97 protein-coding genes and 11 pseudogenes (1 of these 108 only partly in view) are annotated in these 115,343 nt (G+C 41.1%); 15 read left to right on the top strand and 93 right to left on the bottom strand.

The genetic code is table 11. The annotated features are described in order from the left end of the window. Positions 1-130 precede the first annotated feature (130 nt). The 5 genes and pseudogenes from lnu(B) to AB1F57_RS06930 form a co-directional block, all read right to left on the bottom strand. Positions 131-934, bottom strand: a complete 804-nt coding sequence (gene lnu(B), locus AB1F57_RS06950) for a lincosamide nucleotidyltransferase Lnu(B) (RefSeq protein ID WP_002294514.1) — start codon at positions 932-934, stop codon at positions 131-133. Between the two features lie 53 nt (positions 935-987). Further along, on the bottom strand, positions 988-2,472 hold the full coding sequence (gene lsa(E), locus AB1F57_RS06945; RefSeq protein ID WP_002294513.1) for an ABC-F type ribosomal protection protein Lsa(E): 1,485 nt from the start codon (positions 2,470-2,472) through the stop codon (positions 988-990). Positions 2,473-2,715: 243 nt separating this feature from the next. Then, positions 2,716-3,957 (bottom strand): annotated as a pseudogene (locus tag AB1F57_RS06940) (Tn3 family transposase); the annotation flags it as partial. Positions 3,958-4,162: 205 nt separating this feature from the next. Then, the gene (optrA, locus tag AB1F57_RS06935) at positions 4,163-6,130 is read right to left on the bottom strand and encodes an ABC-F type ribosomal protection protein OptrA (RefSeq protein ID WP_205029696.1); all 1,968 of its coding nucleotides are present in this window, start codon (positions 6,128-6,130) and stop codon (positions 4,163-4,165) included. A 431-nt stretch (positions 6,131-6,561) separates the two neighbouring features. Continuing rightward, positions 6,562-7,140, bottom strand: coding sequence for a recombinase zinc beta ribbon domain-containing protein (locus AB1F57_RS06930; RefSeq protein ID WP_088186203.1), 579 nt, complete (start codon positions 7,138-7,140; stop codon positions 6,562-6,564). 184 nt (positions 7,141-7,324) lie between these two features. On the opposite strand from AB1F57_RS06930, the gene AB1F57_RS06925 reads away from it, so the two are divergent. After that, positions 7,325-7,666: a hypothetical protein gene (locus AB1F57_RS06925; RefSeq protein WP_228380658.1), complete on the top strand. Its 342-nt coding sequence runs from the start codon at positions 7,325-7,327 to the stop codon at positions 7,664-7,666. A 50-nt stretch (positions 7,667-7,716) separates the two neighbouring features. Here the strand turns inward: AB1F57_RS06925 and AB1F57_RS06920 are convergent, their stop codons facing one another. From AB1F57_RS06920 to AB1F57_RS06890, 7 genes and pseudogenes are all read right to left on the bottom strand, one after another. Next, the gene (locus AB1F57_RS06920; RefSeq protein ID WP_002294510.1) at positions 7,717-7,968 is read right to left on the bottom strand and encodes a hypothetical protein; all 252 of its coding nucleotides are present in this window, start codon (positions 7,966-7,968) and stop codon (positions 7,717-7,719) included. A 217-nt stretch (positions 7,969-8,185) separates the two neighbouring features. Further along, entirely contained in the window at positions 8,186-8,995 is an 810-nt protein-coding gene (locus AB1F57_RS06915; RefSeq protein WP_002294509.1) for an ANT(9) family aminoglycoside nucleotidyltransferase Spw, read from the bottom strand. A 131-nt stretch (positions 8,996-9,126) separates the two neighbouring features. After that, positions 9,127-9,654, bottom strand: coding sequence for a phosphoribosyltransferase family protein (locus AB1F57_RS06910; protein WP_002294507.1), 528 nt, complete (start codon positions 9,652-9,654; stop codon positions 9,127-9,129). A gap of 43 nt (positions 9,655-9,697) precedes the next feature. Continuing rightward, positions 9,698-10,561, bottom strand: a complete 864-nt coding sequence (locus tag AB1F57_RS06905; RefSeq protein ID WP_002294505.1) for an aminoglycoside nucleotidyltransferase ANT(6)-Ia — start codon at positions 10,559-10,561, stop codon at positions 9,698-9,700. 24 nt (positions 10,562-10,585) lie between these two features. Next, positions 10,586-11,329 carry a class I SAM-dependent methyltransferase gene (locus AB1F57_RS06900; protein ID WP_367985532.1) on the bottom strand — a complete coding sequence of 248 codons (744 nt, stop codon included), beginning with the start codon at positions 11,327-11,329 and terminating at the stop codon, positions 10,586-10,588. Continuing rightward, positions 11,310-11,795: pseudogene (locus AB1F57_RS06895) on the bottom strand (nucleotidyltransferase domain-containing protein); the annotation flags it as partial. The pseudogene AB1F57_RS06895 and the gene AB1F57_RS06900, both read right to left, overlap by 20 nt. Before the next feature lie 15 nt (positions 11,796-11,810). Then, positions 11,811-13,910, bottom strand: a pseudogene (locus AB1F57_RS06890) (DNA methyltransferase); the annotation flags it as partial. Positions 13,911-14,303: 393 nt separating this feature from the next. On the opposite strand from AB1F57_RS06890, the pseudogene AB1F57_RS06885 reads away from it, so the two are divergent. Beyond that, positions 14,304-14,840, top strand: a pseudogene (locus AB1F57_RS06885) (PBECR4 domain-containing protein); the annotation flags it as partial. A 23-nt stretch (positions 14,841-14,863) separates the two neighbouring features. Here the strand turns inward: AB1F57_RS06885 and AB1F57_RS06880 are convergent. The 21 genes and pseudogenes from AB1F57_RS06880 to AB1F57_RS06780 all read right to left on the bottom strand — a co-directional run bounded on the left by AB1F57_RS06880 (position 14,864) and on the right by AB1F57_RS06780 (position 42,513). Continuing rightward, positions 14,864-15,514, bottom strand: coding sequence for a single-stranded DNA-binding protein (locus AB1F57_RS06880; RefSeq protein WP_367985531.1), 651 nt, complete (start codon positions 15,512-15,514; stop codon positions 14,864-14,866). Next, positions 15,511-20,886, bottom strand: a pseudogene (locus tag AB1F57_RS06875) (DEAD/DEAH box helicase family protein); the annotation flags it as partial. The gene AB1F57_RS06880 and the pseudogene AB1F57_RS06875, both read right to left, overlap by 4 nt. 686 nt (positions 20,887-21,572) lie before the next feature. Beyond that, a complete protein-coding gene (locus tag AB1F57_RS06870) occupies positions 21,573-21,980 on the bottom strand; it encodes a TnpV protein (RefSeq protein WP_367986338.1) in 408 nt (135 codons plus the stop codon). An 817-nt stretch (positions 21,981-22,797) separates the two neighbouring features. Next, positions 22,798-23,250, bottom strand: a complete 453-nt coding sequence (locus tag AB1F57_RS06865; protein WP_105209170.1) for a hypothetical protein — start codon at positions 23,248-23,250, stop codon at positions 22,798-22,800. After that, positions 23,247-24,206 (bottom strand): DNA (cytosine-5-)-methyltransferase, encoded by a 960-nt coding sequence (dcm, locus tag AB1F57_RS06860; RefSeq protein ID WP_105209171.1) that lies wholly within the window; start codon positions 24,204-24,206, stop codon positions 23,247-23,249. Before dcm (AB1F57_RS06860) ends, AB1F57_RS06865 begins: the two co-directional genes overlap by 4 nt. After that, positions 24,184-25,386, bottom strand: coding sequence for a DNA (cytosine-5-)-methyltransferase (gene dcm / locus AB1F57_RS06855; protein WP_105209172.1), 1,203 nt, complete (start codon positions 25,384-25,386; stop codon positions 24,184-24,186). Before dcm (AB1F57_RS06855) ends, dcm (AB1F57_RS06860) begins: the two co-directional genes overlap by 23 nt. A gap of 78 nt (positions 25,387-25,464) precedes the next feature. After that, a complete protein-coding gene (locus tag AB1F57_RS06850; protein WP_367985530.1) occupies positions 25,465-25,689 on the bottom strand; it encodes a hypothetical protein in 225 nt (74 codons plus the stop codon). Positions 25,690-25,802: 113 nt separating this feature from the next. Beyond that, positions 25,803-26,312 (bottom strand): DUF3990 domain-containing protein, encoded by a 510-nt coding sequence (locus AB1F57_RS06845; RefSeq protein ID WP_245169942.1) that lies wholly within the window; start codon positions 26,310-26,312, stop codon positions 25,803-25,805. Positions 26,313-26,354: 42 nt separating this feature from the next. Beyond that, positions 26,355-26,951, bottom strand: coding sequence for a CD1107 family mobile element protein (locus AB1F57_RS06840; protein WP_161951252.1), 597 nt, complete (start codon positions 26,949-26,951; stop codon positions 26,355-26,357). After that, positions 26,935-27,150: a hypothetical protein gene (locus tag AB1F57_RS06835; RefSeq protein WP_027973788.1), complete on the bottom strand. Its 216-nt coding sequence runs from the start codon at positions 27,148-27,150 to the stop codon at positions 26,935-26,937. The genes AB1F57_RS06840 and AB1F57_RS06835 overlap by 17 nt, the downstream gene beginning before the upstream one ends. Before the next feature lie 10 nt (positions 27,151-27,160). Then, on the bottom strand, positions 27,161-30,382 hold the full coding sequence (locus AB1F57_RS06830; RefSeq protein WP_245169941.1) for a CD1108 family mobile element protein: 3,222 nt from the start codon (positions 30,380-30,382) through the stop codon (positions 27,161-27,163). A gap of 7 nt (positions 30,383-30,389) precedes the next feature. After that, a complete protein-coding gene (locus AB1F57_RS06825; RefSeq protein WP_367985529.1) occupies positions 30,390-32,819 on the bottom strand; it encodes a VirB4-like conjugal transfer ATPase, CD1110 family in 2,430 nt (809 codons plus the stop codon). Further along, on the bottom strand, positions 32,776-33,144 hold the full coding sequence (locus AB1F57_RS06820) for a PrgI family protein (protein ID WP_167785351.1): 369 nt from the start codon (positions 33,142-33,144) through the stop codon (positions 32,776-32,778). Before AB1F57_RS06820 ends, AB1F57_RS06825 begins: the two co-directional genes overlap by 44 nt. 12 nt (positions 33,145-33,156) lie before the next feature. Then, positions 33,157-34,020: a VirB6/TrbL-like conjugal transfer protein, CD1112 family gene (locus AB1F57_RS06815; protein ID WP_024380858.1), complete on the bottom strand. Its 864-nt coding sequence runs from the start codon at positions 34,018-34,020 to the stop codon at positions 33,157-33,159. 8 nt (positions 34,021-34,028) lie between these two features. After that, positions 34,029-34,244, bottom strand: coding sequence for a Maff2 family mobile element protein (locus tag AB1F57_RS06810; protein ID WP_014637003.1), 216 nt, complete (start codon positions 34,242-34,244; stop codon positions 34,029-34,031). Beyond that, positions 34,244-34,552, bottom strand: a complete 309-nt coding sequence (locus tag AB1F57_RS06805; RefSeq protein WP_160863632.1) for a single-stranded DNA-binding protein — start codon at positions 34,550-34,552, stop codon at positions 34,244-34,246. The genes AB1F57_RS06810 and AB1F57_RS06805 overlap by 1 nt, the downstream gene beginning before the upstream one ends. Before the next feature lie 73 nt (positions 34,553-34,625). Next, positions 34,626-36,413, bottom strand: a complete 1,788-nt coding sequence (locus tag AB1F57_RS06800) for a VirD4-like conjugal transfer protein, CD1115 family (protein WP_170243554.1) — start codon at positions 36,411-36,413, stop codon at positions 34,626-34,628. Between the two features lie 11 nt (positions 36,414-36,424). Continuing rightward, positions 36,425-36,919 (bottom strand): PcfB family protein, encoded by a 495-nt coding sequence (locus tag AB1F57_RS06795; RefSeq protein ID WP_167785350.1) that lies wholly within the window; start codon positions 36,917-36,919, stop codon positions 36,425-36,427. Next, positions 36,909-39,461, bottom strand: coding sequence for a G5 domain-containing protein (locus AB1F57_RS06790; RefSeq protein ID WP_367985528.1), 2,553 nt, complete (start codon positions 39,459-39,461; stop codon positions 36,909-36,911). Before AB1F57_RS06790 ends, AB1F57_RS06795 begins: the two co-directional genes overlap by 11 nt. Then, positions 39,458-40,417 carry a DUF6017 domain-containing protein gene (locus tag AB1F57_RS06785; protein ID WP_167785348.1) on the bottom strand — a complete coding sequence of 320 codons (960 nt, stop codon included), beginning with the start codon at positions 40,415-40,417 and terminating at the stop codon, positions 39,458-39,460. Before AB1F57_RS06785 ends, AB1F57_RS06790 begins: the two co-directional genes overlap by 4 nt. Before the next feature lie 944 nt (positions 40,418-41,361). Beyond that, complete coding sequence (locus tag AB1F57_RS06780) at positions 41,362-42,513, bottom strand: iron-containing alcohol dehydrogenase (RefSeq protein WP_167785347.1); 1,152 nt, start codon at positions 42,511-42,513, stop codon at positions 41,362-41,364. A gap of 698 nt (positions 42,514-43,211) precedes the next feature. Here AB1F57_RS06780 and AB1F57_RS06775 point away from each other — a divergent pair. Then, a complete protein-coding gene (locus AB1F57_RS06775; protein ID WP_367985527.1) occupies positions 43,212-44,414 on the top strand; it encodes an IS110 family transposase in 1,203 nt (400 codons plus the stop codon). A 220-nt stretch (positions 44,415-44,634) separates the two neighbouring features. On the opposite strand, the pseudogene AB1F57_RS06770 reads toward AB1F57_RS06775, so the two are convergent. From AB1F57_RS06770 to parE, 7 genes and pseudogenes are all read right to left on the bottom strand, one after another. Continuing rightward, positions 44,635-44,862: pseudogene (locus tag AB1F57_RS06770) on the bottom strand (DNA polymerase); the annotation flags it as partial. A gap of 8 nt (positions 44,863-44,870) precedes the next feature. Beyond that, entirely contained in the window at positions 44,871-45,548 is a 678-nt protein-coding gene (locus AB1F57_RS06765; RefSeq protein WP_167785346.1) for an XRE family transcriptional regulator, read from the bottom strand. A gap of 391 nt (positions 45,549-45,939) precedes the next feature. Next, positions 45,940-48,393 carry a DNA topoisomerase IV subunit A gene (gene parC / locus AB1F57_RS06760; RefSeq protein WP_367985526.1) on the bottom strand — a complete coding sequence of 818 codons (2,454 nt, stop codon included), beginning with the start codon at positions 48,391-48,393 and terminating at the stop codon, positions 45,940-45,942. Between the two features lie 541 nt (positions 48,394-48,934). After that, positions 48,935-49,348: a YkvA family protein gene (locus AB1F57_RS06755; protein WP_167785344.1), complete on the bottom strand. Its 414-nt coding sequence runs from the start codon at positions 49,346-49,348 to the stop codon at positions 48,935-48,937. A gap of 90 nt (positions 49,349-49,438) precedes the next feature. Continuing rightward, positions 49,439-50,059 (bottom strand): annotated as a pseudogene (gene fic / locus AB1F57_RS06750) (protein adenylyltransferase Fic). A gap of 23 nt (positions 50,060-50,082) precedes the next feature. Further along, positions 50,083-50,643 (bottom strand): GTP pyrophosphokinase, encoded by a 561-nt coding sequence (locus AB1F57_RS06745; protein ID WP_105137208.1) that lies wholly within the window; start codon positions 50,641-50,643, stop codon positions 50,083-50,085. Between the two features lie 8 nt (positions 50,644-50,651). Next, positions 50,652-52,601 (bottom strand): DNA topoisomerase IV subunit B, encoded by a 1,950-nt coding sequence (gene parE, locus AB1F57_RS06740; protein WP_167785343.1) that lies wholly within the window; start codon positions 52,599-52,601, stop codon positions 50,652-50,654. A 139-nt stretch (positions 52,602-52,740) separates the two neighbouring features. Between parE and plsY the strand changes: the two genes are divergently transcribed. Next, the gene (gene plsY / locus AB1F57_RS06735; protein ID WP_105137210.1) at positions 52,741-53,382 is read left to right on the top strand and encodes a glycerol-3-phosphate 1-O-acyltransferase PlsY; all 642 of its coding nucleotides are present in this window, start codon (positions 52,741-52,743) and stop codon (positions 53,380-53,382) included. Positions 53,383-53,519: 137 nt separating this feature from the next. Here plsY and AB1F57_RS06730 read toward each other — a convergent pair whose 3' ends face one another. The 21 genes and pseudogenes from AB1F57_RS06730 to AB1F57_RS06630 form a co-directional block, all read right to left on the bottom strand. Continuing rightward, on the bottom strand, positions 53,520-54,788 hold the full coding sequence (locus AB1F57_RS06730) for a dihydroorotase (RefSeq protein ID WP_105137211.1): 1,269 nt from the start codon (positions 54,786-54,788) through the stop codon (positions 53,520-53,522). Positions 54,789-54,807: 19 nt separating this feature from the next. After that, a complete protein-coding gene (locus tag AB1F57_RS06725) occupies positions 54,808-55,191 on the bottom strand; it encodes a hypothetical protein (RefSeq protein WP_367985525.1) in 384 nt (127 codons plus the stop codon). A 5-nt stretch (positions 55,192-55,196) separates the two neighbouring features. Then, on the bottom strand, positions 55,197-55,469 hold the full coding sequence (locus tag AB1F57_RS06720; protein WP_170238793.1) for a hypothetical protein: 273 nt from the start codon (positions 55,467-55,469) through the stop codon (positions 55,197-55,199). Beyond that, positions 55,466-56,119, bottom strand: coding sequence for a uracil-DNA glycosylase (locus AB1F57_RS06715; RefSeq protein WP_167785340.1), 654 nt, complete (start codon positions 56,117-56,119; stop codon positions 55,466-55,468). The genes AB1F57_RS06720 and AB1F57_RS06715 overlap by 4 nt, the downstream gene beginning before the upstream one ends. A gap of 12 nt (positions 56,120-56,131) precedes the next feature. Further along, positions 56,132-57,052, bottom strand: a complete 921-nt coding sequence (locus AB1F57_RS06710; protein ID WP_170238791.1) for a glycosyltransferase family 2 protein — start codon at positions 57,050-57,052, stop codon at positions 56,132-56,134. A gap of 90 nt (positions 57,053-57,142) precedes the next feature. Then, a complete protein-coding gene (pyrE, locus tag AB1F57_RS06705; RefSeq protein WP_367985524.1) occupies positions 57,143-57,775 on the bottom strand; it encodes an orotate phosphoribosyltransferase in 633 nt (210 codons plus the stop codon). 34 nt (positions 57,776-57,809) lie between these two features. After that, entirely contained in the window at positions 57,810-58,502 is a 693-nt protein-coding gene (pyrF, locus tag AB1F57_RS06700; RefSeq protein ID WP_167785337.1) for an orotidine-5'-phosphate decarboxylase, read from the bottom strand. Between the two features lie 486 nt (positions 58,503-58,988). Then, positions 58,989-59,699: pseudogene (locus AB1F57_RS06695) on the bottom strand (ABC transporter ATP-binding protein). Continuing rightward, positions 59,699-60,463, bottom strand: coding sequence for an ABC transporter ATP-binding protein (locus AB1F57_RS06690; protein WP_105111400.1), 765 nt, complete (start codon positions 60,461-60,463; stop codon positions 59,699-59,701). The pseudogene AB1F57_RS06695 and the gene AB1F57_RS06690 overlap by 1 nt, the downstream one beginning before the upstream one ends. Further along, positions 60,444-61,415 (bottom strand): branched-chain amino acid ABC transporter permease, encoded by a 972-nt coding sequence (locus tag AB1F57_RS06685; RefSeq protein WP_105111399.1) that lies wholly within the window; start codon positions 61,413-61,415, stop codon positions 60,444-60,446. Before AB1F57_RS06685 ends, AB1F57_RS06690 begins: the two co-directional genes overlap by 20 nt. Positions 61,416-61,419: 4 nt before the next feature. Beyond that, entirely contained in the window at positions 61,420-62,289 is an 870-nt protein-coding gene (locus AB1F57_RS06680; protein ID WP_105137216.1) for a branched-chain amino acid ABC transporter permease, read from the bottom strand. A gap of 73 nt (positions 62,290-62,362) precedes the next feature. Continuing rightward, the gene (locus AB1F57_RS06675; RefSeq protein ID WP_367985523.1) at positions 62,363-63,538 is read right to left on the bottom strand and encodes an ABC transporter substrate-binding protein; all 1,176 of its coding nucleotides are present in this window, start codon (positions 63,536-63,538) and stop codon (positions 62,363-62,365) included. A 152-nt stretch (positions 63,539-63,690) separates the two neighbouring features. Continuing rightward, positions 63,691-63,963: a DUF2129 domain-containing protein gene (locus AB1F57_RS06670; RefSeq protein ID WP_105110523.1), complete on the bottom strand. Its 273-nt coding sequence runs from the start codon at positions 63,961-63,963 to the stop codon at positions 63,691-63,693. An 84-nt stretch (positions 63,964-64,047) separates the two neighbouring features. Further along, positions 64,048-64,638, bottom strand: coding sequence for an ATP-dependent Clp protease proteolytic subunit (locus AB1F57_RS06665; protein ID WP_105110524.1), 591 nt, complete (start codon positions 64,636-64,638; stop codon positions 64,048-64,050). Between the two features lie 110 nt (positions 64,639-64,748). Then, complete coding sequence (gene upp, locus AB1F57_RS06660) at positions 64,749-65,378, bottom strand: uracil phosphoribosyltransferase (protein ID WP_105110525.1); 630 nt, start codon at positions 65,376-65,378, stop codon at positions 64,749-64,751. Positions 65,379-65,457: 79 nt separating this feature from the next. Beyond that, positions 65,458-67,074 (bottom strand): alpha-glucosidase, encoded by a 1,617-nt coding sequence (locus tag AB1F57_RS06655; protein ID WP_367985522.1) that lies wholly within the window; start codon positions 67,072-67,074, stop codon positions 65,458-65,460. A gap of 73 nt (positions 67,075-67,147) precedes the next feature. Continuing rightward, a complete protein-coding gene (gene gtfA, locus AB1F57_RS06650) occupies positions 67,148-68,596 on the bottom strand; it encodes a sucrose phosphorylase (RefSeq protein ID WP_367985521.1) in 1,449 nt (482 codons plus the stop codon). Positions 68,597-68,668: 72 nt separating this feature from the next. Continuing rightward, a complete protein-coding gene (locus AB1F57_RS06645; RefSeq protein ID WP_170238784.1) occupies positions 68,669-69,499 on the bottom strand; it encodes a carbohydrate ABC transporter permease in 831 nt (276 codons plus the stop codon). Between the two features lie 12 nt (positions 69,500-69,511). Further along, positions 69,512-70,384, bottom strand: coding sequence for a carbohydrate ABC transporter permease (locus tag AB1F57_RS06640; RefSeq protein ID WP_105110529.1), 873 nt, complete (start codon positions 70,382-70,384; stop codon positions 69,512-69,514). A gap of 154 nt (positions 70,385-70,538) precedes the next feature. Continuing rightward, positions 70,539-71,771, bottom strand: a complete 1,233-nt coding sequence (locus AB1F57_RS06635) for an extracellular solute-binding protein (protein WP_105110530.1) — start codon at positions 71,769-71,771, stop codon at positions 70,539-70,541. A gap of 12 nt (positions 71,772-71,783) precedes the next feature. Continuing rightward, positions 71,784-73,952 carry an alpha-galactosidase gene (locus tag AB1F57_RS06630; RefSeq protein WP_167785330.1) on the bottom strand — a complete coding sequence of 723 codons (2,169 nt, stop codon included), beginning with the start codon at positions 73,950-73,952 and terminating at the stop codon, positions 71,784-71,786. A 111-nt stretch (positions 73,953-74,063) separates the two neighbouring features. Here AB1F57_RS06630 and AB1F57_RS06625 point away from each other — a divergent pair, with 111 nt between their 5' ends. Further along, positions 74,064-74,900, top strand: coding sequence for an AraC family transcriptional regulator (locus AB1F57_RS06625; protein WP_167785329.1), 837 nt, complete (start codon positions 74,064-74,066; stop codon positions 74,898-74,900). Positions 74,901-75,058: 158 nt separating this feature from the next. Here the strand turns inward: AB1F57_RS06625 and AB1F57_RS06620 are convergent, their stop codons facing one another. The 3 genes and pseudogenes from AB1F57_RS06620 to AB1F57_RS06610 all read right to left on the bottom strand — a co-directional run. Next, positions 75,059-75,985, bottom strand: coding sequence for an aminotransferase class I/II-fold pyridoxal phosphate-dependent enzyme (locus tag AB1F57_RS06620; RefSeq protein WP_167785328.1), 927 nt, complete (start codon positions 75,983-75,985; stop codon positions 75,059-75,061). Positions 75,986-76,034: 49 nt separating this feature from the next. Next, a complete protein-coding gene (locus AB1F57_RS06615; protein ID WP_105137223.1) occupies positions 76,035-76,568 on the bottom strand; it encodes a sugar O-acetyltransferase in 534 nt (177 codons plus the stop codon). A gap of 51 nt (positions 76,569-76,619) precedes the next feature. Beyond that, positions 76,620-76,853 (bottom strand): annotated as a pseudogene (locus tag AB1F57_RS06610) (cysteine desulfurase); the annotation flags it as partial. A 112-nt stretch (positions 76,854-76,965) separates the two neighbouring features. On the opposite strand from AB1F57_RS06610, the gene AB1F57_RS06605 reads away from it, so the two are divergent. Continuing rightward, positions 76,966-78,222, top strand: a complete 1,257-nt coding sequence (locus tag AB1F57_RS06605) for an ISL3 family transposase (RefSeq protein ID WP_174853283.1) — start codon at positions 76,966-76,968, stop codon at positions 78,220-78,222. A 34-nt stretch (positions 78,223-78,256) separates the two neighbouring features. Here AB1F57_RS06605 and AB1F57_RS06600 read toward each other — a convergent pair. Next, positions 78,257-79,207: pseudogene (locus AB1F57_RS06600) on the bottom strand (MalY/PatB family protein); the annotation flags it as partial. Further along, complete coding sequence (locus AB1F57_RS06595) at positions 79,200-80,300, bottom strand: cystathionine gamma-synthase (RefSeq protein WP_105137225.1); 1,101 nt, start codon at positions 80,298-80,300, stop codon at positions 79,200-79,202. The gene AB1F57_RS06595 and the pseudogene AB1F57_RS06600, both read right to left, overlap by 8 nt. A gap of 201 nt (positions 80,301-80,501) precedes the next feature. Here AB1F57_RS06595 and AB1F57_RS06590 point away from each other — a divergent pair, with 201 nt between their 5' ends. The 4 genes from AB1F57_RS06590 to AB1F57_RS06575 all read left to right on the top strand — a co-directional run bounded on the left by AB1F57_RS06590 (position 80,502) and on the right by AB1F57_RS06575 (position 82,824). Continuing rightward, positions 80,502-80,768, top strand: a complete 267-nt coding sequence (locus tag AB1F57_RS06590) for a hypothetical protein (protein ID WP_167785326.1) — start codon at positions 80,502-80,504, stop codon at positions 80,766-80,768. Positions 80,769-80,781: 13 nt separating this feature from the next. Continuing rightward, positions 80,782-81,036: a hypothetical protein gene (locus AB1F57_RS06585; protein WP_105137227.1), complete on the top strand. Its 255-nt coding sequence runs from the start codon at positions 80,782-80,784 to the stop codon at positions 81,034-81,036. Between the two features lie 9 nt (positions 81,037-81,045). Beyond that, a complete protein-coding gene (locus AB1F57_RS06580) occupies positions 81,046-81,297 on the top strand; it encodes a hypothetical protein (protein ID WP_167785325.1) in 252 nt (83 codons plus the stop codon). An 81-nt stretch (positions 81,298-81,378) separates the two neighbouring features. Beyond that, entirely contained in the window at positions 81,379-82,824 is a 1,446-nt protein-coding gene (locus AB1F57_RS06575) for a UDP-N-acetylmuramoyl-L-alanyl-D-glutamate--L-lysine ligase (protein ID WP_105137229.1), read from the top strand. Between the two features lie 22 nt (positions 82,825-82,846). Here the strand turns inward: AB1F57_RS06575 and AB1F57_RS06570 are convergent, their stop codons facing one another. Next, the gene (locus tag AB1F57_RS06570; RefSeq protein ID WP_105137230.1) at positions 82,847-83,332 is read right to left on the bottom strand and encodes a glutathione peroxidase; all 486 of its coding nucleotides are present in this window, start codon (positions 83,330-83,332) and stop codon (positions 82,847-82,849) included. 10 nt (positions 83,333-83,342) lie between these two features. Then, positions 83,343-84,059: a 16S rRNA pseudouridine(516) synthase gene (locus AB1F57_RS06565; RefSeq protein WP_367985520.1), complete on the bottom strand. Its 717-nt coding sequence runs from the start codon at positions 84,057-84,059 to the stop codon at positions 83,343-83,345. 538 nt (positions 84,060-84,597) lie between these two features. Between AB1F57_RS06565 and AB1F57_RS06560 the strand changes: the two genes are divergently transcribed. Continuing rightward, on the top strand, positions 84,598-85,554 hold the full coding sequence (locus AB1F57_RS06560; protein WP_167785323.1) for a glutathione S-transferase family protein: 957 nt from the start codon (positions 84,598-84,600) through the stop codon (positions 85,552-85,554). A 43-nt stretch (positions 85,555-85,597) separates the two neighbouring features. Here the strand turns inward: AB1F57_RS06560 and argF (AB1F57_RS06555) are convergent, their stop codons facing one another. The 6 genes from argF (AB1F57_RS06555) to AB1F57_RS06530 all read right to left on the bottom strand — a co-directional run bounded on the left by argF (AB1F57_RS06555) (position 85,598) and on the right by AB1F57_RS06530 (position 91,653). After that, the gene (argF, locus tag AB1F57_RS06555) at positions 85,598-86,611 is read right to left on the bottom strand and encodes an ornithine carbamoyltransferase (protein WP_167785322.1); all 1,014 of its coding nucleotides are present in this window, start codon (positions 86,609-86,611) and stop codon (positions 85,598-85,600) included. An 18-nt stretch (positions 86,612-86,629) separates the two neighbouring features. Further along, positions 86,630-87,766, bottom strand: a complete 1,137-nt coding sequence (locus AB1F57_RS06550) for an acetylornithine transaminase (protein WP_367986319.1) — start codon at positions 87,764-87,766, stop codon at positions 86,630-86,632. A gap of 11 nt (positions 87,767-87,777) precedes the next feature. Beyond that, on the bottom strand, positions 87,778-88,512 hold the full coding sequence (argB, locus tag AB1F57_RS06545) for an acetylglutamate kinase (RefSeq protein WP_167785320.1): 735 nt from the start codon (positions 88,510-88,512) through the stop codon (positions 87,778-87,780). 9 nt (positions 88,513-88,521) lie between these two features. Continuing rightward, a complete protein-coding gene (gene argJ / locus AB1F57_RS06540; protein WP_367986318.1) occupies positions 88,522-89,715 on the bottom strand; it encodes a bifunctional glutamate N-acetyltransferase/amino-acid acetyltransferase ArgJ in 1,194 nt (397 codons plus the stop codon). 12 nt (positions 89,716-89,727) lie between these two features. Then, positions 89,728-90,750 (bottom strand): N-acetyl-gamma-glutamyl-phosphate reductase, encoded by a 1,023-nt coding sequence (gene argC, locus AB1F57_RS06535; RefSeq protein WP_367986317.1) that lies wholly within the window; start codon positions 90,748-90,750, stop codon positions 89,728-89,730. 198 nt (positions 90,751-90,948) lie between these two features. Further along, on the bottom strand, positions 90,949-91,653 hold the full coding sequence (locus AB1F57_RS06530; protein ID WP_367986316.1) for a glucosamine-6-phosphate deaminase: 705 nt from the start codon (positions 91,651-91,653) through the stop codon (positions 90,949-90,951). 131 nt (positions 91,654-91,784) lie between these two features. Here AB1F57_RS06530 and AB1F57_RS06525 point away from each other — a divergent pair, with 131 nt between their 5' ends. From AB1F57_RS06525 to AB1F57_RS06515, 3 genes are read left to right on the top strand one after another with little or no spacing between them, the layout of a single operon-like run. Beyond that, entirely contained in the window at positions 91,785-91,955 is a 171-nt protein-coding gene (locus AB1F57_RS06525) for a hypothetical protein (protein WP_162840655.1), read from the top strand. Between the two features lie 9 nt (positions 91,956-91,964). Then, positions 91,965-92,993: a tRNA preQ1(34) S-adenosylmethionine ribosyltransferase-isomerase QueA gene (gene queA, locus AB1F57_RS06520; protein WP_367986315.1), complete on the top strand. Its 1,029-nt coding sequence runs from the start codon at positions 91,965-91,967 to the stop codon at positions 92,991-92,993. A 27-nt stretch (positions 92,994-93,020) separates the two neighbouring features. Then, positions 93,021-93,494: an arginine repressor gene (locus AB1F57_RS06515; RefSeq protein WP_367986314.1), complete on the top strand. Its 474-nt coding sequence runs from the start codon at positions 93,021-93,023 to the stop codon at positions 93,492-93,494. A gap of 74 nt (positions 93,495-93,568) precedes the next feature. On the opposite strand, the gene AB1F57_RS06510 is transcribed toward AB1F57_RS06515, so the two are convergent. The 14 genes from AB1F57_RS06510 to sodA form a co-directional block, all read right to left on the bottom strand. Next, the gene (locus AB1F57_RS06510; RefSeq protein WP_367986313.1) at positions 93,569-95,185 is read right to left on the bottom strand and encodes a C69 family dipeptidase; all 1,617 of its coding nucleotides are present in this window, start codon (positions 95,183-95,185) and stop codon (positions 93,569-93,571) included. 134 nt (positions 95,186-95,319) lie between these two features. Next, a complete protein-coding gene (locus tag AB1F57_RS06505; protein ID WP_367986312.1) occupies positions 95,320-96,666 on the bottom strand; it encodes a dipeptidase in 1,347 nt (448 codons plus the stop codon). Positions 96,667-96,731: 65 nt separating this feature from the next. Beyond that, positions 96,732-98,234, bottom strand: coding sequence for a YfcC family protein (locus AB1F57_RS06500; protein ID WP_367986311.1), 1,503 nt, complete (start codon positions 98,232-98,234; stop codon positions 96,732-96,734). A 313-nt stretch (positions 98,235-98,547) separates the two neighbouring features. Continuing rightward, positions 98,548-99,669 (bottom strand): aminotransferase, encoded by a 1,122-nt coding sequence (locus tag AB1F57_RS06495; RefSeq protein WP_367986310.1) that lies wholly within the window; start codon positions 99,667-99,669, stop codon positions 98,548-98,550. Between the two features lie 139 nt (positions 99,670-99,808). Beyond that, on the bottom strand, positions 99,809-100,756 hold the full coding sequence (arcC, locus tag AB1F57_RS06490) for a carbamate kinase (protein WP_367986309.1): 948 nt from the start codon (positions 100,754-100,756) through the stop codon (positions 99,809-99,811). A gap of 171 nt (positions 100,757-100,927) precedes the next feature. Continuing rightward, entirely contained in the window at positions 100,928-101,941 is a 1,014-nt protein-coding gene (gene argF / locus AB1F57_RS06485) for an ornithine carbamoyltransferase (RefSeq protein WP_367986308.1), read from the bottom strand. Between the two features lie 124 nt (positions 101,942-102,065). Next, entirely contained in the window at positions 102,066-102,512 is a 447-nt protein-coding gene (locus AB1F57_RS06480) for a GNAT family N-acetyltransferase (RefSeq protein WP_167785312.1), read from the bottom strand. 1 nt (position 102,513) lies between these two features. Then, positions 102,514-103,743, bottom strand: a complete 1,230-nt coding sequence (gene arcA / locus AB1F57_RS06475) for an arginine deiminase (protein ID WP_367986307.1) — start codon at positions 103,741-103,743, stop codon at positions 102,514-102,516. 425 nt (positions 103,744-104,168) lie between these two features. Beyond that, the gene (locus AB1F57_RS06470) at positions 104,169-104,273 is read right to left on the bottom strand and encodes an LPXTG cell wall anchor domain-containing protein (protein ID WP_167785311.1); all 105 of its coding nucleotides are present in this window, start codon (positions 104,271-104,273) and stop codon (positions 104,169-104,171) included. A gap of 86 nt (positions 104,274-104,359) precedes the next feature. Continuing rightward, complete coding sequence (locus AB1F57_RS06465; protein ID WP_167785310.1) at positions 104,360-104,587, bottom strand: hypothetical protein; 228 nt, start codon at positions 104,585-104,587, stop codon at positions 104,360-104,362. Between the two features lie 29 nt (positions 104,588-104,616). Then, a complete protein-coding gene (locus tag AB1F57_RS06460) occupies positions 104,617-104,835 on the bottom strand; it encodes a hypothetical protein (RefSeq protein WP_367986306.1) in 219 nt (72 codons plus the stop codon). A 186-nt stretch (positions 104,836-105,021) separates the two neighbouring features. Beyond that, entirely contained in the window at positions 105,022-105,708 is a 687-nt protein-coding gene (locus AB1F57_RS06455) for a Crp/Fnr family transcriptional regulator (protein WP_167785308.1), read from the bottom strand. 177 nt (positions 105,709-105,885) lie between these two features. Beyond that, on the bottom strand, positions 105,886-107,907 hold the full coding sequence (locus tag AB1F57_RS06450; protein ID WP_367986337.1) for a 5'-nucleotidase C-terminal domain-containing protein: 2,022 nt from the start codon (positions 107,905-107,907) through the stop codon (positions 105,886-105,888). 248 nt (positions 107,908-108,155) lie between these two features. Beyond that, on the bottom strand, positions 108,156-108,761 hold the full coding sequence (gene sodA / locus AB1F57_RS06445) for a superoxide dismutase SodA (RefSeq protein WP_105137024.1): 606 nt from the start codon (positions 108,759-108,761) through the stop codon (positions 108,156-108,158). Positions 108,762-109,034: 273 nt separating this feature from the next. On the opposite strand from sodA, the gene AB1F57_RS06440 reads away from it, so the two are divergent. Next, positions 109,035-109,142 (top strand): putative holin-like toxin, encoded by a 108-nt coding sequence (locus tag AB1F57_RS06440; RefSeq protein ID WP_209306925.1) that lies wholly within the window; start codon positions 109,035-109,037, stop codon positions 109,140-109,142. 107 nt (positions 109,143-109,249) lie between these two features. Here AB1F57_RS06440 and holA read toward each other — a convergent pair whose 3' ends face one another. The 5 genes and pseudogenes from holA to AB1F57_RS06415 all read right to left on the bottom strand — a co-directional run. Further along, entirely contained in the window at positions 109,250-110,281 is a 1,032-nt protein-coding gene (holA, locus tag AB1F57_RS06435) for a DNA polymerase III subunit delta (RefSeq protein WP_167785307.1), read from the bottom strand. 62 nt (positions 110,282-110,343) lie between these two features. Then, positions 110,344-111,657 (bottom strand): D-alanyl-D-alanine carboxypeptidase family protein, encoded by a 1,314-nt coding sequence (locus tag AB1F57_RS06430; protein WP_105137022.1) that lies wholly within the window; start codon positions 111,655-111,657, stop codon positions 110,344-110,346. A 125-nt stretch (positions 111,658-111,782) separates the two neighbouring features. Further along, positions 111,783-112,805: pseudogene (gene ldcB / locus AB1F57_RS06425) on the bottom strand (LD-carboxypeptidase LdcB/DacB); the annotation flags it as partial. Then, positions 112,769-114,892: an SH3 domain-containing protein gene (locus AB1F57_RS06420; protein ID WP_367986305.1), complete on the bottom strand. Its 2,124-nt coding sequence runs from the start codon at positions 114,890-114,892 to the stop codon at positions 112,769-112,771. The gene AB1F57_RS06420 and the pseudogene ldcB, both read right to left, overlap by 37 nt. 240 nt (positions 114,893-115,132) lie before the next feature. Then, on the bottom strand, positions 115,133-115,343 hold the 3' portion of the coding sequence (locus AB1F57_RS06415) for a PH domain-containing protein (RefSeq protein WP_105137020.1). The gene runs 173 nt beyond the window's last position; the window shows 211 of its 384 coding nt (coding positions 174-384); the start codon falls outside the window, past its right edge — the gene reads right to left on this strand; the stop codon is at positions 115,133-115,135.

The raw sequence follows: 115,343 nt of genomic DNA, 5'->3' as shown, positions 1-115,343 counted from the left end.
CGGAAACATATCCACGACACTTTTTGCACTATCGGTAGACGGGAACATATCCATAGGCTTCGCTGTTTTTTGAAAAACTGAGGTATGCTGTTAATTTTCAGTACCCAATACTGTGAATAACGTTACTCTCCTATTCACTAATGTAATTCAACAATCTTTCTAAAATGTCATGTGTAACTTTTAAGTTGTATTGTTCAATAAGGTGACTTTGCAAATCCATAACTAATAGCAAAGAATTTTTATAGGCTTCAAATAATTCTACCTTATCTAATCGAGCAGTGGTCTTTGCAAATTTTTTATAATTTTCAAGGCTAATTTCTTTTTCAAGGTTTTTACTCATGTTTAGCCAATTATCAGCATTTTTTTCTGCCATACGTATAAGTTGTAGTGTATTTTTTTGAAGTTGTGATAAGAGTTCTAATGAACGAGCATATTCTCCTCTTTTTAGAACGTTGATTCCCATCAACCATAGATTAGAGAAATTACACAACAAAAAATTAGCATTTTCTTCAGTAAGTCTATTTGGTCTTGCACCACTTATCTCTGATAAATAATTTTCTAATTGCCCTGTTTCATCGTAAATAAGCATAGCCTTCGTATCAGGAATATAACCTGAATCTTTAAACGAGGGGATTATGTTCATATCTTTTTCAGAAAGGAAATGAAATTCCCCACGTATAAGATTATCAAAAATAACTACCTCTGTTCCGTACTCATTTTTATAAAGCATCAAGTACGGAGCTACGTCAAACAACCAGTTGGATGAATCAAAGTTCGAGGTTATACTATCTTTCAAAAATATATAGAACTCTATATCAGAGTATTGGTCACCTTCTCCTTTGGTAAACGATCCATACATCATACAAGCTGTAATTCGTTCATCTGACTCAGTAAGATTCTTAACGTTTGCAATTAATTCTTTTTGTTTTAACATTTCTTCACCCTTTCATGTAAATATCTTTTAGTTATTGTGGCAACTCAAAATCTCTACAAACCTAAATTAATATTTTTCGTACAAATGTTATTGCAAAAAGCATCATCATGCTCCACAAACAATAGTGTAGGACAATATTCCAAAATCATTTTTTCAATTTGGATACGTGAAAAAATATCAATATAGTTCAATGGCTCATCCCATATATACAAATGTGCACTTTCACAAAGGCTTTTAGCAATTAGTACTTTCTTTTTCTGACCAGCACTAAAATCCACCATGTTCTTATCAAACTGCTCTCTATTAAAATCCAGTTTACGAAGAATCGTTTTAAATAGAGTTTCATCGATCTTATTATTATAGGCAAATTCAGATAGATTACCTTTTAAATATGAAGTATCTTGCGAAATATAAGAAATTTTTAGTCCACTTGCTAGCATAAAATTTCCGGTAAATTTAATATCATCTCCATTAATCAATTTTAGGATACTAGACTTACCACTCCCATTTTTTCCGATAATGGCAACTCTATCACCAATATTGACTCTGAAATTAAGATTACTGCATACTTCTTTATCTCCATAAGACAATGATAAATCATTCGCTTCTATTAAGCACTCTTTGTGAAATTCAAGTGGTGAAATTTTTAAGTCATCATATTGTTCAATGTTGTGGAGCAGTTCTGATTTTTGTAAAACGGCTTCCTGATGTCTTGACTCAATATTTTTGGCACGTTTCATCGCTTTTGCAGCCTTATGTCCAACATAACCCTTATCCAGTTTTGAACCAGAATTTGTTGTTCCATATTTACTTTTTTCTACTTTATTTGACCAGTTTGAACTACGTTTTGCTGCATAAGACAACCTTCCTATTTCTTTAAGGAGTTTCTTGTTTTCTGCCAGTTCAAAATTATCTTGTAACGTTTTGTTCTCCCACCAAGAAGTAAAATTTCCCTTTTGGATTTCGATATTCGTTTTATTGATAGATAGTATATGGTCAACACATTGATCAAGTAAGCTTCTATCATGAGATACCAAAATAAACCCCTTCTTGCGTTTCAAATAGTTTTGCACTACATTACGTGCATCGATGTCAAGATGGTTTGTAGGTTCATCAATAAGCAGGAAACAACTCGCTGTAAGGAATAAAGCTGCAAGAAGGACCTTCGTTTGCTCACCATTTGACAATGTATTAAACGGACGATATAAAGCATCTTCTTGAACATCAAGCAATGATATTTCACGAAAAATCTCCCAATCCATACATTCCGTACAAATACTCTTCATTACTTCAATTGTATATAGACTCTTATCTTCCACATCATAAGGAAAATACTCAAACTTAACTGTAGAACTTATATTGCCGGAATACGCATATTTGCCAAGCAGTAAATTTAAGAAAGTAGTTTTACCGCGTCCGTTTCTTCCAATAAAACCGAGTTTCCAATCTGTATCTATCTGAAAACTTACATTTTCAAAAATATTGTCATAACTTCCTTCATATGAAAAAGTTAGATTTGAAACATTTATTAAGGACATATATTTCTTCCTCCTTTACATTATAAAAATTTTATAAGCAAAGTCGGTTTTCGGCATTAATTACTCTATAATGTTATCCAACTCTGCAAGGATTTTGTCATGAATGACATAGTATCATTGTCTATCACGTTTATCTTCCTTTCTTTGGGGTACTACCAACAAAAAGCGGAAAACATACGCTAAGCAAAATTCGACATAAAGAATGCCGATTTTTCCTACGCTAAGGAATTTTCGGATTTCATTTTATTGATTAAGAGGGCGCAGTGAATCTAAGCTTGTTATTTTCGTCATATCAAAGGTATATTCACCAAGAAAATTGATATGTTCCCATCCCAGAGGTGAAATGTGTTTTAATAGGTCCTCCCGTAAATTTCCTTTTTCCTTTAACAATTTCGTTGCTTCAGTTAGATATACGGTATTCCATACGCTAATTGCGTTAATTATAATGTTTAATGCACTTGCGCGCTGCAACTGATCCTGTAAACCTCTTTCCCGTAACTCGCCTCGTTTTCCGAAAAATAATGCTCTTGCCAAACCATTCATGGCTTCCCCTTTATTTAGTCCTCGCTGGATACGTCTACGTAATGTCTCACTAGATATATAATCTAGGATAAAAATAGTTTTTTCGATTCTTCCCATTTCCCGTAAAGCGGTGGCTAATTTGTTTTGTCTTGCATACGAACCTAACTTCCCCATAATAAGCGAACCGGATACTTTTCCCTCTCTAATAGAATGGGCTAATCGGAGCACGTCATCAAAGTTTTCCTGAATAACCTTTGTGTTAATCCGTCCACGAAGTAAGTTTTCCAATTTAGGAAAATCATTTGGTTTTTGAATTGTGTAAAGTTTAGCGTCAGCTAAATCACGAAGTCTTGGTGCAAATCGAAACCCCAACAAATGACTTAAACCGAAAACCTGATCGGTATAACCTGCTGTATCAGTATAATGCTCCTCAATATTTAACTCCGTTTCATGATGAAGTAATCCATCGATGACATGTACAGCATCTCTTGCGTTTGTATTAATGACTTTCGTATAAAAAGAAGAGAATTGATCACTTGTAAACCGATAAATGGTTGCACCTTTACCTGTACCATAATGAGGATTTGCTTCAGCGTGCAAAGATGATACACCAACCTGTACTCGCATTCCGTCAGATGAAGAAGTGGTACCATCACCCCAATATGAAGCAAGGGTTAATTTTTTCTGAAAATTTACCAATGTGGATTGCGCCCGACTAATAGCATCATCGTACAAACGCCATTGAGCAGCATTAGCCATTTGGTGATAAGTAATTCCAGGTGTAGCATCTGCCATTTTAGTCAAACCGATGTTAGTTCCCATTGCCATAAGTGCAGCCATCAGAATAGGATTTTCCTCTCCCTTTGGAGGTCTATTAGTGGAAGCGTGTACCAACATTTTATCAAATCCTGTCCAGTGGGCTACCTCCATTAAAAGATCAGTGAGCTTTACCTTTGGCAGCATAACAATCAAAGGAAATTTAGTGAGTTTATACGACTACACTTTTCTTGACAATTCCAAAGTATAGATAATAAAAACCGCTATGCGGCAAACTCAAAAGGTCTTCACATAGCGATTATATCTAATAAAAATTCATTAATTTTTTTACATTTTCAACAACCAGAATGTATCATTAACACTTTTACATCCTTATTGCATAACTCAAAAATTACATAACTTCCAATTCTCTCATCAACTGTTCCCATTCATTAAAATAATTACCCTGACACCTTTTAACATCATCAATTGATTTTTGTATTTCCGTCAGTACTATATAATCAGAAGAATTGTTTGGTTCAGAAATGATTTTATTCAATCTTTCTAATTCTTCATCATATTGATTTATTAACACTTCAAGCTTTTCAATTCGTTTCTCCTTCTTAACCTTCTCCTTCTCAATGGAGTTACGATCGCCTTTTACTGTGTTATTTTTCTCTACTTTCTGCTCAACTTTAATGTTATTAAATGGCTTTTCAGAATTCATCCTTTTTTTCTCGTACTCACCATAAGTAGATTGTACAAACTCTACACCATCCTTATCAAAAACAAGTAATCTGTCAGCAATCTTATTAGTAAAATATCTATCATGTGACACAAAAATAATTGTACCTTGATAACTGCATAAGATATTCTCTAAATTCTCTTTTCCAATAATATCCATGTGGTTTGTCGGTTCATCTAAGATTAAAACATTAGTACGTTTATATAATAATTTACATAATGTCAATCTAACCTTTTCTCCACCTGACAAAGAGGACACCGGTCTAAAAACATCATCTCCACTAAACTGAAATGAGCCAAGAGCAGTTCTGACCTCTGTGTCATTTAGCTCAGGGTATTCGCTTTGAAAAATTTCGAATAGTGTATCATCTCCACTGATTTGAGCAAGCTGTTGGTCAAAATAGCTAATTTCAACATTGTATCCGAATTTAAAATCTCCAGACAATGCTGCCACACCATCCATAAGTGTTTTAAGCAACGTGGATTTACCAATACCATTACTCCCAACAATTCCAAGCTTCTGTCCCCTTTCAAGGTTGAAATTAACCTTTGCAAGAGGAGTATCATAGCCTATCACAAGTTCTGAAGCACTTAATACTTGCCTTGAACTACTGATTCTCGGTTGAAATTTAGACATATAAGTTTTTGTATCGTATTGGTCTGGTGCATTTAATATTTGCATACGCTGTAATAATTTAATTTTAGATTGCACCATTTTAGCTTTCGTAGGTTTATAACGAAAACGTTCAATCAAGCGTGTAATCCTTTCAATTTCTATCTGTTGCAAATCGTAATCTTTTTGCTGTTTGATATGATTTTCTCGTTTTTGCTCCTCAAAGGCTGAATAATTACCTTTATAACATTTGGTCTCTCCCCATTCGATTTCATAAACCTTATCCACAATTCGATTAAGAAACATTCTATCATGGGAAACAATAACCAATGTAGATTTATAACTTCTCAAATAACTCTCCAACCATTGTATTGTTTCTATATCAAGGTGGTTAGTAGGTTCATCAAGTAATAGAATGTCTGGCTTTGTTAAAAGTATTTTTATAAAAGCTATCTTAGTTCGCTGACCACCTGAAAATTCAGAAATGGGTTTTTTATCATCTGCTTCAGTAAAACCCATACTACGAATCATCGTTTCATATTCTTTTTGGTAGGTTAGACCTCCAAGAGCCATATACCTTTCACTGATATCAGAGTATTCATTGATGATTTTATCATCATATTGATTCTCCATTTTATCTATCAGCTGTTTCATCTTGTTTTCCATATCAATAAGCGTCTTAAATACCGTACGGACTTCATCCACCATTGATATACTTTCATCTTCAAAAGGCATCTGTCTTAAATAGCTAATATAAGGGTTACCGGTCTTTATTACTTGAAACTCACTTTCACCAGTTCCTTCTTCTAATTCAATTTCGCCTATAATAGCTTTTAGCAAGGTTGTTTTTCCACATCCATTTCTACCAACAATAGCAATCTTTTCATTATCATTGATTTCAATACCGATGTTTTCCAACACCATATTACCATCATAGTAAACGGCACCATTAATTATTTTGTATTGCATTTTCATATCCTCCTTTGCGTTAGTACTAGCAATTGCAAAGGTGGCTTTGGACAATAATTATTCTACTCCATGTAAAGCTTGTCACAGCCACCTATACATGGAGTTCTTTAAATGTTACTTTAGTTGTAGATTTCATTTGCTTCTCCCTCCTATCGTTTCAAATATAATTCAACTTCCCCCTTATTGTACCAAATCGCTAGCGCAATGGCTAACCTAAGTTTTAGCTTACACCTTTTCTGATAAAAACAAAGTAACTGATCCGTTATCTCATCCGACACCAGATTCCGCATATGCCCTGCTGTTCCCGTCAACAGAAACCGCAGCCACACTGGAAAAAGATACAAAAGGATTGCCGCAATTGATTCTTTGCATTAGCCATCAGCTTTACAAATCACTCTTTCTATATTATTCCTTCTCCAAGTCGTTTTATTATATCATATTATCTTTAAAAATCCAATATAATTCTTCTGTTCTCTTTCTAAAGATTACCCTTCTACATCAATCTCGACTCCTGATTTGAATTCAACGGCGAACTTATCATGAAATACCGTAACTTTTTCTATAAGCCTCCTTACTAACTGCTCATCATATTCCTCTAACTCACAGGATTGTTCATTAAAGAAATCAGTCATTTCAGCGATTCGTTGCCTTTTTCCTTCACGCTCTGCATTTTCAACAAGTGCATTTTGCTTCAATTCTCGAAGGTGGTAGATTTCATCAGCCACATCTTCATAGTCATTCTTGGATTTTGCTTGGATAAGAAGCTGTTGTTGTAATTCTTCCAATTTGCTATCAATATCATTGGTGGCATTATCATTTTCTTCATTAAGTATAGTAGCTATGTTTTTCTGCAACGCCTGGAGGAAGGGTTCTTTGTTAGCCAAAAGTTCGTTAATAGCCTTGACCACTGCTGTCTGCAATGTTTCCTCGTTTATGGTAGGGGCAGTACATTCAGATCCTTTTTCCTCCAAACGGCTGACGCATCTCCAAACAATAGACTTGTAACCTCGGTTATTCCAGTGTACCCGGCGGTAAATATCACCGCACTGGCGAGCAAACTGCAACTGCAACTATGCAGGCACTTAATCTTAAAAGAACTACTTTCTATAAACTGGTGAAGGAAGTGATTGTATGATGACGATGTGTCCACGATGTTTAGAGCTATACAGTGAAATTTGGTCGAAGCCTTGTTGTAAATGCGCCGATAAGACCATTCCTGTTGATATTGAACTCATCAATGTCGTTCAGATGCTGCTCACTAGAGGCTTCGATGTATCTTATGCCACTTGTTACCCAGATAAAGAACAAGGTGAGATCGAAGCTATGGAAATTGAGATTCACTTTAGGGAATTGTATCCGCAGGCTCTCTTTGATGGTCTCCCACCTGACTGGATTGTAATTGACGAATACCCAGTTCTTGGCGGTAAGGTTCTTGATGAACCTGTTGATATCCTTACATGTGCAATCGAATATCGATTTGAAGAGAGCATCCATATTCAAAAGGATATCGCTATAAGCAATCTGGAAACATGGCTCGAAGAGAAAGACCCGCAATCTTGTAGGGCTATCCTTACATTGGCCGGCTTCTGAAAAAGTAAGACCCTCTCAACAGTAATGATCTGCTGAAAGGGTACTTTACTTTAATCTATGACCTTGAAGTGCCTTAATGCGTCTTTAATAGCTTCTACTTTATATTCTGGTGCTGGTTTATATGGGCGTTTTAGTTCTTCAACTGCGTTTGGTGCGTCGTACATCGGCAGGCCTAAGTTTCTTTTGACCTCTGCAATGTTTGCAGTGTGAACTTTGAAGCCGTACTTTTCTTCGATATACTCCTGAATAAGCCTGTAGGTGATACGATCTGGCTGGATTTTTCGGTCGTCTGCGTACTCCATTTTTACACTGATAAAATCGTCTGCACTTTTGTGGGACAATAAAACACACGTCTCAACGTGGCTCGAGTTGATGGCATTGATGTCTTAAGCTGATTTTTAACCCTTTCGTTCGCGGGAACGTATCAACGGTATTTTGATTATTTTTTAAGAAACTGATATATGGGGGAACATATCGAAGCAATCAATAATGCACATTAACAACTAGTCTTTGTTATATTTAAACTATTCGAAAAGGTAATTGGATATTAAGGGAAGACTCTATAGACTTTTTCATATGATTAACGAGTTCAGCCACCTCAGATTCCATTCCTTCCCACTTGTCAACACACTCTCCTAAATAAGCCTCTCTCGCTTTGTTGAGTAAAGTAGCATGCTCATCGGGTAATTGAGGTATCGCCCATTCAGCTGCCAGATCTTTTGAGCGAATTTCACCAGTAGATGCTGTCAGCCACATTCTGGCTAAAGTTAAAATCACATTGCGTTCGTCACCGTTAATGCTAGCTATCAACCCGGGCAACGATTCTTTAATTGCTTTTCGAATATCTGTCATTGGCACAGGCTCAATTACTTCTGTTGCCTTAGGTCCCAAAAGGTTAATACTATTTTTTCTTAGTTGTGCTAAAAGTATTGCTAAATCCGGATCATAAGTCGACTCAGGAATTTCTCCCTTTTCAAACTGCTCTCTTAGCCACTCGCCATACATAAATTCATATTTTGGGGGGAAATGCCAAGGGACAATATCCTTTTGATTTATGACCGTAACTTCAAGAGGCCTCATATCTTTTATGTTTCCTATTTTCCCAGATATAAGCATTAACCTATTTGTAAGATTCCTTCGAGTTTTTTCAGATAAACTTTGATTTGTTATTACCAAAATATCTACATCGCTATTCATACGTAAACCACCCATTACTGCCGAACCATACAAATACACCCCAATTAACATATTATCAAGTAGTTCCGCTATAGTTTTTAATGCTTGAATTGCTTCTTTCGGAATTTTTTTGTTACTTAAATCTATACTCAACTTCGATCTCCTTTCGTCTGAAAACTGTTTTTTAACGCCTCTTAAAATTTATAAAAAAAGAGTAAACATCTTTCGTTGTATTGTAAATTAACGCCATCCAAAATTTTGATTCAAGATTTTCTTTCGGTTTATTATATGTTTGAGCCAATATAAGCTACAAAACTGCTGTCTATCCATTTTTGAGTAACCTCATTTATATCAATCCCAATAGTAGCCAACCCAATAATGCTGCAATCCAATTTCTCTAACAAAGCTATTAAAGCCTTCATTTGAGAACCTGTCTCTATCCAATCATCTACAATCAAAACTCTTTTGTTCCTCACAATAGAACTCTTAGATATTTCAAAGCTTTTATCTTGACCTGAATAGTCGGTAAAATGTGTCGAAATAATCTCTTCTTTTGCGTATGGCAGCTTATCACCTTTTCTTACTCCAATAAACCCCACTCCAAGTTCTTTGGCTATGGCAGTGCCTAGTATCCATCCAATTGCTTCTGGGGCAGCCACATAATCTACTTTATTTTGAAAATCCAATGATAGTACTTTTACAATTTTATCAAAAACGGTTTTATGTGTAAAAATAGTTAGTAAATCATATTTTCCAATTGAGTTACGAGGTAATATACCTCTAATTTCATTTATAACATCAGTACTTTCCATACATTTACACCCCTTGCTTATGGTTAATAATCTTTGCTAATCTTTAAAAATAGTCATTTTCAACATATTTTTTATACATGTCCTCGGTATATCTTGTTATGTTCTTACCATACTCTGGATAATCAAACCCCAGTAGTTCTGCTACCTCTTTGGACACTTCCCTGAACAATTGGTGGCATATAAATAATGACTTCCAAATATTTTCATAGGAATCCATGCGATATGTAGATAATAATCTATTCCATAGATCTTCATCAATGTATTTGTTAATATACTTATAATTTTTCCCAACACTTAATGAAAATTCTGTCTTTATCCCAACCTTCCACGACATCATCCTAAGTAGTTCAAACCGTAGAATCTGGTTCAGATGATCGATTGCAAACAGTATCTCTTTGCGGCACAATCCTTTAATAACATAAGGTGTTACATTCCAAAATTCATTGCAGCAATCATCATACTCCCTTGCGCTTGGCTTTCTTACATGATAATCTATATCAGTCGGAACTATGTCCCTTTTAATTCTACAATCTTTATCAATTAGAACCTTTATTAATTTATCGCCCTTTAGGTAATTATCTAACTCTTCCAAGGGCAATAAGGTAAGATCAATTTTATTGTAATCATCAAATAGCATAAGATAGGAAAATCCCTTTTCTTCAGGTGGGAATAATTCCATATCCTCCGGCTTTTGCATCATTATTATATTCCCAAATTGATTAAGCCAGTCATCATTAGATATAAACGGTTCTATATCACTTACAAAATATGTAATATCATAATCCTGAAATTCATCTTTAGGTATATTAATATTTGCGCGTGACCCCTCAAGGGTCACAATTCGAATACGTTCATCCTGTTCTGCTAAAGAAAGTACTAAATCCATCATTTCTTTTTCTGATCTCATTTACATACTCCTCGTTTATTTTTTCTATATTATTACATCTTCTTTTTTTGCCGATACAATCAGCATCATTGGGCGTCGCATTTCATCCGCCATCCCCGGAATATCCATCATGTTCTCTGGCGGCTGTGGCTCCACAATCTGATTTATTATAAAACTATTTGAAAGCAGTGTATTTAGATATGTGGTCAGTGTTCTATGATATTTTGTAACCTTTTCTTCCAAAAACATAGCTGTCCGTTTGCCCTCATAATAATAATTGTCCACCGGGAAATGCAGTATTTCTCCTTTTTCGTTATAATACCAGTCTTGTGTTCCATGAGCAGTAAAAACAGGATGTTCAACTGTAAAAACTAAATTGCCACCAGCCTTCAGCATCCTATATATCTTTTTTATTAAATTCTCATAGTCTGCTACATAATGAAACGCAAGCGAACTTAGTATTACATCAAAGCTCTCCTCTGGGAAATCCACATCTTCTATGGCACAGCATTCATATTCAATCTGTGGAAAATGGGTTTTTCCTTTTGCTACTTCGAGCATTTTATGAGAAATATCAACACCTACTACAGAGGAAGCACCGTTTTCCATCGCATATATACAGTGCCATCCATAGCCGCATCCTAAATCAAGCACACGCTTACCCTTAAAATCAGGTAGCATCTTTTTCAAAGTCTCCCATTCTCCCGCACCAGCCAGTCCTTTCTGCGAGCGACTCATTTGACTGTATTTTTGAAAAAATATATTATCATCATATTTGTTTTCTTTCATCTGAACTCTCCTCGTTTAAAAAGTTATTTATCTCCGATACAATTTCATTCACTTCATTATAAAGCTTCTCGGTCATGTCGTAGCATTCAAAAAGTGAGATACCGAGTACTTCAAAAATATGATTTACCTTCTCGGTATATTTTTCAGGTTTATGTTCAAAAGTTTCAAGCAGTTTTATAGCTTTCTTTTCGTTGATACAATAAGCATTATTACATGCAAATAACACTTGATTTAAACATGAAACTATACGAAAAACATGACCCGCAATATAATATTTATCGTCTGTTCCCGAATTTGCTTTTACAAACATTAAAGAGAACCCTGCTTCAAACATAAAAAAGTTAACTAAACTTTTCTGCAAAGCATTGGGATAAGTTTCTGCCTGTTTTTTTAATTCGCATAAGCTTTCATTCTTAGCATATAGTATTTTGCTAATCGCTAATTCTCCTCGATACATTGCACTAATATCTATATCATTTATATACTCCCTGGCTCCGATAAATCTAAAGAAATACTGTCTTGATTTAGGTTCATGCGAGATGAAATCATTCATTTCATCAGTTGTAAAAGTATAGAACCCACCATCGCGTGGAATATTACCATAAATCATTTTAGGAACATCTGTTAATGGAATTTTTCGAGACAAAATTATCGGTCTAAAACTATCTGTTAAATACGGGCTAATTACATTAGTCTTAATTACCAGAGATATACCGTTTTTATTGGGAGATTCAAATAGAATTTTTTCATCTCTATCAAAATACGAGAATGAAATAATGACACAATGAACAGCAGCATTATCTTTAGACTCACTCCCCCATACGAAAGTTTTATAAGCAAAGTTAATCTTAATCCCCTTATCAATTAAATTTTTCCAAAGGTTTTCTATATGTACACCTTGAACGATAGAATTAGTTGAAACAAATGCTGTTTCAATCAAAGTCCCCCTCATGAAATTAGATGCAATTTCGTACCATGCCGAAACAAAGTCAAGACGACCTTGTTGATTATTGAAAATGCGCTTCATGTCATTTTTTTGTTCAATAGAAACATTCCTATGTCCCAAAAACGGTGGATTTCCGATGATGTAGTTGAGTTTGTCCTTGTCCACTACTATTTCCCAGTCAGTCGTTAGGGCATTGCCATGGTGGATATTGGTATAGGACTTGAGCGGTAGGAAGTCTAGCTCGGCATAGACGATTTCTTTGGTGGCATCTAGCATCTGGCTTTCGGCTATCCAGAGAGCTGTTTTGGCTACGGAGACGGCGAAATCATTTATCTCGATACCGTAGAACTGATTAAGCTTGACCTTGACCAAGTCGAGCTCCTCAACATCTAACTTGACACTATCTCCCATATAGAGCTTTATGGCTTCGTTTTCCAAGCGTCTGAGGGAGATATAGGTTTCGGTCAAGAAGTTACCAGACCCACAGGCAGGGTCAAAGAAGGTTAGACTAGCTAGTTTATTCTGAAATTGTTTGGCTTTTTGTTCCACCTTTTTGGCTTGTTTAAACTGGCGAATGTCATTTAGCTCATCTTTCAAGTCATTCAAAAAGAGTGGATCGATGACCTTATGGATATTTTCAATGGAGGTATAGTGCATACCGCCCGAATGGCGGGTCTCAGGGTTGAGTGTTGATTCAAAAACTGCACCGAAGATGGTCGGACTGATGTCTGACCAGTCAAACTGAGAACTAGCATGTTCCAAAATCAAGGCACGCAGCTCCTCGGTAAAGTTCGGAATTTCAATCTGTTTCTCAGCAAACATGCCCCCATTGACATAAGGAAAGGCAGCCAGGTCATCATCTAAATAAGGATCACGCTGTTCTATTGGTGTATCTAGCACATCAAACAAATCATGTAAGGCTCTACGAAAATCTCGACTCCCAAACCGTGCCAAATAATCATGAAAGGCTAGCTTATGCCCAAACAATCCTGAATCTTCTGCGTAAAGGCAGAATACGAGACGAACAATCAGCTGGTTGATTGCGTGCAGGCTATCAGGACTGTTCGGATTTTTATACTGTTTGAGCAGACCCTCATACATCTCATGGACAATTTCACCAGCCTCCATGGAAATCTGCATTTCCCGTTCTAGATGCTCATTCGACTTATCAACTAAAAATTCTAAACGGTAAAACTCTTGCTCCAAATCCACTAACTTGACAATCGTTGCCTCGGCATTAGGTTGCTCCATATCATAGATATAGAACTCCTTGAAATTGGACGTCACAATCCAACGTGGACGTTGTGAGTAGGGCAAATTAGCTGAATAGCGTTTGGCTTGTTGGAATGGAGTTAACAAAGAACCATCTGACTGTTTGATGGCCTTGTTCAAATCCTTATTGGCACCTTTTTGCTCGATCATGACCTTGGTTTTGTCTATATAGCCATCGATGAAACTCGTATGGTCCAACACGACCTTATCTTCAAAGGTGATGTATTCCGATGGATTCTCTATACCATAGACCGAACCCAATAAATCCAACCAAAATGACTGACTATCCTGACGCTCATTGCCACGACCTTCCCATCGAAGAATAAATTCTTTAGCTGCTTTTTTCTGACTTCTTAAATCCATACATATACTTCCTTTATGAACATTATAATAATTATATCATGGAAAACTAGGATAAATAGAGATTTTATGAAGAATTTATGAATCATTTGAAATAGATTTCCAAATAAAATCAGTATATCTCTGTTGACAAAAATTTTTCAAAATACTTGATTTAATGTTTCTTTTTAGATATACTAATACTGTAGATAACAAGAGTATTTACTAAGCGTTGAAGGTCTATGGTCGGTTGGTTTGACTGTGGCTGGAGCTTTACCAGGGTTATGTGTGAACACCTCAAGCCAACAATGAAAACACTCATTACTAAGGGCAGGTTATCCTGTCCTTTTTTCTAAGGAAATACATGGAATCATTATTACTCTCATCCGCAAGAAATTATAAAAACTCCTTTCAAAAACCTATCAAATTATTTTAGAACGAAAAGGACAGCAAACAACTCTCAATCTTACGTTTTCTGAGGAACATTTTGTACACTTTGCAGGTATACATAAGTTAAGAGGTTTATCTTTACCCACCAGATCTAAGCACGAAATCTATAATTTGATTTTGAAAAAAACAATCTCCGAAGAATTGCTAACTAGGTCAAATGGTTTTACTGATATATGTGGAAGGTTGCGTATTCTCGAAATACTCAAAGAAAGTTTTTCTTCACCAACTCTATCAGTACGATTTACAAAACTATATCCAATCAAGGGAAGCAAGATTCGATGGGAGTATCTATTAGAATTTACGTTCGACAATAAAATCGGTTATCTATTTCTTGATAGACAGAGAGATTCCAAAGAGCCAAATCAGTATATACCTGTTTCAACCTTTGAAAAATCAACTCGTGACTACACAATGAATCAAGTAAGGTATACAGTATTAGAGATAATTGAAATTGACCATCAAACTAAGCAAAGCACAACACTTTACTCCAGACCGAAAAAATAAGCTAGACCTCCAAAATCGGAAGTCTAGCTTATTTCATAATTCCATCCCTTTATCCTGTTTAGGTTTAGTTTGTTCTGATTTTGTTTGTTGGAATACTCTTTCAATGCTCCTAACGTTGAAGGTTTCTCTTCTTTCGCAGCCTTCTCCTCCAGGGATTTCTTTCTCGTTTTTAAGATTTTTATATTCTTAACAACAAGGTTACTGAAGAGTTTTCCTTCATACTCATCATACTTCATCTGACCTGTTAACTTAACAAAATCCCCTTTCTTTAATTGCTCTGCAAAGTCAGCCCGTCCGTTATAAGCTATTACCTTCGTAAATTGCGTATTCCCTTCTTCATCATTGCGTGCTATGGAAAAATTTGCAACTTTAAAATCCTCGCCATCCGCACCTCGAAATACGTTAACCTCGACATCTTTCGTAACATTGCCTACAAATTCAACATTAACTAAGGATATTTGGCTCTTATCAGTTTCTAATGTTTCAATAATAGCATCAATATTGGAATGCAACAAACCTGAAATTGAATCATCATCCATATAAGCCTGGTAGACTTGTTCCAACAGGGCTGGATCTGAAATATCCTTTACAATTGAAATAATGGCCTTGGTAAAGTCTGCATAGTTTTCTTTCAACATATTTCCTAAAGTTGATTTCATTTCTTCAAAATTCATATTACTTGCTCCTCTTCTATTTCTTCTTTCTTCTGACTTTTGTAGTCACGTTCATCAACTTCAGCTTTAAAAGCTTGAATTTGTGCTAATGTGGAAGGTCGTTTTTCCTCTCCATCGACATCATAAGTTGATTCAAAGGCATCACTATCCTTAATATCATGGTCATAACGGTCTACAATTCCATCGTTATCCATGTCATGATCAAGCGACTCTCTCGTATAAGGTAAACCGAGCATTTGACAGGTTGTTTTCTCATCAATTGATAGTAAATCGTCTTTGGTTGAATGTTCTAAAAATAATTTAAAATGCTGGGCTTGCTCCTCTGGTGTACTTCCATCAAACTGACCTGTACGAATATCTGAATCTGCGAAGGTTAATTTCCAAGAAAAATTGGACAAGTCTACACTATACTCAATATCATATCCACCAACGTTACTTTTGCTCTTGGCTAAGTAGACTAAATCTCCAGTTGAGAATATATCATTGAATTGTTCTACGTTACTATGAATTGATTCTTCGCAGAAGCCATACTCACGATCCAAAAAGTCAACAATCGCTGCTTTAACATCTTCAAGTAAGGGATTGGGATTATCCAGTTCTTCTACTTCGCCCATGTCCAAGATTCGATTGACCTCTGCTAAACGCAAGGTCTTTTCTTTTAACATATCTGCCTTTTCAAATGGTTTTGTCACCTCTTCTTTTGCTACCTGGAGCTTGTATTGGACATCTGACAGTCTATTTTCTAGCTTGGATAGTTCTTCATCAATTCGATCCAAAACGTTGTCTAAACGCTGAATATTGCCTTCTGGGCTTTCACCAAAATGACCATTGTAAGAAAGATTTCCCTCAATCACAAAATCCATTGCTTGAGCAATCTGATTGAAGAATGCTGAAACTTCAAATCCACGATAGTTGCCAATAGGCATACTGCCCTCAGCTGGAACCAATGGTAAAATTTTCATCAATTCTTCTGCTGCTTCTTTTTTGTCAGAATACGTCTTACCTAATATCTCCATTCCGTTAAATAGGCCATCACCTTGTACTTTAGGCTCACGTCTTTTAATATCTTCATTTACTTTTTCAATTTGCCCTTTTAATCGAGTAATCTCTGATGGATAATGTTTTGCAATTTTATCTTCCAACTGATAAAGGTTAGATTTATAATTGGATTCCAACATTCGTAACTTCGATACTTCAACATCTAAATCCATCTTTTCTTTAATAAGTGGATTACCAGTCGCAAGTGCTTTAATTTCTGCATAGTTCAAGGTATTCTCATCAACATCATCAGCCACGCGAACAGGTGTTTTTGAGGTCATAATTTGGGAGATAAACTTTTGCTTATTTTCAATGGTCTGCCAAAGGTACGCATCAAAGGTATTCTCGGTCACATAACGGTAGATATAGACATCCTTGTTTTCATTCCCCTGACGCACGATACGACCAGACCGTTGCTCCAAATCAGCCGGCCTCCAAGGAACATCTAAATCATGTAAGGCTATTAGTTTACTTTGAACGTTTGTTCCTGCTCCCATTTTCGACGTAGACCCAAATAAAATGCGAACATCTCCACTTCTGACCTTGGCAAAGAGTTCCGCCTTTTGCTTTTCATTATTTGCATCATGTATAAATGCTATTTCATTTTCTGGGATACCGAGTTCAATTAACTTGCCTTTCATATCATCATAAAGATTAAACGTTCCATCCCCTCTAGGTGTAGACATATCACAAAAAACTAGCTGTGCTGACCGTCGTTCGCTCGATTTTTCCCAAATAGAAAAAATATTTTTTGTGCAGACATTGACCTTGCTCTCAGGATCATCAGGTAGTAAGGTATTGATTAACCGTTGATCCAAGGCTATCTTTTTTCCATCATTTGTTATTCGCAACATATTATCTTCATGAGGCTCAACTTTTCTATTCCGAACCTTATCAGCTCGTTCAGATAAAGTCTTTAAAATTTCTTTCTGATGGTTCGTAGGTCGGGTTAAAATTGTTTCGTAATGAGCTTGGGGTGTTGGTAAATTCAAAAGGTCCGCAGTTTTAATATCAGCCATTTCTTTAACAAAGGACATGAGTTCAGGCAAATTATAAAATTTTGAGAATCGTGTCTTACTACGATAGGAGTCACCTTCTGGAGAAAGTTCGATGGCAGTAACTGTTTCACCGAACGTAGAAGCCCAGGAATCAAAGTGGTGTAAGCCTTTTTTCTCTAGGTCATCATATTGGAGATAGCGTTGCATGGTGTAGAGTTCACTCATCGAATTTGACACTGGTGTACCTGTCGCAAAAACAACACCCTTTCCACCCGTCAACTCGTCCAAATAACGACACTTCATAAACATATCTGAAGATTTCATAGCTTCAGTTTGGCCAATTCCTGCCACGTTTCGCATTTTGGTATAAAGATAAAGATTTTTGTAGTTATGAGCTTCATCAATATAAAGTTTGTCAACTCCCAATTCTTCAAAGGTGACAACATCATCCTTACGGAAATCATCATTTAATTTTTTTAGTTTGGCCTCTAGTTTCTTCTTAGTTCCCTCAAGTTGCTTAACAGTAAAGTTTTGGTCTCTTTGGTACTTATATTCTTCAATAAACTCAACTATATCTTGAATTTGACGTTTTAAGTGCTGCTCCTGATATTCCTTACTCATTGGAATCTTCTCAAATTGACTATGTCCAATAATAACTGCATCATATTCACCAGTCGCTATCCTACCAACAAAACGTTTTCGATTGGCAGGTTCAAAATCTTTTTTCGTGGCCACCATGATATTGGCAGCTGGATACAACTCCATAAACTCCCGTCCCATTTGTTCCGTCAAGTGGTTTGGAACAACAAACAATGCTTTATTGCTCATGCCCAGACGCTTACTTTCCATAGCACTGGCAACCATCTCGAACGTTTTCCCTGCTCCGACAACATGAGCTAGAAGTGTATTGCCTCCGTATAGTGTCCTCGCAATAGCATTTTTTTGATGAGGACGTAAACTTATATCTGCTGTCATTCCTTCAAGGGATAAATATTGCCCATCATACTCACGATTTCGTACAGAATTAAATTTCTCATTATAAAGTTTTTCTAAACGATGTCTTCGCCTTTGGTCCTTAAAAATCCAATCCTTGAAAGCCTCTTTGAGGAGTTCCTGCTTCTCACCTGCTAACATAGTTTCTTTCTTGTTTAGAACTTGTCTCTTATCACCACCATCAGTATAGACAGTATCGTACACTCTAGTATCACGCAAATTCAATGAATCTTCAATAAGTCGATAAGCATTTACCCTGCTTGTCCCATAAGTCAAATTTGCTAAGTCATTGCGACTATCCTGTGTCTTGCCATCAATCTTCCACTCTGATGTAAAAGGAGAAAAATGAACATTTATTGCTTGTTTAGCATAATAACCAGGCTGTAAAGTATCAAAAATAAACTGATTGATATCTGATGTAGGAATCCAAGTTGCACCAAGTCGTACCGATATTTCACTTGCGGTCAATTCTTTAGGCATGACTCCCTGAAGTTTATCTCTCTGAAATTTCAGTTCAATTAAATTATCAAGAACTTCCTTATCTGGATTTTCAATTGCTTGATACCTTTCAATGTAAAAATCCATGATTGCCATTTTCTCACGAATATTTCCACTTAGGTATTGGTCTGCTGGAACATACGTTAATCCCATTTCTTCCATCCCTTTCTCTGAAAATGGAAGTAATTTTGTTTCAGGATATAGGTAGGGAATATCGAGATATATCTCGCCTTTCAACTCTTTTACGAGAACTTCTCTCGGTTTGTCGGTCAACTTAGTCATATAGTCAAAGTCAACTCTTCCCTTTTCTGAAATTGAAAGTATCAAAGCTTCATGACTAGATTCACAATGCTCGACAACTTTTGCTTTAGCAATCGTCCGTTTAAAGAAAATATCCCCTTTCCCTGCAAACTTACCTTTATCCAGTTTCTCAATTGATGATACTAATGGATAGTTACTATCCTCACGCAAATTCCTACGGTTTAGTGTAGAGTTAATATAGTCATGATTGACTTTGAAAGTATCATAAGCTTTATTTAACCTATGTTGACTTTCTTGAATTAACTCATCACTAGCATTTTCTTTTTGGAGTTGAATGACTTCTTTCAGACTTTCGACAACCGCTAGATAATTTTTTAGTCTATTGATTTCCTTGTCTGTCATGTGTTGCCGAATCATCACCGAATCTTCACGAAAATAGGGAATTCCATCTATCATGGTATAAGAAAAATTCTTAACATGATCCAAAGCTGGAAGTATGTCCTGCCCATCATTGATTTGTTGATGGATTTTAATATTTGGTATCTCACCTTGAATTTCTTCAACGGCAGTTGTCAATTGCACACTCAAATTTTCCTCATTGGGAATACAAGCTAAACTTGGACCAAATCTCCCAGAGACTTCTGTCATTTTACCCAAGACCATCTCTGGATGATCTACAAAATACTTATTGTAAGTAAATCCATTCTCATCTCTTGCTAAATGTATCCAGTCAACATCTTGCTCTCGAATAACATCTCGCTTCTGCAAGAAAAGAATATCACTGGTAACTTCAGTTCCTGCCAAACCTTTAAAAGTTGAATTTGGTAGCCGAATGGCCCCCAATAAATCGCACCTATTGGCCAGATACTGACGGACTCGACTATCTTGTTTGTCCATGGTTCCAGAAGAGGTCACAAATGCAATCACTCCACCACTGCGAACCTTGTCGATAGACTTGGCAAAGAAATAATCATGTATCAAGAATTTTTCTCGGTCATAATCTCTATCCGAAACTTTAAAATCACCAAACGGAACATTTCCAACTGCCACATCGAAGAAATTATTTGAAAAGCTTGTATCTTCGTATCCTTGTATTTGAATAGTTGATTTTTGATATAGTTCTTGTGCAATCCTACCGCTGATTCTATCTAACTCTACACCATAGATTTTTGAATGCCCCATTTCACTTGGTAGGCGACCGAGGAAGTTTCCAACCCCACAAGAAGGCTCCAAAATATTACCGTTTTCAAATCCAAGATTCTTCAATCCCAGATAAATAGCGTCAATGACCATTGGTGGTGTATAAAAAGCAGTCAAGGTGGATTCCTTGGCTGCTTGAAATTCTTCTGGACTAAGCAATTCTGTAAGTTCATTTCGTGCTTCTAACCATTGTCCGGTTTTCTCCTCGTTAAAAACATCAGCCAGTCCACCCCATCCAACATATAAGGCAAGTGATTTCTGTTCTTCAAAAGTAGCTCGTCTACCTTCCAAATCTAATTTTTTTATGATTCGAATCGCTTCTAAGTTATTGTCTAAGCGTTCGGAGGGAGAGAGTGAATGTGGTAAATTATCTAGAATGTAGTTGTCTAATAAATCAGGTTTCCTAGTGGACTGTGAAGGAGTGAGATGGTCTGCTGAATTGATAACTTCCGCAACAGGTATTATATCATCAACACTACTATCATCAAAAGCTGAATCATCAAAGAGATCCAACTGCTCATGCTGACTGATTTTTTCTATCAGCAAACTAGTTTCTAGGTTTTGAACATACTCATCAATTTCAAACTTAAAACGGTCCTCTAACTCTACAACATAGCTAACCTGACCAACTGTATCAATTCGTGCTACAAATTCATCTTCCAAAAATACATTAACTTGACCATTGTCCAGTTTATCAAATTCAAATAATGGTGATTCTTGAAAATTAGAGAATATCTGTTCATTGTATTGGTAAAGCTTGCTTTCGTCATCAGACAGATACGTCTCATTTTCTAAAAGTCTATCAATTTCACCTGCAACTTTCCTCCAACTAAATGTTTCGTTATAACCATCAGCCTTTCTTGTCAAGTGCAAGCCTCTGGAGTCATAATTGTAGGAAATAGGAAAATTTGGACCAGTAGCACCACCCCATCCATATTCTTTTTGTAAAAAATGAGCTTGAATTTTAATATCTTCCTGACTAGAAAAAAAGTGAGCAACTCTAAGTCGCCCACCTCGTGTACCAGTACCTTTTCGAAGTACATCATGCAATTCTTCAAGTGATATTTTATCTAAATGTAAATTAGATTCTCCCTGACTTGTTCCTTGACGGATTGACGAAGATTGTTCATCTGGCTGATCCAGCTCAACATATCCTTGGTCTTCAAGTCCTCGGTCAACTTCCATTCTTGAATCAGATGACTTTCTATTTGTTCCGCCATGCTCTGTGATTCTTTCTCCACTGCTATCAAATGTGGAATCAGCTGTCCTGTCTGATATAATTCCAAAAGTAGTTCGGTCTTGTTCTCTTCCTTGCTCAGAAACTCCAATCTTTCCTTGGAGTAGAGAGCTTTCCCAATCTCGTCCCGAATCTGTTGATTGGTTCGAAGGGTCTGTAGTGTTAGACGATAAATCACCTCTACTATCTCCTCTGTTGATTGACAGTGACTGAAGTCGTTGACTGTCAAGGTCGTGTTCATCTTCTCGATCAGTAATGCTTGATTCATCTCTTTGTCCTCCTCTTTCTTCTACAACCTCATTATACCGCTCAATCAGTTCTTTTGTCTGCTCTTTTAATGCAATTTTCTCATACTTTTTTTGATGAATAATCCTGAGAATTTTTTGCGACATTCTGGTCAAATAATCACCAAATATCAGAAACTGACGTGGGCTAAATTGACCGAGACCATTTTCTAGCAAGTCTTGGTTCAGTTTTAGTGCAATTCCAAGTCTATTTGATAATACTGCTTCAAAACTTTGTTCAATAAAGCGTAATAAGTTTGATTCGGTTTCCACATCTAAATTCATTCCGACAAGAACTTTTGAACCAATACCTTTCGTTGCAAGATTTGCAAGATAGCGAATTGCAGCAGCCTCATTTTCTGGTCTAAGCGATAGTCTCTCATGAACAAGGTCTGCTAAAATGGATAGATCCTGACCTGCTTCATATTGCCACTCCACAATTGGCTTGTTATCTCTATTCGTCAAAACTGTCTGACTTATGTCAAATACATATCCAATTGACATTTTGGATTGTTTATTTAATAAAATTGGAATCCCTTTTTGACCTCGTCTAACAATATGGTCAACTGATTTCCAGGATTGAAAGTCTGAGCATAAACTGGCTGTCGGTCTCTGATGAATAATGCTCAATTGATTTTGAAAGTCAAAGCCAACAACAAAGCCCAAGCGTGCTAACAGTCTCTGATAAGCATCAACATCTGAGAGATAGTAACTGGATAAGTCTCCGACATAGTTGGCATAATCTTCAACTCGCATGACTTCTCCTTTCTATCCCTATAAAACATGTTCGGACTTAGGTTTGTTCGTTTGCTCTTTTTCAGGGACTGGACAAGCAAAGTGCTGACCAAAATCCACTTTATTATCATCTTCATCTTTAGAGATAACTGTTACAGAAGTTCGAACCACATCCGATACACCAGTAGAGCGAATGGTATACGACTGGCCGTAAGCCATAAAGCAAAGATTTCCTTCGTCAGTCAAAAGAACATCAACTCCATTTTTTATGTCTTGCTCCGCAATAAAATCGAAAATATTATGAAGAAATGATTCATAGTCTAAAGGAACATTCATTTCCTTATGATAATCATCCTCGAATCGTAATTGAAATTCCGAATGGTAATCTGGTAGCGACAAAAGTTTTGATATAATATCGTCTATCTCCTTGTCATGTCGCAAAGATTCTTCGTAATTGCTTTCGTAAATTGATTTCTTGTGTAATAGTTTCATTTGATTAACTCCTTCTGATAAATTTGTTTTATGATTGCCTCTAGAACTGGTACTACTATGGAATTTCCGGCTTGTTGATAGAGGATACTGGATTTCTTGTTGTTTTTTTCTGGATATACAGTTCGTAATAAATCAAAGTCTAAATCAGTAAATCCCATCAAGCGGAAACATTCTCTTTCTGTTAGATAGCGATATTTCCCATTTGTAAGTTTAATAAACCCAGCATTTGGCACTCGTGTTTGCTTCGTAGAAATGGTATAGCAATAATCTTGAATGATATGAACTCGTTCAGTAAAAACTGACTGACAAGCTTTTTCAATATATTTTAGAATTGAAGGTTGGGTGACCAGATACTTCTCGGCTACATCTTTCTCCAAAAATACCTGCATCGACGGAGATTTCATGCGTTCCAATTTTGAAAAATCAAATGGGTTAACTTCGCCAAGAAAACTCACTACAAAGACACGTTTCCGTTTTTGAGGTATTCCAAAATCATAGCTGTCCAAAACCCAATAGCAAGATGAATAGCCTAAATATTCCAGTTCAGATAGATAGGTCTCAAATGTTGGTTTCATTTTCTTATCTAGTACACCTACGACATTCTCCCAAATAACCCATTTAGGTTTTTTGACAGCATTTTTTAAAATCATAATTGTCTCAAACAATAGTGAACTTCTCGTAAACGAACCTTTCCTTCCCCCTCTTTTTAGTCCAGAACGTGAAAAATCCTGACAAGGACTACCATGCATTAACAGGTCAATCTGAACATTTGGTAAGGAATACCCTTTAACGGATTGAGGAATAAAATTCTCGTTATAGAGGACGTTATAACTTTTTACACAATTCCTATCTATTTCAACAAAGTCTATCAATTCATGAGGGACCTTCTGATTTAGTAGTGCTTTCCGAAAAGCACCAATTCCTCCAAATAATTCAACAACTCTCATGGTTTTCAACTGCTTTTCCCTCCTTTTCTATAGCGGCTAATCTCTTGCCAATTTCATAAACAACAGGTACCGTTACTGCGTTACCTGCTTGCTTATACAATTGCGAATTGGAAGAAACACTACTGGCTCGATTAAATGCCCAGTCAGGAAAACCCTGTAAACGAAAACACTCTCTTGGAGTTAATTTACGAATCCGCAATTGATTCGTTACAACTCCAAGAGAGTTACCAGTTACTAAGGTTTGAGCAACCTGTTTTCCAACTCGTCCTCTACGAAAATTTGATGATGGATAAGCAAAATTAAGCGAGTCACCTTCAACAGCAATCTCGAATCCCTTATTTGTATTTGAACGTATGTAAAGTCCTCGTTTTCTCGGAATGCGTTTTTCCAAGACAACTCCGTGTCGGTCTTGTGCCGTTAACGTCAACATGGGTTCTGTTGGGTCTTTCATCCGCCGTCCCCTTTGCCTTTTAACCAATCTATCAGGTGTTAGGATAGGATAAGCAATTTTTACCCCCTCACCTTTATTAGTAGTCAAAGCGGGCGAAATTCCGCTCGATGAATATACATTTCCATTTAACCCACTTCCTGAAGGATTTATATTTCCTAGACATGTTGGACTTGATAAATTAGTCTGTTTACTTTTTCGTCCGAGAGGAAAAATGAACTGTCGACTTCTTCCTCTAGAATGTCCAATAATATAGACTCTTTCCCTGTGTTGAGGGACACCAAAATATTTGCTGTCAAGTACTTGCCATTCAACATCATACCCCAATTCATTAAGCGTGGTGAGTATAGTTCGGAACGTCCTCCCTTGGTCATGATTGAGTAAGCCCTTAACGTTTTCAAGTAGTAAAAACCGTGGTTGGATTTGTTGGGTCGCTCTAGCAATCTCGAAGAACAGAGTTCCTCTAGTATCTTCAAATCCCAATCTTCGTCCTGCGAGCGAAAATGCCTGACAAGGGAATCCACCACAGATACAATCAATTTTTCCTCGGAGCTTGCGGAATGACTTATTGGATATTTCTCGTATATCATGAAATTCAACTTCTCCTCCCGTATCAAAAATAGCTTGGTAGGAATTTCGAGCAAAGCGGTCTATTTCACAAAAACCGACACAAATGTGACCAGCTTGTTCAAGTCCTAATCGAAAACCTCCTATCCCTGCAAATAAATCCAAAAAATACATTTTTCCTCCTTTCTTACAAAAGAAAAAAGCGACTAGATTTCTCTAATCGCTCTAATGATTAAGTATCAAAACGTTTTATTAAGTCTGAAAATACTCAGGTTTTATTTTATCAATCAAGGTGCTAGCTATGGAGTTAACCCCAACATGCATCAAGATTGGATCTTCAAAATCTACCTGACTTGCATACTGTCTTGAAATTTGATGTGCAACACTAGCCTCAAGTTTGTATTTAGATGCTTCTAACAAAGCCTGTGCTAATTCATTACTATACAAATCAACAGGGCTAATCACAGTTTTTGCCATTGGTCTAACTCCTTTCCATCTTCAGATAAATATATCTTATTTACCTTCATTATATCACAAAAGTCTTGATTGTGAATGGATAACTGCTTAAATGAGAATGGCTTACGAAATTCTTATAAAACATCTGTTTTTGAAATTATTCCAGCCTTATATTTTTGAAGTAAACCTGTCGGATTATCATCCGTCTGAACTCCATATATAAAATCAAATTGATGAATCCGTTCACTTGAGCGAAGCCTATTCTGAAACACAAACTCAGCAAAATCTATTACATCATTAGAAGCCTTATGACTATTGAAATAGTGACACTTGTATTTAGAAGTTGTAAAGATGGAAGGAAAATCTGTCAGTTCAAACTCTAAAATAATCCCTTCCTCATCGACATTCCCCAAAAATTTCGAACTAGCATTATTGGCATTTAGAAATTCTACCAAACGATTGATATATTTTTGAGCTTGTTGAAAATCCGAAGTGATATAAAATCCAGCACCAAAATCGAGTTCATGTCCTAAGTTGAAATCTACCTTTATCCCTTTCAACAAAGACGGAAGATGTCTTTTTAAAGTAGCATGATACCATTTATTATGTGATAAATTTTTAATTTGCTTACTTGTTAAATCCATTTCAATACCTCTATAGTCATTATACAAAAAAGGAAAACAATGTCAAACTTCCTCTTCTCCTTCACTTACATAATCATCATCTTCTTCAAATTCTTCAAAGTTGTGTTCTTTCTTGGGTTTAATGACCTTCATATAATACCCTGCACACAAAACTCCAATAAGAAATAGACCGATAATAATGTAGTTACCAGCTGAAGATTTTTGTTTCGATTCTTCTTTCTTGACAGGTTTTTCTTCGACAACTTCTTCAATCTTTTGTGGTTTGACTGCAACCGTATTAGTTGATTCAATTAGGTTAAGCAAATCCTGTTCTGAAACTTCTGTTAGTAATTGGACATTCTGTCCACCTTTATCATGATCAATAATCAGATGAAACACCTTACCTGATTTACTCGTGAATGTGACAAATTGTCGCTTAGTTGCAACAGATTCGGTAATTTCATAATCTTGATTATTAGCATCAACATTTTCTGTAACTTGCCCCTTAGCATTGCTTTGCTCTGAGGCTTGAGGATTAACCGAAATTGCTACTGGCTGACTATTTGTGTCTAGATTTGGAGAGCTTGCATAAATAGTTTGGCAACCACTAAAAAGCATAACCAACCCAGTCAACTTCACAAAACTACTTAATCGTTTCATGCGACAACTCCTTTTCAAATAGGACTTTTTTAGTAAATTCTTCAAGTGATAGATTTGATTTTTCAAAGACAACGATGACCTCTTCATAAATTAAATCTTGTTCATCCTGCAAAACCTGAGCCAAATCTTGGTCAAGTTTTTGCTTTTTTTCTAGTAACTTTTCTTTCTTTTTTTGCAACATTTGAATATCTTTACGCATATATTCCTCCTTATAATCCAAAATTGATGTAATAACATTGTGCCGCCATCTCCCGAGGAAGATAGCCTGTTGAAATCACGAATTCCCCTTTAACATTCATTTCTGATATAACGATACTACCATCAGGATTAACTCGCTCGACAAACGCAATATGACCGTAGGTAGGGTCCGCATAGGGTACAGTTGGTGGCATACATACTGCGGTACCAGCTCGTGCCTCCCGACTAACTGGATAACCGTATTTTGCAGCGTAGAAAGCCCACTCTCCTCCATTTCCCATTGGGGAATGTTGGATTGGCTTTCCAAGTTGTGAAAAGCGATTATATACATACCAGGTGCATTGCCCAGGGTAACCACCATTTAAGGCTGCAACATGGCTAGGATTTGGTGGTGGAAAATTACCACCTGTCAAATTTACGTCGTAAACTGATGATACATTTCCTGGAAGACTGATTCCTGTACCTGAAGGAAAAGAAGCTTCTAAGTTCCCTTTCGATTCTCGTAGTATCTTATAATGTTCTAAATTATGTGGCTTACTCGCAAATGTTTCATGAACTAGACCATTCATATCTTTTTTTGAAACCGTTGCGACTAATTTTCGATACAAATATGGAACTCGTTTTTCTACAATAGTTTTCTTCCCACTTGTGTCAAGCACTTCTTCCTTGACTGTTCGGTACCGGATTTCCTTCTCCTCTTGGTAGGAAACATGATACATCTGCTCAAATAATTGTCTCATCGCAGGTTCAACACTTGCTTGGTCTTTTATTTCACCGAAACGAGCTGTCAGATAGGCTAATAAGACATGCGGATCATGGCCAATTTGTTCCCTACCTTTTACAATGTATTCATCATATCCAGGTTTCGACTCCTTCAATCTCGTCAACTGATTGGATAATGTCAATTCATAAGTAGAGAAAATGTGATTTAAGGCAATTAGCATTTCCTCTGAAGATAAATAAGATGTAGTGGTAAGTTGGAAAGAAACTGATGATAGTGCACCGAAAATAAATTGACTATTAGAGTAAACAACCGTCAACAGTGAAAATACAGCCAAAACCAAAACTAACATACTCTTCCATTTTGTGGTAATGTATTGAACGAATTGATTAAGTATTTTTATTGCTTCTTCTTTTATCCTGTCTCTGAATCTAGGAAGGTGTTTCTTACGTATTTGTTGCCTCAATCGATGACGATACATCGCTTTGCGGTAGAATGATTGCCGTTTAAAAGTTTTATCTTCCTTCAACAAACGATACTTATGTCGAAACTCCAACTGTGATTGTCTAATCTTTGCCTTCTTTGTCAGTTTCTTCAAAGTCTTTTTTCGATTAGATTTTTGGGCAATCTTCATAGTTGTAGTTGCATGGATATTCATCGCTTTTGTTGTTGCATCCACTGCCACATTCTCCTCAGCCCCCGCTTGAAGATAACTAGCTGCTAGAAACTCACTATTGGCCATTACTGACATTACTTTTTTATATGGAGTTCTTTGGATTCGACCAAGTTTACTTTTTTCAATGTTTTTTAATAAACGGTTATTCTTCCTATCCTTGACGAATTCAATAGGTTCATTTACTAATGAATTTATCTTTTCGTGTACCTGTGCCTGTCCATTTGGAAATCTGAGTGGTTTATTTGGTTTTACCTTAATGTTATTTTTTGACGGAAGACGCCCCTTATATGTTTGATTCATAGTTGTTTTTGTCAAAGCATAAGTTGGTCTTCTATCAACAGGTAGTAGGCTAGTATTTGACGTGGGTTTGGATACTAAATAATCAATTTGACTATCTTTGTTATTAGTAGAATCTAGAATAGATCCCTTATCAACAATTACTTTTGCTTCCTTTTTTACCTGTCTACTTGAAAATTGCTTTCTTGTTCGTGTTGAAAACTGATTCTCTCCAATCTTTACCTTTTCAATGACAGCATTTGATTGCAGAATATTACTTGAGAATAGGCTAAATTTTGATTGATGTAACTTTTTTGACCAGGCATTTATAGACTGATCTGTTTGTCCAACCGTAATTGTATTATCATTAAGATTTGGCTGAAATTGCTCTGAACTTTGACAAGCTTCATCAATTAGAGTATCCATTTTATCATTTTGAAGGTGCTGACTATTCTTTACAAACATTCTTCTGATATTCGGATTTTTTGATTCATCAGAAATGATGATTTGAGGGTTTCTATTGCCCGGAATAATCCGACTTGAAAGAATAGAATCATCATTAACTTTTACATTCCTATCACCTTCAATTATTGAAGCTGTCTCAACAAAACCAGTGGAATCTGCTTCATTTTGAGATAACTCTAAACTAGTTTCAAATGGTGATAAAGGTCTATCTGAGAAAATATTGCCACGCTCTTTAACTAACTCACCTTGACCGTGTATTCTTCTCTTCTTTATTCTAAGTTTAGAAGTATTTTCTTGGCTTTGGTGATGAATAAGTTTTGTTTCCCCCTCATTTCTACGATGGGAAAACTTTGAGTCTGCATCAACGATTCTACTTTGATTAGTCTCAAATCTACGAAATGGACTTTCGGGATTTTTTCGAACATTTGACTGATTGCTCAGATCAACGCTTTTTCCCTGAATATTACTAGTTCTTGACTCTATATCCCTATGCTTCTTTATATATAATTCAGTTGAATTAACAAAGTCTTCATGTATACTTACAAGTTCAGGAGGTCGGGCATCCATCTCAAGAGGGGGTGGTTGAATATCCTCCTCAAAACTTGTTTTGAATTCAGAATGTAAACTAGTCTGGACAGTAGTTGCGTTGTCGTTCTGTGTTTGTGAAAAATTTTGACTTTCAAAAGAATTACGTTGATTTAATTGAACTTTTCTCCTCTGTGTCGGTGGCCTTGATTCAACTTGTAATCTTTCTGCTGGATGAGATTGTTGCGAACTTTCCTGATTAACCATTTTAGTTCGTAAACTATCAAGTTGTATAGTTGATTTGTTTTCATCTTGATTGTTTGAAAGTATTTGCATGGATTTAACATTTGATTTATTGTGAATATGATTCTTTTTTTCTGACGTATCACCTTTAAGATGGTTACTCTCTAGTTTACTTCCCTTATGAATAATTTGGTGCTGAAAGCGAACTTTCTCATCAACTGCTCTCCCAGAAAAATCTTGCACTTCTTTCCGTTGTCCTATATCAGGTTTTGATTTTGAATAATGTTTCTTATTGGTCTCGCGGACCATTCGTTTTGACTTTCCCATTTCTCACCTAGCCTTTCTTGACCTCCTCTGGTTTGGTAGTCATCTTTTGATACAATATTGTATTCTTAGGAAATTGGTCTAAGAATGGGACAATGGTATTCCCAAATAATAGTAGCCCCTCTCCTGCATTAGAGTTTGTCACATAATTTAGCTGATAAGGTGAAATTTTTAGCTTTCTAGCTAATATTTCTCTATCGCCAGAAGCCTGGTTTAACATCATGATAAAATCGGTGTTATCAAAAACATTTTCAATTTCTTTGCTTGCCAATAAATCCTTCACGTTCTGGGTTAATCCAGTTGGAATACCTCCCCACTTCCGAAACCTCTTCCAAATTTCAACAGAATACTGTGCTGTTTGTTCTTCCTTCAATAGTAAGTGAAATTCATCAATATAATATCGAGTTGACTTTTGGCTCTGCCTATTTTGTGAAACCTTGTTCCATACCTGGTCTTGAATAACTAACATACCAATCTTTTTCAATTGGGTTCCTAACTCTTTAATATCGAAACATAAGAGTGACTTATTCAAGTCAACATTGGAACGATGATTGAAAACATTAAGGGAACCTGTCACATAAATTTCCATTTCAGTCGCTAATTTCCGGCCAACACTTTCCTCCTGTTTTAACAATAATTCATATAGGTCTTGTAAAATTGGCATATTCTTTGGTATCGGATTTTCAAAATACGCTTCATAGATTTTGGGAAGACACCTATCGATAACTGACTTTTCTGCTGCAGTTAAACCAGAACCACCTACAACCAATTCAAGCATAGACATAATAAAATTCGCTTTATCCTTCAAAGGTGCATCCCCATCCCCATAGTTAAAATTTATATCCAAAGGATTTAGGTAATCTTTTGATTTTGCGGATACATGAATAACCTCTCCACCAAATGCTTCAACTAAAGCACCATACTCTCCTTCCGGATCACAGATGAGAATATCATCATCAGTTACTAAGATAGCATTGGAGATTTCACGCTTTGCTGAGAATGATTTTCCAGACCCTGGCGTCCCCAAGATTAAACCATTGGGGTTCTTTAGTTTCTTTCTGTCTGCCATAATTAAGTTATGGCTAATGGCATTTAGACCATAATAGATGGATGTACTAGAGGTCATGAATAATTCTTCAGTCATAAACGGAATAAATACTGCCGTGCTTGAAGTTGTTAATTGCCGCTTTATTTTAATGCAATTCATTCCTAAAGGTAGTGCTGATATTAAGCCTTGCTCCTGTTGGTAATCCAAACATTTCAGCATACAATTGTGGCGACTGCAGATGGTCGCCAACTGGGAGACAGCATTGTCCAGTTTAGCTTTTGACAATCCTTGGTTTAGAATGATAAACGAAACGAGAAACATCTTCTCGTCACGACTTTGTAAATCATTCAATAGGTGTTTCAAATCAGTACCGTAGGTCATCAAGTCTGAAGGAATAATATCTAAATCATAACCAGAACGATAAGCTTTCTTCTGCTCTTCCATCGTCATCCGTTGAACATCGGTGAACTTACGTTTGACTAACTTTATCGCATCAACTTGATCCAAGGCATGAATATGCAATGATAGAACCATATTCTCCTCTAGTGAAAGTAATTCAGTTAAGAATCTATCAGACAATTCTGATGCTAATATTTGCACATGACTAGTCTGGCATAGGACATTATCCATTGAAAAATACTTCTTCTGAAAGTGAATTTTATCTGGTACGATTATAGAACGACAATCCCGATTTTCCAATTCAACAGGTAATGTAGATAAGTGCTCAGTCGGGTTCAAAATATGATGAAGTACAATCAAACGTTCAAAACCGTTTAATACAGTAGAACGAATTCCCATCCCTTTTAAATGAGATTGTAAGTCAATTTCTAGCCTTGATAATACAACCTTTGCTTGCCTATACGAATCCTCTTTTACACCAAAAACGATATACTTTGTCTGCCTTAATCCATTATTTCCTTTCTCCAATTGATTTTGAAGCATAGTCCTAAACTCACTTCGTATTTCCTCAAGTCCGTCATTTTTAATTGGGATTGTAATTGCATCAGCTAATTCTTCTAACCTTCCAAGTTGATTCGTAAAACAGAGTTGTAATCTGGTATTGTTATCAAAACTATTTAAAAATGAAGCAAACTGATTGAAGATGTAATCTCGTTGCTCTTCCAATGCTAGTTGGTAGTTGATGTCTTCAAAAGCAATCATTTTAGTAAAATAGCCATCAGTTAGTCGACAAATCCCATTCTCATACACTTTCTCAATAGGAATTGTATCTTCTACAGTAAAACATTTTTCACCTAATTCAAAAAATGATTTTATAGAAGCTACAAACGAATTTCCTTCCTGTTTTGCTGTTTCCTTTTGTATCTTTTTTAGTTGGGCCTGCTTCACTTCAAGAAATTCTTGTGCTTGTTTTCTTTTTCTTTCTGGTCTCATGTACCTCCTCCTTGAATTTTGCTTTATTAAGTGCTCTTTTATACCGCACACACGGCTGATAGTGTTGTTGTAAGAAAATATACTTTAGGTAGATTTCACTCGTTAACCCATCTTTTTCATAAAAAGTTAAAAATAAGAAAGGGAAAGCAAGAATAATAAAGACTAACATTGCCAAATCATTTCCAACACTTTCCCTAATTGATAAATAAACAGGCAGACTAACAAAGCCTGCCAATGAAAAACCAATTAACTGACGCTTGGTTAAATTAAATGCTATTTTAGTTTTTACCTTGGATAAATCCTTTGGAATTTGAACGTAGGCCATATACTCTCCTCTCTAGTGGGCATTCATAATCGACCTTGCAAGTGTACCAGTTTTCAACATCATGAATCCTAGCAGAACTGTATAACCTAAAATGGAAAAGACGGACATATGAATATCCGTCATTTTTACGCCTCTAAGTAATACCGCATAGATTCCAAAACAGATAACGAGGAACAAACCTTGCAGAGCCAACGCGAATAGTCCACGAATGTAGTTATGTCCAAGTTGGCCCCACTCCCTATTGCCAAGTGTAGCAAATGGCAAGGCAGCAACCGAACTATAAGCATAAATTTCGAACATTCTTCCATAAGTGATGATAAGAATGATTAAGGAAATAATCTGTATCGTTAGCTTAACCGCTTGAAGTTCAAAAACAATACCAGCTAATTCACCAATATTCTTATCTTTTAAACTATCAACCATTGCTGTAATCTGTTCGGATGATATAGATGTTTCGCCATGAATGACTCCTGTTGCTTGTCCAATCATGTGCTGTCCCATATCAAATGCTGCCATGGCAAATTCAAAAGCATGCGATACCAAGTATACTGCAACCCACATCTTAATGACATATTTGAAAAATTCAAACGTATCAACTTCTGCCATATTGTTCTTTTGCATCACTACTTGGATCAATTCTAAACATAATACAGCTGTAATTACCAAACCAGCTATTGGTAGTACGACACTATCATTAATGTGTTTGATAAAGGAAAACACTTCAGCATTGAACTGGCTTGGCGATTGACCTACCTGACCAGATACAAAGTCTAATTGATGATTCAAGTCAGTAAACATACTTGTCAAAGTCCCTTTTATCATATCCAAAAGAATTTCTTGAATCATCTCTTCTAGTTTTCCGAATATATCAAACATAGCTCCTCCTATTGGATTAAATTAGCAAGCAGAGGAATTAGTTTTAAACCAATTAACACAATACCACCACCTGCCATCAGTTGCTTGATACCCTGTGACTTAGCTCCTGGGTTATCGTTACCATAACCTTCCATGAGGTTAATAACGCCCCAGGCACCTAAACCACCGCCAATTGCGATAACCAATGTTTTTAAAACATCAACTCCTTGTGTGAAAAAATCCATTACTCTACCTCCATTTCATCTTGTTCAATTTTATTCATTGATTTAACAATAAAATTCTTGTATACCTTATCACCTTTACGATTTTCTTTAAAGTAACCGAAAACATGGATAAGATCTCCCTTTTCAAATTCTTTTGCAATCTCTACCTTATCACCATAGGCAGAACAGTTAGTGTATTCCTTACCCTTTCCATATTTTTTAACAAGGGAGAAATTTACCACTGGGACAATTCCGTCCTCGGAATCAAAACTTGAAAACACAACATCTTTTACAAGATGAGCGTTAATATTTATCATTTCATGTTCCATAATTTTCCTCTTTCTATTTTTTTCTTTACGTTTTGTATATGTTGGTGGTGCTCTAATCCTCATAAGCAACCTCCTACAATTGAATAACCTTTGTATTCTCAGAAAGTTTGACTCCGCCTCTTTTCTTGAGATACTTTTCTATGTCAAACTTGTTTCTCTTATCAAAATCCTCTAATAATTTGTAATGCTTATGCTTGGTAATATCATACTTATCTGAATAAAACGGCCGAGTACCACGAATCTCAAGAATACATTTTCCACCATCCATGACTTTTAACTCATCGCGTGACATTAGCTCCTTTCCTAGTTTCTGATAATTCAGACCAAATGATTTCTGATTGGACCTAGTTTCACTAGTATTGTATAGATCGATTGTTTCTTTACCTAAATTCTCCGCTAATTCTTTCAGAGTAGTTCCTTCTTTGCCACCAAGAAATAACTCGGTATCACAGTTTCCGATAATTGTATCTGCATTATCTTTATAAATGGCTTTAAGTTGAGATTTTGCTTGAAGAATGATAGCAGCAGAAATTTCACGAGAACGAATGGTAGCAATCAACTTTTCAAATCGTGGAATTAGACCAATGTTGGCAAATTCATCTAATAGGCAACGTACATGTACTGGTAATCGACCTCCATAAACATCGTCCGCCTTGTCACAGAGTAAATTGAATAGTTGCGAGTACATAATGGAAACCACAAAGTTAAATGTGTCATCTGTATCTGAAATAATGACAAAGAGTGCCGTTTTTCGGTCACCAAGAGTATCCAATTCTAACTCATCCTCACTCATCAATTCTCTTAACTCTTCAATGTCAAAAGGTGCTAACCTTGCACCACAAGAAATCAAGATTGATTTTGCAGTTTTCCCAGCTGCTAACTTATACTTTTTGTACTGTTTAACAGCAAAATGATGAGGCTTTTTCCGTTCTAAAGCTAAGAATAGATAATCAATAGCATTCTTAAAATTCTCATCATCTTCTCGCACCTCGCTAGCATCCAACATTGCAAGTAAAGTATTAAAGTTTTGTTCTTCCTTTGGACTTTCATAGTAGATATAACCAATAAGTGCCGTGTAATAAAGTTTCTCAGCCTTGACCCAAAAATCTTCTCCAGCTTTTTCACCCTCACCCTTAGTATTTGCAATGATTGTCTGAACTAACTTGAGAATATCTTTCTCACTTTTCAAATATGCGAAAGGGTTGTATTTCATGGATTTATTGAAGTTGATAGTATTTAAGATTTTTATCTGATAACCATTGTTTTCTAACATCTTGCCACATTCTAGAACTATCGTTCCTTTTGGGTCAGTAACACAGTAACTAGAATGCATTTGCATAAGATTGGGTTTGACAAAAAATCTAGTCTTACCACTGCCTGAGCCACCTACCACCAGAATATTTTTATTTCTGGCAAACTTTGGGTTTGACGGTCGGGAATTCATAGTTAGCTTTTCGCTATTTGTCAACAAGATATTATTCTCAAAAATTGGGTCCTCATAAGGTTGAATATCTTTCCCATCTCCCCATCTTGCAGAACCATATTCAACTCCGTGTCTAAATTTTTTTGCATGATGCTTTTTTGAATACATCACTCCCCAAACGCTTATAGATAAACCTAAACCGAGTAGCAAATCATCAAAACTCGGAATGAATAACCAACTCATAGATTCAATTTCTAAAATTGCTTGAAATAGCCTATCTAATACATCACCCCCTTTAAAACTTCGGATATGATGGCCTAAACAGGTTCCAAGATAGAAAAAAAGAAGATAGGGAATTAAACTCTTAATAAGTGTTCGCCTATCTCCTATTGGAATACTATTTAGAATGTCAAGTTTAATTTGTTCGATTACTTCAATCCTATCACCTCCTATAATGACTGTTCCTGATGTTTTTGTTTGATTTTCGGTTTGATAATCTGTTCTCCAAGAGATTTTTGATACTGTTTGATTTTTTTCAAGGTTGATTGCTTGATTCTTGCTTTCTTTTCAGCTTTTTGAACTGCTTGTTTGAATGAGTGTTCTAAAATTGCTGTGTCTTTCGCTTGAAAAAATACTTCAAAGTTTTTGTTCTCTTTGTTTCTTAAAATGGAGAACCGAACACCATGTTTATTTAACTCCTTCTTTAACTCAAGTAATTCAGGCTGCTTCATAGGAATATTCTCTAGAGTTCCCTTGCCTACCAAATATTTTAAAGGAACCTCTCCTTGTTCACTTTTTTGTGATAAATATTGTTTAACTGATAACTTTTTTGATTCTGCCTCCTTAGCCAATACTTTTAAAGCTGCTACTATCAATTTAGCTGATACCTTCGCCAGACGAAGATTTAATGTAACTAAACGATTTCCAACATCCTCATTTATCATCTGACTTCTTATCCTTCCACATTATCATCCCTATTGAAGTAACTAGGCACAATAAACTGCTTACTATGACTAGAAAAGGATTTACAACTGTATCACCAGTTTCGGGCAATTTTTCAGCCACTATTTTCTTGCCAGAATTGTCATTACCATTCGCTTGCGTTTGACTAAGTTTCTTTTTAGATTTCTCTGGATAATCTGATACAGATCGATTGGACTCTTGATTTTTTGGTTTACCATTTTCACTCTCTGTTACCTGTGGTAGGATTGGAGATTTTGAATTATCATCAGTCTCGTTTTTGTTCGGAGTTTGATTCTGTTTTTGTACCTTCTTTGTACCAACCAATATTATTTCTTTTACTGGTTCCAAAATGACTTCCTCTTCAATTTGGACGTCACCATTTTGAACACCTCTTAGGTAATTCGTAACAACAATCACTCTTTTCTGACCGTTTTTACCTTCTTGAATAGTTTTCTCAATACCTTCTTCAAGTGTGTCATCTATTTTTTTCTCCACTTCGAATGGAATATCAAGCAATTTTTCAGAACTAGTGATAGATTCTATTGGTTTTGTTCCCACTTTGACCACTTCATCAACTGGTGCTTTTACAACATTTTCAGATATATTGATTGGGTCACCAACCTTCTCCCCCTTGTTTGTCTTGTAAGTTGTAACTAAATCTACAAGCCCTGGAACGCCATTTCTCACAATAATTCGCTCATCCTCAAACAACGAATCATCTTCCTCAACAAGAACTCCAAATGGGGCTATTACACTGTTTTTTTCAGTAGTCTCTCCTTCTATTTTCTTAGTTCCAATTCTTACAACCTTATTAACTTTTATTTTCGTTTCAGTAGATTCTGAATTAAATGGTTCAGGATCTCTTACACCCTTAAACGTTTTATAGTGGTCATGAATAGTTACCTCACCGTTCTGACCCTCAGTAACAATTACAACTTCACCTTCATACATATTTGGATCTGATTCTTCAATTACATCGAATGGTACAATCTCTGTCCTTGTTATTACTTGTTCATCTTCAATTTGTTTCGTCCCATACTGAATGATTTCGTCTACCGCTTCTTTATTTATAATAGTTTTCGTATCAAGCAATTTTTGTGTTCTAGTACCTTTTCTTGTTTCGAATGTTTCTTGAATTATTCTGATACCTTTACTACCTTTACTAACAATAACTTCTTCATCTTCATACATTTCTGAATTTTCTTGACGTATTACCTGGTAGTTTATTTCCTCTTTCCTTTCAACAGTCTCCTGGCCAACTACCTCATTCACAATAATTTGATATGGGCTATTATCTTTTAGTAAAATTCTTGTTGGAGGAATACTTGCAAACACATATCCATTAGGTGGTGTCACTTCAAGTGTTACCTCATCCCCTCTGTTGCCGGTTATTGTATGGCCGTCACCAACTTTTTCTCCATCCTCTGTTACAAACTCAATTTTCTTAGAAATTGATTCAGGAATAACAGGAGTGTTATCAACTTTTTCAACAGCCTCAATATAGTTGTGATTAGAAGCAAATAAATCAAATCCATGTAGGTTGCTTCCATCACCAATCGACATAATTGCAAGACGAGTTTTTAACGGATTGATTGTAGAGTTTTTCCATGAGTTGATTCTTCCACTCGTCTTGTATGTTTTTCCGTCAATTATAAATTCAATATTTGAATTTACTTTTTGGTCGGTCACATTCAATTGCTGAACTTCCTCTTCAGTAAGTTCTTTCAAATGCTTAATTGATTTCCCTGTTTGTGGTTCTATTGAAAACTCACTATTTAAAACTAAGAAATATTTTTTAGTAGCTGATTTCAACCCCTTTAGTCTACCATCAATGATGTTAGTTGATAACTCCTTGTCACCAACCTGCACTTTTAAATAGCCTGCATTTGATTTCTGATATGCTGAAGCCATTTCATAGTATTGTGGAGTCTGAAAAAATCCTGTGACTAATTGACCATTTGTATCCAGTACATTGTCTGCTTCTGTCAATTCAAAATACCCGTGATGAGAATTTCGAGTTGTTAGAAAAGCATATGCAGTGTAAGAAAGGTTCCCGTATATATTATAAATATCTTGACCTAAATAACGGTTCAATTGATATTCAACCATTCCATAATCTAATAATGGAACTTCACGTCCATCAATCTCTGCGATTAGCTTACCGAGTTTATCACGCCTAAAATCTGACAAAGTTTTAGGTTGTCCATTGAATAATAATTTGTATGTATAAGCTTCAGGAATACGAATAGCCTGATAATTCTCAGTAAGGCTCGAATGTGCCCCCTTAGAAATCTCCAAACTTGTATCTGTATAATCAACAACGAATTGATTCCCATTTAGAGTACCCCAATCTTTACTACTCCCGTCTACATCATTTCGATGAGAAATTACTTCATTGGCATATACTGTAAATGAATTTACAGGTGAAAGTTGTGTGGAATTAAGACATATAAGTCCTATGGAAAGAGAAACCAGTCCAATTGTTAATTTACGCAGACAAAATTTACATTTTTTTGAAATCATAAGTTATTTCCTCCAAAATCTTGTTTCACTTGGTTTGAATAATAGGCACCAATAGTCTGAGGTGCATTAAAAGCTGTTGTTAAAATATAAGCACGGATATTTCGAATGTTTGTATCGACCTTTGATAAACACTCGCAGATGTAGTCAATATGATACATTGTCAGCTGTCTAAATCTATCTTTTACAAAGTCAATCGGCAATCGCATCTGATTGATTGAAATTGTTCCATCATGCTGATAAAACACATCAGCAATAACTGGTAAAACCTCATCCCATTCACATAATTTTTCTCGACACCCTGACTGTACTAATAATTCATACTGTACTTGTTTCTTTAATTTCTCAAGTTCATCCCCCTCTTCAATAGATTGATTGATATAAAATGAAGTAACATCTGTTGTATTATTTGTTGTATTATTTGGTAATGGTTGGTTCAAATTGACACCATGCATTGGGTCATTCTGAACTAATGCAGTAGAACTTTTAGAACGAGTGCATTGGGTCAAATTGAACTTTTCCATTGGGTCATTTTGACCTAATGCATTGGTTAATGTAGAATTTATTCCTTCATCCAATGCTTTCTCTGCAATTTGATTTCTTTTTATTTTTACCATCTCCTGTAATTCAAAAATTTTTTCTAAGTCCAATGAATACCACTTGGTTTTATCTCTTGGATCTTTATTGTAATTAGCAGTTAAAAGAAAACCTGCTTTTTCGAGTTTTGAAAAAGTCCTCTTAACTGTTTCATAACTAAGATATGAAAAATCGGACTCATGCCAAGCCCGAATCGAATTATATGTCCAATATCTACCATCGTGGAAATTTTTCCCATTTTGTTTATTTACTTCTAGCCAGAAATTTATTTGTTGGAGTACAATTGCTTCATTCAAACCTATTTCTCTGGCCAAGACAGGATTTGCGACAATAGGTCGCTCATCAAACAAGAGAGCATTCATAGACACCTCCTATAAAATTCTTTAAAAAGAAAAGCAACCAGAAGAATTTTGATTGCTCGATAAGTTTAAAACGAATGATGCATGATAGATTTAAGAGAGTTATTGATATAATCAAACCAAAAAATAAACCAAAAATAGTTAAAAGTATTGAGAATATTTGATTAAATAGCAATATACTTACTAATTCTTTAGTGTAAGTCAAAATGTTAAAAAATTATAAAGGAAAGCTAAAAAAGCCCGTAGAATCAGGCTTTTACGCTGAGTTAATTCTAAAAAAAGGTACCAAATTTTCTTTCAATTTTATTGGCTTTACATACATGTCCAATAAACCATTGAATAATTGCCATGTAGTGAAAATCCTTTCGTAGCAAGGGTTTGAGCCCCTCGACTTCTAAATTTTTCATCTAGGCACCAAATAGGCACCAAAATTTCGATTACCATGACAGTTCATATGCCAATACTTTACCTTTTTCTTAATAGTCAAAAGTTCAAAATCAGGGTAAACTTTTGAAAATTTTTTTTTATTTTAGGTGAAATTTTGGCTGAAATATATCGTGGCTGATAGCTATTCGAGAAATATAACTAATTCTTATTATACCACGATTTAATCTTTATTGCCGTTTTTGTTCTATTAGTGAAATTCTTGAAAGCCCTCAACTTAAGTAGTTTAGTCAGCGAGAGGAAAATCATTCTTCTACTTTGAAAATTAATCGAACATGTTTGAAAAACTTTAGTTTCTTACACACGAATGTGATTGATTCGATCATTCAACTCGTTAATTTGACTGTTGATTCTTTATCGCTACACTAACTCTCTAACATTTGTTACTTTTTATTCTTTTAACATTCAAATTTGAAGTCCCATATAAGGGCACATTCGAAACTACACTCTATCCAAAAAGACCTGTAGTTACCCACAGGTCTTTGTTAATGTTCAGATATGTATTAGAACAATTCTCTATAAAAAGCTATTGTCTCTTCTAAAGTTGGCATAAATGGATTCCCTGGTGCACAGGCATCTAGGAGAGCGTTCTTAGATAGGTATTCAAAATCAAATTCCTCTTCCTTGATGTTTAATTCTGTTAATTTTTTTGGAATACCTACTGTTTCTGACAGTCGTTCAATATTCTCAATAGCAAAAGTTGCACATTCTTCATCAGTCTTACCAACTGTTACTAGACCGAATGCCTTGGCAACATCTCGGAAGGCAGCTGGAACTCGTTTTGCATTTTCACGTTCAATAATTGGGAGCAACATCGCACAGCAAACACCATGTGGCAAGTGGTAGACAGCTCCTAGCTGGTGAGCCATCGAATGTACGTAGCCAAGTCCTGCATTATTGAAGGCCATCCCTCCCAGGAAGATTGCATTCACCATAGCTTCACGTGCTACAATATCCTGACCATCAGCTACTGCTTTTGGCAAGTGTTCATTGATTAATTCAATAGCACCAATGGAAAGTTTCTTTGTTACATCGTAAGCTCCTGGTGTTACTAAGGCCTCAATAGCGTGTGTTAACGCATCCATACCAGTTGCGGCAGTTAAATCAGCTGGTTTCGTTAACATGAGCTCTGGGTCATTAACCGACATGAGTGCGAGACTGTTTTTGTCAACCATAACCATTTTTACTTTGCGTTCTTCGTCAGTGATGACATAGTTAATGGTAATCTCAGCCGATGTCCCTGCAGTTGTATTAATCGCTACTACAGGTAGACCTTTATGATCTGATTTATGGAGACCTTCAAGTTCTTGTGGAGACTTATCATTTGTTGCCATAACAGAGATACAGCTCGCTGCATCCTGAGGTGATCCTCCACCCACAGAAACAATAAAGTCACACTCATTTTCTTTTAAAACTGCTAAACCATCGTATACATTTTTCGTAGAAGGATTTGGGTCAACTTCTTTGAAGACAACGAAATCTATCGATGCTGCCTCTAATGATGCCGTAACTTTCGGCAAAATATCGCTTGAGGCAATAAAATGATCCGTCACAACCAGTGCTTTTTTGAAACCCAACTCTGCCACATGTGTACCAAATTCATTGATAACACCACGACCAATTAGGTTTACAGAAGGTACATAAAATGTTGACATACGCTACTCCTTTTAATTATTTTATTGATATATTGTATTTTAATTATACGCGATTTCCATTCAAATTGCAATAGTTTGTTAAAAAAAACACATGATAAGATGCTATAAAACATATACTGTTTCTATATTGAAACATTGAGATACAAAATTTGATACGGAAGTTTGGTACACTATTCTAATAATTTAGCATCTATAGTTTATACCATTTGATTGAGCTATTTAAAACTTCCGTTACTCTCTAAAATAGCCTGTTTTATAAAATTACTTCCTACTCTTTTGCATCTCAACTAATGAATGTCCCAATTCAGATTCAAGAACTTTTGTAAATGGTTGCATCCAAAACTCCATCGGAAATCTTTCTTGCCTATTCTGGTTTCGACTAAATATATAATTGTTCCCAGCCTATAAATCAAAATTCAGCGGATTTCAACCCAATTGAATTGACTAAGATCAAAAACATACTAAGATTAGTAGTGAGGAAATCTCCGACGGGAGAAAGTACTCACTACTTTTTCTTTATGATAAAGTAGAGGTGTCTTGTTAAGTCGAGAACTCTTTTGACGCTAGACGTCGCATCAAAAACTGGCAAGGCACCTGTTTTAGAAAGAATGTTATCAAAGTATGTGGGACGCCAGACGTCGAGTATTGAAAATGACATCACTAAAACAAGGAATCATTCAAGACAAAGAGGTAATATCATGCGAGTAGTATTTGGGATTGACGTGAGTAAGGTAAGTTCAGAAGTAGCCATTCTAGTCAACGGCGAGAAGGTTCATAACTACACCATGTCCAATGATGCCATTGGCTTTTCTCGGCTACTTGGCGATTTGAAAACCGTCCACAAGCCAGAAATCATCTTTGAAGCAACAGGCGTCTATTCTCGTCGTCTTCAAGCTTTTCTGGATGAACATAGCTACGCTTATACACGACTCAATCCCTTAGAAGCCAAGAAGCAACTGGATAGCTTGCGTGTGAGAAAAACAGATCAAATTGACGCCGAAAAACTAGCTCAATCTCAGTTTGTACTGAATCGTAAATCGACGTATGTCCAAGAAGAAGTCTACCAAAACTTGCGGGATCTCAGTCGATTCTATCAGAACTTAACTGAGGACATCGTTCGAGCTAAAAACCGCCTGCACAAGGTCTTACAGGTCACTTTCCCTGAATTGGAAACTATCTTGTCAACACCAACTGGGGAACAATACTGGAACTTAGTTATAGCTTTTCCTTGCAAGGACTTCGTGCTTGAGTTAAGCAAGGATGAACTCTCAAAGAGCATCCGTCTGTCCACTTCAAAACGGATTTCTGACAAGCGTGTGGCTTACTTAGTTGAGAAGCTGACAGCACTAGCTAATCAATCTTATTGTGCCGTTAAGAAAACCTCTCCGATCATGGAAGAGGTGCGTTACTATGCAAAAGAATTGCTTAGACTTTCTGAACAGAGACAAACTGTCTTAGACGAAATGGTGGAACTAGCTCAGCCATTACCAGAATATGAGATTCTGCTTTCTATTCCTGGTATCGCTGAGACGACTGCAACAAGTATTATTGGCGAACTGGGAGATATTCGCCGTTTTCAGTCTGCCAATCAAATCAATGCCTTTATCGGTATTGACCTAAGACACTATGAATCTGGAAGCTTCCTCGCTAAGGAGCACATTACCAAGCGTGGCAATCCCTACGCTAGAAAGATTCTGTTCAAGTGCATTCACAATATCGCTTCAGCTAGTCACACTAATCCTTGCCATATCGCAGACTTTTATGAGAAACGAAAAAGACAATCGCAAACGACTTCAACCAAGCCACACACGATTGCCTCCATACATCGACTCATTCGGACAATGTATTACCTCATTATGCATAACAAACTTTACGATTACGCTTCAACCCAAAATCGATAAAACTGTTTATGCTCTATCATTGTAACACCTTATCAAAAAATTTCAACATAAGGTGTTGGTTTTGTATACACTTTTTTCACTAAACTTTAGTCCAAAAGAAAACAATTTCCTTATTTTGACTATTGAACTCAAAATATTTTTCGTCAAATACCTTGATGGACTTGACAAATGGTAGAAAAAATGAGTTGCTAAAATGCAACTCAATTCAAAGTGTAGATAAAGGCAATTCATGAGTCCTTCCGACATTATCGCGACCAAATACCTGCTTAAAAACAGGCGAGCTTGCTAGGATTAACCCATTTGAGTGGCCATCTCGACTGAGGACACATAAGGAAGTTGTCAAGGGGTTTAGACCACGTTCAACACATTCTATCGAGACATAAAAGGACTTCATATCAACAAAGGCAATATCTGATATCGGCTCCCTGAAATAATCAATCAGCCCCATATCCCCTCCTATACTACTAATGGCATAAAATGGCCAACAACCTTTCCAACAATTTTGGGCTGATCTTCATAAAAGGCAAACTTGTCCGGATGGTCTGGATTAATGGATACAAGACGGAAACCTTTTTCTTCCCGATAGACACGCTTGATATAGGTATGGCCGAACCAGACAATGGCATAAATACCACCGTCATAATCAAAACCAGTCTCCTTGATAAGTGCTACCTCTCCTGATTGGAACATGGGCTCCATGGAATTACCCTTAATCCAAGTCGCCACGTCATGGTCCATCTCTCTATCAAAATAGACCGTTTCTGTCTCAAACTCATCCTCAAAGATCTCACCAGTTCCTGCAGACAGCAAAATATTTGTTCGAACCTGATAGGCCACAAATTGTACAGACTGTTCTTGTTCCTCCAACAAACGCTGTGAGTAACGCTTCACCTTACCTTGATGACCACTGGTCAACTGATGGTAGACAGACAATAGATCAAAATCTGCATCAAAATATCCCATCTCCACCAAAAATGTTTCTTCCAACGCCCGCAAATGCTTAGCATTGGGAACCGTCGTCTCCGATTCCCACTTAGAAATCGTCACCTTCCCGACACCAACTAACTTCCCCAGATTTTCCTGCGTCATCTCATTGACCAAACGAATCGCTCGCAAACGCTCCCCTGAAAACATCCTTCACCTCAATAAGTTTCTTTATAAAGTAACTATATTATACAAAATATTCTGTTTTCTGACAAGTTTTTTCTATTTCTTTCCACTATTTATATATAGACTCTCTAGCTCAAACTTATTCATTGCATAAAAACCATATACAAAGCATGATTTACCAAGGTTTCTATTTAATATATAAAAAGAGAAGACCAAAATGGTCTTCTCAGTGGCACGCTTTCTTTTGTTCATTACAGTTTCTGGTGATTCACACTTTCACAGAATTTAGTACCAACCAATCAGCTGATGAAGCCATTCCTCAAAAGCAGGAAAGTTCTTCATGGCAAGCAATGTCAAAACCATAACTGCTATCAGAATCAGGAGTACAAGGTATTTCTTCTTCACTTTTTTTCTCCTATTTGACCCAAGCAGTCAACACTTCCTCATCAGAAATGGTTTCTGAGATAAAGCTACCGTTGCTGGTGCGTTCGGACAGACTGAGCTGGGTCACATCAATCTCATAGAGTTTGCCTGTTTTGGACTGAACGTGAAGGATTTGACTTGTCGTTTCATCTTCATTTGCCGTGCTAAAGAGGTCGAAATCACCCTGGTCCGTCAGCACTGGACCGGCCGCAAAGACACGGTGGGGCTTACTCTTCAGCTCACGCAAGACCTGCAGACCACGCTTGGCACGACTGGTCACAGGAATATCATCAGTCGCCATCCGCTTGAGACTACCGCGCTGCGTCAAGAGATAAATCGAGCTAGTATTGCTGATAAAGACGCTTGCTACGGTGTCACCATCCTTGAGGTTGACCGCTTTGACACCGGCAGCCTTGGCACCGATGACTGACACTTCTTCTATGTTAAATCGCAGAGCGTAGCCCTTCTCAGTGATGAGCATGATGTCGTCCATATCTACAGGCGATACAGTAATAACCACATCTTCGTCATCTTTAAGTTTGGCATACTTGGTTGACTTGGACTTGTAAGTCCGCCAAGGTGTGAACTCCTTCCGCTCAAAGCGCTTGATTTGACCGTATTTGGTCGCCGCGAAATAAGTCCCCTCTTCAAAATTCTCAACCAATTCAGCGTAGATAATCTCTTCATGATTGTCAAAATTCATCAGGGTCTGGCTGAGGTGCTCGCCAATATCCTTCCAACGAATATCCGTCAATTCATGGACAGGTCGGTAGATGGCATTGCCCAGATTAGTAAAGAGTAAGAGATGCTGGGTCGTCTTAGCCTGTTGCAAGAATACCAGCTGGTCATCGTCCCGTTTACCCATTTCTTCCAGCGTAGAGGCGTTGAAGGAACGTGGACTGGTCCGCTTGATATAACCTGCCTTGGTCACGCTGACAAAGGTTTCCTCTTCGACAATGAGACTAGCCGTGTCAATCTCGATAGACTCTGCTTGGTCCTGCAATTCCGAACGACGCGGATTGGCAAAGATTTTCTTGACCTCACGCAATTCTTTCTTCATCAGATTGAACATGGTTTTCTCATCACCAATAATGGCCGCAAGAGTCGCAATTTGTTCTCGCAGGGCATTTTCTTCATTTTCCAAGGTGACAATGTCCGTATTGGTCAAACGGTAAAGCTGCAAGGTCACAATCGCCTCGGCCTGTTCTTCTGAGAAATCATAGCTGACTTTAAGGTTTTCCTTGGCATCAGCCTTATTTTCAGAGGCACGGATGAGAGCAATGACTTCATCCAAGATAGAAATAACGCGAATTAAGCCCTCAACGATATGCAGGCGTTTCTCAGACTTTTCCTTGTCAAATTTCGACCGAGCAACGATAATCTCACGACGATGGGCTATGTAACTAGACAGAATTTTCTGCAAGCCAACCTGACGCGGGGTAAAGTTGTCAATGGCCACCATGTTGAAGTTGTAATTGATTTGCAGATCCGTGTACTTGTAGAGATAATTGAGGATGGTCTGCTCGTCACTATCTTTTTTCAGTTCAATGGCAATTCGCAAGCCCGTCCGGTCTGACTCGTCACGCACTTCTGCAATGCCCGGCACCTTATTATTGACTCGAACATCGTCAATCTTCTTGACCAAGACCGCCTTATTGACTTCGTAAGGAATTTCTGTGACCACAATTTGTTTCTTGCCAGCCTTGAGGTTCTCAATTTCACAACGGCTACGAACCACTACACGACCCTTACCCGTCTCGTAGGCTTTCTTAATCTCATCAGCCCCTTGGATAATGGCACCTGTTGGGAAGTCTGGTCCAGGCAAGAACTCCATGAGCTTGTCCAAGCTAGCTGTTGGATGATCAATCATATAGACAACGGCATCGATGACCTCCGCTAGATTATGCGGCGGGATGTCAGTCGCATACCCAGCTGAAATTCCCGTCGCACCATTGACCAAGAGATTAGGGAAGGCAGCTGGTAGCACAGTGGGTTCTTTTTCCGTATCGTCAAAGTTCCAGGCAAATGGCACGGTCTTTTTCTCAATGTCCGCTAGCAGATAGCCAGCCACCTCAGACAAACGAGCCTCGGTATAACGCATGGCAGCCGGTGGATCACCATCCATAGAACCATTATTTCCGTGCATCTCCACCAAAATCTCGCGGTTCTTCCAATCCTGACTCATGCGGACCATGGCATCATAAATAGAGGAATCACCGTGTGGGTGGAAATTCCCCATGATATTCCCGACTGACTTGGCAGACTTACGGTAGCCCTTGTCAAAGGTGTTGCCGTCCTTATTCATCGAATAAAGAATACGACGTTGAACAGGCTTGAGACCGTCTCGAATGTCCGGCAAAGCCCGCTCTTGAATAATGTACTTGGAGTAGCGACCAAAACGCTCTCCCATGATGTCCTCGAGGGACATGTGTTGAATATTAGACATAAATTAAGATACAAAGGGACGATTCGCTTGCGAAAAATGTCGTAGAAAATAGGAAAACCAGAAATGACGATTCCGTCTAGATAGTTTTATCTTTTTTCCTAGACATTTAGTCCCGTGTTCAGTTAGATAGACTAGCTGAACATTCCTTTCTTTGTTTCTTGTCGGAAAGTTTATCTTTCTTTTTTGGCACTTTTCCTTAAGTGCTTAGGACGCCGGCAACCTGCTACGCAGTTTCATGGCTAATTTGAAAGCCCAGGGTCTTTCAAATTCTCTCGAAGAGTCTGGGCAGAAAGTCCAGCCTCGCTTCTCAGAGTTCGTGTCAACATCTCAGCGCAGTGGTTGATTGGCAGATTTGTTCGTGTTTCACACTCCAAATCTGACCTAATCAACTGTGCGGGGGTGGGAAGACGAACTCTTTTTAGACTGGTCGAGTTCTTTCCCACTCCCTTTCTCTCTACCCGGCGGAAAGTGTCAGAATTGGCTCGCTAGGCTCGCTAGCGTTCTGATTTGCGTTTTTCTTAGCCAATTTCAAAGACTATTTCTAGTCATTCCCAACCGAGCGTGTCTTCTTCCAAGCGCGATAGTCTTCAATATCCTTGTTAACCCAGTTCCAGCAGGTGGCAATGACCAGAGCATCGTCCATTTGACCAAAGAAAGGAATCCAGTCTGGCACAACGTCAATTGGCGACAGAAAATAAATTAAGGCACTGACAATGGCAAGGATGGTCCGCTTAGGAATTTTGGTGTAATCCCGTTTCAAATAACTTCTCACCATGCTAATCATGATAGGAATGTTCTTAAATTCCTGCGCTAAAAATGGGATCCACTTGAGTTTTCTTTCAATTTTCTCCAAAAACGTCTCTATCTTGGCATCATCCTTTAAGAGATTTTCTGCCTTTTGATAGCCTTTTTGAAGTTCTTGAACCGCCTGTTTTTTTGTAAATCTTTTTTTCATTCTTTTTCCTTAATCTTAGTTTTTTACGGAGAATAGTCACTAATTTTATTCTCAGGGGTATGAAACACCTCGTTGAAATGATATGAACGTTTACAAATCTTCTGTCCGATAAAGATTGTAATCTTCGTAGTAGCAGGAATGGTCGATACCTTTCATATGCAGTTCTCTACTATCAATATCACCTGTCCAAGCATTTCCCAATATATACTTAATCACCATATCTCGTATAAGACTTCTTTCCATAGCAAGAAGATAATCTTCCTTACCAACTTTTGACCAGTCTATGACCTTGCCTAGCTCTGCTTTTAGCAAATGGTCCAACCAGAGTCTCATATTTGACTTGTTTATCGGAGCGGGTACAATGTACCCATATACCATTTCCTTCACAAAAGGGATAAGCTATATTCATCTCTACGTATTTTTCAACGTCTCGTCAAATGTCGCCTGAAGCATTTGTTCAATCGTCTCCAACTATGAATGCAGATACATGAGCGGAGCAAATCGAAAGCCACCCTTGGCAATATTGACCATTCGAATCTTGCCGGCAAAGTCATAAATATCTTCAAAGAGAAATTGGTGGATAAAGGATAGCGTTTCAAACCTACCAGCCTTCTTATCCGCCAAACTATTCTCTTCAAACAATCTCTTTGCTTTTTCTTTACTGATTTTTTCCTCTGACTTTGCTAAATCTAACGAATCTATCAGCCCCAACTTATTTTCTAAAACCGTAGTTCTTACTCCACAAACTTTCGCTTGTACTTGATATGACTGGCAATATTTCCCTCCATATCTTTTTCGTCCCAGAGTTGCAATTCCCACGGGTAGTAGAAATTGCTCTTATTTTTGAAATAGATGTGAATACCGATATAGCCGTCCTTATCACGCAGATACCAGTTTTTCAGACCATATTCCTCTTGCCAATCATCTAGCTTCTCCATGACTTGAGCAATTTCTTCGGATTTCAAAATCATGCGAGCACCGAAAATATCATTGAGAATAGAATTTACTGGATAGCCTTCCTGCCGTTCCTTGAACCGTTGGATTTTATCAAGGATAGACTCAGAGGTCTTGACACGATATACAAAACGAATATCATCCACATCCGCCTTCATCAAGTAATCATTGATGGACTCGTGCAGGTTAAGGCGGTAAGACAAGATAGGCTTGGTTGCTACCTTGGCAAAGGTATGCTTGAGATTGATTTTCTCGACCTTGCCAGTCTCAAAATAATCCTTTGAATACTCCAAATGAATGCGGTTGATTTCGCTTATCAGACGCTCAATTTTTTCAAGCATAACAACTCCTACTTAGTAAATGCACTTACTTCTTCCAAGGTAAACCTGACATTATCCTCAATCCATTTACGGCGTGGCTCAACCTTATCGCCCATGAGGACAGACACGCGCCGCTCTGCTCGTGCCAAATCATCAATGGTCACTTGGATGAGGGTCCGCGTTTCAGGGTTCATGGTTGTCTCCCAAAGCTGGTCAGCATTCATCTCACCAAGCCCCTTGTAGCGCTGAAGAATCGAACCCTTGCCAAAATCCTTGCGCAAATCTTCCAATTCACCATCTGACCAAGCGTAGGCAATCTTTTCCGTCTTACCCTTACCCTTGGACATCTTATAAAGCGGTGGCAGGGCGATATAAACCTTACCAGCCTCGACCAAGGGACGCATATAGCGATAGAAGAAAGTCAAGAGCAGGGTCTGAATGTGGGCCCCATCCGTATCCGCATCGGTCATGATGATAATCTTGTCATAGTTGACATCCTCAATAGAGAAATCCGTCCCCACGCCTGCACCAATGGTGTAAATCATGGTATTGATTTCCTCGTTTTTGAGGATATCCGCCATCTTGGCCTTGGCCGTATTGATAACCTTACCACGCAGAGGCAAAATCGCCTGAAACTTGCGGTCACGGCCCTGCTTGGCAGAACCACCGGCAGAATCCCCCTCGACCAGATAAAGCTCATTCTTGGCAGGATTTTTAGACTGGGCCGGAGTCAGCTTACCAGACAAAAGCCCTTTGTCCTTCTTGTTTTTCTTGCCATTTCGGCTTTCATCACGGGCTTTACGGGCGGCCTCGCGCGCATCGCGGGCCTTAATAGCCTTGCGAACCAAATTTGAAGCCAGTTCACCATTTTCCAAGAGGAAATACGTCAACTTTTCTGAGACAATTCCGTCTACAACTGGACGAGCCAGCGGGCTCCCCAGCTTATCCTTAGTCTGACCTTCAAACTGCAAGTGTTCTTCTGGAACAAGGATAGACAGGACAGCCGATAAGCCCTCTCGATAGTCTGAACCCTCTAAATTCTTATCCTTTTCCTTGAGCAAATTGGTCTTGCGGGCATAGTCGTTCATGGCCTTGGTGATGGCCAGTTTCAGCCCAGTTTCATGAGTACCGCCGTCCTTGGTACGAACGTTGTTAACGAAGGACAGGATATTGTCCGAATAGCCGTCATTGTACTGCATGGCCACCTGGACTTGGAATCCTGCATCTTCACCTTCAAAATAGAGGACTGGTGTCAGAGTTTCCTTGTCTTCATTTAAATAAGATACAAAATCCTGAACACCATTTTCGTAGTGATACTCTTCTTGTTCACCCGTTCGCTCATCTGTCAGGGTCATGGTGACCTGCTTGAGCAAGAAAGCGGATTCCTTTAGGCGCTCGGCAATGGTGTTAAACTTGAAATCAGTCGTTGAGAAGATACTATCGTCGGGCATAAAGGTGACTTTGGTCCCTGTTTTTGATTTTGGAGCTGTGCCGATCTTCTCCAAAGTCGTAACTGGCTTGCCGCCCTGCTCAAAGCGCTGTTTATAAATCGCTCCGTCACGGGTAATTTCCACCTCAAGCCAGCTGGACAGGGCATTGACCACCGAAGAACCAACCCCGTGGAGACCTCCAGAGGTCTTATAGCCACCCTGACCAAACTTACCACCAGCGTGAAGAACGGTAAAGATGACCTCAACCGTCGGTTTCCCAGTTGCGTGCATACCGACTGGCATCCCCCGTCCCTTATCTGCTACCGACAAGCTACCGTCCTTATTAATGGTCACCTCAATACGATCACCAAAACCTGACAGTGCTTCATCGACCGCATTATCGACAATTTCCCAAACCATGTGGTGCAGTCCGTTGCCATCGGTCGAACCAATATACATCCCCGGACGTTTGCGAACCGCATCCAACCCTTCCAGCACCTGAATGGCATCGTCGTTATAATTATTTATGTTTATCTCTTTCTTAGCCAAATCTGACCTCCATACATATCGTCTTTACTATCTTACAAGTTTTTTAGCATTTTTGCAAAAAATTTCTGCTATTTCGGCTGGAACAGGGCAAACTTGACTATTTGATGAAAAAGCCGGACAACTATGCTATAATCTAAGTATGTTACAGACAATTTTACTTCTAATATTAGCTTATTTACTGGGCTCGATTCCGTCAGGTCTCTGGATTGGACAAGCCTTTTTCAACATCAACATCCGAGAACATGGTTCGGGCAATACTGGGACGACCAATACCTTCCGTATCCTGGGTAAGAAAGCTGGAATGGCGGTCTTTGCTATCGACTTTCTCAAAGGTACCCTAGCGGCCCTCCTGCCTGTTTTCTTTCATGTAAATAGCCCTTCACCTATCCTATTTGGCTTGATGGCTGTTCTGGGACATACCTTCCCGATTTTTGCCAATTTCAAGGGAGGTAAGGCTGTGGCCACATCGGCTGGCATGTTGCTGGGTGTTGCGCCCCTCTTCTGCCTCTATCTGGTCTTTATTTTCGCGACCTCTCTCTACCTGACCTCCATGGTTTCCTTTTCAAGTGTCTTGGCAGCAGCCCTGGCCATGCTTGGAGTTCTGATTTTCCCAGCCCTTGGTTTCTTGGTCAATAGCTATGACTGGTTGTTCACCGTGATTATCTTATTTCTGGGTAGCTTTGTCATTATCCGACACAAGGACAATATCCAACGCATTTTGAAACAGGAAGAAAATCTCGTTCCCTTTGGATTAAATATTACAAAGCAAAAGAAGAAATAATTTCAAGCGCCGAGAGGCGTTTTTTATATCATGAAAGATAAAGAAAGTAGCTTTTTTGTAAAATTCAAAACCTTAAAACTGCTAACTTTGATAAAAAGTTCGTAAAAAGAAGGAGCCAACCAGCTCCTTCAAAACACTTATTTTTCAAATACAACCTGCCCATCCGCAATGGTATAACGAACTTGGCCCTTGAGCCAATCACCGACAAAGGGAGAATTGGCGGATTTAGAGGCAAAGGTTGCTGATACTTGACGATTGACTGTAGGATCAAAAATCACTAGGTCGGCCGGTCCATTTTCAGCCAGATAACCTGCATCCAAGCCATAAAGTTTGCCAGGATTAATGGTCATTTTCTCCAATAATTCTTGGAGTGTCAGATGCCCTTCTTCCACCAAATGCGTCAAACCAAGTGATAGAGAGGTTTCCAAACCAGTCATGCCAGACGGTGCTTGCGTCAAGTCCTCTACATTTTTTTCATCCGCATGATGAGGTGCATGGTCGGTCGCAATAACTGAAATGACGCCTGATTTTAGCCCTTCTATGACTGCCAAACGATCGCTTTCCAAACGAAGAGGTGGATTCATCTTGGCATTTGCCCCCTTGGTCAACAACAAATCTTCTGTCCGAGAAAAATGCTGAGGGGCTACTTCTGCGGTCACACGCGCACCCATACCCTGTGCAAATTCGACCACCTTGACAGACTCAGCTTTGGACAGATGCTGGATATGAACACGGGCACCCGTTTCATAGGCAATCATGACGTCACGAGCAATCATGCTGTATTCAGCCACACCAGTCGCGCCACAGACGTGAAAATGCTTGGCAGCGACTTGCTCGTTCAAACCTAGAATACCATTCAAATCTGGATCTTCTTCGTGGAGGCTGAGCAGGCAATCCAATTTCTTAGCCTCCTGCATAGCTTTTCGCACCACTCCAGCATTTGTCAATGGAATGCCGTCATCAGAAAGAGCTACAGCACCTGCAATCATGAGCCCTTCAAAATCCGTCAAATCTTGGCCGTTAAATTGATTGGTAATGGTTCCCACACTATAAATATGAATGTTTTCCTTGCTGGCCGATTGCAACACCTCTTTCAAGGTGTCCACTGTCGAAATGGTCGGATTGGTATTAGCCATCATGACAACCGAGGTAAAACCACCCGCTGCTGCCGCCAGGGCCCCTGTATGAATATCTTCCTTGTGGGTCTGACCAGGCTCACGAAAATGAACATGGACATCCACCAGGCCAGGCGCAACAACCAAGCCACTAGCATCGATAACTTGTTCCGCATCTACCTCAATCTGCTCAGCAATCTTTATGATTTTCTTGTTTTCTATCAAAATATCAGCGACTGTATCCAGACCGGACTGCGGGTCTATGACGCGACCATTTTTAATTAACAGCATGACTACTCCTTTTTAAATGCTACTGTTTAGCCACAGCTTCAACCATTCGCTCCACTTCTTGAGCACTAATCTGGTCATCTACTTCTAAGTAAAGTTCCTTAGCTCGTTCAAAATAGCTGCGCTCTTTGGTGATTTCTCCCAAGACACGATTGGCACTAGCTTCTATATAGGGAAACTCAATACGAGTTGCCTTCTTGAGTACTTTTCGCATCTCTTGCTCTGCCAACTCCATATCTCCCATTAGAAAATGCAAATAGGCTTGCTCATAAGCATTACCAACAAGTTGAGACTCATTGTATTCAGATAGTAAAGATGCTTCCTTTTCAAGAAACTCCAAAGCTTGCTGATAATTGCCTGCTTCTCGCTCTACATCTGCCACCTGGCGCAAGGCCACTGGCTGCAATTCTTTCAGGAAAAATTCCTCAGCCTGGCTATGTCTTGCGCCAAAACAAGATTAGCCTGAGCCAACTCTTTTGCCAAGTCCATTTCCTTCTCGGCAATCGCCAAGTAAATCCGTTGATTTCGTAACCAAAAATGGCCTGAAATATGGGCATCATCCAGCCTTGCAACTCCTTCTTCATAAAGCTGGTGAGCTAGGCTAAAGATCTTCTCATCCAAAGCCTCAAAGAATGATATATCTCTTTCAAAATCGGTCATTTTCATTCCTTCAATTAACTTCATCTTCGCCAATCAATCTCTTCCTTCCCAGCCTGTTTCAAAAAGGCATTAGCCTGTGAAAAAGGCTTACTTCCAAAGAAGCCTCGGTAGGCTGAAAGCGGACTTGGATGGGCCGACTCGATAATCAAATGTTTGGAATTGCTTATAAGAACCTTCTTCTTCCGGGCATAGACTCCCCAAAGAATGTAGACAACTGGTTGGTCCAGACTATTGACCACCTTGATTACCGCATCCGTAAAGGGTTCCCAGATTTGTCCAGCATGTCCATTGGCCTGACCGGCCGGCACCGTCAAACAAGCATTGAGTAAGAGCACGCCCTGTTCAGCCCAGCTGGTTAAATCATGACCTTGTTTGACACCGACATCTTCAGCCAACTCTTTTAGGATATTTTGGAGAGATGGCGGAGCTGGGATGCTATCTGGGACTGAAAAGGATAGCCCTTGTGCTTGTCCAGGTCCGTGATAGGGATCCTGCCCCAAAATGACCACTTTTACATTTTCTAAAGCCGTCTTTTCCAAGGCTGCAAATACCTTTTCCCTGGGTGGGTAAACAGTTCCGGCAGAATAAGCCTGGTCCAAAAACTGATTGATGTTGCCAAAATAATGCTCCGGCAATAAGGCCTTTATCCGATCATGCCAAGTAGAATGCTCCATGCTGACTACCTCTTACTTCTTCTCTTTGATGATATAAACCGGTCGATGCTTGGTTTCCAAGAAAACCTTGGCCAAATACTTACCTAAAATACCAATGGTCATCAACTGCAAGCCACCTAAAAAGAGGATGATACAGATAGTTGACGGCCAACCGATTGTCGGATCCCCGAAGACCAGAGTCTTAAAGACAACGACAACCATCAAAACCAAAGACAGGAGGAAGGTGAAGAAACCAGTATAGGATGCAATATTCAGCGGCGTATCTGAAAAATTGATAATCCCTTCAATCGAGTAGGACAGCAACTTCCAGAAGGACCAGCTGGTTTCACCAGCCACCCGCTTAACATTTTCATAAGGCAGGTATTCTGTCTCAAAACCAACCCAGGTAAAAATTCCTTTTGAAAAACGATTGTACTCTGAAACAGACAAGATAGCATCTACCATGTGTCGGCGCATGAGACGGAAATCGCGGGCCCCGTCCACCACTTCTACCTGGCTAATCTTGTTCATCAGCTTGTAGAAAAGCTTTGCAAAGAAGCTCCGAATAGGCGGCTCGCCATCACGGCTGACACGACGGGTGCCAACACAGTCCAGTTCTGGATTAGCATCCAAGATGGCCTTCATCTGGGTGAGCATTTCTGGTGGATCCTGCAAATCCACATCCATGACGGTCACCAATTCACCCTGCGCAGCCTGCAGTCCGGCATAAAGAGCAGCCTCCTTGCCAAAATTTCGGGAAAAGGAAATGTAGCGGACACCATTGCCCTCAGCAGCCAACTGCCGAAGAACCTTGAGCGTCCCATCCTTGGACCCATCATTGACAAAAATATACTCAAATTGCTCCCTCATCTTCCGACGGACCACTTCCATGGCGTCGTAAAAATAGGGAATCGCCTCTTCCTCATTGAAACAAGGAACGATTACTGAAATCATACACTTCTCCTCATACGGTCAATTGTTTTCCTAACATTATACCATTTTCGGGGGCATGTTCCCAGAAATCAGGCGATTTTGCTGTGAAAACTAGTTCTCCAACCAAGTTTCAGGATTCTGGCGGAATTTTTTCAAGAGAGTCAAGCCATCCGCATTGATGTAGCCCTGCACTTTTGCGACTTTTATAAGTTCAGAATAATTGCTGAGCGTCACCAGTTTGACACTAGTGTTGTCAAAATTCCGGTCTGCCACAGGCAATTGGTAGGTGAAAATGGCTGCCACACCAAGTACCTCTGCTCCTTCACGTTGAGCCGCTGCCACTGCATCCAAGACAGAACCACCTGTCGATATCAGATCTTCGATGATAACCATTTTCTGCCCCTTGACAATGCGACCTTCCAGTTGATTACCAGCCCCGTGTTCTTTTGGTTTGCTACGGATGTAAGCAAATGGCAGATTCATGCGGTCTGCAATAATGGCTCCGTGCGGAATTCCAGCCGTCGCCGTACCTGCAATCACTTCTACTTCTGGAAACTCCTCTTCAATTCGTTGAACAAAACCATCCTCAATCAGGTTGCGGGTATCCAGATAAGAAAGCGTGATACGATTATCCGTATAAATAGGTGACTTGATGCCAGACGCCCAAGTAAAAGGCTTTTCTGGTCGCAAATGAACCGCCTTGATGTCCAACAAATGTGATGCAATTTCTGTTGCTAGTGTCATGATAATTCTCCTTTAGATTAGTAATATTGTTTATTTAGATATTCCATTCTTCTTTGATAGCCAGGTATGCTTCATAAGGATTGACCGCATGCGTGATAGGACGCCCGACCACGATATAGTCACTGCCAATGCTGGCCGCCTGTGCTGGAGTGACAACCCGTTTTTGATCACCTACTTCGCTACCAGCTGGTCGAATTCCTGGTGTCAGACAGGCAAAGGCCGCACCAGTGGCCTGCTTGATCAAATCGACCTCCTGAGCCGAGCAAACGACACCGTCCAGTTCTGCTTCCTGAGCCTTTTTGGCGTAATGGACCACTGCATCCACCAGGCTAGTCTGGATATTCTGATCCGCCTGCATCTGCTCTTCCGAAGTCGAGGTCAGCTGGGTCACAGCGATCAAGATTGGTCCAGGTCCCAGTCCCTTTCTAGCCGATTGCATCATCTCTACGCCCCCAGCTGCATGAACATTGGTCATATCAACACCCAGCTTGGCCAACACCGACATAGCCGATTGGACCGTATTGGGAATATCATGGAGTTTCAGGTCTAGGAAAATGCTGTGTCCGCGATCTTTCAGGTCTTTGATAATAGCCGGACCTTCCGCATAGTAGAGCTCCATACCAACCTTGAGATAGAGTTTTTCCTGACTTGGGAAATGAGTCAAAAAATCAACGACTTCTTGACTACTTGCGAAATCCAAGGCAATAATGGGACGTTTTTCTTTCATAGTATCCTTTCTGTACACAGAAAAACCCTGCCAACTCTGGACAGGGTTCACGAAATGAGCTTAGAAATTCGACTTCTAAGATGCTTACCATGATACCTTTCCAGCCTCTCTGGACTCAGTTAAAGGTTCTATTTGACTCTATACTACTATTTTATTTGATTTCTGTCAACAGTTTTGAGAATTTCTGCTACAAATAAGGGCAAAAGATGAACTTAAGGATAGAAAACGAGCTTGTTTTGGAAAGCTAAATTTGATTGTGAGGCACAAACTGGATCACAAAAATGAAAACACTCATGAAACAATCACAAGTCAACAATAGACTGCCATATTTTTGATTTACAGCTTGAAAGCAAGAAAAGCAACCAGATTTACTGATTGCTCGCAAAGTATTAAATTAGAGTGCTACGCTCCTTTCGTATTGGATTTCAGAAGTAGCAACTCCGTGATACAACTGAATGAAAGCCTTGTAAGCATTATTATGGCATGTCAGCCACCCAGATACGCTTTTCTGACTTCATCTGATGCAAGTAATTCTTTTCCTGTTCCAGAGAGGACAACTTTTCCTGTTTCTAGGACGTAGCCACGGTCTGCGATAGCCAGGGCCTTATTGGCGTTTTGCTCAATCAAGAGGACTGTTGTCCCTTGTTTTTGGATATCTTGGATAATGTCAAAGATTTCTTGGATAAAGATTGGCGCCAGTCCCATTGAAGGTTCGTCAAGAAGCAAGAGTTTTGGCTGGCTCATGAGAGCACGCCCCATTGCCAACATCTGCTACTCACCTCCTGAAAGAGTGGCTGCATCTTGGTTCTTACGTTCTTCTAAGCGTGGGAAACGGTCAAAAATCTTTTTCAGATTTGCCTGATTTTCCTCACGGTTGTTACGAAGAAAGGCACCCATTTCTAAGTTTTCCATAACCGTCAAGCCTGCAAAAACGTGACGACCTTCTGGTACTTGAGACAAACCATCTGCCACGATTTTACGAGCTGGAACTTTTTGGATCTCATTTCCGAGGAAAGAAATGCTTCCAGCAGACGGACGAACCAAGCCTGAGATGGTGCGGAGGATAGAGGTCTTGCCTGCACCATTGGCGCCTATAAGGGTCACAACTTCGCCCTCATTGACTTCAAAGCTCACATCCTTGACGGCTTCAATCGCACCGTAGTTGACGGAAAGATTTTTTACTTCTAACATGGCCATTATGCTTCACCTCCAAGGTATGCTTCAATTACACGTTTGTTGGTCCGGATTTCTTCAGGCGTTCCATGGGCAATCAAACGGCCGTACTCCAGCACATAAATCCGCTCAGTCACTTTCATAACCAGGCTCATATCGTGCTCAATCAGAATAATGGTAATACCAAATTCCTTTTGAATACGGCGGATGAGTTCGGTCAATTCTGCCGTTTCCTGCGGGTTCATACCAGCCGCTGGCTCATCCAAGAACAAAATTTTCGGTTCTGTCGCAAGGGCACGAACGATTTCCAGACGACGTTGCTGACCATAAGGCAAGTTTTTCGCCAGCGAGTCTGCATCCTTGTCTAAATCGAAAATTGCCAAGAGTTCCATAGCCTTAGCCTTCAAATCCGCCTCGCTCTGGTAATACTTAGGCAAGCGCAGGAAGGAAGCCAAGAGATGCGGTTTGTGATGATTGGCAAATCCAACCAATACATTTTCCAAAACAGTCATATCCTTGAACAGACGAATATTTTGGAAGGTACGTGAGAGACCAAGAGATGCAATCTTGTAAGGTGCCTTACCATTAAGCAAGTGACCGTCAAGCGTCACAGTCCCCTCGCTCGGCTCGTAAACACCGGTCAAAAGGTTGAAGAGGGTTGTCTTACCAGCACCGTTAGGACCAATCAAGCCGACCAACTCACCTTCATTGAGCTCCATGGTAACGTCGCCAACAGCAGTCAAACCACCGAAGTGCTTGGTCAAATTTTTAATTTCCAGAAGTGCCATCTTTGCCCTCCTTCGCTTTTTTCTTAAAGAATGATGAGAAGGTTAATTCCCATGTACCGAGCAGACCACCTGGACGGAAAACCATGACCAAAATAAGAGCCAATGAGTAAATAATCATCCGAAGGTCTGAGAAATTTTGCAGGAACATATTGAGGAAACCAAGAACAAGGGCCGCCAAAATCGTACCTGTCATAGAACCCAAGCCACCAAGCACCGCGATAATCAAGTAATCAATCGAACGCATGATAGTAAAGTCTTTAGGTACAACCGTACCGATATAACCAACGTAGAGAGAACCTGCGATACTTGATAGGATAGCCGCGATAACAAAGACTGTTACCTTGACCTTGGTTGTATTAACACCCATGGACTCCGCAGCGATTTCATTTTCACGCACAGCGATAACCTGACGGCCAAATGAGCTCCGTAAGAAGTTGAGAATCAGAACCGTCAACACTACTACAAATAGAAAGACAACTGTCCAAGTTGTATACGGCAAGATGCCTGTCAAACCAGCAGCACCGTTGGTCAAGTCACCACCATTGATAATGGCAATACGGATAATCTCAGCCACACCAAGGGTTGCAATAGCTAAGTAGTCACCCTTTAGACGAAGAGTTGGGATACCGACCACCAGGGCTACCAGGGCAGCTACAAGACAGCCCACAAGAATAGACAGATAAAAGCCTGCATAGGTAGGATTAGCCTTGGTCAAAATAGCTGTCGCATAGGCACCAATTGCCATAAAGCCAGCCTGACCCAGCGAAAACTGACCTGAAAAACCGAGAACAAGGTTGGTTCCCAAAGCCATGATGATAGAAATTCCAATCCCCATCAAAATCTGTATATAGTAAAGCCCCAGGGCACCAGAGCCAATCAAGGCAGAAAGAACTGCAAAGATAACAAGGACAAGAGCAAGCCAGGTTAAAATTGGTTTGATATTTTGTTTCATAAACTTACACCTTCTCCTTCACATTTTTACCTAAAATACCTGCTGGACGCACCAAGAGGATGACAATCAAGATACCATATACAACTGCATCACGGTAACTGGAAAGACCGACAGTTACCGCCAGGGTTTCCAAGAGACCGATGATAAAGCCACCGAGAGCCGCACCTGGAATAATACCAATACCACCGAGAACGGCCGCTACAAAGGCCTTAAGACCTGGCGCCATCCCCATCAGAGGTTCCACAGAGTTATAGTAAAGACCAATCAAGACCCCTGCCGCACCTGCAAGAGCAGACCCAAGAGCAAAGGTAAAACTAATGGTCGAGTTGACGTTAATTCCCATGAGCTGAGCCGCGTCACTGTCTACAGAAACCGCACGCATGGCCTTACCCATTTTGGTTTTTTGGACGATAAATTGCAGAGCCAACATGAGGAAAACAGAGACACCCAAAATCGTCAACTGAACATTGGTCACAGTAATCGGACCAAGGTTGAATTTAACCGTCTCAAGAGCTTGAGGGAAGGCACGTGTATTGGCACCAAAGAGATAAACCATACCGTATTCAAGGAAGAAGGACACACCGATAGCCGTAATCAAGGCCGCAATCTTAGTTGAGTTGCGCAATGGACGGTAGGCCAAGAATTCAATCAGCACACCCAAGGCTGCTGTTAAAACCATGGTCAAAACAAGCGCAACAAAGAAATTTAGCTGGAAGGCATTAATCAGATAATAACCAATAAAGGCCCCCATCATATAAAGGTCACCGTGGGCAAAGTTAATCAACTTGATAATGCCGTAAACCATGGTATAACCCAAGGCAATCAAGGCATAGACACTTCCCAAGATAAGACCATTCACCAATTGCTGGAGCATATAGTCACCAAACTTTCTATAACATAAATAATATCTGGAGAGGTCCAAGCCTCCCCAGATTACATTTTTTAGCTTATTCAGCGCTTACTGCTTCTGCTGAAGCTTCTGCACCGTTTTCCAATTTAACCATGATAGCAGATTTGATAGGGTTGTGGTTTTCATCGATTGAGATTGGACCAGTTACACCTTCAAAGTCTTTCAAGCCAGCAAGGTTTGTTGCTACATCTTTTGAAGTTTTTGCGCCTTCTGCTGCATCAGCTGCCATGTAGACTGCATCATAAGCAAGGGCCGCAAACATATTTGGCTCTTCACCGAACTTCTTCTTATATGCATCAACGAAGTTTGTTGCCTTGTCAGAAAGTGCTACTTTAGTAGAGTAACCAGATACATAATAAACATTTGTCGCATTCTTGCTGCCAGCACCTTCGATGAATTTAGCATCCGCAAATCCGTCAGGACCAAGGATTGGCTTGTCGATACCCATTTCACGCGCTTGTTTTGTAATCAAACCAGCTTCAGTGTAGTAACCTGGGATAATGATTGCATCAAAATCTTGATCTTTCAATTTTGTCAAAGCAGCTTGGAAGTCCTTATCGCCTGATTGGTAAGTTTCTTCAACAACGATTTCACCCTTGTAAGCTTCTTTGAATGCTTTAGCGATACCTTTTGCGTAGTCACTTGAGTTGTCTGAGTAAAGAACAACTTTCTTAGCATCAAGTGTCTTTGTCGCAAATGTTGCCATGACTTGACCCTGGAAGCTATCTTGGAAAGTTGAACGGAAGACATACTCTTCAACCTTACCATCTTTAGCTGTCAAATCGTCCTGTGTACCAGAAGGTGTAATCAATGGAACGCCTGCCTGTGTCGCACCTGGAGTTGCCGCAGCTACTGCACCTGATGTTGCAGGACCAATCATCGCAAGAACTTTTTCTTCTGTTGCAAGGTTGGTTGTAACAGTCGCTGCTTCAGCGTTGTCAGATTTGTTGTCTTTTGAAACAACTTCGATTTGTTTACCGTCGATACCGCCAGCTGCATTGATTTCCTCAACAGCAAGGTCAGCACCGTTTTTCTCAGCTTGTCCGTATGCTGCTACAGCACCTGATAATTCCAAGTTGTAACCCAATTTAATCGTGTCACCAGCTTCGTTACCAGCTGCTGATGAAGTGCTTGTTGGAGCTGCGCCACAGGCAGCAAGAAGAGCTGCAGAGGCAAAAGTAGCAATAGCTACAGCGAATTTTCTCGTTTTCATGAAAATACCCAAAATCTTTCTTAAATTTTTACGATGTATCTAATATACAGAATTATCAGAAAATTGTCAACAAAAATGATAAAAATTTTTAAAAATTTTTACAGCTCCAACAAAAAGAAAAGCAGGCTCATTTAAACCTACTCCTTCTCTAATTACAAAGTAACGGGATTTTGCTCGTCCCGCCATAGATTGCCAACAAAATTCTGATCCAGTTCCTTGATGTAGGAAGGAACTACTTTTTTGACAAACTTCTCTTTTTTGAGCTTGCTCATGACTTCCTCAGCTTTTTCTGCATTAACATATAATATAACATAACGCAGGCGCTTTGAATGGTAAATCATGTCACCGTAGTGGTTGAGTTTTCTGGAATCCCGATTATAATGCAAATAAACAGTTAGGCTGGTGCGTTCTTTTTTCTCAAACATGGACTTCTCCTCAGATATTTCTATCTATAATTATACCCTTTTCCAGGGAAAATGAAAAGGACCAAATCCAGCCCTTCCCTTATTTTATTTAGTTTTGCTGTTATCCATGATTTGGTCAATGAAGCCGTATGCCAAGGTTTCTTCAGCGGTCATCCAGTAATCACGCTCCGCATCCTTGTGGATTTGCTTGACTGTTTTACCTGAATTGTCAGCCAAGATTTTTTCTAATTTATTACGGGTTTTAAGCAAGTGTTCTGCAGCAATGGCCATGTCGGTTTGTTGTGTACCGCCGCCAGTTCCACCCATTGGTTGGTGGATCATGTACTCGGCATTTGGCAACATGAAACGTTTGCCCTTGGCACCACTAGATGCAATGATGGTTCCCATAGATGCTGCTGTTCCCATAACAATTGTCTGGACGTCTGCCTTGATAAAGTTCATGGTATCCACGATAGCAAGACCTGCTGACACAGATCCACCTGGGGTATTGACATAGAGATAAATGTCTTTAGTCGGATCTTGCGCATCGAGGAAGAGCAATTGGGCAATGATAGAATTAGCCATATTGTCCTCCACCGGTCCTGTCAACATGACGATACGGTCCTTGAGCAAACGGGAATAAATATCATAAGAACGCTCACCACGACTGGTTTGTTCAATAACTACTGGAATCATAAGAATACTCCTTTTCGAGATAGATATGTGCCTATTATATACCAATAGTCAAAATTGGTCAAATATTTAACACAGAAAAAGAAACCAGCCGAGCTGATTTCTTTATCTACTTATTTTGTACCGAAGAGGCGGTCACCTGCATCTCCCAGACCAGGGACGATATAGCCTTTTTCGTTGAGTTTTTCATCCAGGGCAGCTGTGTAGATGTCAATATCTGCATGAGCTTCTTGAAGAGCCTTTACACCTTCTGGAGCTGATACGAGGGCCACAAATTTGATATTGGATGCACCACGTTTTTTCAACGAATCAACAGCAAGAATAGCTGAACCACCTGTTGCAAGCATTGGGTCCACAACAAGGATGTGGCGTTGGTCGATATCCTCTGGTAATTTCACCAAATATTCAACGGGTTGGAGGGTCTCTTCATCACGGTACATACCGATGTGACCAACTTTGGCTGCTGGTACTAGGCTGAGCAAACCGTCCACCATACCAACACCGGCACGCAGGATTGGAACGATTGCCAATTTTTTTCCTGCAATCTGCTTTTGAACCGTCTTTGTAATCGGTGTTTCGATTTCTACATCTTCCAATGGCAAGTCACGCAAGACTTCGTAGCCCATTAGCATGGCAATTTCATTAACCAACTCACGGAAATCTTTTGTAGAAGTTGTTGTTCTACGAAGGATAGATAATTTATGCTGAATGAGTGGGTGTGAAATGACTTGGAATTTACCCATGATGATAAAACCTCTCTTTTTTGTTTTTTCTATTTTACCAAAAATTCATGAAAAAAGCTCGTGAATATTGAAAATTATCTTATTTTTTGAGAACAATTGCCTCATACGGTCTCAATACTTGTCCAGCCAAAAATGCAGCCTCTTCGTAATTATGCATAAACAAGGAATATCCCTCGCTCGATACTTCGAAGGCTTGCTCATCACTTGTGAAATTCACCAGAATGATGAAATCATCCTGTTCATCATATTTACGGTAGGCCATTACCGAGCTATTTCCTGTCTCCATCACTTCATATTTTCCTTCAGACATACAAGGATACTCTTTCCGAAGAGCGATTAATTTTTGATAGGTATAGAAAAGCGATTGTTTGTCTGCAAGTGCTTTTTCAACATTGATGTCTTTGACAGTATCTCCCAAAGTCAGCCAGGCTTGACCTGTACTGAAGCCCGCTCCTTCTGCTCCTGTCCATTGCATTGGACGACGAGCATTATCACGACCTTTGGCATTTATAGAAGTAATCAATTCCTCCTTGGTAAAGCCATTTTCAATCCGTTCTGCATACATGCGACGTGTTTCAATATCATCCGCTTGGCTAATATCCGTAATCGGTGTATTAATCATACCTATTTCCTCACCTTGGTAGATATAAGGTGTCCCTGACATAAAATGAAGATAAATAGCCAACATTTTACCACTTAGTTCACGAAATGCAGGTCGATCATCACCGAAGCGAGAAATGGCACGAGGTAAATCGTGGTTATTCCAGAAAAGCGAGTTCCAGCCTTTACCAACCAGTTCAGTCTGCCATTTGGATAGAACCTTATGCAGACGAGCTGGATCAAGCGGTGCCAAATCCCACTTTTCTTTCCCTTCCTGCTGATCAAGTCCGACATGTTCAAATTGGAAAATCATCGAAAATTCTTTTCGATCAGGATGCGAATATAACTGAGCATTTTCTGGATTGGCACTCCATGTCTCCCCAACAGTCACTAAGTCATAAGCACCAAAGGTTTTCTCATTTAATTCCTGAATCAGAGGATGGAGAGTCGGTCCATCGGCTGTAATTAATTTTTCCGGTTCTTTTCCAATCAAATCAATTACATCTAGCCTGAAACCGCCGACACCTTTTTCAATCCAAAAATTAATCATGTCCCAGATTTCTTGTTTCAGAGCAGGATTTTTCCAATTCAAATCCGGTTGCTTAACAGAGAATTGGTGGAGGTAGTATTTGTTCAGATGTGGAACATATTCCCAAGCAGAGCCTGAGAAGGTCGAGCGTAATTCATTCGGTTCATCGGCCCAAACATAATAGTCATAATAGGGATTATCTGGTCCTTTGAGGGCTTCTTGAAACCAAAAATGCTCGTCAGAGGTATGGTTGAGGACCAAGTCCATCACAATCTTAATATTTCGCTTATGGCCTTCTGCAATCAGCTCTTCCATATCTTCCATGGTCCCAAATTCTGGAGCAATTCCTTGGTAGTCACTGATATCGTAACCATTGTCATCCATGGGGGACTGATAAACAGGACTGAGCCAAATAGCATCAATTCCAAGCTCATGGAGATAATCTAATCGGCTGATAATCCCTCGAATATCTCCAATTCCATCTCCATTTGAATCTTGAAAACTACGAGGATAAATTTGGTAAATGACGGACTTCTTCCACCAATCTGTTTTTTGTATTTCTGGCATTTGAATGATCCTTTCTGTACAATCTTATTTACGCAAGAAAAAGGGGAACTCCCCCTCTTTCAATATAATCATATTATAACTCAATTTTGGTCATTTTACCCTCTTCTATTTCAACAATTTCAAAGGATTTTTCTTTTAGATTTGCTGTTAGGCGAGCAGACACCCCTGCATCTTGATTATCCCAGAAAATTTCCATACTTGTTTCATCCAACATCTTAACTGAGAACTCTCCATCAAATGCTGCGCTGGTATTACGGAATTTGAGGAGTTTGAACAAGGATTGTACCACAGGACGTTGCACTTCCTGCTCAATTTCTTCCAAATCATAATAGTGACGGTTGATGTTGCGGCCTTCTTTGGTTGCTTCGAGCAATTCGATATCATTTTCTCCTGCCAACAAGCCAACGTAGTAAATCTGCGGAATACCTGGTGCAAAACATTGGAGCACACGTGCCAAGAGATAGGCTTGGTCATCATTTCCTAAAGCTGAATAGTAGGTACAATTGATTTGGTAAATGTCCAGATTATTGTAAGCCTCTGTGCTATAAATCTTCTTGACATTTGCTCCTTGGGCATAGAGGGCTTCTCTTGTTGCCTCTGTTTCCTCATCTGTCAGCAAGTCCTTGACATCGACCACTCCGATACCATCGTGCGTGTCCAAGGTTGTAAATTGCTTGCGAGGGCAGATTTCCATCCAGTGAACAAGACGGTTGACATTACCTGAATAAAGAGCATGAAGGACCAACATCGGAAGGGCAAAGTCATAGACATAGTAGTCTTGCTCGGCGATTTTTTGCTGAATGGTGTAATGTTCATGGATTTCTGGTAGAATTTCCACTCCTTTTGGTGCCAATAGCTGACGCGGAAAATGAAGCATCTCCCAAATATCTGGCTCAACGAAGAAACAGTTGGTTCCAATTTTCTTATTGGCGTAGGCAAAGGCATCCAGGCGAATAATAGAAGCACCGTGGTCCGCCAGCTGTTCCAGATTTTCCTGAATAAAGCGACGAGTCGTTTCCGTTGTCACATCAAGGTCAATCTGCTCTTCATCAAAGGTACACCAAACTTTTTCCTCGCTACCATCAGCAAACTGGGCAATGCGATAGGGAGCACGTGGCTTCCGTTTGTAAATCAGGTCTATATCTTCCTGAGTCGGCTCACCATTTGGCCAAAAGTTTTTGTAGCGGATAAACAAATCTGCATAGACAGACTCATCTTTCTTTTCTAGGAAGTCAAGGAAATAAGGCGACTTGGCTGAGATATGGTTGATCATGAAATCAAACATGAGGTAATAGTCTTGACTGAGTGCCTCAATATCGCTCCAATCACCAAAAGCCTCATCAACCTTGGTATAGTCCATGGGTGCAAAACCGCGGTCACCTGATGAAGGAAAGAATGGAAGAATGTGGACACCACCGACCACATCTTTCAAGGGACCTTCCAAGACCTGCTTCAAGTCTTTCAGATTTTTTCCAAGACTGTCTGAATAGGTAATTAACATTGCTTGATTTTTTACTTTCATTTTTTTCTCCTTTTGAAAGCCTTTTCTTATTGTTTTTTGGTAAAAGGTTGAGTTGCCTCAACCTTTCGAGTTTTATTTAACAGATCCGCTGGTCATACCTGAAATGATATGCTTTTGGAAAACGAGATAAACCAGTAGGATTGGGATAATCCCAACTACATAGGATGCAAATGACGGTCCATAATCGCTGAAATACATTCCCTGGTAATTATACTGGAAGAGGGGTAAAGTCCACATATCCTGGTCGCGATTGAGGACCAAGAGAGGCAAGAGAAAGTCATTCCAGACCCAGAGGGCATTGATGATCAAAATCGTAGCGTGCATGGGCTTCATCAACGGAAAAATAATTCTCCAGTACATTGTAAACTTATCACAACCATCAATTGCTGCTGCCTCGTCCATCTCTTCAGGAACAATTGTCTTGATATAGCCAACATAGAGGAAGAGGGCCTGCGGCACTGCATAGGTCAGATAAAGAATAATCAACCCCAAAATATTATTCAAACCGAGACTAGACATCAACTTGGTCATAGGAAGCATAATCACTTGGAAGGGAACAAAAATTCCGATAATCAAGAAAAAGTAGATAAAGTTGAAAGCTGTTTGCCGCTTCATTTGGCGGGCCACTGCAAAGGCTGCCATAGGTATAACCAAAACAATCAAGCCAACTGCGACAATGGTAATCAGGGCAGAATTCCCAAAATATTGAACAACTCCATCTTCAAACAAGCGACTATAGTTGTCTAGTGTGAAATTTTCAGGCAAGCCAAAGAAGTTTCCTGTGATTTCTTTGGTTGGCTTGAAGGAACTAATCACCGTTACCAGTAGCGGAATAAACATAAAGAGAATGCCGCTGAATAGAATGAGATATACCCACCAATTGCTTTGTTTGGTCTTATTCATAAACATACCTCCTTATACTTCAAATTTCTTAGAAATCCGCATCTGAATCAAGGAAATCACAATGATAAAGATGAAGAGAACAACTGCCAAAGCATTGGCATACGAGAACTTATTGTCAACAAAAGCGTAGTTATAAACCAGCAAACCCAGTGACTCTGTCTTACCATCTGGACCACCGCTAGTTAAAGCGAAAATGAGGTCAAAGGCTGTCAAGCCAGATTTCATCGCTAGGATAAAGACCATACTGATAGATGGTAATAGGAAAGGCAATTCAATGTTGAAGAACTGCTGGGAGCGTGTCGCACCGTCGATAGCTGCTGCTTCCTTCACATCATCTGGAATACTTTGCAGACCAGATAGGAAAATGATAACCGGCATCGCCAGACCCTGCCAAAGAGCGACAAAGAGGACGGACGGAATAACAGTATTCTCTTGTACCAATAGGTTTTCCATTAACCAGTCGATTTGGAGAATTTCGCCAATCTGTGTAAAACCGTAGTTAAAAAGTTGAACAAAGATGAGACCCAAGGTTACCGTTGACAAAACTGCTGGGAAGAAATACCAGGTCCGGAAAAAGCCAACTGCTTTGATTTTCCGATTGAGCAGAGTTGCCAACCAAATACCAATCACAATCTCCCCAATGACTAGACCGATGGTAAAGATGATGGTAAAGGTGATACTGGTATAGAAGTCAGGGTCCTTCAAAATATCAATGTAGTTTTGAATCCCAATCACATCGTAACTACTGGATAAACCATTCCAGTCTGTTAAACTGTAGAACACCCCTGTTATCAAGGGATAGAAGAAAAAGATTAACTGAAGAGCGATTGGCAGAGCTACAAATAAGTAGGGCCAATATTTTGCAACAAATCCTTTTTGATTCATAAAGAACTCCTTTACTAAATTTATCAAGTATAGTTGTTTAATCTCAGTTCCAAAAAGAATTAGGGGACTCTCCTTCAAACTGAGGTTAAACAACTATAGGGGGGACAGGTTTGGGAAACCCAAACCCTAATCCCATAGTTGTTTTTCATGCTGATTATTTCATCGGATCAAAGAAGGCATTAAGTTTCTTAACAAGTTCTGCTGAATCTGGTTTTTTCACCATTTCAACAGTGATATTCCAAAACTCATCTTCTGAATCCCACTCACTTTGCAACCATACGACATGCTTGTCTGTGAAGGCATATTGTGTAACTCCAGCAGTTTCTTCAAACTTGCCTTCAGTGTCGACTCCTTCAACTGAGGTTGGTGATCCGTCCACGTCATAGTATTTCTGAATGACTGTTGGACGTGAGAGGTATTCTAAGAACTTCTTAGACTCTTCTGGATGCTCTGATTCAGCTGATACAGACAGGGCTAGGTCTGCCGCACCGATCGTGTAATCACCACCTTTTTCATCTCCTGGGAAGGTAAACATGCCGTATTCAAATTCAGGCTCTTGCTGATTGATTGCTGTAGCAGCCCAAGTTCCTTGTGGCATCATGAGGGCTTCTCCTGCTGCAAATGAAGCAACCGCGTCAGCGTAAAGTGCTCCTGTGAAACCTTTTTGACCATTGTCAGTCAAGAGTTCTAAACGCTCCAAGACTTCCTTAGTTGTTGCATCATCTTGGATAGCACCCTTGGCACTGCGAATCAAAATATCCTCTGCACCGTCAAACCCACCTGCAACTGTTACCCAAGCTAATTGGTGGTAACCATTGAGCGACCAGGCATCATTTAGAGAAAGGGCAAATGGTGCCACACTGCCATCAGCCTTAACTTTGTCTACCAAAGCAACAAATTCTGCATAGGTAGTTGGTACTTCCAAGCCAAGTTCTTCAAATTTATCTTTGTTGTAGTAGATACCATAGGCATTGGCAGTCAATGGAAGAGTGTAGTTTGTATCATTTACAAGATAAGGTGTTACTGCCCCATCTTTCAAATGACTAAGACCTGCATCATCACCAATTTCAAGGAAACGGCCATCTGCTGCATACTCTTTGAAATCTGCATTTTGAGGGTAGATATTGATAACATCTGGTGCTTCATCATTGGCCATCCGTGTTTTCAAAACAGTTCCTGCGTCTGGCACATTTGAAAACTTAACTTCAATATCTGGATTCTCTTTCTCAAAGTCATCAATAATTTCCTGCAAGGTTGCTTGCATTTCAGGCTTTTGCGAGAAAAATTCAATTTCTACCTTGTCGCTGCTGCTAGAATTTCCGCAGGCTACAAGGAAGCTTGCAAAAGCACAAACCGACGCACATTTGAGAAATCTTCTCATTTTCATAATAAAATCCTCCTAGATTTTGTTAAAAATATATTGTATACTAAAATAATCTTCTTGAACATGTGGCATGGTTAAGCCGATGTTCATGAGCTCATCTCCATAGAAACTCGCTTCCAACTGTGGACAGTGATAGCAGGCTTCTGGGTCCAGCCCCTTCAATCTCACCTGCAACAGAGGAGCTTCTGGTTGAGCTAGTATTTTTACGAAGGTGAAAACAGCTTGACTCTTATCTGCATCAACATAGTTGGCTGCCCAGGTATTTGCCGTTTTTTTCAAACGATAGAGGTCACCGAACTGGACTGTTGAACGAATCTGCTTGAAGGTTTCAACCTGTTCAGTAAGAGTTGCTAATTCTTCCGGTGACAGTTGGGTAACATCTAACTCGTAACCAAAGGCTCCGCCCATCATAGCCACATTGCCTCGGGTTTTCAAGGATGTAATTCGACCGACTTGATGATTAGGAACTGCTGATACATGGGCACCCATTGAGGAGGTTGGATAGAGCAAGGTCGTCCCTTCTTGGATAGAGAGGCGACCAATCGCATCTGTATTGTCACTCGCCCAAGCCTGTGGCATATAATAGAGAAGACCCAAATCATTTCGACCGCCACCTCCTGAACAGGATTCAAAGAGAATATCTGGGAAGCGACTGGTCAGAGTTTCTAATACTCGGTACAGCCCCAACATATAGCGATGATGGAATTCGTAAGAATCAGCGTTAGCGAATTCTTGAGACATACTGGTGATATTACGATTCATATCCCACTTGACATAATCGATTTTGGCAGGTTTCAGTACATCGGATACAGCTTGGATAATGTAGTCACAAACTTCTGGTTTGGACAAATCCAGTACCAACTGCTCTCGACTGTAAATTGGTTCGCGTCCGTCAATATGAATAGCCCAATCTGGATGTTGGCGATAGAGGTCACTATCTATGGAAATCATCTCTGGCTCAAACCAAAGACCAAATTTCATACCCAAGGCCCGAATCGAATCTGCTAGACCGGCTAAACCATTCGGAAGCTTGTCTGTGTTAACAATCCAATCTCCTAAGGAAGACTCGTCATTGTTCCGTTTTCCAAACCAGCCATCATCAAGTACAAATAATTCAATGCCTGACTGACTGGCCAATCTAGCCATGGAAAGAATCTTCTCTTCTGTAAAATCAAAGTAGGTTCCTTCCCAGTTATTGATGAGAATTGGCCGTTCCTGATTGACAAATTGAGAACGAATTAAGTGTTTTTTGATGAAGTCATGACTATCCTGAGTCATACCTGTAAAACCTTTATCCGTAAAGGACAGGAGGACTTCAGGTGTCTGAAAACTTTCTCCGGAAGCCAAATTCCAGCTGAAGCTAGTATCATTGATTCCCATGCCCCAACGGACTGTTTCCAGGGCAGTTGTCTCCACAAAACCAGTAAAGTTCCCACTATAAACCAGTTGGGCGGTATAAACTTCGCCACTAGCTTCTGTAGCAGTTGGGGCCGCCAAGGCTAAGAAAGGAGTCCGCGAGTGACTTGAAGCTCCTCGAATACTTCCAATAGAGTAGGTACCATTTGTAATCGGCGTTTTCGTCCACTCTTTTTCATAAGCATAGCGACCTGTCAAACTATGGATGACAAAGTCCTTATGGGGCATATCCAAGGTGAAGGACAAGGCTTTTTCCAACTTAGAGGGATAGCGACCTGTTTGGATTCGAGCCGAGCGTGCAAGATAGTTACTTTCTTCGAAAGCCGCATACTGCAAGGTTACTGTTACATCTGCTAGAGAATCATAGAGGTCAATTTCTAAACTCTCCACTTCCTCTTCAGAAGCAAAGCTAGCTGGTAGACCTTCTATCGAGGGCTTACCTTGATAAATCCGGTGTTGCTTGTACTTCAAATCCAAAGCAATACCGATTTCATTTCGCACATCAATAGAGGCTGTTCGAAAGTCTCCCAGACCGTTGCTAGAATATTCCAAGGACAAGGTATCCAGTGAGTAGGTCCGATTTCCAGTAATTGGACTGGGCGAGAAGGCTCTGTCTAAATATGTTATTTTGTTTCCATTGCTAAATTGTTGAATTTTCTTACCAAAATAACGATGAACCAGATCGCCTGTTTCTAGCACCTCTATCACGTAGGAAAATTCTCTTGTTTTCAGGTGAAATAGGCCATGTTCTTCTATGTATTGAATCATACTGTCAGCTCCTATCTGTATTACATGAATTATTCTAACAAATGTAAGCGTTTTACAAAATAGAGTTTTGTTGTTAGAATATGGTATAATGTTTCCTAAGGAGAAGAGCTTATGAACATTCTAAATAGCTACAATGAACTAGACAGCCATAACTTTGACCTAAATATCGACCATTACGGTGCGGAACAATGTGATAAAAACTATTCTTTTGGGCCAACTATTCGAGATAATTATGTCCTCCATTTTATCACTGAGGGCAAGGGGAAAATTAGCATTCTCGGAGAAACGACTGAATTGGCTGCGGGCGACTTGTTTGTCCTCCCTAAAAACAAGGCTATCTTCTACCAAGCAGATGGACAAGACCCCTGGACTTATATTTGGGTTGGTTTTAGCGGGTCAAAAGCTGAGTCAATTCTTGAACATAGTCGCTTATTGGAAAAATTTTATCTGCATTCCAGCCTCCAGTCCCCCATTTTACAAAAAATGATAGACATTACCAAAACAGACAAACACCCCTTACCAATGGTGACAGAGCACATCCTGGTCGGCCATCTTCATCAATTACTCGCCTACCTTGTTGCAGAATTTCCCAATCAACAACTGAAAGAGGCCGGTACTCTTGCCAAAAGCTATGTTCACCATGCTATTAAGCTGATTCACAGCCACTACGCTCGGCCGATTAAGGTGGCAGAAATTGCAGAACAGCTCGCTCTAAGTCGAAGCTATCTCTATAAAATCTTCAAACAGGAAACTGGCTACGCCATCAAGGACTACATTCTTCAGGTAAAAATGAATCGAAGCTGCCAACTTTTAGAAGATCCCGAACGAACCATTACGGAGATTGCCAATTCTGTCGGCTACTATGACCCCCTGACCTTCAGCACAGCCTTTAAGAATTACTTTCACATGAGTCCTACTGACTATCGAAAACAACAAAAAAAGGAATAACCTAGCTCTTCCTTTTTCTATTTTTATTGCAATCTGGAAAATTGAAAAACAAATTTTCATTCATGGACTAGACTAACATTCACACCAAAAATATTTCTGTTATTATTTGTTTGGCCAGAAAATGCTTGGTCTACATTGAATTTTTCAATATTTCTTAGTTACCCAAACACGTCCACCAATCTCCGGCAAGCTTCCTTGATGACAAATTGTGGTGTTGCTGCGTTCAATCGGAAATGCTTTTCCCCTTCTTTTCCAAAGGTCAATCCATCATTCAAATGCAGTTGTGCTTCTTCCAACAATTTCTCTGCTAGCTCGTGGTGGCTGAATTCATAGGCTGAAAAATCCAGCCAAATCAGGTAGGTTCCTTGTGGCTTAAGGACATTTATGAGTGTATTTTTACTCAATTCTTCTAGGACCAACAAGATATTTTCTTCCAAAACTGGTTTTAAGGCGGCCAACCAAGGTTTTCCGTGTCGGTAGGCAACTTCCGTGGTAATCAAGCCTAGGCTAGGGATTTCATGTTGGTTATTGGCCGATTGTCTCTTGGTAAAAGCTTTACGCAACTGAGGATTTTCAATAATGGCAGAGCTGTTCTTCGTACCTGCAATGTTAAAGGTCTTAGTTGCTGATGAGAGAATCAGAGAAAATTCCTTGAAGGCTGGATTGACTGTATTGAAGGAATGGTGCTCATGTCCAAAAAGGGTTAGGTCCTGATGGATTTCATCAGAGACTAAGATGATTCCATGCTTCTGACAGATAGCACCGAGCTCTTGTAGTTCCTGATGACTCCAAACTCTGCCACCTAGGTTGTGGGAATTGCAGTAGATGTAGAGTTTGACACCCTCTTCAACAATCTTTTGCTCCAAAGCCTGAAAATCAAGAGTAAAATGGTCATTTTCTACACGAAGAGGCTGACTAATCAACCGTCTATGATTGAGTTGAATAGTACGGGCAAAAAGGGGATATACTGGTGTATTGCTCATAATTGCATCCCCCTCAGCTGTAAAAACTTGAACTGCGATGGATAGAGCCGGAACTACACCTTCTACCAAAACAAGGGCTTGCCAAAACCAGATAGAAATCATTTTTTCACTTTAGAAGAAGGTCATCACTGTAGTTGAAAATACTTTTTATCTAGTCAATGGTCTTAATAACACGGGCCGGATTGCCAGCCAGTACGACATTGTCTCCGAAAGATTTGGTCACGACAGAACCCGCTCCGACCACGACGTTGTCACCCAAGGTCACGCCAGCCAAGATAATAGCACCCCCACCAATCCAGACATTATCACCAATCTCAATCGGCGCTCCATATTCAGGTCCAGCAATGCGTTCCTCTGCCTTGAGCGGATGAAGGGCTGTGTAAAACTGAACATTTGGTCCCAACATAGCATTCTTTCCGATGGTCACAGGGCAAGTATCCAAAACAGTCCAGTTGAAATTGGCATAAAAATCTTCTCCGACGTGGATATTGCAACCATAGTCCAAGGTCAGGGGTGCTTCAATGTAAATCCGCTCTCCCGTTGTTCCCAGCCACTGCTTGGCAATTTCTGTTCGTTTGGAGCTATCCAACTCTGCAGCATTAAAGGCCTGGCGGTAAACTCTGGCCTGCTGCCGCAAGGCTACCAATTCACTATCTGCTGCATTGTACATCTGCCCCGCCAGCATCTTTTCTTTTTCTGTCTTTTCTTCTCTTTTATCGTTCAAGCTAGACTAGCCTCACTTCCCAAAAACCCTTGCAATCCGCTCACTGGCTTCTTTAATGGTATCAAAAGGTGCTGCGACATTTAATCGTGCATGCTGCTTACCGTCGCTGCCGAAGACCAGACCGTCATTTAGGAGGACTTTAGCCTCTTTTTCTAATTTTTCCATAAGATCAGCCTGACTAAGACCGTAAGCTGAAAAATCTAGCCAGATTAAATAAGTCCCCTGTGGTTTCAGGCTCTATAATTTCTGTAGTGGGTAAAACCACCATGGAAATTATGGAGCCTTTTTGAGTATATACAAAAAGTCCCATATGACCTATAATGAAAAGTGCTCAAACTATCATTTTAGAAAGACTCATATGGAACAACTAAATCTTATCACTAATTTTCTCAGAATTAAAGACAAAAATATTACTATCACTGATGAATATGATATGGGAACTCACTTAGAACTCCACGGTTACTTGGATTACATGGCTCCTAAATGTCCAGAATGCAAGGGACAAATGGCTAAGTACGACTACCAGAAAGCATCAAAAATCCCTTACCTAGAAACTGCTGGTTACCCACTCCTTATCCGCCTTAAAAAGCGTCGTTTCAAGTGTAAAGAATGTGGGAAAATGGCTGTCGCTGAAACTCCTCTTGTTAAGAAAAACCATCAAATATCTGTCGCTGTTAGTCAGAAGATCGCCCAGTTACTCATCGAAAATCAAGCAATGACACATATTGCACACAGGCTAGCTATCTCAACATCATCAGTTATGAGAAAGCTCAATGAGTTCAAGTTTGAAACGGATTGGAATACCCTACCTGAGGTGATGAGTTGGGACGAGTATGCCTTCAAGAAGGGGAAAATGAGCTTCATCGCTCAAGATTTCGACTCCCTAAATGTCATCACCATTCTCGACGGAAGAACTCAAGCAACCATCCGAAACCACTTTCTACGCTATCCTAGAAAGGTTAGAAATCGAGTCAAAGTGATTACCATGGATATGTTTAGTCCCTATTATCAACTTGCTAAACAGCTTTTTCCGAATGCAAAAATTGTACTCGACCGCTTTCATATTGTTCAACACCTTAGCCGTGCTATGAACCGTGTCCGTATTCAAATCATGAATCAATTCGACAGAAAATCGCAGGAATACCGTGCTTTGAAACGCTACTGGAAATTGATACAACAAGATAGCCGTAAAATCAATGATAAACGATTTTATCGCCCTATGTTTCGAATGCATTTGACTAACAAGGAAATCCTGGAAAAACTCTTGTCTTTCTCTGAGGAACTACGACAGCACTATGAACTCTATCAGCTTCTCTTATTCCATTTCCAAGAGAAGAACTCAGACCATTTCTTTGACCTAATTGAACAAGAAATAACCACTGTTAATCCTATTTTCCAGACGGTATTTAAGACATTTCTAAAGGATAAAGACAAGGTTTTGAATGCCCTAGAATTGCCTTATTCCAACGCCAAACTGGAAGCTACCAATAATCTCATCAAAGTCATTAAAAGAAATGCCTTTGGTTTCAGGAACTTTGAGAACTTTAAAAAACGCATTTTGATTGCTTTGAACATAAAGAAAGAGAGAACGAAGTTCGTCCTCTCTAGGTGTTAGCTTTTCATCTACCCACTACAGTTGACAAAGAGCCTGGTTTCATGACCTGAATCTTAGTATGGGTTTCCAGATAATCTACTGTAAAATCAACATTTGTTTCGATGACTTTTTTCAATTCTGCCAACCAATCGGCTCCGTAACGGAAGGCTGTTTCGGTGGTAATCAAGCCGATAGCAGGAATTTCATGCTGGTTATTGGCCAATTGACGTTTGGCAAAAATCTTCCGCAGTTCTGGATTTTCAATAATAGCAAAGCTATTTTTGGTGCCTGCAATATTGAAAGTCTTAGTCGCAGACGATAGGACAATCGAAAATTCCTTGAATCGGTCATCAACTGTATTGAAGGACTGGTGCTGATTGCCAAAGAGGGCTAAATCCTGGTGGATTTCATCTGAAACCAGAAGGACGCCATGTTTCTGGCAGAGCTGGCCAACAGCAGCCACTTCTTCCTTGGTCCACACACGGCCACCGGGGTTGTGTGGATTACAAAAAATATAAATCTTGACCTCATTTTCGAGGATGTCTTTTTCTAATTTTTCCAAGTCAATGGTAAAAATTCCGTCTGACTTGACAAGAGAATTAGTCACCAAGTGGCGGTTGTTGAGCTTGATAGTCCGCGCAAAGGGAGGATAGGCAGGTGTGTTGATGAGGACTGCATCCCCTTCCTTGGTAAAGGCCTGAACGGCAATGGTCAAAGCTGGTACAACTCCTTCGACCAAGAGAATGCTATCCCGCTCAATCTCGTAGCCATGCTGGTTTCTTTCCCAATCAATAATGGACTGATAAAGCCCCTCGCTGGCATAGGGATAGCCAAAAATGTGCTGGTCAGCATAGTGACGGATAGCTTGGCGGATTTCTGGTAAAGGCTCAAAATCCATGTCCGCAATCCACAGTGGCAAGAGGTCTGCATCCTCTTCCACCTTACGCCATTTTTCTGCATGTTGGCCCAATCGGTTGGGCCGGCTGGTAAAATCATAGCTAGTCATCTGATCCCTCCAAGGCTTGTTTCAAATCAGCAATCAAATCATCCGCATCCTCAATTCCAATAGATAGACGGAGTAAATCGTCTGTCAGACCATAGGAATGACGGGTTTCTGCTGGAATATCAGCATGGGTCTGGGTCGCTGGATAGGTAATCAAACTTTCCACCCCACCCAAACTTTCCGCAAAGGTAAAAATCTCAAGGCTGTTGAGAATGTGGGGAATTGTCGCCTCATCTGCAACCTTAACAGAAATCATGCCACCCTTACCTGTATAATAAACCTGCTTGACTGCTGGGCTATTTTCCAAATAAGCCACAATCTTCTGAGCATTCTGAGTCGCACGTTCCATACGGATCGACAGGGTTTTGAGACCACGCATGAGCAGGTAGGCATCCAGCGGCGACAGGGTTGGACCAGTCGTATTTTGGTCATAGAAGAGCTTGTCGTAAATAGCCTGGTCATTGGTCATGAGAACTCCAGCCAAGACATCATTGTGACCAGACAGATACTTGGTCGCAGAATGCAGGACCACGTCAGCACCCAGCATCAGAGGATTTTGATAAATCGGACTGTAAAAGGTATTATCGACAATGACCTTGGCACCTTTGGCATGGGCGACAGCCGAAACCTTAGCAATGTCAAACTCCACCATGAGCGGGTTGGTCGGTGTCTCAAGGAAAACGTAGTCGGTCTGGTCGTCAATGGCCGCTAGTAGATCCTCCTCGCTATTGGCATAGGTAAAGCTGAAACGCCCCAGACTCTCCTGCTCATTAAACCAGCGGAAAGAACCGCCGTAGAGATCACGCGCTGCCACAATTCGACTGCCGACTGGAAAGCCGTTGAAAAGCAAGACCAGAGCCGCCATTCCTGAGCTGGTCACCAGGGCATAGTCCGCCTTCTCAATCGCTGCCAGGGTTTTTTCCAAACTAGCACGGGTCGGATTTTTGGTCCGTGTGTAGTCGAAGCCTGTTGATTGACCAAATTCTGGATGCTGGTAAGTCGTCGAAAGGTGGATTGGGGAAATCAAGGCCCCAGTTTTTTCATCGTTGTTAATACCCGTGCGGGCTAGTATCGTATCAATCTTATAGTCTGTCATAACTATTTCTCCAATCTATGTCACTATCTAGTCTAGCATGAAATGAACGATTTGGTGTGAAAAACCTCAAAAAATGCTTATAGAAAAATAGGGAGCCTTGTTATAGTTTATATTTATAACAAAACCTACTTTTGTTTACATATAAATACTTGAAAAACTACAAGTGAGTTGATATAATAAAAGAAAGAGAGGTGAGTGAATATGAAATTCCAGTTTAACAAGTCTTTCTATCGTTATAGCGCCTTCTATTCTCTGGTTTTTTGGGCTTGTTTTTTTCTATCAGACATTTTGCTGGACTCTTCCCAAACTCCTGCATGGTATAGCCTATTGGCCTGTCTGATTATTTTTATCAATGTCATTCGAACCTTTTTCTTCAAGGAAGAAAAGGAGCTCACTCGCATGGGCTACATCTTCTATATCGGATCGATTGTGGTGATTATCTATCTGAAATTTATTTTGGATAAATAGAAAGGAGCTTACTATGTCAAATAAATTCAATAAAGTATTCTATCGGACTTGGGAATTTTATTTGTCTGTTGCCTGTATCCTACAGGTGATTTCTGCTCTTATACATGGTCCATTTGGGTTTATCCATCTAGTCAAGCTTGGACTCGGGCTTTATGCCGGCTACCTTGCCTTTTTCAAGCCTCGCAGCTGGATTAAGAAAACATGGCAGATTTATCTGACGATTGGATTGATTGCTAGTTGGACAATCATTTACTTCTTTGTATTGTGAGGATTTTCAATGTTTAAAGAATTTAATAAAGAATATTATCGGAGTTTGAACTTTTATTTGATGATATTGTTGTTACTAGGCAGCATAGGAGAATGGTTGGACAAGGGGCCAACCCTCTGGCTTGGGCTCTTGCTTTTTGCTTCTGTCGGTACAGCCCGCAGTGCCTTTTGGTCTAATGAATGGATGTTGAGGGCAAATTGGCAACTCTATCTCTGCATCGCTTTCTTGCTAGTTGGAGCTTGGTTAGAATTTTTTGCGTAAAGGCTATCCCCCTCCAGATTTTCTGAGAGGGTTTTCTTGTCCTGACTTGTAAAAACAACTAGATAGGTTTACAATAGAAACATGATTACAATTGAAGGTGTATTAGAGATTTTGAAGGCGGATAATAACTTCCGCCATATCAAACAGAATGACCAGACTGACAGCACTTGGACAGATGTGCAATTTGACGCTCTCAGCTATGACAGTCGCACGATTAGCCCGACGACACTCTTTTTTGCCAAGGGCTTGGCTTTTAAGAAGGAATTTCTGGAAAAGGCTATCGAGGCTGGACTTGCTTTTTACGTGTCCGAAATTGACTACGAAGTCGGCATTCCTGCCATCATCGTCCAGGACATCAAGCAGGCCATGAGCCTGATTGCTATGGCGTTTCATGGTCATCCCCAGAAACAGCTCAAACTCCTAGCTTTCACCGGCACCAAGGGTAAGACAACGGCGGCTTATTTTGCTTTTAACATTCTCAAACAGAGCCACAGGCCTGCCATGCTTTCGACCATGAACACCACACTGGACGGTAAAACCTTCTTTAAGTCTGCCCTGACCACGCCCGAAAGTCTGGACCTCTTTGCCATGATGGCGGAAGCGGTCCAAAACGGCATGACCCACTTGATTATGGAGGTGTCCAGCCAGGCCTATCTGGTCAAGCGGGTTTACGGGCTGACCTTTGATGTCGGCGTTTTTCTCAACATCAGCCCCGACCACATCGGCCCCATTGAGCACCCGACTTTTGAGGACTATTTCTATCACAAGCGGCTTTTGATGGACAATAGCAGAGCAGTCATTGTCAATGCTGGAATGGACCATTTTAAAGTCGTGAAAGAGCAAGTCAGCTCCAAAGACCATGACTTTTATGGGCCGACTTCTGAAAACCAGATTAGCCAGTCAGCAGGTTTTGACTTCACAGTGACCGGCAAATTAGCTGGCCACTACGACATCCAGCTGATCGGTGGTTTCAATCAAGAAAATGCCATCGCAGCCGGCCTGGCCTGTCTCCGCTTGGGTGCAAGTCTGGAAGATATTCACACAGGAATTGCCCAAACCAATGTCCCTGGCCGCATGGAAGTCCTGACCCAGCAAAATGGTGCCAAGGTCTTCGTAGATTACGCCCATAACGGCGATAGTGTGAAAAAGTTAATCGATGTTGTCTTGGAACACCAGACAGGCAAGGTGATTTTGATTCTGGGAGCTCCTGGCAACAAGGGAGAAAGCCGCCGCAAGGACTTCGGCCTCCTACTCAATGACTATCCACAGGTTGAGGTCATTCTGACAGCTGATGATCCCAACCGTGAAGATCCCGCAGCAATTGCCCAACAAATCCGTGCCCACATGACTCGTCCAAGCGACTTTATCTTGGACAGGGAGGATGCTATCCGTAGGGCTATGAGCCAGACAAACACTGCCAAAGATGCGGTCATCATTGCCGGTAAGGGAGCCGATGCCTACCAGATTGTCAATGGAGAGCATGCTCCTTACGACGGCGACTTGGAAGTTGCACGGAAATATCTATAAATAATAAGAGCCCGGGAAAGACCTAGGCTCTTATTTTCAGCAATTTTTCGATGTCCTTTTTCAACTTGCTAGGTGGAGTTGTCGGCAGATAGCGCTTAACAACCCGCCCCTGTCTGTCAATCAAAAATTTGGTAAAATTCCATTCAATGCTCCTGCCCAAAAGGCTGGATTTTTCTTTTTTCAGCCATTGATAGAGCGGATCTGCCTCAGGACCATTAACCTTGATTTTTGAGAAACGAGGGAAGGTCGTACCAAAATTTAGACTACAGGCTTGGTGAATTTCTCGGTCCGTTCCACTAGCTTGATTGGCAAACTGATTGCAGGGAAAGTCCAGAACCACAAATCCTTCATCTTGGTAGCTTTCGTACAAGTCCTGCAATTCCTTATACTGGGGTGCCAGACCACATCCCGGTGCCGTATTGACTACCAGCAAGACTTGACCAGCAAAATCAGACAGGTCTTGCTGGCTGCCGTCCATTTTCTTCACTGAAAAATCGTATAGATTCATACTTTTCTCCTCAATCAAAATAGGTCAGCAAATGTTGGATTTCTGTTTGGGTTAAGGTTCTGTATTGACCCAGAGCTAAATCTCCTAATGCGAAGCCGCCAAAACTGATCCGTCGCAGATAAGTCACCTTGACTCCATAGGCTAAAAACATTTTCTTGACCTGATGAAACTTGCCTTCACCAATCCGAATGACTGCTCTGCTCTGTTCCATAGAAGTCTCTAAAATGGTCAAGTCTGCAGGTTGACAGCGGGTGCCGTCCAAAAAGCGAATACCTTGGGCAAAAAAATCTGGGGCATCTGGTTCCAAGGGACCGTTGACCTCCACGTAATAGATCTTATCCACATGGTGCTTGGGATGAAGCATGCGAAAGCCAAGTGGGCCGTTGTTAGTAATGAGAAGCAGGCCTTCGGTATCTCTGTCCAAGCGACCGACGGGATAGAGGCCGTCCACCCTGTCCTCTGGCTGAATGCAGTCGATGACCGTCTGATGCTGGCTATCCGTCACAGCTGATACTACTCCGGCCGGCTTGTGAAGAAGATAATAGCGACTGCCTTCCAGTTCAACCCTCTGGCCTACAACTTCAATGTTCTGCAGAGCTGGGTCCACAATCTGGCTGAGAGAATGAGCAGGTTGATCGTCAATCCATATCTGCTGGGCCTTGAATAATTTCTTTACTTGCTTGCGGGAACCAATCTTGGCCACCTCCATACACTTGTCTAAACGCATAAAACTATTTTAACACAGTTTGGATAGCAGACCAACTATAAAAAACAGTTCTTTTTAGCTCTTTTTTTTTATGATATAATAGCAAAGGCACTAACGATACCGCCTTAGAAAGGATGGTAACGATTATGAGTCAAATCCTCGAAATAGTACTTGTTGCAGCCATTGAAACATGTAATAGCTGGCTGGTGGTGCGCTGGTTAGACAAGCGCTTCGACAAGTAACATACACGGTTAGTGTCTTCTAACCCAGAAAAAATCCCCTAGGCCTGGCAGGACCTAGGGGATTTCTGTTGGCACATATGCGCCAAATCCTCGATTCCCTTGTATTATCCCATAAATTTCCAATCAAGTCAAGTTGACTGTTTTTTATCGTGTTTCTTAGATTTCTTGAATTTGTGCGGTGTCGATTTTCTACAAAACATTTTTCTTGACAGGTTAATGATTATTGATCATACTAATAATTAGTGATATATTTTTTTACACCAGAAATCTGAGTCCTTCTTGGATTTCCTTTTTTCAAACAGGAGGCTACTAAACTTATGGGACTTTTACAAGATGGCAAATGGGTGGATCAATGGTATGACACCAAGTCTACCGGTGGCAATTTTATCCGCACTGTGACGCAATTTCGTAACTGGATTACAGCTGATGGAGAGGCTGGACCAACTGGAACTGGTGGTTTTAAGGCTGAAAGCGGCCGCTACCACCTCTACATTTCACTAGCCTGTCCGTGGGCCAGTCGAACTTTGATGATGCGCAAACTCAAGGGCTTGGAGGACCACATTTCCCTCTCTGTCGTCCATCCCCTCATGCTGGAAAATGGTTGGACCTTCGAGGAGGGACCTGGGGTCATTGGCGATAGTATTTTGGGTAGCAAATATCTCTATCAAGTCTACCTCAAGGCGGATCCAAACTACACTGGTCGTGTGACTGTTCCTGTCCTATGGGATAAGAAAACCAATACCATCGTCAATAATGAATCTGCGGAAATCATGCGCATGTTTAACTCAGCATTTAACGAGCTGACAGGCAACTATGATGATTATTATCCAGCAGACTTGCAGGCGGACATCGATAGTATGAACGACTTTGTCTATCCAAATATCAACAACGGAGTTTATAAGGCAGGCTTTGCCACAGACCAGGCAGTCTATGAGAGGGAAGTCCAGGCACTCTTTGCTGCGCTTGATAAGCTGGAGAAGTTATTGAGTAAACAGACTTATCTGGTCAGGGATGTATTCACGGAGGCGGATATCCGGCTCTTTACGACCTTGGTGCGATTTGACTCGGTTTACTACGGTCACTTCAAGTGTAACATCAAGGCGCTAGCCGATTTTCCAAACCTTTGGGCCTATACTAAGCGCATCTACAATCTGCCTGGAATTGCGGAGACGGTGGACTTTGACCACATCAAGCGCCACTACTATGGTAGCCACAAGACCATCAATCCGACGGGAATTGTGCCGGTGGGGCCAGAGCTTGATTGGAATTTATAAGAAAAAAGGGCATTCTGCTATGACAGAGTTGCTCTTTTTTATGCTATACACGAGGTACGAATGGATCGCCCAGGGTTGCGGCCATGACAGCCTTGATAGTGTGCATCCGGTTTTCAGCCTGTTCGAAATGGCGAGCATACTTGCTCCTGAAGACTTCATCCGTAACCTCCATTTCCTTGATGCCAAATTTTTCCGCTACATCCTTGCCATAGACCGTATGGGTATCATGGAAGGCTGGCAGACAATGGAGGAAAATCAGCTTGTCGTTATCAGCTTTTTTAATCAATTCCATATTGACCTGGTAATTTTTTAGGAGGGAAATGCGCTCTTGAAATTTATCTTCCTCACCCATAGACACCCAAACATCTGTATAGAGGACATCTGCTCCTTTCACTGCCTGGTCAGCATCTTCTGTCAAGAGAATGTTAGCTCCTGAAGCTGCTGCAAAGGATTGTGCCAAATCCAAAACCGACTGCTCTGGAAAGAGTTCCTTTGGCGAGAAAATATGGACATTAACCCCCAAGAGTGCCCCTGTAACCAGCAAGGAATTGGCGACATTATTACGGCCATCTCCACAATAAACCAGGGTCAAGCCAACCAGACTACCGAATTCTTCCTTGATGGTCAGGAAATCCGCCAACATCTGAGTTGGATGCCAGGCATCTGTCAAACCATTCCAGACAGGCACTCCAGAAAATGTAGCCAAATCTTCCACCATGTCCTGGCTAAAACCGCGAAATTCAATCCCATCAAACATACGCCCCAAGACCTTGGCGGTGTCCTCAGTGGATTCCTTCTTACCTAGCTGAATGTCATTAGCGCCTAGATATTCTGGATGAGCTCCTAAATCAACAGCAGCAACGGTAAAGGCTGCCCGGGTCCTTGTTGATGTTTTTTCAAATAGTAAGGCAATGTTCTTCCCTTCCAGATAACGATGGGGGATATTGCGTTTTTTTAAGTCCTTCAAATGGGCCGAAAAATCAATCAGCCATTCAAATTCTGCCGCAGAAAAATCCTTTTCTGCCAGAAAATTTCTTCCCTTAAATATATTTGTCATTTTTTTCAATCTCCCTTCCTAATGCTGTCCTGCCATAACCTTCTCTAAAACAGCAACCGCCTGGTCAATTTCTACTCTCGTGATAGTCAAAGGTGGCAGGAGGCGGATGACATTGCTACCAGCAGTCAGGACAATCAAGCCATTTTGCCGCGCAGCTACCACAATCTGCCCTAAATCCGCATCCGTTTCAATGCCGACCATCATGCCCAGCCCTCGAATGTCCAGAACAGCTGGCAAAGACCCTAGTTTTTCTTTTAGTTGCTCTTGAAGATAGTCAGCCTTGTCCTGAACTTGCTGGAGAAAATTTGGGGTCATGATTTCCAAGACTTGTTTGCTGCTAGACAGGGCTAGCTTGTTGCCACCGAAGGTTGTTCCATGGCTCCCGTAGGAAAAAGCTGAACCGAGACTAGATTTGCCCAACATGACTCCAACTGGCAGACCATTGGCCAAGCCCTTGGCGAGAGTGATGATATCCGGCTCGATCTCATACTGTTCAAAAGCAAAGAGACTGCCCGTCCGACCAATCCCAGTTTGGACCTCATCCACAATCAATAAAATGCCAGCTGTCTGGCATAAGGCTGCTAGTTGTCCAATAAAATCTTTGTCTGCCGGTGTCACACCACCCTCTCCCTGAACTAGTTCCAACATGATAGCGGCCGTTTGCGGACAGACTAAATCCTTGACCGATTCTAAATCATTATAATCTGCATAGGAGAACCCAGGAACTAATGGCGCAAAGCCTATTTGAATTTTTTCCTGACCGGTGGCGGACATGGCGGCATAGGTACGTCCATGGAAAGACTGTTTAAAGCAGATAATATCTGATTTGCCAGTGGCTTTTCTAGCCAATTTGATGGCGGCTTCATTGCTCTCAGCGCCAGAATTACAGAAAAAAGCCAGATAGTCTCTGTGTCCAATGAGGAGCTCTGCTACTTCTTCCTGCAGGCTGTTTTGATAGAGGTTTGGGGTATGCCAGATTTCTTCCAACTGGTTTTTGACAGCATTTTTAATAGCAGGATGAAAACCGAGATTGGTCACACCGATGCCTGATGAAAAATCCAGATAGGCATTTCCAGCCTGGTCAAACAAGTAATTACCATCTGCTTTGACAAATTCAATAGCATCCCGCTTATAATTTTGGAATAAGTTACTCATACATCACCTTCTTAAGCTAGACTAATCAGGGTCCCTTTGACCAGGTTGTCACTGATGAGAACCGTCTGGACACCCGCTTCTACGGTTTGACTGGCTCCCTTGATTTTAGGGACCATGCCACCTGTGATAACACCTGAGCTGATTTTTTCCTGGGCTTGCTTGGTGCTCAGCTGGGCTAGAACTTGCCCATCTTCCTTGACACCTGGAACGTCCGTCATCAGAATCAACCGTTCCGCCTTGAGTGCGATAGCAAGGGCTGTTGCTACATAGTCAGCATTGATATTGAGCAGTTGGTCACCTTTCCCACCCATGGAGGCAATTACAGGGGTCAAGCCTTCTTGTAAAATAGCTTCTAAATAGACTGTATTGATGGCCTTGACCCTGCCCACATAACCGTATTTTTCCTGGTCTAAAAAGTCAGCTTGGATGACCTTACCAAGATTGGCGTTGAGCTGCAAGCAATCGCAGCCGGCCGCATTGAGACTAGCGACCATGTCTTTTCCTACCTGCTCAAGGAGTCCATAGGCCACCAACTTCATGGCTTCAAAACTAGTCACACGCAGACCATCCACCTTTTCAACAGGCAGCTGGCGTTCCTTCATCAACTTATTGATTGCAAAGCCACCACCATGAACGATGATGACCTGTTTACCTGCTTGCTTCCATTTTTTAATTTGTTTCATAAAGCCTTGTGACAACTGTTTGCTAGCCACTCCACCAATTTTAATGACAATGAGATTTTCCATACCCGACTCCTAAGTTCTATACAAAGCGTTAATTTTCACATAATCATAGGATAAATCACAGCCCCAAGCTCGACCACTTGCTGCCCCCATATTGAGGTTGACTGAGATAGTGAGGTTATCCTGCTGCATGACCTCGTCCATTTCTTCCTGGTCAAAAGCGACTGGACTAGACTGGCTCATAACCGGAATCTCCTCCAGGGTAATGTCAATGTGGTCCACGTCGATGTCCACACCCGCATAACCAATAGCTGCAATAATCCGGCCCCAATTGGCATCCTCACCAAAGATAGCAGTCTTCACCAGACTGGATCCGACAATACTTTTAGCTACCATACGTGCCGATAGGTCGTCAGAAGCACCGGTCACATCCACCTGAATCAGCTTGGTAGCTCCCTCACCGTCTCTGGCAATCTTTTTGGCAAGGTCTGTCATGACAAGTTCCAACATGGCCACAAACTTAGCATAGTCTTCTGTCCCTTCCTGGATTTCCTGATTGAGGCTGCAACCGTTGGACATGACGACCACCATATCATTTGTCGAGGTATCACCATCTACCGTAATCTGATTGAAACTAGTTTCGACCAGTGTACTGAGCGCCTTTTGCAGGGTTTGGCTAGAAATGACCGCATCACAGGTGATAAAGGCCAGCATGGTCGCCATATTGGGATGAATCATGCCTGAACCCTTGGCTACACCAGACATAGTGACCACATCTTTGCCAAAATTCTCTTGAACAGTTATAGTCTTGGTAGTCGTATCAGTGGTCAAGATAGCCTTGGCGAAATCATCCGCATTTCCATTGACCACAATCTTGGACAGGCCATTTTCCAATTTATCAATAGGCAAAAATTCACCGATAACACCTGTTGAGGCAATACCCACCAACTGCTTGTCAATGCCCAATTTTTGGGCCGTCAGAGCCTGCATGGTCTTGGCATCTTCCATTCCCTTTTGACCTGTACAGGAATTGGCCACACCTGAATTGACCACCATAGCCTGCATCTTGCCGGTTTTAGCAATGGCTTCCTGGGTCACCAAGAGTGGCGCTGCAATTACCTTGTTGGTCGTATAAACACCTGCCACACTGGCAGGAAGCTCTGAGACAATCCAACCAAAATCCATTTTTTTCTTCTTAAATCCTGCATACAAACCATCGGCCGAAAAGCCAAGTGGGCTAGCAATATTTCCTGGGGTAATCTTCATTCTCTTCTCCTTTTAGATAAATGCTGGCGCTGATAAGAGACCCGCTGTCTCTTCAAAACCATACATGAGGTTCATATTTTGCACTGCCTGGCCAGCCGCCCCCTTGACCAGATTGTCCAAGACCGCTACGACTGTCAATACCTTAGTGACCGGATTGTAATCAAATCCGATATCTGTGAAATTGGACCCAATCACATGGCTGAGGCTAGGAATATGTGACTTGACCCGAACGAAAGGTTTATGGGCGTAAGCATCTTGGTAAATCGCCTCTATGTCCTGATTGGTCAAGTCCTCTGTCAATTTGAGGTAGCAAGTGGCAACAATGCCACGATTGACCGGCAGCAAGGAGGTTGAAAACTGGATATGGTTAAGGTTAGCATCATAGTTCTGCAAGGTTTGCACAATCTCTGGAATATGCTGGTGGTGATTGAGTTTATAGGTCACATAATTGGCATTGACGTGAACAAAGTGACTGCTGGCATTTGGATTTTTCCCAGCTCCACTGAGACCGCTTTTGGCATCGATGATGATAGAGTCAAGATCAACTATGTTTGCTGCTAAGAGAGGAATGAGAGCCAACTCGGTCGCCGTTGCATAGCAGCCTGGATTAGCAATAAAGAATTTCCCCTTCAAATCTGCAAATTCTGATAAGCCATAAGTAAAGGCCTCAATCACCTCATCCTTGGCTGGCGTTTTTTGGTACCATTTCTGATAAAGACTGCTCGGAAGGCGGTGGTCACCTGATAAATCAATCAAAGGAAAACCGGCCTTGATAAACACCTCTGCATAATCCTTGGCAATGCCACTAGGTGTCGCAAAGAAAACCAAGTCTGACTCCTCCATGATTTTTTTTGCATCAAAGGCAGCTACCTGCAAATCACTGATATCCTCTAAATGTGGATAAATATTCGAAATATCTTGACCAACTTCCTTGGTTGCATAAATAGAAACCAATTCAGCATAGGGATGACTTCTTAAGATTTTTACCAACTCTAAACCACTATAACCTGTAACTCCTACAATCGAAACTTTCATTTTTATACACTCCATAGGTATGTTTATGCAGTAAAGTTTACTGTAATAACTAGAAAATGTCAAGAAAGTTTTGCATATTTTTTCAAAATTTAGGAGATATTATTCATTTTCCCGAACATTTATTTTTAAAAATAGAAAAAAAGCCACCCTTCCAGCCAGAATCGTCATCCAACTTGAAGAGTGGTTTCTTGATTATTGTTAGCTTAGTTTGCTCGCAGCTGCCTGGTCCACGATGAGGACGACATCATCATGGTTTTGGAGGACGCTAGCTGGAACTTGCTCCGTCACTGGTCCTTCCACTGTCGCCTTAATGGCGTCAGCTTTTTCCTGACCATAGGCCATGAGGACGATGGTTTTAGCCGCCATTATGTTGGCAATCCCCATGGAAATAGCCTGTTTTGGCACTTCCTCAATGGTCTCAAAGAAGCGACTGTTGGCCTCGATGGTCGAAGGAGCCAAATCAACCAAGTGAGTCTGACCGTCAAAGGGCGCACCTGGTTCGTTAAAACCAATATGTCCATTCCGACCAATTCCAAGGATTTGGAAATCGACTGGATGTTCTTCCAAGATGGCATTGTAACGTGCCAACTCCGCATCAAGATCAACAGCCAGACCATTTGGCAGGTAGGACTGCTTGAAGGGTTTGCTATTGAAGAGTTGTTCCTTCATAAAATAGATATAGGACTGATCACTTTCCTCGCCTAGCCCGACATATTCGTCCAGATTGACCGAGGTCAGGTCAGAAAAGTCCAGGTCGCTCTCGCGGATGAGTTTGTAAAATTCCAGAGGACTGGAACCTGTTGCCAAACCGAGGACCTTAGCACCGCCGGCTAGTTTTTCTTTTAATAAATTGAAGGCCAAAGCTGCGCCTTCTGCTTGATTTTCAACTACATGAACTTTCATGGTAACCTCCTTTTTGGTATAGACCGTTTTCCTAATTTTATTATATGGTATATACCAATTTTTGTCAAGTCATCTGGCTTACAATTCCCATCCTGCTAGCCTATTCCCCCTAAAAATGCTATAATGAAGGTATGTTAAAAGATTTACTCATTCTATTTTTTCTGGGAAATATCCTCTGTCTGATTGGGTATTTTGTGAAAAATCAAGTCCTGCTCAAGCGTATTCTCTATGGGATTGGTGGACTATTGATTGCATCACCATTTTTAGTTCTGGCCTACTTTTTATACGCTATTTTTTTGTAAGGAGTTGATATGAAAACAACAGATTTTGATTTTGAATTACCCGAAGAGCTGATTGCTCAAGTCCCTCTTGAAAAACGGGACAGCTCCCGCCTGCTCATCCTGGATAGGGAAAAACAGACCATGGTGGACAGCCATTTTGACCACATCATCGACCAGCTCAATCCAGGCGATGCCCTGGTTATGAACAATACCCGTGTCCTACCGGCCCGTCTCCACGGCTTTAAGCCTGAGACTGGTGGTCATGTGGAATTTTTGCTCCTGAAAAATACCCAGGGAGACCAGTGGGAGGTTCTTGCTAAGCCAGCTAAGCGGCTCAAGGTCGGTGCTACTGTCGCCTTTGGAGACGGCAGATTGACCGCCACAGTGACCCAGGAATTGGAACACGGTGGTCGCATCGTCGAATTTGCCTACGAGGGCATTTTCCTAGAAGTCTTAGAAAGCCTGGGAGAAATGCCACTTCCGCCCTATATCCATGAGACCCTAGAAGACCGCGAACGCTACCAGACCGTCTATGCCAAGGAAAATGGCTCCGCGGCAGCACCGACAGCTGGTCTCCATTTCACAGAAGAATTGCTCCAAAAAATCGAGGCCAAGGGTGTCAAGCTAGTCTATCTTACCCTCCATGTGGGATTGGGAACCTTTAGACCAGTATCAGCTGATAATCTAGATGAGCATGAGATGCACTCAGAATTCTATACCTTGACGGCCGAGGCTGCAACAATACTCAACCAGGTCAAGGCTGCTGGCGGACGCATTGTCGCTGTCGGCACCACCTCGATTCGCACCCTTGAAACCATCGGTAATAAATTTGACGGCCGACTGGAAGCTGACTCTGGCTGGACCAATATTTTCATCAAGCCCGGCTACCAGTTCCGCATTCTCGATGCCTTTTCTACCAACTTCCACCTACCCAAATCAACCCTGGTCATGCTGGTATCTGCCTTTGCCGGCCGGGAATTTGTCTTGGAAGCTTATAAACATGCCGTAGACCACCAATACCGCTTCTTCAGTTTTGGCGATGCCATGTTTATCCAATAAGGATTGCACTGTATAAAGGAGTTTGCAATGAATAAAATTGAAAGTCGGCACCAACTCATCCTCTCCCTGGTCCTGGAAAAGAAAATCCACACCCAGCAGGAGTTACAAGATTTGCTAGAGACCAACGGTGTGACGGTCACCCAGTCCACCCTGTCGCGCGATATCAAACAGCTCAATCTTGTTAAGGTCAATGAAGCAAACTCCGCCCACTATATCATCAATCCGATAGCGCCATCTCGGTGGGAAAAGCGGCTCCGCCTCTATATGGAGGACGCTCTGGTCGTTTTGAAACCCGTGCAACACCAGGTTGTTCTGAAGACCCTACCTGGTCTGGCCGGAACCTTTGGCTCTAGCCTAGATGCCATGGAAATTCCTGAAATCATTGCAACCGTCTGCGGAGACGATGTTTGCCTGATTATCTGTCAGGATGAGGAAGCAGCGCTGGCCTGCTTTGAAGAGCTCAAGCACTACACGCACCCTTCTTCTTTTCCAAGTAAGTGACAAAAACTCCTAGTTCCAAGTGAGCTAGGAGTTTCTTTTATTAAGATACCTATTTCAGACTAGTTCAAAATAGATTATTTTGTATTTTTCTTTTTGAACAAATAAACTGCGCTGGCAACTGCAGCAAGGCCCAGTAGGGCGTAAGGAAGGACATTCATGGAAGATGATTTTTCCTCACTGGTCTCTTCTTTTTTCTCAGGTGCTGCTTCTGCTTTTAGAGTAGCGACACGCGCCTCCAAGTCCTTCTCAATCTCTTTCAGACGGGCAAAGGTTGTTTCCGCCCGCTTGATACTGGTTTCAGTGGCGTGTTTGCTTGCCTCTTCAGGATTTTCAGCTACCAGGGAAATGATTTCCTGGTTCAATACATCCTGTTCCTTGATCCAGTCCGCTTCCAGACTCTTGACTTGGTCAATGACTTCCGTACCAAATTCATCTGGATATTGAGCTACCATATCGTTGATATGAGAAATAACCCAGTACCAAGAATCCGCACTGTATTCTGTGCTGGTGTCCTGATAGGCCTTATAGGTGTCTGTGATATTACCAAAATACGGTAGATAAGGTGCATTGCGCGGACTTCCCATGGCTAACCACATCACTCCACCACCGACTTCTACAGGCAATTCATCCTTGAGCTGGAAGATATGGGCCTCCATGACATTTTCATTAGAAATCGGATAGGCATAGCCATCGATAGCATTCTTGTTCTCAGGCTTGCCCTTACCGTCCAATTCCATTTGGTCCAGAGGTTTCAAATCCAAGCCTTCAAAACGGTTTCGCTGCAGGGCCATGGCATCGTCCAAGCCCAATTTTTTATCAGTCGTGTGCAATAATTCATAGTAATCATCTTCGTAGGTCACCTTGGAATCCGGGTCCAATGACTTGATGCCTGAAAATGACCGCGAACGGTTGGCGTCTGATAGCCGTGGATTGTAGGATTGGGCAATATGAAACTGACCGTCCACTTCCTTGTAGGTACCTGCTTCTTCCGCCAAACCTTTGACATTGTCAGAAGTAATCACGCCCTCCTTATCCGAAAAATCAATATGACCTAGATAGAAGGTATTTGGAAAGACAGCAAACTTATCTGCTGGGAATTTGATGGCTACATACTGGTGACCAGACAAGATTTCCATATACCAGATGCCTTCCTTGTCCGCAAAGAGGACAATATTCCCTTCTGCTGAGCCCTTTTCAGTCACAATTTTTGCGACCAGCTCTACAGCTTCACGGGCTGTTTTAGCATATTGGAGAACAATACTGGTCATGGAAGATTCTGCCAATCCATCTTCTACATAGGGATCCAATTTTAGAATCTCATCATTTGCCGTTGCAGAAACGGTCGCTGAAATGGACAGGCCATGTTCATTAAAACCAGCCTCGTCGTAGACACCGTACTCCGGAGTAACATCGGGTACCGCTGTGTATTTGTGAGATACTGCTGGCAAAGGATAGGTAAAACCATTAGACTGGTCTTCCCACTTGGCCCCTTGCTCATTTTCCGTCCGTGGATAAACGCGGAAGGTCTTATTGTGATTTGGTTCCAGGTCTTCTGTCCGTCCATAAAGCCAGGAACCATCTTTGGTCAGGTCCTTACCGATGACAAAACCCGTGCAGGCTGACACGATTGGCTGACCAATCCATAGACTACTGCACAAAAGCAATAGTATAGCCGATAACTTTTTCTTCATGATTTCCTCCATTCTGAAATCAGTGCAAAAAATAACCTGTATCCACATTGAGCCAGCAGACACATGTTTTGATGAGAACACAATTTGGAAGTGGAATTTCAATCAACTACTAGAAGCCGATACCTTTCCAACTTCTATTGATCAGAACCTGCTAGGCGATAGACCGCCTCAGCATAGATGTCCATGGTCTTATACAAGTCTCCCAGGGGCATTCGTTCATTTTCTTGATGCTCAGTTTGTGGCGTTGATGGGAAGCAAGCCCCAAAGGCCACACAATTTGGCATGGTCCGAGCGAAGGTTGCTCCTCCAGATGAGATGGGCTGACTGTCTAAATCACCTGCTTTTTCCTGATAAACAGCCATCAGCGTAGCCACTAGCTGGCTGTCCAGAGGGACATAAAGGGATGGGAGATAGTCAAATTCCTCATAGGTCAAACCCAAAGCTGCTGCCTTAACAGACAGAGTCTCCACCAGCTGGTCCTTATCTGCCAGGACTGGAATGCGAATATCCAGACGAATTTCAGACCGGTGGGAATCGATGGTCAGGCCCGCAATATTGAAACTCAGAGCACCAGACGGCTCATCACTTACATCTCCAAATATGCCCTGAGCCGTCGCGTCCTCCCCAATCGTATTGGCAATGAAGTCCAAAGCTGGGTGCTGCTCAAACTTATCCAGAGCCTTGGCCAAGCACACAATGGCATTGACACCCTGGGCCGCATCCTTAGCGTGCTTGGACAGACCGAGTACGACAACCCTGTCGTCATTCATTTCATAATCAAAGTCCAATTGCTTCAACTCGGCAATAACGCTGGCCAGGAGATGGCCAGAATAGCAAGCCTTAGCCGGTACTACATTGTAGGCCGTCCCAGCCTCCAGGTGCAAATCTCCATGACCTGGACCATGGAGTTTGGCCTGCAAGAGACCCTTTTCAGCATAGGTTAGCGGGAAGGATGAATCCGGTGCAAAGCCCATTGTGGCCTCTTCTTCCAGCTGATTGTAGCGATGGAGACAACGCCAGAGCGTTTCCTCGTCCGTTCCGAAGATAAAACGCACACGTTTGGTAAAGGTCACACCAGCATCCATCAGGGCCTTGACCGCAAAGAGCGCAGCCATGGATGGTCCCTTGTCATCCTGCACCCCCCGCCCAATCATGAGACCGTCCTTTATCACAGCCTCAAAAGGGGGCGTCTTCCACTTGGTCAGGTCACCAGCCGGCACCACATCCAAATGGCAGAGAATGGCTAAAAGTTCCTGACTCTGCCCCACCTCAGCATAGCCGTAATAGCCTGCCGGGTCCAGATAGGTTGAAAAGCCTAGCTGACGACAGAAGTCCAGGGTAAATTCTAAGGCATCCTGAATCGGTTGACCAAATGGTGTCTTGGTTTGATGTTCTTGTAAAATAGAGGGGATGGCGACCAAATCTTGAATGGCCGCTAGACAAGCCTGCTTGTCTTCCTCTCTGATAAAATTCCTTGTCACCTCAATACCTCCATTCTATCCGATAGTCGGAAAATATTCATGGGTAGTTGGCTATATTGCCTAGTCTAGAAGAAGGTTGCTACTGCCAGAATAAGGATGGAAGCCACAATAATAGCGGCAATCAATTTACCAACGTATTTGTACCAGGTACCAATTTCGATACGTCCTAGAGCCAGGGCACCCATTACAATACCAGATGTCGGTGCTACCAGATTAAGGACACCAGACGCTGCCTGGAAGGCTGTGATAATCAAGCTAGCAGGTACATTGACAAATTCACCCAAAGGAGCCATGATACCCATAGACGCTCCTGCCAAACCTGAAGTTGATGGAATCAAGAAGGACATTGGCAGATAGAAGAGATAGGTCAGGATGATAAAGACTTGAGGAGATAGGCCTTGCAGACCAACTTCACCCCAGTTGAGGATGGTAGCTGTAATCATACCATCATTCATAATGACCTGGATACCACGCGCCACCGCACAAATCAAGGCAACGCTGAGTAGGTCGGCTGCACCATTCAAGAAGGATTTGACCAGGCGTTCTTCTTCCATACCGTAGACAACACCAATCATAACACCGGCTACACCAAAGAGCATAGCGCCTTCTGGGAAGTACCACAATCCAAATGGAGAGGTCGTAATCCCCACAATTTGACCAAGAACTGGAATGGAAATCAGCCATTCTTTGATATCTGTAAAGAAATTCACGCCCAAGTCTTCCCAAGGAATGAAACTCAAAATCATGAAGACAAAGGTTAGGAAGAAGATGACCAGCACACGTTTTTGGGCAGGTGTCAAGGTATCATTGACCTCACGGTCGGCATTAACATTGAAATGCTCCATGTCTGCTTCACGCTGGTTGTAGACCAGTGATTTGGTAGGATCCTTTTTCACTTTTTCCGCATAAGATGCCACAAAGAACATGCCTAAACCGAGGATAACGATGAAAAATACAATCCGCCAGATCATACCATCTGCGATGGAAACCCCTGCTGCCGCTGATGCCACACCAGTCGCAAATGGGTTGACCGTTGAAGCCAAACAGCCAATCTGTGAACCCAATAGGATAATGGCAACACCAGTCAGACTATCATAGCCAACCGCCATCATAACCGGAATTAACAGAGGGAAGAAGGCCATGGTTTCCTCACCCATACCATAGGTCGAACCACCCAGGGCAAAGAGGAACATAAGGATGTAAATCAACCATTTTTCACGGCCCTTGAAGCGCTTCACGATAGAGGCAATCCCTACGTCCAGCGCTCCAGTTTCATTCACAACTCCCAGGAAAGCCCCCACCATCAAGATGAAGAAGGAGACATCAATGGCAGCTGATGTTGCTCCGTGGCCCAGCATAGCCCGAACCGGAGCCATAAAGACATCCCAGATACCCTGCGGATTTGAGTCCACAGCTTCATAGGTGCCTGTGATAAAGTTTCCCGCATCATCAACCTGATATTGACCCGCAGGAATAATCCAGGTCATCACTGCCATCGCGGCAATAATGAGCATGAGTATAGTGTAAGATGAAGGCATTTTAAAGCCTTTTTTTACTTTTTCGCTCATGGCAAAAAACCTCCTAATATATTTTTACATGATTGTTTTCACAGGAAAAACACTTAGAAGCTCTATTCACAAGCAAGGAACATTTAGACCAGAAAGTTTTTCTTATCAAGATAATTTCTTCAAGAATACAAGATATTCTGAAAAACTAGGATGATTGACAGAAAACCAGTCATAGCCAAATGCACTGCTCTGTGAATACAGATTCTTCAATACAAATATACAGGCTGGAACAATCTTTGACTTAGAAAATAGATTTCTAAGCTAATCGCCAAGCCTTTTATCAAAAGAGGTTTGAGCAAGTAAATGAACAAAGTTAATCCAGGTCGTCAAACTGACGCAGGAAGGCAGACAGGCGCTTTAAGCCTTCTTGGAGAATCGACCGATGGGTACAATAGCCCAGTCGCGCATAACCCGGCATATCAAAGCGATTGCCCGGTACCAGCAAGACCCCCTCCTCCTGCAAGAGACGGAGGCAGAAACTCTCCGTATCTTCTGGAATATCCAATCGAATAAAGGAAGTTGATACCTGTTTTGGGAAGACCAGTTGCACATGGGGCTCATGTTCTACCCAATCCTGGAGAATCCGCAGATTGCCTTCTACCAGACGGCGATTGCGCTCCAGGATGGCTGCCTTATTTTTCAATACATGAGTCGCCAAGGCATCATCAATCACACCAGCACAAATCATGGTGTAATCTCGATATTTGCGGAACAAATCCGACAATTCCTTGTTGGCTGCCACCCAACCGACCCGAATCCCAGGAATGGAATAGGTCTTAGACAGGCTATTGGTCGAAATGCCCTTTTCGTACAAATCAACGATAGCAGGCACATCCATCCCTTCTTCCAAGGGTTGATAGACCTCATCTGACAAGATATAGGCACCCACACTCCGAGCCAGTTCAACCACTTTCTCCAAAAATTCCCGGGTCATAACAGACCCCGTCGGATTGTTGGCATTATTGATACAAATCATCTTGGTATTTGGCCGAAGGAGGGACTTCAAGTCCTCCAAGTCAGGCAACCAATCACGCTTCTCATCAATCCGCCACAAGTCTACCTCCGCCCCAAAAGAACGAGGAATATCATACAACTGTTGGTAGGACGGATAGAGAGAAATCACATGATCTCCTGGCTGGATCAAGGCGTAGATGGCCAAGTGGTTGGCCCCTGTCGCACCGTTGGTCTGAAGAATCGAGTCGACACTGACTGTCTCATATAACTTGGCAACTTCTTCCTTAAAGGCAGGTGAACCTTCTATCCAGCCGTAGTTCATCTTGGTTTGCAATAAATCCCCCATTACCGCCTGGCCATCTCCCAAAGCCAAGACCTCTTCCAAGGTCATTGAAGCAATCGAACTACCTGCAATATCATATTTGGCTTGAGTTTCCCACTCATTGAGCCATTCTTCTACACCAAAGGCTTGAATGTCCATCTTTCTTCCCCTCTTCTCTATCCAGAAGCTCGGACAAGCAGGTCCAATTTCCAGAATCAATCCTTGTTATTATAACATAGTCCGAAATCAAGTCCTCACAATTACCCTTGGCTAGGCCCTCTTCCTTTTCATTTACTGCTTAACTTTTGACAATGATGGTGCCACTTTCTGATTCAATCAAGGCACCAAGATTTTCAAGAGAGGTGATAACTGCCTGGGAGCTTGGCTTATGATTGACAAAGGCAATCGTCGCCTCTACCTTAGGCAGCATAGAACCTGGTGCAAATTGGCCTTGTTTGATGTATTCTTCCAATTCTGCCACCGTCACGCGCTCCAACTTCTCTTGATTTGGTTTGTTAAAGTTAACATAGACATAGTCCACACCCGTCAGAACGATAAAGAGATCTGCATCGACCAGTTCAGCCAGACATTGAGAGGCAAAATCCTTATCAATAACAGCCTCTACCCCTGTCAAAGTGCCATCAGCCTCCTCAAAGACCGGAATACCACCACCACCTGCGGCAATGATCACTTCCCCTGCATCCAAGAGGGTACGGATGGTGCCGATTTCCTTGATACCAATTGGTTTTGGTGAGGCAACGACCTTGCGCCAACCACGACCAGCATCTTCCTTGAAGGTTGCTCCTGTTTTTTCCGCTTCAGCCTTGGCTTCCTCTTCTGTATAGAAGGGACCGATTGGCTTGGTCAGATTCTCAAAAGCAGGGTCTGCCTTGTCAACAATGACCTGGGTCACTACTGAAGCGACATCCTTCTTAATGCCTTCCTTGGCCAACTCATTTTCCAGGGCATTTTGCAACCAAAAGCCAATAGAGCCTTCGGTCATGGCCACCAGGCTATCCAGTGGAAAGGCAGGGTTTTTCTCAGAATCAGCTGTCAAATTTTGCAACAGCAGATTGCCTACCTGCGGACCATTTCCGTGTGTGATAATTAAGTCATCACCATTTTTTATCAACTTAACCAGGTGCTTGGCTGTGTCAACCAAGGCCTGCTTCTGGGCTTGGGCTGATGGATCGGATGATAGAATGGCGTTTCCACCCAAAGCCACGACAATTTTACGATTTGCCATAGAACAAGATCACTCCTCTCTTTTATTTAGGAAACCGTTTTCACAATTCTCTTGAAGGGAGGACTGACTCGTCAAAAGCCAGCCCACCAACTGCTGCTGTCATTTCATCAACCTACTTCTCAACCTCCAATATCTCGGAGATTGGCAAGCAAGCAATTTTATACTTCTATATTACACTCTTGGCACAAATGGATCACCCAAGGTCGCAGCCATGACTGCTTTGATTGTGTGCATGCGGTTTTCAGCCTGGTCAAAATGACGAGCGTATTTGCTGCGGAAGACTTCGTCTGTCACTTCCATTTCTTCTACGCCAAATTTCTCAGCCACATCCTTGCCATAAACGGTATTTGTATCGTGGAAGGCAGGCAAGCAATGCAAGAAGATGAGATTTTCATTGCCAGCTTTTTTCACCAAATCCATATTAACTTGGTAAGGTTTGAGCATTTTCACCCGTTCTTCAAACTTAGCTTCTTCACCCATAGACACCCAAACGTCCGTATAAAGGACATCTGCGCCCTTAACTGCTTCGTCCGCATCATCCGTAATCAGGATACGCGCGCCACTTTCCTTGGCAAATCCTTGCGCCAATTCCACGACTGTTTCATCTGGGAAGAGTTCTTTTGGTGAGAAAATATGCACATTAACACCCAGAATAGCACCAGTCACCAAGAGAGAATTAGCAACGTTATTGCGGCCATCGCCACAGTAAACCAAAGTCACGCCTTCCAACTTGCCGAAGTTTTCCTTGACGGTCAAATAATCGGCCAACATCTGTGTTGGATGCCAAGTATCGGTCAAGCCATTCCATACAGGTACGCCAGAGAATTCTGCCAATTCTTCGACCATTTTTTGGCTAAAGCCACGGAATTCAATCCCGTCAAACATCCGGCCCAAAACTTTTGCGGTGTCCTCAGTTGACTCTTTCTTGCCCAATTGAATGTCGTTGGCACCCAGATATTCTGGATGAGCACCCAGGTCAATGGAAGCTACTGTAAAGGCTGCACGGGTACGAGTGGACGTTTTTTCAAACAAGAGAGCAATATTTTTCCCTTCCAAATAACGATGCGGAATATTGCGCTGTTTCAAATCCTTCAAGTGTGCCGCAAAATCAATCAACCATTCCAATTCTGCGCGTGTAAAATCTTTTTCTGCTAGGAAATGTCTTCCTTTGAAAATATTTGTCATTTGTCTTTCCTCTTCTAAAAAGCTGTATTCACAAGTGAGGTAAATGTAGATAAGAGATAGTTTTTTGCTGGAATACTGACTGTATTTCGTAAAAACTAGCCTTACCGAGCCGTGAATATAGATTCTAATCATTGTCTAATCGTTTTGACAGGGTCTGGCACCATTCCCCATCTTCCTGGTAAAGCTCTGAACTGGCCACATATCCCAAAGACTCATAAAAGGTCTTAGCCGTCAGCTCCGAATGGATATCCAAGTGGTGAATACCTGCCTCTCTGGCATAGTCTTCCAGGGCCATGATGATACTTCTAGCATAGCCCTTACCCCGATGACTGGCCAAGGTAGCAATCCGTGTCAACCGTGCTCTCCCTGAACCTATTGGAAGAAAGCGACCAGTTGAGACAGGTTCTTCACCAATCAAGAGATTCGCATAGACACGTCCTTCTTGATCATGGCTATCAAATTCATCTTCGAGATGAATCGAGCGCTCCAGGACAAAAACTTGGAATCGCACATAGATGGAACATGCCCGTTCCCAGGCCTGCGAGCCGACCACAAGTTTTTCATTCTTCATCTTAAATATCTTCCCGCTCAAACGGCATTGACATACAACGTGGACCACCACGACCACGAACCAATTCACTACCGCTGACCTTAATCAAGCGAAGTCCCTTGGATTCCAAAATAGCATTGGTGATGGTATTACGCTTGTAAACAACAACCACACCAGGTGCCACAGTCAAGGTATTGGAACCATCATTCCATTGCTCACGACCAGCAGCAACCAAGTCACCGCCACCGCAACGAATCAAATCAACCTTTTCAATACCCAAATTGCTTGCCAATACTTCCGCTAAATCACCATGCTCTTCCTCGATGTGCAGGGTTTCATTTTCATAAGTCACAGAGAAGACACGTAGGGTTCCTTCAATCTCAGGGTGGATGGTAAATTTATCATAGTCCACCATGGTGAAGACCGTATCCAGGTGCATGAACTTACGGCTATTGGCAAATTCAAAGGCAATCACTTTCTTGAAGCCAACGCCACGTTCAAAGATATTGATGAGCAGTTTTTCAATCGAAGCCGCATCTGTCCGCTGAGAAATACCAACCGCCAACAAGTCTTTAGACAAGACAAGCTCGTCACCACCCTCGATACGAGTGGTTTCATCACGATTGTAAACCAATGGCACCTTACCTGCATAGTCAGGATGGTAGGTGAAAATATATTTTCCATAAAGCGTTTCACGGTTACGAGTCTCCGCATACATGTGATTAAGAGACACTGCGTTACCAATAGTCGCAAATGGGTCACGAGTGAAATAAAGATTTGGCATTGGGTCAATGGCAAATGGATAGCTGGATTCTACCAAGTCTGTCAAACCAGTTTCTTCCTCAGGCATCGCTGGCAATTCGCACTTCTGCACACCTGCCATGGTTTTTTCAATCAACTCACGATTGTCCTCAATCGCCAAGAGCAACTTGCGAATGGCTTTTTTGGTTGCACGTCCGCGGATATTTGCTTCATTCAGGTATTCATCAATGAATTGTTCTTTAACTTCTTGGCTAATCAAGGATTCTGCTGCCAATTGCTCCAGATAGAGAACCTCTACTCCTTCATCGCGCAGGGCTTGAGCAAAAGCATCGTGCTCCTTCTGAGCTTCTTCTAAGAATGGAATATCATCGAAGAGGAAGCGCTCCAAATAGTCCGGCATCAAGTTTTCAAGTTCCTTACCTGGCCGGTGCAACATAACTTTTTTCAGTTTACCAATCTCTGAAAAAACGTGAATGGGATGTGTAGACATCTCAGTACCTCCTATTATATATTTTTTTCTTTGTGGCAAGGTTGAGTAAGTATTTCCTCGCCTGTTCACCTATACTTTATCAAAGAAAGCGGATGCAATCATGAAGTTTTTAGCAATCAATATGAGAGGAATTTCTCATTTTCAGGAGACATGGTAGATTTTTATGCAAAAATGCGACCAAATAATCAATATTTCTGCCATTTTAGCGATTTAATCAATATTTATTTTTTTGTTAAAAATAACAAAAAGCTCTCCTGTCAGTTTTGACAAAAGAGTCTATCTCCTACAGATGCGATTGGTTAACAGGGAGGACGTTTCCAATCACATCATAAGAAGCTTAATATAATCAAGAGGAGAAGGCCCTCAGCAGATAGGGCTGACTGCTCCTACTCAATGTTCCCCATGCTAAGATGGGAAGTTGTTGCCTAGTCTTCGCGACGACGGCGTTTGCCTGCAAGGTCAAGGGATGCAACCAGCATTGCTGCTCCGAGAACACCTGCTACTGATGAAGATTCACCAGTGTTTGGCAATTGTCCAGCTGTAAATGGTTGTGCTGGAGTGTCGGCACCTGGGTTGTTACCGCCACCATTTGGTCCACCTGGCTTATCATCAGTGCCTAGCTCACCTGGTTGACCATCATCTTAACTGGTACATAAGGAATATGTGTATCTTCACCTGGGTTTCCTGGAACTGGTGGAATGTAGCCTTTAGATGGAGCTTCTGGATTTACTGGTTTCAACGACTCATTCGTACCTGGATCAACCGGAACATAACCTGGAACGTGTGGAATAACTGGGACATCGCCACCTTCAACTGGTAATGTTGAATCTGCAGGAACAGTCATCGCACGGAAGCCAGTTGTGCCATCCGCAGCTACTTCGGCTGTCGTTGCTGATCCAGCCAGCTCTTTTTTTTCTTAACGATTGAGAAAGCAAGGATGTTTGTGCTGTTTTGACCTTCAACGATAGTCTTGGTAACAGTCGCCAATTGGCCATCCGCAAGTTCATAGCCTGAGCGTACTTGTGAAGGATCGATTGTATAAGAAACTTCTGTGCTCGCTACTGCTTCCGTAGTTGGTACAGAGGCATACATTACTTGACTAACCTTGTAAGACGTGTTTGTCTCAATATCTGTTTGAACATCTAAACTATGTACTTATTCCAGTATAACCTAGCCCCATTTTTTCAAGCAATATGACTGAAATTTTCTTATTTTTATATAATAGTTTATAAAAACTAAAAGACAAGCCCAACGGACTTGTCTAGGAAGGAGAATCAACTAATTTAAACTTTTGAGGAAGAAAGGAACATCCTTGTAGGTCAGGCGCTTGTGGCCGTAAGCGATTTTATCAGCTTCCTTTAATTCCTTGCAGACATGGCTAGCAGTTTCCCTAGTCGTAGCCGCCAGGCGGGCAACCTCTTGGATGCTAATGTCAAACGGTAATTCCTCCAAGGACTCTCGCCGGCACATGTCCCAGTAAAGTAAGGCTAAGACCTGAACCACTCGACTACTGGCCTTTGACACCATGGCATTGCGCAAACGCAGCTCCTGAAAACGTAGGATATTGGACAATTTTCTGTTGATATAGACCAATTGCCTCGGATTGCGCATGGAATACTTTTCATAAAGAGCCATAGGAATAATAAAGTACTCCAAGTCCGTGATGGCAATGGCCGTATAATGGTAGGTCTTGTCCTGAAACATATCTCCAAAAGGAAATGAACCGCCCTGCCGAATGTAATCCAGGTAACTGTAAGTGTCCGTCTCATCATACTGCTCAATCCGAGCATAACCCTTACCGATGACAAAGAGATAGTCACGCTTGTCTTCCGCATAGAAAATGACCTGACCCTTGGGAATCTTCCGAAAACGGATTTCCTTGGCCAGCTGATCAAAATGCTCCACGGACAGCTGATTAAAGCTTGGATGATTTTTCAGGTACATATACTGGTCAGTTGTAATCATGGCACTCCTCATCCTATTTCTCTACGGCTATTGAACATCCACGTGGTGACACCGGTGTCATTTAGCTTTATTTTTAGTAACCCCTCTATTCATTATATCAAAATATCCTTCATTTTGAAAAGGAATACACAAAAAGCAAACAGGATTGAAACCCGCTTGCTATCAAGTGTAAGGAGCTTATTGAACTTCTTTGCGCTTAATTGAAACAGCTGTACCCAGTGATACTAAACCTCCCAAGCTGATAAGGAGAGCTGTCAAGTCAGATTGACCAGTGTTTGGCAATGTTTTCTCTTCCTTGCTAGCTAGAGTTGGCTTTGGTTCTGTGGTTGGGTCTATGATTGGGTCGGTCGGTCGAGTTGGTTTTTGTTCTGGTTTTGGATTAGTTGGGTCTTCTGGGGTTGGCTTCTCTGTTTCCTCTTGAGGAGTTGGGTCTAACGGTGGAGTTTCTTCCTCAATTGGAGCTGGCTCTTCTTTCTCGATAAATTGCTTACGACCATCGATTTGAGCAGTGATTTTCTGACCAGCTTTTTCCAAGTCTGACAGGTATTCAACAAAGACTTCTGTATCTGGATTGATAGCGCCGACTAATTTGGCACCCTTGAAGCTTGCGAATCCATCACCACCACCAAAGAGGAAGTCGTTGATAACCAGGGTATAGGTCTTAGCTGGGTCCAATTCTTGCCCATCAGCTGTGTAGGCTTTGACAACCTTGTATGGCACTTCTTCTGTAGGATTATCCGCATGGGTGTAGGTATATTTCAAGCCAGAGATTTGCAAGAAATAGTTTTCCGCGCCATCGTACTGCTCATTGAGGGCAGTATAGATTTGCTCACCAGTCATTTCCACCACTTGCAAGATGTTACCAAATGGCTGAACAGCCTGTGCAGCACCCCACGTCACTGTACCATCTTCTTGAACAGCCAGGTCTGCACGGATACCACCGTTGTTTGTAAAGGCGAAATCAACATTGTAGCCAGATTTTCTAGCAATTTCCAGCTGGGCAGTTGTCACCAGATTTCCGACTGCACTTTCATTGAATTCATTAACATCACGAGAAATGGCTGTTGTAGACGCCGCAGTCGCAATTTTCTTGTCTGTCACTTGTTTGACGATGGTATTTGCCTCATCGACAATGGCCTGGATGGTTGCGGACGGGTTTTTTTGGTCAGGTGCTACTGCCTTGATAGTCGCCGTTGGAATAGCCACAAAGTCTGCGATGTCTGTCTCATAAATAGCACGAACATCCGCAAAGGCCTTACCTTGTGAAGTTGCTTGAACAATCAAGGTATTGCCCGCTGTGCCATTTACTGCGGCATGGTTGTGACCCGCAAAGACAAGGTCCACTGAGTTTTCTGGGTAGAGGCTATTGAGTTTCTCCAGCATATCCGCTGCTGCACCAGCTGCCACACCTTCCTTACTCGTAGCAGGAACGTGGGCAAGAACAACAATCGCCTTGACACCTTGGTCGTTCAATTCCTTAGAATATTTGGCAATGGTTTCTGCCTCGTCAAGGAAGTCATATTGTTCGTAGTTTGCCTTCAAGACAAGGTTTGGAATTTCTGTTGTTACCACACCGATAAAGCCGATATTGGCAACTTTGTCATTAACAGGAATGGTCTTGATAGCATATGGTTTCCAGCCAAATGGAATTTCGCCTGTTGCCTTATCTACCACGTTTGCGATGACAATTTCCTGCGTAGAAGCCTGGCGGTCATAACTATCCACGATTGGGTTGAATTTTCCAGCTTCTGGGGCCTGACCAGTCACGATACGGTCGAATTCTGCCAAACCTTCGTCAAACTCGTGGTTACCCAAGGTTCCGTATTCAACGCCAATTTCATTGAAGACTTTGACAGTTGGCTCATCCTGCAAGAGGCCTGAGTTGGCTGGACTGGCACCAACCATATCACCAGCCTGAACACGGATAGATTCCGCTGGAATTTCTTTTGCTGTTGCATCTGCTTCAAATTCTACTTGAGCATCATCCATGTAGGTATCTAGCAAGGCCGCTGTACCAGCGTTACGGACAGTCTCCCCCTCCAAACGAGCTGTACCAGTTGTATCCAATGCACCGTGGAAATCGTTGACTCCCATGATTTGCACAGCCAACTCATCTGCCAGGGTGGTTTGCGTAGCTGCCACACTAAAACCAGCTACCAAGGCCAAGATACTAGACTTCAAACGAATATTCTTCATCAGAATGACTCCTTGTTCTTATATTATTTTTATATAATTATCATAATCCTATTCTCAGCAAAAGGCAAGATAAAACAACGTTTTTTAGAAAAACAACGATAAATGTTCGCTTTATGTGTAATTGTAGTGAAAATAATCAGAAATAATTTGAAAACTGAGGTGAATTTCTTATTTCATTTGAGATTTTGTTTCTAAGAGCATGAACTATCATACAACAAAAAACAAGCAGGTTTCCCCACTTGTTCTGTCTGTTATTTAGCCGCTTTATAAAGCTCGTTTACTTTGTCCCAGTTAATGACTTCAAAGAATGCTTTGATGTAGTTTGGACGAACGTTGCGGTAGTTGAGGTAATAAGCATGCTCCCAAACATCAAGTGCCAAGATTGGTTTCAAACCTTGCATGATCGGTGTATCTTGGTTGGCTGTTGAAATAACTTCCAACTTGCCTTCTTTGTTAACAACCAAGAAAGCCCAACCTGAACCAAAACGAGTTGTTGCTGCAGCTGTGAATGCTTCTTTGAAGGCATCAAATGAACCAAATGTTGCATCGATGTCCGCTGCCAATTCTGCTGAAATTTCTGTTTTTTCTGGCGAAAGCAATTCCCAGAAAAGCGCGTGGTTGAGGTGACCACCACCATTGTTGATAAGGGCTTGACGGATGTCCGCTGGAATAGACTCAACATCTGACAGAAGAGCTTCCAAGTCTTCACCGATTTCAGGATGCTTCTCAAGCGCTGCATTGGCATTTGCCACATAAGTCGCATGGTGCTTGTCATGGTGAAGCGTCATTGTCTCCGCATCAATGTGTGGCTCCAAAGCGTCGTAAGCGTAAGGTAGGTCTGGTAAAATAATTGCCATAATCGAATTCTCCTATCAATTTGATAGTTTTATTTTACCGCTTTCTGGCAGCCTTTTCAATTTATTTGTCTGAAAATCACGACGTAGCGATTTTGAGCAGAATGAGACAGTATTTTAGATAGTAAAACATCAATAACTATTTTCTACCCGTTATTACAATTGTGATGGTGGGAGATTGGGACTGCTTCTACAATCCCCTTTAATTATTTTTGAAAGGACGGTGATGCCTATGCGCATACCCAATAAAAACCTATTATAAAAGAGCAATAACTTTTGTCCACAGCAGAGGCTTTGCAAGTGATGCTAGAGTTTGGCGGTTTTACCATCAACCTATTAACACTTGTCATAGCGCTAAACCTGCTTACAGATAAAAAGAAATAACCGTCTTAAACGGATTTTCGCAGGAGTTAGTTGGAGCTAACTCCTTTTATATTTTTATTATAACTTATAACTTCTTTTTTCAAGTTTTATCATCTCCATTGCCTCAATCAACTCGTAGCGATTTTAAGCAGGGCCAAGTCAAACAGGTAATCCTTGTCCATGACTCCAGTCTTTATCTGGTAATCCGTCTCAATCAGCAAGCGCACCACCTTCTTGAGAAAACCTACCGACAGATGCCTCGAGTCACGCAGGGCAAACTTAATCTGATAAGGATTGACCTTGCGCCCCGAAATCTCAGACAATTCCGCCACCATCTGCTGCTCACTCCGACCTTGCTCCTGCATGATTTGCACCTGCAGATAGGTTCGAAACTGCGTCAGCATAATCGCAATCAGTTTAATCTCATCCTCCCCTTGCAGGCGTAAGTCCCGCACCAGGCTCCTTGCCTCATCCATCTTAGACTGGAGGACCAGCTGGGTCAGGTCGAAAATATTATCCTGCAGGGTCTTAGGAATAGCCGCATCAATGTCCGCCTGTGAAATCTGCTCCTGCCCCTTATAGGATTGGAGAAAGGCTAGATTTTTACTGACTTCAGCAAATTCAAAATTAGATTTGACCAAGAGATAGTGATAGGTCTGGGCATCTAGATTGAGCCCCAGGCGACCAATTTCTTTCTGAAAATGAGCCTTCAAATCATTTTCCTTGAGAGGATTGGCCTCCAGAATCAGTCCATCTCGTTTGAGAATTTTCACCAAACGGCGCTTGCTATCTAGCTTACCAGGGGCTAGGATGACCAAACGCGTCGTCTCAACCGGATTTTCCAAATACCCCTCAAAAAGCTTGAGCTCATCATCCGTCAAATAGCGCTTTTTATCGGTCGTAATATCCGCAAAATAATCCAAAATGACCACTTTCTCATCCGAGAAAAAGGGTAGGGACACCAAATCTAAATCCACCTGGCTGTAATCCGCCTCAGACATATCAAAATAAGCATAGGTCAAGTCCGCCGGGTCAAACTCCAACTGTTGCAGCAGGCGGTCCTTGGCTATCTGGTATTGACCCACGTCCTCACCGCAGAGCACCGTCAGTAAGCCCAATTTATCTTTTTTTACTGTTTCAATCTGTTCAATAACTGTCATAGGAATATTATACCATGTAGATGAAAAAGGAGGCTTACTCAGCCCCCTCTATATCATATTTACTATCTAGACCCTCGTCGGCCACCAGCACGCGCCCTCCGGCGTTTTTTCTTGATGCGTGAAATGATAAAAAGGAGCACCAACAGACCAAAGAAAATTCCCAGTCCCAAGAGGATATAAGGCATGAGCGGAGAGGAAATGAGGGAATTAGTCGTTTCAAGAACCGTATCTACCACAGGTTTTTCTTCGACAATGTCCACTCCCTTACTTGAATCAATAGAATTTGCAAGCAAGACCATATTGTTTTCAATAGTCAGACTTGGCTCTTCCCCCTCCTTAACCAAACCGGTCAAGGGCTGTTCAATACGGATTTCCTCACCATTTACAGTGTGTTTCCCAGGTTCAAGAACCGTTGCTTGTTTGTAGTCAGCGAAGCTTTTTTCCAAGAGGCCATTGACATAATAATGACGAACAAATTCACCCTCTGGATCGCCCCACTCGCTCGCTCCTAGAACTACCGTAATCAGGCGGGTATCACCCCGTTTAGCAGTGACAATCGAATTGTAACCAGCACTTGGGCTAGAGCCCGTTTTCAGACCGTCTACCCCTTCAATTCCCATAGGATCACCAGGCAGAGAGTGGTTATAGGCCTCAAACGTTTCCTCATTCGGAGTACCTTCTTTGACTGTCACCTTGGTCGCATTTGTGAATTCCAGAACCTCTGGGTGGCGTTTAATCATGTGATAGCCAAGAATAGCCAAATCCTTAGCGGTTGATTCATTGGCCAGGCTTTGATCAACTCCCTCCGGAGCATATAAACCTTCATAGGCCTCTGAAATAGCCCCCGTCGCGTTGTAAAATACCGTATTCTTCATTCCCAGATCCTGGGCCGTATCATTCATCAATGTAAGGAATCCAGCGTCATCACCTTCAAAAATCAAATGTGCCAACATCAGTGTCGCCACATTGGACGAGGGAACCAAGGTCATAGTCAGCAACTCGCTGACTTTGTAACTAACACCTGCAAGGATATTATTATTACTCAAGGCATAGATTTGGGCAATAGCCTGGTCTTGCTCTGTCGCAACCACTTCTGTGTCTAGGGTAATTTTTCCCTGACTAATGGCTTCTAGAGTCAAATACACCACCATTACCTTGGTCGTGCTTGCTGGATCGCGCACCAAATCTCCATTGTCGTCCCATAAAATCTGACCATTGTCTGCATTGATAACAATAGAGCTCTTTGGCGCAGTCTCTTCACTGGCTGGATAACCTGCCGCCTTGGCAATGTCTACAATTGACTCTGCAGCCAAAACAGACTGTAGGGGGGTGAAGCACCAACAAACCAACAATACTAAACTAATAACCTTTTTCATGATTCCTCCGTCTCGAATTTACCCTTACTAGTATAGCATAGAAAAGCCTCATTTGTAAAAAGAGGTGAAAAAAACTCACTTGAATTATGCTGAACAAGTGAGTTTTGGAAAAGGGTCTAGCTCATTTAAGCAATTTGAACAAAGCGACGATTTCCACTATAGGCAATATAGGATAACCAGGTTTTACCGTCTTCTTTCACCACACGGTCGTAATTGATGCTTTCACCGGCTGCGAAGGTGTAAAGAGCTGGACTCGTAGATTTTGCTGCGTTTCGGACAACTGCTCCCTTGGTAAAACGATAGGTTCCTTTTGCTGGCAATGGCTGAGCAGCGACATTTGTAGCACCTCTATTAGCTTGATTAGCTTGGACAGTTTGTTTCTTCTGATAATCTCCCCCTGGAATACCGTAATATTCCTCAAGAGTCAGACCAGATTGGTAAATATCCTTGGCTTCCTTACCAACGTAACGGAGATGCCATGGCTCAGACATGTAGCCTGTCACTGCTTCTTTTCCTGGTAGGTAGCGAACAACGAAGCCGTACTTGTGGGCATTGTCCTTGAGCCACTGCTCTGCTCTGCTATTTGTCAATAAAGCGCCTGAAGCATCTGTCAGGTCAAAGGCTAAGCCAGTCTGGTGCTCACTGTGACCTGGGCGAGCTGAGTAACGATCCGCCGCAGCCTGCCCATCACGTTGAACATAGTTCAGATAGAGAGACTGCTGGGTCTCATAGCTACGGAAGCCACTGTAGGCCTTGCCAACGTTGAATCCTTGGCGAATCATGTCATTGCGCAAGTTCTGATAAGCGTTACGAGCAGTCGGATTCTCACCTGGGTTATAGGTGGAAGCCAGCCCATGCTGTTTATTGACAATGATAACTGGACCGTACTTGCCATCAACGCTATAGTATTGACCGTTGAAGGTAAGCTTGGCTTGATTTGCCTGTGTCTCAGTCGAAAGATTTGAAACTGATGGTTTGTCAGCCTTATCAGTCAGCTTAGCCACTGGAATATAAGAACGGCCGCCGCTGAAGGAAATGTAGCTTAGCCACTGATGATTATCGGCTGTGATAACTTTATCGTAGTTAACTTTCATACCCTTATCATAAAAAGCTACATCTGGGCTAGACAATTTGGCTTCACGTTTAACACCCGCACGCTCGGTAAAGGTGTAGCTACCTTGTGGTGCCAATTTGAGAGACGCTTCTGCGGTTTCCGTTTGGCTGATTGCTGGGTGACAGTTGGTTTGTCTGGTTTTGGACTTTCAACAGGTTTATTAACGGTTGGAGTGGTTACAGGTTCAACCTTAGCCACTGGAATATAAGAACGACCGCCGCTGAAGGAAATATAGCTCAACCACTGATGATTATCGACGGTGATAACCTTGTCATAGTTGACCTTCATACCCTTATCATAAAAAGCTACATCTGGGCTAGACAATTTGGCTTCACGTTTAACACCCGCACGCTCGGTAAAGGTGTAGCTACCTTGTGGTGCCAATTTGAAAGACGCTTCTGCGGTTTCAATTTGGGATGTTGCCGGGGTGACAGCCGGTTTGTCTGGTTTTGGACTTTCAACAGGTTTGTGAACAGTTGGAGTGGTTACAGACGCTATTTTAGCCACTGGAATATAAGAACGACCGCCGCTGAAGGAAATGTAGCTCAACCACTGATGATTATCGACGGTGATAACCTTGTCATAGTTGACCTTCATGCCCTTGTCGTAAAAGGCAACATCTGGACTGGTCATTTTGGCTTCGCGTTTTATTCCAACACGCTCAGTAAAGGTGTAGGTGCCTTGCGGAGCTAGCTTGAGAAACGCTTCTGCGGTTTCAGTTTGGGTTGTTGCTGGGGTGACAGCCGGTTTGTCTGGTTTTGGACTTTCAACAGGTTTGTGAACGGTTGGAGTGGTTACAGGTGCAATCTTAGCCACTGGAATATAAGAACGACCGCCGCTGAAGGAAATGTAGCTTAGCCACTGATGATTATCGGCTGTGATAACTTTATCATAGTTAACTTTCATACCCTTATCATAGAAGGCTACATCTGGGCTAGACAATTTGGCTTCACGTTTAACACCCGCACGCTCGGTAAAGGTGTAGCTACCTTGTGGTGCCAATTTGAGAGACGCTTCTGCGGTCTCAGTTTGGGATATTGCTGGAGTTTGAACCACCGGAGTGACTGGTGTAGCGACTTTTGAAATGGCAATGTAACGACGAGTTCCATTGTAAGAAACATAAGAAATCCAATTATGGTCATCCGCTACCAGTGTTGAATCGTAATTGACTTTCTCACCTTTTTGGTAATAATATTCCGCTGGGCTGCTCATTTTAGGCTGATTGCGGATAGGCATATCTTGAGTAAAACGATAAGTACCAGCTTTAGGGAGTTCTGATACAGGTGTGGCAGTTTCAGCAGGTTTGTGAACGGTTGGAGTGCTTACAGGTGCAACTTTAGCCACTGGAATATAAGAACGGCCGCCACTGAAGGAAATGTAGCTCAACCACTGATGATTGTCAGCGGTGATGACCTTGTCATAGTTGACCTTCATACCCTTATCATAAAAAGCAACATCTGGACTGGTCATTTTGGCTTCGCGTTTGACACCTACACGCTCGGTAAAGGTGTAGCTGCCTTGAGGAGCTAATTTGAGGGAAGTCTCTGCGGTTTGAGTTTGGTTGGTTGCCGGAGTTTCAACAGGCTTATCAGTAACTAATGTAGTCGTTGGTTCTGTTTTTGTTAGCTTATTGATAGGGGCGTAGCGACGAGTACCACTGAAGGAAACATAGGAAATCCACTGATAGTCATCCGCTGTCATAACCTTATCATAGATGACTTTTTGCCCCTTATCGTAATAAAATTGATCCTGGCTAGCGATGGCAGGTTCATTTTTGATTCCAGTCTTTTCAGTAAATGTATAAGTCCCTTGCTTAGGAAGCACTGGTACTTGAACAGTCGGAACTTCAGTCACAGTAGCCTCCGTCTGTGTCCCTACGCTGCTTGTAGTCACGCTGGCACTTGTAGTCTCCGAAATAGTTTCAACTACCTCTCGAGTCACAATCGGAGGACTAACAAGAACTGGATTTTCTTCACTAGGCGGCGTTGACTGAATCTCATCAGCAGCTGCAATTTGGCTAGACATAAAAGAAAGGGTTGCAAGCAAGACAGAAGCTGCACCAACAGAATATTTGCGAATGGAGAAACGATTCTCTTGCTTAGTGTACCAACGTTTATTCATTTTTCTAATCCTCCTTTGTAATTATTTTTACTTACTTATATTATTATTGTAACATAGATTTTGTAAAAATAAAAACAAAAACGTAATATTTTGAAATATTTTTGTAACATTTGTCATAATCAGACCATTACCAAATATCCCTTCACCTATCAATTCGCAAAATTTCTCAAAAAATCTGGAAAATGTTAAATTTTTTATAAAAAAATAGAAAGTGACCCAAAAATCACTTTCTACATTTATCTATTTACCTAAAACTGCAGACGCCAAAGCTTTTTGAATGGCGATAACACTCTTGTCACTCTTGAACTGAAGAGTTTCTGCAGGCTCTACCGCAGAAGAAATCCAAATCTTGAGTTCAGCATCCAAGTCAAAATGGCCTGAGGTTTCGACCGTAAAACGCGAAATCGAACGATAGGGAATAGACTTGTAGGAAACCTTCTTACCAGACATC

It is taken from the genome of Streptococcus nasisuis, from assembly GCF_040836615.1.
In the GTDB taxonomy this organism is placed as follows: domain Bacteria; phylum Bacillota; class Bacilli; order Lactobacillales; family Streptococcaceae; genus Streptococcus; species Streptococcus suis_V.
Note: the sequence above shows the minus strand (reverse complement) of the source record. Positions and strands in the feature narration are given on the sequence as shown.

Coding starts and splice junctions, on each gene's coding strand:
- AB1F57_RS06745 (WP_105137208.1), bottom strand. CDS start 50,643: ATGCTTGAAAAAATTGAGCGTCTGATAAGCGAAATCAACCGCATTCAT.
- AB1F57_RS06570 (WP_105137230.1), bottom strand. CDS start 83,332: ATGAATCTATACGATTTTTCAGTGAAGAAAATGGACGGCAGCCAGCAA.
- arcA (WP_367986307.1), bottom strand. CDS start 103,743: ATGTCTACACATCCCATTCACGTTTTTTCAGAGATTGGTAAACTGAAA.
- AB1F57_RS06590 (WP_167785326.1), top strand. CDS start 80,502: ATGAAATTCCAGTTTAACAAGTCTTTCTATCGTTATAGCGCCTTCTAT.
- AB1F57_RS06850 (WP_367985530.1), bottom strand. CDS start 25,689: ATGGCAAAAACTGTGATTAGCCCTGTTGATTTGTATAGTAATGAATTA.
- pyrE (WP_367985524.1), bottom strand. CDS start 57,775: ATGACACTAGCAACAGAAATTGCATCACATTTGTTGGACATCAAGGCG.
- queA (WP_367986315.1), top strand. CDS start 91,965: ATGAAAACAACAGATTTTGATTTTGAATTACCCGAAGAGCTGATTGCT.
- AB1F57_RS06525 (WP_162840655.1), top strand. CDS start 91,785: ATGTTAAAAGATTTACTCATTCTATTTTTTCTGGGAAATATCCTCTGT.
- AB1F57_RS06685 (WP_105111399.1), bottom strand. CDS start 61,415: ATGAAACAAAATATCAAACCAATTTTAACCTGGCTTGCTCTTGTCCTT.
- AB1F57_RS06655 (WP_367985522.1), bottom strand. CDS start 67,074: ATGCCAGAAATACAAAAAACAGATTGGTGGAAGAAGTCCGTCATTTAC.
- arcC (WP_367986309.1), bottom strand. CDS start 100,756: ATGGCAAATCGTAAAATTGTCGTGGCTTTGGGTGGAAACGCCATTCTA.
- AB1F57_RS06420 (WP_367986305.1), bottom strand. CDS start 114,892: ATGAATAAACGTTGGTACACTAAGCAAGAGAATCGTTTCTCCATTCGC.
- AB1F57_RS06460 (WP_367986306.1), bottom strand. CDS start 104,835: ATGTATGCCTCTGTACCAACTACGGAAGCAGTAGCGAGCACAGAAGTT.
- AB1F57_RS06920 (WP_002294510.1), bottom strand. CDS start 7,968: ATGGAGTACGCAGACGACCGAAAAATCCAGCCAGATCGTATCACCTAC.
- AB1F57_RS06585 (WP_105137227.1), top strand. CDS start 80,782: ATGTCAAATAAATTCAATAAAGTATTCTATCGGACTTGGGAATTTTAT.
- AB1F57_RS06775 (WP_367985527.1), top strand. CDS start 43,212: ATGCGAGTAGTATTTGGGATTGACGTGAGTAAGGTAAGTTCAGAAGTA.
- AB1F57_RS06630 (WP_167785330.1), bottom strand. CDS start 73,952: ATGATTCAATACATAGAAGAACATGGCCTATTTCACCTGAAAACAAGA.
- sodA (WP_105137024.1), bottom strand. CDS start 108,761: ATGGCAATTATTTTACCAGACCTACCTTACGCTTACGACGCTTTGGAG.
- gtfA (WP_367985521.1), bottom strand. CDS start 68,596: ATGAAAGTAAAAAATCAAGCAATGTTAATTACCTATTCAGACAGTCTT.
- AB1F57_RS06560 (WP_167785323.1), top strand. CDS start 84,598: ATGGGACTTTTACAAGATGGCAAATGGGTGGATCAATGGTATGACACC.
- argF (WP_167785322.1), bottom strand. CDS start 86,611: ATGACAAATATATTTAAGGGAAGAAATTTTCTGGCAGAAAAGGATTTT.
- AB1F57_RS06580 (WP_167785325.1), top strand. CDS start 81,046: ATGTTTAAAGAATTTAATAAAGAATATTATCGGAGTTTGAACTTTTAT.
- AB1F57_RS06785 (WP_167785348.1), bottom strand. CDS start 40,417: ATGAATGCTCTCTTGTTTGATGAGCGACCTATTGTCGCAAATCCTGTC.
- dcm (WP_105209172.1), bottom strand. CDS start 25,386: ATGTATTTTTTGGATTTATTTGCAGGGATAGGAGGTTTTCGATTAGGA.
- AB1F57_RS06550 (WP_367986319.1), bottom strand. CDS start 87,766: ATGAGTAACTTATTCCAAAATTATAAGCGGGATGCTATTGAATTTGTC.
- AB1F57_RS06880 (WP_367985531.1), bottom strand. CDS start 15,514: ATGAATTTTGAAGAAATGAAATCAACTTTAGGAAATATGTTGAAAGAA.
- AB1F57_RS06820 (WP_167785351.1), bottom strand. CDS start 33,144: ATGGCCTACGTTCAAATTCCAAAGGATTTATCCAAGGTAAAAACTAAA.
- AB1F57_RS06620 (WP_167785328.1), bottom strand. CDS start 75,985: ATGATTTCTATCTGGTTTTGGCAAGCCCTTGTTTTGGTAGAAGGTGTA.
- AB1F57_RS06480 (WP_167785312.1), bottom strand. CDS start 102,512: ATGAAGAATGAAAAACTTGTGGTCGGCTCGCAGGCCTGGGAACGGGCA.
- AB1F57_RS06530 (WP_367986316.1), bottom strand. CDS start 91,653: ATGAAAGTTCATGTAGTTGAAAATCAAGCAGAAGGCGCAGCTTTGGCC.
- AB1F57_RS06765 (WP_167785346.1), bottom strand. CDS start 45,548: ATGTTTTCAGGGGAGCGTTTGCGAGCGATTCGTTTGGTCAATGAGATG.
- AB1F57_RS06840 (WP_161951252.1), bottom strand. CDS start 26,951: ATGAAACGATTAAGTAGTTTTGTGAAGTTGACTGGGTTGGTTATGCTT.
- AB1F57_RS06670 (WP_105110523.1), bottom strand. CDS start 63,963: ATGTTTGAGAAAAAAGAACGCACCAGCCTAACTGTTTATTTGCATTAT.
- AB1F57_RS06905 (WP_002294505.1), bottom strand. CDS start 10,561: ATGAGATCAGAAAAAGAAATGATGGATTTAGTACTTTCTTTAGCAGAA.
- AB1F57_RS06625 (WP_167785329.1), top strand. CDS start 74,064: ATGAACATTCTAAATAGCTACAATGAACTAGACAGCCATAACTTTGAC.
- AB1F57_RS06715 (WP_167785340.1), bottom strand. CDS start 56,119: ATGGAGCATTCTACTTGGCATGATCGGATAAAGGCCTTATTGCCGGAG.
- AB1F57_RS06805 (WP_160863632.1), bottom strand. CDS start 34,552: ATGGAACATGAAATGATAAATATTAACGCTCATCTTGTAAAAGATGTT.
- AB1F57_RS06500 (WP_367986311.1), bottom strand. CDS start 98,234: ATGAGCGAAAAAGTAAAAAAAGGCTTTAAAATGCCTTCATCTTACACT.
- AB1F57_RS06925 (WP_228380658.1), top strand. CDS start 7,325: ATGCTGCTCACTAGAGGCTTCGATGTATCTTATGCCACTTGTTACCCA.
- AB1F57_RS06675 (WP_367985523.1), bottom strand. CDS start 63,538: ATGAAAACGAGAAAATTCGCTGTAGCTATTGCTACTTTTGCCTCTGCA.
- AB1F57_RS06710 (WP_170238791.1), bottom strand. CDS start 57,052: ATGATTTCAGTAATCGTTCCTTGTTTCAATGAGGAAGAGGCGATTCCC.
- AB1F57_RS06730 (WP_105137211.1), bottom strand. CDS start 54,788: ATGCTGTTAATTAAAAATGGTCGCGTCATAGACCCGCAGTCCGGTCTG.
- AB1F57_RS06455 (WP_167785308.1), bottom strand. CDS start 105,708: ATGATTACAACTGACCAGTATATGTACCTGAAAAATCATCCAAGCTTT.
- pyrF (WP_167785337.1), bottom strand. CDS start 58,502: ATGAAAGAAAAACGTCCCATTATTGCCTTGGATTTCGCAAGTAGTCAA.
- plsY (WP_105137210.1), top strand. CDS start 52,741: ATGTTACAGACAATTTTACTTCTAATATTAGCTTATTTACTGGGCTCG.
- AB1F57_RS06755 (WP_167785344.1), bottom strand. CDS start 49,348: ATGAAAAAAAGATTTACAAAAAAACAGGCGGTTCAAGAACTTCAAAAA.
- AB1F57_RS06845 (WP_245169942.1), bottom strand. CDS start 26,312: ATGGATTTAACAAGTAAGCAAATTAAAAATTTATCACATAATAAATGG.
- AB1F57_RS06680 (WP_105137216.1), bottom strand. CDS start 62,289: ATGCTCCAGCAATTGGTGAATGGTCTTATCTTGGGAAGTGTCTATGCC.
- AB1F57_RS06635 (WP_105110530.1), bottom strand. CDS start 71,771: ATGAAAATGAGAAGATTTCTCAAATGTGCGTCGGTTTGTGCTTTTGCA.
- AB1F57_RS06900 (WP_367985532.1), bottom strand. CDS start 11,329: ATGAAAGAAAACAAATATGATGATAATATATTTTTTCAAAAATACAGT.
- AB1F57_RS06795 (WP_167785350.1), bottom strand. CDS start 36,919: ATGATAAATGAGGATGTTGGAAATCGTTTAGTTACATTAAATCTTCGT.
- argJ (WP_367986318.1), bottom strand. CDS start 89,715: ATGAAGATTACCCCAGGAAATATTGCTAGCCCACTTGGCTTTTCGGCC.
- argF (WP_367986308.1), bottom strand. CDS start 101,941: ATGACAAATATTTTCAAAGGAAGACATTTCCTAGCAGAAAAAGATTTT.
- AB1F57_RS06815 (WP_024380858.1), bottom strand. CDS start 34,020: ATGTTTGATATATTCGGAAAACTAGAAGAGATGATTCAAGAAATTCTT.
- parC (WP_367985526.1), bottom strand. CDS start 48,393: ATGTCTAATATTCAACACATGTCCCTCGAGGACATCATGGGAGAGCGT.
- AB1F57_RS06565 (WP_367985520.1), bottom strand. CDS start 84,059: ATGCGTTTAGACAAGTGTATGGAGGTGGCCAAGATTGGTTCCCGCAAG.
- AB1F57_RS06645 (WP_170238784.1), bottom strand. CDS start 69,499: ATGAATAAGACCAAACAAAGCAATTGGTGGGTATATCTCATTCTATTC.
- AB1F57_RS06665 (WP_105110524.1), bottom strand. CDS start 64,638: ATGATTCCAGTAGTTATTGAACAAACCAGTCGTGGTGAGCGTTCTTAT.
- AB1F57_RS06790 (WP_367985528.1), bottom strand. CDS start 39,461: ATGATTTCAAAAAAATGTAAATTTTGTCTGCGTAAATTAACAATTGGA.
- AB1F57_RS06515 (WP_367986314.1), top strand. CDS start 93,021: ATGAATAAAATTGAAAGTCGGCACCAACTCATCCTCTCCCTGGTCCTG.
- AB1F57_RS06780 (WP_167785347.1), bottom strand. CDS start 42,513: ATGTCAACATTTTATGTACCTTCTGTAAACCTAATTGGTCGTGGTGTT.
- AB1F57_RS06830 (WP_245169941.1), bottom strand. CDS start 30,382: ATGGGAAAGTCAAAACGAATGGTCCGCGAGACCAATAAGAAACATTAT.
- AB1F57_RS06690 (WP_105111400.1), bottom strand. CDS start 60,463: ATGGCACTTCTGGAAATTAAAAATTTGACCAAGCACTTCGGTGGTTTG.
- AB1F57_RS06720 (WP_170238793.1), bottom strand. CDS start 55,469: ATGAAGTTAATTGAAGGAATGAAAATGACCGATTTTGAAAGAGATATA.
- holA (WP_167785307.1), bottom strand. CDS start 110,281: ATGACAGTTATTGAACAGATTGAAACAGTAAAAAAAGATAAATTGGGC.
- AB1F57_RS06825 (WP_367985529.1), bottom strand. CDS start 32,819: ATGAGACCAGAAAGAAAAAGAAAACAAGCACAAGAATTTCTTGAAGTG.
- AB1F57_RS06595 (WP_105137225.1), bottom strand. CDS start 80,300: ATGACAGACTATAAGATTGATACGATACTAGCCCGCACGGGTATTAAC.
- AB1F57_RS06865 (WP_105209170.1), bottom strand. CDS start 23,250: ATGAAACTATTACACAAGAAATCAATTTACGAAAGCAATTACGAAGAA.
- AB1F57_RS06615 (WP_105137223.1), bottom strand. CDS start 76,568: ATGCTGGCGGGGCAGATGTACAATGCAGCAGATAGTGAATTGGTAGCC.
- AB1F57_RS06495 (WP_367986310.1), bottom strand. CDS start 99,669: ATGGACATTCAAGCCTTTGGTGTAGAAGAATGGCTCAATGAGTGGGAA.
- AB1F57_RS06870 (WP_367986338.1), bottom strand. CDS start 21,980: ATGAACACGACCTTGACAGTCAACGACTTCAGTCACTGTCAATCAACA.
- AB1F57_RS06510 (WP_367986313.1), bottom strand. CDS start 95,185: ATGAAGAAAAAGTTATCGGCTATACTATTGCTTTTGTGCAGTAGTCTA.
- AB1F57_RS06640 (WP_105110529.1), bottom strand. CDS start 70,384: ATGAATCAAAAAGGATTTGTTGCAAAATATTGGCCCTACTTATTTGTA.
- argC (WP_367986317.1), bottom strand. CDS start 90,750: ATGAAAGTTTCGATTGTAGGAGTTACAGGTTATAGTGGTTTAGAGTTG.
- AB1F57_RS06910 (WP_002294507.1), bottom strand. CDS start 9,654: ATGGAAAGTACTGATGTTATAAATGAAATTAGAGGTATATTACCTCGT.
- AB1F57_RS06835 (WP_027973788.1), bottom strand. CDS start 27,150: ATGCGTAAAGATATTCAAATGTTGCAAAAAAAGAAAGAAAAGTTACTA.
- argB (WP_167785320.1), bottom strand. CDS start 88,512: ATGGAAAATCTCATTGTCATTAAAATTGGTGGAGTGGCTAGCAAACAG.
- upp (WP_105110525.1), bottom strand. CDS start 65,378: ATGGGTAAATTCCAAGTCATTTCACACCCACTCATTCAGCATAAATTA.
- AB1F57_RS06430 (WP_105137022.1), bottom strand. CDS start 111,657: ATGAAAAAGGTTATTAGTTTAGTATTGTTGGTTTGTTGGTGCTTCACC.
- AB1F57_RS06605 (WP_174853283.1), top strand. CDS start 76,966: ATGGAACAACTAAATCTTATCACTAATTTTCTCAGAATTAAAGACAAA.
- AB1F57_RS06810 (WP_014637003.1), bottom strand. CDS start 34,244: ATGGATTTTTTCACACAAGGAGTTGATGTTTTAAAAACATTGGTTATC.
- AB1F57_RS06575 (WP_105137229.1), top strand. CDS start 81,379: ATGATTACAATTGAAGGTGTATTAGAGATTTTGAAGGCGGATAATAAC.
- AB1F57_RS06465 (WP_167785310.1), bottom strand. CDS start 104,587: ATGACTGTTCCTGCAGATTCAACATTACCAGTTGAAGGTGGCGATGTC.